This is a genomic window from Methanothrix sp., assembly GCA_029907715.1.
In the GTDB taxonomy this organism is placed as follows: Archaea; Halobacteriota; Methanosarcinia; order Methanotrichales; family Methanotrichaceae; genus Methanothrix_B.
Genome location: JARYLI010000001.1, coordinates 191,278 through 306,031 on the forward strand (window position 1 = coordinate 191,278; position 114,754 = coordinate 306,031).

Consider the following 114,754-nt stretch of genomic DNA (forward strand, 5'->3'; position numbering starts at 1 on the left):
ATAAGCGGTGCGACCGGTTCGAGCTACACAGCGACAGGAGCAGGTATCTACAAGGTCGTGGTGACCGATGCAAACGGCTGTACTGGGACGTCGAATGAAGTTACAGTGACCAGTGTCGGTTCGCCGAGTGTGAGTGTTGAACCGACATCAGGCGAGCTGAACTGCAAAGTCGAGAGCGTCGAGCTCAAAGCAACCGTTACGGGTGGTAAAGGGCCGTACTCGTACCAGTGGTACAAGGATGGGAGCAAGATAAGCGGTGCGACCGGTTCGAGCTACACAGCGACAGGAGCAGGTATCTACAAGGTCGTGGTGACCGATGCAAACGGCTGTACCGCAGAGTCCAGTGCGACAATAACAGAGGTCGAGTGTATTACCAAGATCATAGTCGACAAGGTTACAGACCCAAGCGGCTCGGCTGAGAGCTTCGATTTCACAGGATCATGGAGTGGAGGCACGACATTCTCTCTGACAGACTCTGACGCTCCTTACGATAGCGGTAATCTGGCACCAGGCGAGTACACGGTAACCGAGAGTGTGCCTGATGGCTGGGACCTGAGCAGCATAGAAATCGATGGTGATACAGATGGTGGATCCTCCACGTCAGGCTCCACTGCCACAATCGATCTTGATGCAGGCGAGACGATCAGAGTCACGTTCACCAATACCCTCAAGACAGGTGGCCAGGGCAAACTCGACGTCAGCGGATACAAGTTCAACGATCTGAACGGGAATGGTAATTGGGAGACAGGAGAGCCTGGAATCGAGGGCTGGACGATTTACCTCTCGGACGGGACCACAACGATCTCGACCACTACCGGCGCAGATGGGAGCTACTCCTTCACAAACCTGCCCGCTGGAACGTACACGATAACAGAGGAGGAGAGGGCAGGATGGAGCAGAACACTCCCTGCAGATCCCGGAAGCTATGAGATCAACTTTGACGGAGAGGAGGACAGGAGCGTAGCGGACCTGAACTTCGGTAACGTTCAGACTGTACAGCCTCAGGCCAGGCTTTCGATAGATGCCTCCCCGCAGGATCCCTGCAGCAATACGCCTGTGGTTGTAACAGTGAGCTGTAAGAACCTGCAGGGCGATCTCTGCGGCAGCATCGCCAGCATGACTCTGTACTACGGTTCGTCCCAAGTGGAGATGACAAAGGGTTCGAACGGCAAATGGACCGCGACGGTGCCAGGCCAGTCTGCAGGCACCACACTCAGCGTTTACGCAGTGCCGAAGGATTCCCAGGGCAATTTCATAGGATCGATAGGGACGACCGCGACCGTGGAAATAACCTGGGTGGACTGCGCAATCGATATCGAGAAGACTGCTGATAGGGAGACCGTGGAGCCTGGCGACACCATAACATACACTCTCACGGTGAAAAACACCGGCAGCGCGACGATAAATGATGCCACAGTGGTCGACACGCTCCCGCCTGGCACGCTGTACAAATCCGCGAATCCAGCGCCGTCAGGCGTCAGCGGCAGTGTCGTCACGTGGAACCTGGGTGCTCTCGAGGCGGGCGAATCTGTGGTCATCACCCTGACCGCGACGGTCGAGAGCGACGTATGCACGCGCCAGAGCTTCACGCCCTCGGATGAGCAGAACCAGAAGCGCGGTCTGGCTCCACCTGTGACAGGAGAGGAGAGGCTCACCATAATGGCAGCATCTCCCGTCGACCAGGAGCTGATCGATTCCCTCTACAGAAACATGACGAGGCTCGAGGCGAAGCTGAACTACGTCAGGAAGTACAGGGACACGTTCGATAAGGCGAACACCTCTCTGGTCATCAGCAACGTCACTCTGAACGGCTCTGTGTACAAGCTGATGAACTACACCAGCACCACAACCGGAGATGTTCTCACAGAGGCCTACAACTCCTCAGGAGCCCTTGCATGGTCTCTCCTTGTGAGACCTCATAAATACGACTCCCTGCGCACAGAGTACGTCAACGGCAGGGTAGTCTCTGAGAACTACATCACAAGAGAGCCATGGGAGGGCCTCCTCATCGAGTACGACAGGCCATATCCAGGGTACACGAACCTCACGGTCACTTACTATCCGACGGGCGATACTCTCGTCGTCGTCAGGGATCTCTACGGGAATGTGATCAGCAGGGAGTACAAGAAGCTGCCAGGAGTGCCGCCTGTGCCCCTGGAGCTCGAGAACTGCGCCACGGTTAAGGGCATGATCGGCGATATCGAGGTTAGCGACAGATCCTGCGCCACAGTCACTGTGATCTGCCCGATGCCGCCGCAGGGCAGGCTCACACTGGATAAAAGACCCTCTGTCGAGGTCGCATCTGTGGGCCAGACGATAACATACACATACACGATCACAAACGGCGGAGAGACAACGATCAGCAACATCTACGTAGACGACGATATGCTCGGCAGGATCAACACAGATCCGATAACTCTCGGTCCGGGAGAGACCGCTGAGGTCACAGCGACGTATGTTGTGAAACCCACGGACACATCTCCGATAAAGAACGTCGCCACAGCGGCCGGCCAGGATCCGAACGGTGATGTGGTCTCTGACCCGGCGGAGGCTGAGGTCGTGATCGCCGGCGAGGTCCTCTTCAACAAGACCGCCGAGCCGAAGGTGGTCGAGCCGGGAGACACGATAACGTACACCATAAGGTATCAGAACACTGGAGGTGCGCTGCACGACGTCTACATCGTTGATCACTACCCGAACGAGGTTTATTTCATAAGCGCGACCCCTGCACCGACCAGCGGGAACAATGTCTGGTATGTGGGTGATCTCGGGCCTGGCGAGTCTGGCGAGATAGTGATAGTCGTGGGCGTTGCCCAGGAGCTGGGCAATATGAGCTTCAGCATGGATCAGAGCGTGAGCGGCTCAGGCTACGTCAACGTTTACAACAACCTCTGCACCACCCCGCCGAAGATAGTGAACAGGGCTGAGATGGTCTACAGGCTTACTCAGAATGGAGAGAGCACAAAGGTCACTACAGCCGCAGAGGTCCAGCTCGGACCGCCTGCCACATGCGCCAAGATCAAGGAGCACGGGAGCGGGTCGTACGAGACAGAAGATCAGGTCAGATACGAGCGCGGGAACCGCACGATAACCTGGAACAAGAGCCTGTCAGCGACGCACTATCCGACATCGTTCTCCCTCCCGAGAGACAGAAACGTGAACTACACGACTCTCTGGGTCGAGAAGCAGAAGGCGAAGAATTACGCGACAGACGCATCATTCAGCGAGGAGTACACGTATGCCAGGAGCATAAAGCGCGATAGCTCCCTCCAGATGGACGAGAACGGCTCCAGGCTCATGATCGATACGGAGTTCACAGGCATGGGTCATGTTGGAATACTCAAAGCCAGGGAGAGCAACCTGACGAAGAACGCCTTGGACAATGCTGTTTACGAGAGCAGGGAGGACTACGTCGGCAGCTTCAGGTTGTATCAGAAGGTCGATGAGTACGGCGAGCACCTCCGCTCCGAGAGCGAGGCGAGCGGCACGGGCTTTGCAGCCGTGGATAAACGTCTTGGATCTGCCCAGCGCTCTTACGAGTCTGGCACTGGCAGCTACGAGAGCTCCCAGCTCATGGACACCCTTAGCAGCTACATGCACAAGGAGATCAGCCTCAACCACGCGCCTGCGAACTACACGTACTCACAGGGCATGGGTGTGAACTACACCGGCAAGTGGTACGAGGGGATGTGGTCAAAGACGGATAAGAGCCTGATCAGCGAGAGCTTCTCCTCGCTTGACACACTCGAGAAGGAGACGTACGCGAGGGGCCTGAACGAGATGGAGACCGAGGCGGAGTTCTCAGGAAAGGCTGACTTCAGGGTCCTCTACCAGGATCTGAGCGGCAGGGAGGGCAGGACCATTGATCTCGTCGATCAGTACATCGGTGATTACAAGGTGAACCGCAAGGTCTCGATAACAGGTGTATCCAGATACAGCTACCCGCACATCTCTGTGAGAAAGGAGGGCTCCGTCGACCTGGCGAACAGCACATACGCTGATTACAGGATCATCGTTGAGAACGACGGCAACGTCAATCTCGGGCCTGTATACATACTTGACATCTTCCCGCCTGGCACGGAGTACGTGGGGTCATCTGCAAGACCTGGTGAACTGACATCAGAGTATGCCAACTGGACGCTCCTGCACCTTGGAATAGGCGATACAACAACGATCTCGCTCACTCTCAACATAACAGAAGAGGTATCGAACCTGGTCAACAGGGTGATCGTCTCAGGAGCGCATGACGATGAATGGGTCACGGCCAGAAACTTCTCCTCGATAAAGGTCGACTGGCTCGAGTGCTGTCCGGCGGAGCTCACGGCAACTAAGACAGCGGTAGTGCACAACGACACTGTGAGTTACAGGATCTCGCTGAGCAACAGAGCGAACTACACGATGGTCGCGTTCGTGATCGATTACATACCATCAGATATGCAGCTGATCAACTACTCGCTCACGCCCTCCCAGATACGAGAGAACAGGATCGAGTGGGCGATACTCGATCTCAGGCCCGGAAAGAGGATCGATATCGATTACAACATGAGAGCGCTCAGGAGCGGCACGTTCACGAACAGGGCCAGGGTGGAGGCCTACCCGATCGATGGGCCAGGATCGGTCGAGGCAGATCTGGCGGCCAGAGCATACGTCGGAGTCGAGATAAAAGAGCGGGAGAGAGAAGGGTGGACAGTGCCGAAGTGCATGGGTCTGAACTGCACCGAGTCGTACAGGGACGACTGGATGTCATGCAGCACATGTGCACCGGAGTAGAGCAGAAGGACGGCGGGAGGTCATCCCGCCACTCATTTGTTTTCTCAGATGCCCAGAGTTGTTTTCTGAGCTTCTCAGAGCAGGATGTTATCTGAATGCTGGTGGCTGCCCTGCTGGCCCCTTCCTTTTGCGAGCAGCTTCTCCCTGTGGAGGTACATCGCAGCCCTGTTCGCGTACTGCCTGTTCGTCGAGATCACCCGCTCCCTGAGCTCCGGCGTAACCTTTCTGATCTCCCTCGCTGGCACACCAGCCCACAGCGTCTCAGGCGGCACCTTCGTGCCCTCGAGCACAAGAGCGCCCGCAGCAACTATTGCGCCACTGCCCACAACAGATCCGCTGAGAACGGTGGCGCCTATGCCCACCATCGCCCAGTCCTCAACCTGAGATGCATGCACAGTGACCCTGTGTCCGAGTGTGACGTGATCCCCTATGATGCAGGGCGTGTCAGGCTCCACATGCAGCACCGAGCAGTCCTGGATGTTGCTCTCCTCCCCCACCTCGATGAACGACTCATCTCCCCTGAGGACACATCCATACCAGACTGAGCTTCCCCGCTTCAGAACAACCCGGCCAATAAGAACAGCTCCGGGGCTCACCCATGCGGTCTTATCCACTACTGGCTCGCACCACAGAGCCTCCCAGTCCGAGGGCTCAGAGGGATACGGCATATCCGGGGGCTGTGGCATCCTTGCAGCGGTCCATCTGGTTTCCTCGATCATGATAAAACAGTATAATGGCTCCGAGATATCATTTGCGATCCTGGGAGCTGCTCTGCGCCTTTGCCGTGCTTCAGGGCATCAGCTCATGCCAGCTGGTTCATTGAGCTCTTCCGGTTTTCATCTATTCTCCTCAGCAGGTATGCTGTCGCAGCCCCTCCAGCTATCGTTAGGAACCAGAGCTGTATCAGCCTGGAGAGTATTGTTGCGGCGACAGCGTAGCTCGTGGGGACCCCTATGGCGCTGAAGAGCGTTATCATCACTATATCGACAAGCCCGATGCCTCCGGGGAGCACCAGGGGAAGCATCTGGATGAATATCATCACAGCGTAGACCGCGAATATCGCCCACATCGAGACCTCGATGCCCATTGATCTGAAGGTGATAAACGCGACCAGGTTCATGCAGAGCCAGGCTGCGAACGCCCAGGCTGTGCTCACCAGTATCGTTCTTCTGTGGTCGATGAATCCGTTCATCGCCGAATGAAATCTGCGCACTATGCCCATGCACAGGCTCCTGTCGACCCTGCGATGGAAGACCCTTTCCACAAACTCTATCAGCCTCGATATTATCCCCTCAAGCCAGCCGCTCGAGAAGCATATGCCCACGAATATCGCGTTGATGCCAAGAAGAACAACCGCAATTCCTGAGCATGTCGCGATAGCCCACGCCGGCGCACTCGTCTCCAGGATCAGATATGCCATGCCGACCACAACCCCAAAGAAGAACGGCACAGCTGTGATTATGCGCGTCGCAGCGACCGTCGCCGAGGATCGATCGATTCCAGGAGACGCGATCTTCTCCAGGAAGTATATCCTGGCGGTCTCTCCCGAGAAGCTGCCTGACGGTATCAGATTGTTCAGGAATATGCACGAGAGGTACATCAGGAATGCATCAGATATCGAGATACTGCAGCCGAACTTGATGGCAACACGCCTCCAGGCGAGCCCGTCGAAGAGCACGCCGAGGAGCGCCAGCACGAAGCCCAGAGAGAAAATGCGGATATCCACGGATCTCATGCTCTCCGCTATCCCGGAGAAGCCGACGTGGTACAGGTACATGAGATACAGCGATGTGCCGACCGCCACCAGCGTGATCGACTTTCTCGCATCCGGCGTGGGAAGCTCTATCCCGTCTCGATGCACACCACAAAGGATGATCTGAAGATAAAAATAGCTTATCGTCGAGAGGCTCCGGGATGAGGCCGGAGATCCCATGTGCGGCAGCGTGCATGCATGGGAGATCAGTCTCGCGGGAACCTCTGATGTGAGCTGCCTTCACCGGAGGGTCATGTTCTTGAATCACTGAACGGAATTTCAGGAATCAGCAATGCTGGTGAGCAGATCACAAATCGATTTCACCTGCTGGGTTCAGCGATCTGAGCGCACAACCCACCAGACACAACCCACCGGAGCTGCACGAAGATTGATGTGCAGACCCTCTCCTGTCTCGGACATGCTCAATACGTTGAGGTAAATCGCCCTATGGGAGTATTTCTGGATGAACGACTGTGCCCGATGATGGCGGCTTCACTCGATCAGTAACTCAACCACGCTCACTTGAGCAAATACCCTGTCTCGTCATCACCCGGTGGAGAGCATGGGCATGTTAGTCCTCAGCGCCCTCTCCGCATGCTCCATGGGCTCTCTCATGCTTCCCGTCTGCCTGTACATTCCCACAAGAACCTCTGCGAGGCTACCGTTATCGATGCGCTCTCTTATCAGCGGGAGATATGCCCTCTCGTCAGGAGACGCACACCTCTCTGCCACTCTGTAAAGCCTCTGGAGCTCAGGCATCATCTCAGACGTGCCGGTCCTTATGGCTAGGTACATCATCTCCCTCAGAGTCTCCTCATCCTCCTCCAGAGTGATATCACTTCGCAGAAGTGCGTTTACAAATGCGGTTATACTCATATCAGATCTTATGCACTCCTGCTCATCTATTGCTTTGATCTCCAGGCATCTTCTTTTAAACCGGACTATTATCCCTCTGGAGTTAACCCACTCCCTGCAGAGCAGATCCGCGTTCATCTGCTGGAGTTTCCTGTAGATCCCCCTGTTTACCATCACGTAATCCCTGACGCTCCTGATCCTCTCCGGGATCACGCCGTTGCATATCTCCGGGATCTCACGCTGGTTCTCCATGTAGAATAAAAGCCTGTTGTCCATGTATCCTGTGCATCTGCCCTCAACGAAGGGGGAGGCTGCAGAGACCGCTATCAGATAGGGCAGCAGGGCTCTCAGCCTGTTGAACATCTCCACCAGCATATCGCTTACGCTGTATGAGATGTTTATCTGGAGAGCCTGGATGTTGAGCCAACCATGCTGCCTTATATTGAAGATCCTGTCATAGAGACGGTAGTACTCAGCTTCATCATGATCCCAGAAGCTGGTCTGGTTCAGTGTGAGAAGGGGATGCATTCCCAGCCCGAGGAATCTGTGCTCACCGAAACACCTGTAGAGCCTCCTTACGCCTGCGTGGAGCAGACCCTCAAGCGCAGCTATGCTATCAGCAGGCGGAGGGACCAGCTCCAGGACGTGCTTCTGGAGCTCCTTGGAGAGACGCACACCTCCGAAATCTATCTCGTGCTCGACCCGGCCGTTCAATCTTTTTATGAGCAGATCTGAGATCGGGAGGGGATTGAAGCTCCGGTCGTTTATGGAGTACTCATGCTCTGTGCCTATCATCCAGGTCGATCTCCATGACCTTGAAGGTCTCCGGCTCCTCTATTCTGAGCACGGCTGCAAGCTCGTCCCCGCCCATATCCCTGATGAGATCGAGTATCTTCTCAACAGCAAGCTTCAGCTGCCTCTCGTATGCCTCCCTGTCCCTCAGAAGATAGCCGGCGAGCGGGCATATGCTCTCCCGCTTCAGGTAGATCTCCAGTCTTCTGTCCACAACATCAAACGTGAAGGGGCCTGCTGAGCAGGTCTCGGGCTTGAGATGATGCAGCCTGCACCTTCCATTCTCTAAGAGCACGCATGAGCCGTCATCCCTCGCCCTGATCCTCCTGTAGCCCACCTCCTCTATATCGCCCGGGCTCAGACCCGCTGAGATCAGGATCTCAGCCCTCCTGTCTGTCAGAGGCGGTCTCGCATCGATGCAGCAGATGCCGCCGCATGAGCTGCAGATATCGCTGAAGACATCAGGATCCACTTCGATCACCCTCATCTCTCAAAGTCGATCCTGTAGGCAAGAGGCTCTTCAGATCCGAGCACGTTCTGGGTGGATGGATCGAACCTCGCCTCCCCCATGTAGCTGTCCATCCTGGATGGCATGTAGCTGAGCGTGTCCGCATACTGGTCTCCGTTTATGAGATACGAGATTATCCTTCTGTAGACATCCGGGTAGCAGATGTCCTCGCCGCCATCGAGCGATGGGTTGTCATTGACCTCTATAACGTAGAGACGACCGTTGCTCTCCTTGATATCCACCCCGTAAAGGCCCTTGCCTATGGCCCTTCCAGCCTCAATCCCCAGGTCTATGATCTCCGATGGGACCTCCTCTGGCGGAACGCTCTCCACCCCGCAGTAGACGAGATGTCCGTTCACAGATGCCTGGATCTTGAAGGTCTGGGCAGGAATGACATACCTGCATGCGTACAGGAACTCACCATTGAGCACACCGATCCTCCAGTCGAAGCTGCTCGGCACGTACTCCTGCACCACGATCCAGTCTGAAAGCCTCAGGAACCGCTTCGCTATCCGCATGAACTCCTGGACGTTCGATGCCTTCTCGACCCGTGCTGAGAACGATGTCGATGGCTCCTTCAGCACCAGAGGCGTGCCGAGCCTCTCGAAGAGCGCCCTGGCATACTCCGGCACTATCTCCCTCTTGCTCGGGAAGACCGTCCTGGGTATGGGCAGGTTCTTCTTCATCAGGTGCAGGTACATGTTGACCTTGTCGGAGCATATCTGGATCGAGGCCGGATCATCTATGACAGGGATCCCGTAGAGGCTCGCGATCCTCGATGCGACATACGTCGCATTCATCGGATCTGTGTTCGCCCTGATGAACAGCGCGTCGAGCTTCGGAATCCTGTTTATATCCACCGGGAATATGAACTCCGCAGTGTGACCCATGCTCTCGGCAGCATCCCTGCACTTTATGAGCGCAGTCAGCTGCTCGGAGCTGCTAAGCGTCTGTCTGTTGACGAATATTCCCAACCTGCTCAACCGCTCACCCTCTTCTCAAGTATGCTCTTCATCAGTTCCCTCTCTTTCTCTGAGAGCTGAGAGTACATCACAGGTGCAAGTGATGACAAACGGTATCCTCCAAGATCTCTGACGAGCACCAGGCTCACCAGTGGTATGTTGAAGACGGCGTAGATCTTCTCCGCCAGCGTCTCCACCTCCTCAGAGCAGTCGACCGTTCTTCCGAAGATGGAGCTGTACACAGCAACCTCTGCTTCATCGCTTATCTTCTGATAGCAGAATGGGTACTTGCCGTAGTTCGTCACGTGCTTTATCGCCTTCTTCGCGCTTGTGAAGTCCTTCACGACGAAATGCTCGGAGGGCGTGGAGAAGTAGTTCAGCCCGTAGACTATCGCTGGAAGTGTTATGTATGCGTAGGAGACGACCCATTCGCATACAGGTATCCCTGCCATTCTCGCCTTCTCCAGGCATATCGGCACAATGTACGCGTCGAGAACAGCACTGCTGCTGGGAACTGTCCGGATGCCCTCGAACTCGTTCTGCACTATCGTGTAGTATGGCTCTGTTTTGTAGAAGTAGTTCTCGTTGATGATGTATACGGTTCCATTTTTATTTAACGTATACATAATATTCTTTTTCGGAATAGTGTGACGTTTGTTCATACGGGCGGCCACCAGCTCTGGAAAACAGTCTGGGTGCACTCAGGTGGCCTTATCACCACTCCACTACGGTGTTTTTTATAGTATCTACGCTCCATAAGGAGATCCTCGGCACCCAAGGTGCCGAACGGATTTACTGTAGATGTCTTGAGGTATTTAGAGCTTACCCCTATGCGCTCTCAGAACCCCTGAATCCTCTCACATCGAGAAGCTCGATCATGCTTCCGATATCTGTTGCTGGAAGGCTGCATGTGTATCCGCTGCAGACATATGCCGTGGCCTTCCCATCCGCGGGGCGCAGGGCTGATGCCCATTCTGGAGGTCGATCCCCGGCGACAACAACTTTTCTCGGCACGTAGACGGACCAGAGGGCGCGAAGCATGGTTTTTGTCCCATCCGCATCGCCCAGGATTGCGATCTCATACGAAGGTCCTAGCGCGAGGTCGAGAGCGATCAGTAGTCCGACCTGTGCAGGAAGGGAGTCCATTCTGATGTTCCTGAAGCTTCCAGAGGCGATCTCCTCCAGATCCGGCCTGCCGAGAAGTTTCCCGAGCAGAAGGAGGTCCATTGTGGCCATCGCATTGCCTGAGGGGATCGCGCCATCTCGAACCTCCTTCCGCCGCAGGATGTGATCTCCCTGATCTTCCATGGTGTAATAGAACCCGCCGGCTGGATCGAGGAAGTGGGAGATCATCTCCTCACACAGAACCTCAGCTCTGTCAAGATACCTTCTCTCGAAACCGGCCTGGTAAAGCTCAATCAGTCCGAAGATGAGGAATGCGTAATCATCAAGTATCGATACCCTGCTGCCATTGTGGGAATGCACAAGCACGCCGCCTCTGTGCATGCTCGATATCACAAAATCCGCTGCAACGGATGCGATGCGGAGCCATCTCTCATCTCCCAGAACCTGAGCGCCTCTGGAGAATGCTGCTATCATCAATCCGTTCCAGTCAGCAAGCACCTTCTCATCCCTGAAGGGTCTTGCTCTCAGAGACCTCGCCTCCAGAAGTCTCCTTCTCAAGGGCTCAATGGAGCGCTTGAAATCACCCAGTTCGCCCTTCAGCGAGATCCTTAGCACGTTCCTCCCATTGCTCCCGCCAGCGGGCTCGAGCACATACGCATCTAGCGCCTTATTCAGATCATCACCAAGAGCATCCTGGAGCTGATCCATTGTCCAGAGATAGTATCCCCCCTCGATCCCATCGCTCTCGGCGTCAAGCGCTGAGCAGAACGCACCCTCCGGGGATATCAGCTCCCCAGCGACGAATCCGAGTATCTCATCTGCCACAATCGCGTGATCCCTCTTTCCTGTGGCCTGGAATGCCTCCAGATATGCCAACGACATAAGCGCCTGGTCGTAGAGCATCTTCTCGAAGTGTGGCACCCCCCAGCTCGAATCAGTTGAGTATCTGTGGAAACCATATGCGAGCTGGTCGTATATGCCGCCGCATCGCATCTCCCTGAGCGTCAGCTCCACCATCTCCAGAGCTTTCATCTCCCCTGTTCTGTGCCAGTACCTGAGCAGGAACAGCAGATTCTGTGCCAGGGGGAACTTCGGGGCTCTCCCAAACCCTCCGCTGGCCCAGTCGAATATCCCCGAAATCTCGAGGTAAGCCCTGCTGAGAGTGCTCTCATCCGCATTCTGCACATGGGATTGCACATGTGACTCCATCATGGCGTTCAGCACCCTGGATCCCAGAGCTGTGAGCTCTGATCTCCGGTTCTTCCAGAGCTCCTCCACCAGCGGTATGAGCTCCCTCAGCCCCATCATACCGAGCCGCCCATCCTTCGGGATATATGTGGCTGCAAAAAAGGGAATGCCATCCGGGGACATTATGATCGTCAGAGGCCATCCGCCCCTGCCGGTCATGATCTGGCAGGCCTCCATGTAGATCGCGTCGATGTCCGGCCTCTCCTCCCTGTCCACCTTCACGCATACAAATGCCCTGTTCAGCATCTCAGCGATCTCCTCGTCCTCAAAGGACTCCCTTGCCATCACGTGGCACCAGTGGCAGGTGGAGTATCCTATCGACAGAAATATCGGCCTGTCCTCAGCCCTCGCACGCTCGAAGGCCTCAGGCGACCATGGGTACCAGTCCACAGGGTTGCATGCATGCTGACGGAGGTAAGGGCTCGACTCTCCAGCGAGACGGTTGGGCTTGCGTTCCATATGAGGTTTAAGGAACCCTTAATGTAAATTGTTTTCCATTATTCGGGGTGTGGCTGCGTTTGGATCACAGATCACAATGCTCACCGGGCCCTGAGATCGTGCTATGGGGGGTTTGGGCACAATTCACAAGGGTAATCGATGCCATCAAAGCGCTTCTACCATGCAATCTGCTTACCCGAATCTATAAACGTCCTCGTCCTCTATCGGCTTCTCGAGATCAAAGCGCTTCTACCATGCAATCTGCTTATCCGAAGGCCGCCAGTGTTTCCGATGGTCATGTTTTTGTATCATTGTGTAATTAGACATAAAAACATGGAAGGTGACATAATCTGCCCTGCCTGCGACTCCGCAACTGAGCACACTGTTTTGCATGCGGGCAGGGATCTCTTGGTGAGGTGTGAGGTGTGTGGCACTGTGCACTCGGTGACATCTCATCATTTGAGGATGACCCCTTTGAAGGTTATCGTGAGCTCCGGGCCGAGCTCGAGGGTGTACCGCGTAAGTGTTCCTCAAAATGACATGCTCTCGGTCGGCTCTGAGATAGTGGTCGATGATGGGCGGAGCGATGTTGTCGTTGCGGAGGTAACTGCGATCGAGACGGAAAGAAGGGTTAGCTACGCACTTGCAAAGGATGTGAAATGCGTATGGGCGAGGGCCGTTGATGATGTTTTGGTCAAGATCTCCGTGTACAGAGCTGGCAGGACGAGATCTTTCAGGATCATGACGAAGGGAGACGAGGTTTTCTCGGTCGGAGATGTCAGGGATGTCGAGGGTATCAGGTACAGAATAGTGAAGATCAAGGGGCGTGACGGGGGATTTCCGGAGAGTTCCGAGGCCAGAGACATCGTGAGGGTATGGGGGCGGCAGCTTTGAGGAAGGAGAGGCTCATCGAGAGCCTCAGGAACTACGTGAGCGAAAGGGTTGTGGAGGCGATGTCGAGGGTGCCCAGGGAGCTCTTCGTTCCTGATGAGCTCAGGCCCATGGCGTATGAGGACCGCCCTCTCCCCATAGGCTACGGCCAGACGATATCCGCGCCGCATATGGTGGCGATAATGTGCGATCTGCTCGATCTGCATGAGGGCATGAAGGTCCTCGAGGTCGGAGGCGGCTGTGGATATCATGCTGCTGTGATGGCGGAGCTGGTTGGCCCATCTGGCCACGTCTACTCGGTGGAGCGCATCCCAGAGCTGGTCGAGATTGCACGCCGGAATCTCGAGAGGGCGGGTTACAGAAATGTTAGCATGATCGCTGGAGATGGGAGTCTGGGGTACAGGGAGCAGGCGCCATATGACAGGATAAGCGTCGCAGCATCCGCGCCGGATATACCTGAGCCGCTGAAGGAGCAGCTCAGGCCAGGCGGAAGAATGGTTATCCCCGTCGGCTCATACTCACAGGACCTTCTTGTCGTTACAAAGAATCATGATATAAGGGTCGAGCGGGCCATGGGCGTCATATTCGTTCCACTCATAGGGGAGTACGGCTTTAAGGACTCGTTCTGGTGAGATGCACAGCATCTGTTAGCTTACCCCAAAGATGTGCATGCTGATTCTCAGATCTCTTCCACGAGCGTCTCAAACATCCGGATGCACTCTGCACATGCGCTTGCAGATCACTCGTCGCCGGATTGCTGTTTTGAGATGATTTTGAAATTCAAATCAGATTCAGAACACCACCCGCCCTATCCCTCTCGAGTATCCGGGGATCGAAGCAGGTGCATCCTGGATCCCTGTGCTCGTCTGTGCTGATGGGGCAGAGACAGGCGAATACGACACAGGAACAGGCTGCCCTGTTGGAATCCCCACGATCGTGGGTGCGGCAGAGACCGTGCCGAGCCAGACCTTGGCTGATACCTGGCTGAATGTGTATCCTGGGGCAACGGCTGTTATCACATAGTACCCTGATGGCAGATCCATGCCGTAGTAGCCCAGCATATCAGTGTTTATGGTGAAGCTTCCGCCCTCCCCTCCGGAGATTATGACCCTCGCCCAGGGGATGCCGGCGCCGTTCTGGTCAACCACCCGCCCGACCAGGCTGTATGTCGTGGGGTACCTCCCCGGGTCGACCAGCACCGAGACGTTGTTTGTGAGAAGCCCGCCCACCCTCATGACGTAGAGATGGGATACGAGAAGATCGGCATGTGCTCCTGTTATCCTGTACCACCCGGGCATCATGAGACCTGTTGAGTAAACCATCCTGCCGTTATCGTAAAGCAGGAGATTGCCTGGAACTGATGTGCGCACCCAGAGTATGATCGGGTCTCCGAGAATCACAGATGCCCTGGTCGTGAGCATGCCGCCCTGCTGAACATATAGAATGTTCGGCAGCCTCAGCTCATCCTTTATGGTCAGCCCCTCTGCAATGGGATCCATCCTCTCGATAACCATCTGCTGAGAATCAAATGGAGCATACGGGTCCCAATCAGGTCGCTCCACAGCAAATGGGTTCAGGTAATCTGGCTCAACAGTCGTGACGGCCTGCTGCGGCGTGCTCCATGGGGTCAGCCAGTCAGGCTGCTTCGTTCCGGCAGCCCCAAAAGCCTGGCAGGAGCCCGCGATGAGATTTAGCAGAATCGCGAGCAGAATTACGTGCTTTACATGATCCATACTGAGTCCCCAGCAGAGTATGGAATGCTGGGAGATAAATATTGCGTGATGTCATGAATGTTCAAGAGGGCAGTACAGCACTGCGTTCAGCGAACTGCCATCGATGCCATATCAGCACATGATAAACCTTGCAGATCCGTTCTGCCTACTCACAGCATTCATTTCAGCAATCGAACGCATGGGGGCCGCATGTTCTGGACGGCTCTGATCTGCAGCTGAATTCATGGCATTCAGAGGATGAGCCTCTATCGGGCCATACGTAGATGTATATGTAGTTCGACCAGTCGGTTGTGCAGTAGGCCAGTATGTGCCATCCGATCTCCTCGCCGTAGAACCATGTCGGGAACCAGCCTGTGGTCTTGTAGCCGAAGCCCTTCACACTTGGCGAGCAGTAGTATCCCCTGGGGAAGCTGCCACATGGAGCCCATTCATACGACCAGTATTTTCCGGGACGCATGATGTGCGACCACAGCGGGAGCCACTCGCCCTGAACAACACCGGCTGCTGTGACAAGCTTGTTCGGCCACACCTGTATATAATATTCGTTGCAGCCGCATCTCTTCTCCGGACATCTGCAGGATGCCGTTCGGGGAAATACGGGATTGAGGCCTGCATAACATCCATCTTCTGAGCATCCTGGATAGATCTTGCTCGAGTCGGGCAGGATCAGCTGCTCGGTGTTCACATCAGGAGGCGTCGGTGCGCCCTGGATGCTGGATTCGGAGCCCGAATGGAGAGACTGGATTACATTTGAGTTCTGGACGTTGGAGACTGACTGTACTATGTTTGTGTTCGACTGTATCACAGATGACGGCCAGACATAGATGTAGACGTAGTTCGACCAGCCGTTGCAGTGGTAGCTGACGATGTGCCAGCCAGGAGCGTCTCCGTAGAACCAGCCGCGCTTGAACCCCGGCCACGACCAGCCCCACCACCGGACCTTTGGGGCCGAGCTTGATGGATACCATTCATAAGTGTACAGGTTCCCTGCGGAGGCTACCTGCGCCCATAGTGGCAGATACCCGCCAAGCCGGCAGCCGCCCACCGTTTTGAGCCCTGAGGACGTCTGCACGTAAAGCCTGTTTCCGGACGTCGATGAGCCTGGCCAGTGCCAGACACCACTTGGATCAAATGAAAGACCTGCAGGGGGTGTGGCTGAGCTGAAGTCGAGGCTCCCATCAGGCTGGAAGCTCTCTGCGCTCGGCTCCTGCAGCTTCAGATCCGTCGGGGTCATACGCTCTGCATAAGGCCCCTCTATCTCAGGAGCTGCTGAAAATCCGCCGAGGATGTTCTCAAGGCTGCTCCAGGGCTGCTGGTCTGGCAGCTGCGAGCCTGTTGATGGTGGTTGAGATCCAGGATACTGCGTGCTCTGCGGGTAGCCCTGCCCGCTCATCGCTGATGGGCTGTCGAGAGGTGTAAAATCGGAATAACCCTGAACACCACCATCGCCTATGGCACCGAAGGCGACATTGATGAGCGCAAACGCGATAAGGATACAGGCATAGAGCTTCAACGTGACCCCGACCTCATATGCTACTCCGAGACAATATGAGCACTTCATCTATATATATTTTGGGAGGGGCCCGGTGTTCCTGGAACCCAGCTCGAACCTCGCGACCGGAAACCACACGAGTGGAGAAGCTGAACGGTTACCGCTCAAAAGAGGATCCGACAGTATCGCATGTTGTATAAAAGCGCCGAGGGTGAGATTCGAACTCACGAGACTCTTTCGAGTCACCAGCTATCCAGGAGGTTCACTCCAGGCTGGCGCCCTACCACTAGACGACCTCGGCATTACTGCTTCCAGCGTCTCGGGTAAACACCCGGATCCATTATCACCCTTTCGGTCGATGCGATTATGCCGGTCTTTGCAGCCACCATCTCGTCGCTCGAGAGCCTGGCCCTGCCGATAGCAACCGCCTCGCCCTTGAGGGTGTATATAACAACGAAATCGCCCCTGTTTATATCTGTTTCCAGGCTCAGGAGACCCGGAGCTGCCAGGGGTGCTCCGTGACAGATCGCATCAACCGCGTTATCTGATATTACGAGGCCGGGGAGATGCCTGAGGGCCCTCTCGACCGGCATAACAGCCCTCCGGAGCGCGCTCTCATCCCCGCTCTCGCGCCAGATCTCGTATGCATCTTTGAGATTGTGCAGCGTGACGAGAGTATCATCCTCCGCGAACGGCCCCGCCTTTGTCCTTCGCAGTTCCTCCATGTTCGCGCCGCATCCGAGAGCGAGCCCCATGTCATAACAGAGCTTTCTGATGTACGTACCGGCCTCGCATCCCACCCTCATCAGCACTCTCTGACCCTCGATCTCCAGGACCTCGATGTAGTATATCTTCCTGGTACGCAGATTTCTGGCGACGCTCGACTTCAGTGGTGGCCTCTGGTATATCTCACCCGTGAACTCCTCACAAACCTGTAGTATCTTCTTCCGGGGAACCTGCTCATGTGTCCTCATCAGACAGACGTACTCCTTGCCGGCTGTGAGCAGAAACTCCACAACCCGCGTCGCATCGCCGGTTAGCACAGGGAGCACACCAGTCACTCTCGGGTCCAGAGTGCCGCTGTGCCCGGCCTTCTCAATCCCCAGGATCCTCTTGACCCACGCGACGACCTCGTGGCTTGTCGGCCCTGAGGGCTTGTCGAGATTTATTGCGCCAAGCCTGAGGTGCTCCGGGAGCGGTCTCTTCTCAGGGAAACAGCCGTAGGATGGGTCTGTGGACCCCTCACGCCTCACCACTCTTTCCCTGACACGATCTGCAGGGAGCCGGGCTCTGGGTGTCTCTGATCGTGGTATCATAATCTCATCTAAGCGCCCTGACAGCTGCAAGTGCTATCGATAGAGTGCCCTTCTCATCCCATCTGCCCGTGTCGATTATGAGATCGTATACGCTCAGATCGTTGAGGTCTATGTTGTAGTACATCCTGTATCTTCTGGCCTCGCACTCCTCCCGCGCCCTGGCCTCGGAGAGGGCCTCCTCAAGGGACTTGTTCTCCCTCTTTGCTATCCTGCTTGCCCTCACGCTCAGTGAGGTCTTGAGCATGATCTTCAGATCTGCATCAAGCATGTGACCCGCAAGCCTGCCCTCGAAGATCCCGCTGCCGTTCTTCGCCAGGCTCCGCTGTGCATCATCGATCATGTAATCGATCTCGGGCCCCTGCTCTGCAAGCCTCCCGAGCTCCTTCAGCGAGAGGCCACGTTCGGCTGCGATTCTCCTGAAGAGATCACCTGAGTTGACCCATCTCAGGCCGAGCGCCTCGGAGAGACCCCTCGCAAGCGTGCTCGTTCCAGAGCCCGGTGGACCGCTGATTGTTATGATCATTCCATACCGCCGATGTCAAGCGCTTTTCTTATTATCTGGGATATCGGGATCGAGCAGATGAAGTACCAGTAGAACCAGTAGAGTATCGGCCCCCAGACGATGTGTTTGATGTTCTGCTCTCCCCAGAACGGGAAGACCATGGTTATGCTGTGCTGGTCTATGTACAGATACGCCCACATGAAGAGCGGCACAGAGACGATTCCGATGTACGCCATTGGCTTGAGCTGCATCTTCATCATCTTCCCCTGGTCGCCCATCATCTCGAGCTGCTTGTTCTGGAGATGCTGAACACGGGCCTGATCGCCTGCGAGCTGGGCTGCCCTGAGTTCTGCCTGGAACTCACGCATCCTCATCTGCTGCTCCCTCAGGAAATCCCAGTCCATCGTGTATTTCTGTATGAGGCTTGCGTACAGGCCTGTTATTGCAGCGAGCACAAAGAGCACCATGTGGAACGGCAGTATCTCTGGAAGCCATCCTATGACTATCTCCATGGCCATTCCTATGGCAACCCTGAACTCGTGGCTCACCATTATTCCGATGGTGAGCACCGCGCCCAAGCTGAGCGCAACCGTATCGATCGATTCTACGATCCTGGACCTCATGCGCTCTCTCCAAAGATCCTCTGCATCATCGGGTACATCTCCTGGATCTGCTCGCTGGCGATCTGCTCATACAGCCTGTACATTATCGAGACCGCGAGCAGCAGGCCGGTACCCCCCGCGCCTCCGAGCGTTCCCAGGAGGCTCGCTATCACGGTGAGCAGCCCGATAATCGCGCCGCCGATGACTGTGACCTTTGGGATGTACCGCTCCATGAGACGCTCTATGCTGGCCGGGCTTCTCCTGTATCCCGGTATCTGAAGGCCAGATGCGTGAATCTTTGCGGCTATGCTCTTCGCCCCCATCCCGGTCGTCTCGATCCAGAATATGGCGAATATTATGCCGCCTATTATCAGGAATGCTGTGTCGGTGAGCAGGTGCAGCCAGATCTGCCATCCGGCTATCGGGTTTATCCCGAGCTCCACCAGTCCTGGTGTGGATTGTGACACCATGCTCGGGATCCAGTCGCTCGGGCCGTGTATCGGCGAGAGGTAGTACATCAGCCCTGATACAGGCTGCGGAGATGTCGCGCTTATCGGAGCCCCTGTGGCAGCATCGAACTTGGCCGATGAAAGAAACGTCCCCAGCCAGCTCTGGTATCCGGTGTAGACGATCCTGACGCCCTCTGCGGTTGTCTCAGCTGTTGTCACCGTGCCGAGCTTTGCGGTGAGCAGCGCGCCGACCATCTCGATGTTGGCCTGAAGCGCCCTTACGAGAATCATAGGCAGAACGCTGGCGTATACAAGCTTAACTGGAAACCTCCCTCTCGCGCCCCTCACCCTGCTGTGCGCTAGAGGTATCTCAATCCTGGTGCTCTCGACGAACACGACCAGCAGTATTATTCCCACCGTGGATATCAGCGCCAGGAGCCCTCCGGTGACGAATATGAACTTCAGCCCCTCGGATGTGAAGATCTCATCCAGCCCTATGAGCCCGAGCCTGATTATCGATATCCACTTCGGGATTATCCCTATGGGGAGACCGCCGTCTCCAGTTGCCCAGTTGAACAAACCGGTGACGAGCTGCTGGCTCACGCCCGCAACTATGAAGAGACCGACGCCAGAGCCGATCCCCCACTTGGACACAACCTCATCCATGTAGAGTATCAGGACACCGCCCAGGCATACCTGGAGGAGTATGATCAGCGAGATTATGGATAATGAGACGCCAAGCGTTGTGGCGAGCGTCTGGTCCGGAAGGAGGTACCCACCGGTGATCTGCGGAAGCGCCTCGACAACGATCATCACAAACACGAGGGCCTTCTGTGTCCCCTGGAATATCGCCTGGTCCCTCGGATCCCTCAGATTGAGCTTTATTATCTCAGCGCCGACGAGGAGCTGAAGGACGATGGATGCTGTGACTATCGGGCCTATCCCCAGGAGCATCAGCGATCCAAAGGATCCAGCGAAGAACGCCCTGTAGTAGCCGAAGAGGTCGATTGAGTGCTTGGAGAGGCCGAAGAGAGGGATGTTGGAGAGCACGAAGTAGAGCAGGAGTATTCCGACCGTCCACCCCAGCTTCCTCTTGAAGTGGACGTGGCCAGCAGGCCTCTCCACGGCAGGAAGCCTCTTGACGAACGGCTCTATCGCGTAGAAGAAACTTTGCTGGTTCATAATACCACGGCTTCACCGCCAGCTGCCTCGATCTTGCTCCTGGCTGAGCTGGAGAAGGCAGCTGCGGCGACTGTAAGCCTTCTTGTGACCTTTCCCTTTCCCAGGACCTTCACACCGTGCAGCTCTATCCTGCCCTCCGGCCCAACCATATCGTTCAGAACGCCCACATTGATAGTCTCAATGTCGAAGGAGTTTGGCCGCACGAACCCGTGCTTGCCCATGGGCTCTCCTCGTATTATCGAGCGAACCCAGTGGTGCTTGCATGTGCCAGCGTTGCCACGCCCGCCTCTGGAGCCTCCACCTCTCTGGTTCTTGTGCTTTCCATGGTAGGTCCTGTGACCGCGCTTCTCCTTCGTATGCTCCCTGACCATGACATCACCTCATCTTCTTTATGAGCTCGGCTATCGATTCGTGATATCCAAGCTCTCCGCCTTCCTTGACGGTCTTCTTTATCCCGCGGTGGCCCTTTCGCGGAGGATGAAGCCTGAACACAGGCTTTATGCCGAAGTCCTTCAGGCTTGCAGCCCCTGAACATACAGCCTCTGCCAGCTCGCGTATGCTCTTGTATGGAGAGATCTGGCGTACAATCTCGTCAGTAAGACGCCTGTTTCCGCTGAGCCTGCCGCGTCTTTCCAGGATCATGGTGAGCAGATCTGCGTCTGCCCTTCCCCAGGCGACGTAGTCTTTGACCACTTGGATCATCCCGCGGTAGTGCTCATCCTCTCTCACAAATACGCAGTGGTTCACCCTGTGGAGACGGAGCATGCTCAGGGTATCCCTGATCGCAGGCTTCGTGTTGACCTCTCCCCTGAGCCTGATTATCGCGTACATCCTCAAGACCTCACAGTTATGGTGTTAAGGAGCGCATTGTAGGTCGCTTTGGCAAAGTTCAGGGTTGTCCTCGTCGAACCCTCTGTTCTGGTCCAGACGTCCTTTATGCCGGCCATCTCCATGACCTTCTTGGCCACATCTCCGGCAGCCAGTCCGAGGCCCCTGGGCGCGGGCATGAGGTATATCCTGACGCTGCCAGAGCTTCCAGATACCTTGTACGGCACGGTGTGCGCCTGGCCACAGCCGCACTCCCAGCTCCCGCATCCTCTGTTGATCCTGACGACGTTGAGCTTCGCGTTCTCTATGCCCTTCTTTATGGCCCCCCCGACCTGGACGTCCTTGCCGTGGCCTATGCCTATGTACCCATCTCTGTTCCCGACTATAACTGTGGTTCTGAACTTCACCCTTCGCCCGGAGTCGGTCATCCTCTGCACCATGGTTATGTCCAGGACCTCATCCTCGAGGCCGGGGAGCAGAAGATCTACAATCTGATGCTCTTTGATGGGAAGACCTGACCTGACCGCCTCCTCGAACGTGGTTACCTGTCCCTCATAGACAAGTCTGCCAAGCCTGGTCTTCGGTATCCATTCCTCTTCTGTCTCGTAACCCTTGATCATGATATCACCCCAGTATCCTCTCCCTCGCGGCCTCGAACTGCGAGACCACGTCCACTCCGGTGTAGTCTCTTATGACCTCTCCACGGATTCTTGAGTCGTCAGGGAAGACCTCCGGGCTGTGGGGCACGTTCACTCCAGCATCGACAACTCCCTTAAGGGCGGCATACACCCTGCTCCCTCTGGAGTTCGAGTGCAGCCCTATGTCCAGTATGCCCTCGTCATACCCGAGTGCGAGCATCTTCTTGCCGAAGAGCAATCCCGTAAGGTAAGCAGCAGGCACGTTGCCTGTGCTGTGTTGGAACCCGTAGTTTCTGAGCTCCTTCGAGCTGACTGTGAGCAGCGTCCTGTCACCTTTGAGCTCAGCGATGATCAACTGTATTGTGATGTTTGCATTGCCCTTCCTGACGACCACCCTGGGCTTTCTGGAGAGGATGAGCCTGTATCTCACATGATAGTTGGTCCTGCCCTCTCTCCGCCTTCTGAAGGGCACCCTGTATCGCGGTCCTGTAGCCAAATAGCATCACTCTCTCATGAGGCCTTTCGCCTTGATGTATGCATCGAGATGCGCAATGCTCCTGTACTCTCCGCCTTTCGCCTTCCTGTACAGCAGCCTGTATGCGTGTCTGTCGATCTTCTCGCTATCCCTAATCTCCCGGAGACGCCTCCGGAGCGCTCTGATCCTGCTGATCCAGGTCTCCTTTGGAGAGGCTCTGGCGCCCTTCGCACCCCTTCTGCGGCCGGGTCCTTTCCTGTGGCCGTATGCCCTCTTCTCAGCTCTCAACCTGAACCTGGCGCGGCTGTTGCCCTTCTTGGGCTTTGCCTTTATGTTGCCGGCCTCGATCTGAGCACGTATATCTTCTCTTGTGATGGCATCAGCCAGCTCACTGGCCACCTCCGGGTCCGGGTTGATCCAAACCCGGCTCTCTCCGACACCGAGCTCGCTTGCTGCCAGCCTTCTCTGAACGCTGAAGTTGGGCACCTCACTCGCCTCCCGTCTTCGGGTTCAGTATCTTCAGGTTCATCTCCCTGGCCATGGCCTCGATCTTCTCCCTCTTGCGCATTCCGACGGTTCTGGCGATCCTGATAGCGCATCCCTCAGCCTTCTTCAGATCGTCTATGCATCTCACCAGAACCTCCCTGAATCCTGAGGGGTGCAGGCCCCGAACCGCCCTGGGGCTCCCGAAGCCAGGTCTCACAAGACGGCCCTTTGCTCTGACCTGCTGCCTGAGCTTGTTGTGCAGACCCCTTGGCCTGCGCCAGCTCTCGTCGAGCCTGGCCTTCTTGTGGGAGTCGTGGCGTCTGAACTCCGGCTTCTTCGCCTTCTGCCTGGCTCTCACCCTGAGCAATCTGTCCATCTCTGCTCACCTCTTCTCCACCAGGTAAATCCCATCCTGGAATATCCTCACATCAAATCCTCTGACCCTGGTGGCCTGCTCTATGTTTGCCATCGTCTGGCCCACTGCCTCTTTGTCCATTCCCCTGATCAGTATCTCGTCCTTGCCAACCTCGACATTCACATCTCCGACGATTGTTGCGAAGCGCGGCTTCCTCTCGCCGAGGAAGTTGCTGATGGCAACCTTCCCATCGGCTACCTTCACCTGAATCGGGAAGTGTGAATACACCACCTTCATCCTGTACTCGAAGCCGTCCGTAACACCCTTGATCATGTTCTTGATGTGTGCAGCTATCGTCCCGACCATGGCCAGATGCTGCTTTTTTGTCGTCTCCGATCTGATCAGTACCTTTGAGTCCTCTCTCCTTATCTCTATGCCTGGATACCAGAGCTCCCTGGACAGCTCACCCTTTGGCCCCTTTACCTTCACATCGCGGCCTGATATCTGGACATCAACGCCATCCGGGATATCCAAACGACGAACCACCTCTTTGACCATGATCATCACCTAGTACACATAGGCCAGCAGATGGCCGCCTATGCCACGCGCCCTGGCGTCGGTATGTGGCATCACACCCTGGCTGGTGCTCAGTATCAGCACCCCGAAGTTCCTGGCGGGAAGGAAACGCCTCTCCCACTTCTCCAGCTCTGCGACCTTGGTGGCGAACCTGGGTTTTATGACACCACAGCGGTTTATTCTTCCCAGCAGCTTGACCTTGAACATGCCCGACTTACCGTCGTCGATGAACTCGAACTCGCCGATATACCCCAGATCTGCCATAACCTTCAGGGTCATGGCTATGAGCTTGGATGCCGGCTTGATAATACACTCGGGCTTGCCGACGCTCTCAGCGTTCTTTATTGTGGACATCGCATCAGCGAGCGGATCTAGCAACATAATCTTCACCTACGAGTATTTCTCGAAGCCCATCTCCCTGGCTATCTCGCGGAAGCACTGCCTGCAAAGGTATATGCCGTACTTCCTGACAAGCCCGGGCTTCCTCCCGCAGCGCCTGCATTCGTTGGCGCCTCTACCAAATCTCTTCTTCATGCAGCCTCCACGACCCGAACTCCAAACCTCTTCTGGACGAACTCCACAGCCTCGTCCCTCTTGACCTTATGCGAGTTTGGAAGCTTTCTGCGGGCCACGCGTCTCTCTGCCACACGGTATCCTGCTCTCCTGAGCGATACCGCCACGTCCATTCCGAAGATCCCTATCTCAGGATCGTACTTCATTCCCGGAAAGTCTGTGTGCTCCTCGATTCCGAAGGCGAAGTTGCCGTTCTCATCGAACTGGCTCCGCTTTATTGTGTTTCCAACCACCTTGAACGCCGTCTCCAGGAACTCCTCAGCAGCTCTGCCTCTGAGCGTCACACGCGTGCCTATCGGTTCTCTCTTCTTTATCCCGAAGGCCGGAAGGGTCTTCTTCGCCCTGGACCTGATTGGGTTCTGGCCTGTGATCTCGGAGAGAATCGTCTCCGCATTGACAAGCCTCTGGCCGCTCTCGCCCACACCTATGTGAACAACGACCTTGTCTATCCTGGGTTCCAGGTTCATCTTCCAGCCTCCAGCTCAATAACGGGAGCGTCCCTGCCTATCATGAACACATAGTCTACGATCGTATCTATGTCTCTGTCACCTGCGGATATTGTGACCCTGTTCGGCATCGAGCTTCTCACTATCTGCACGGATTTGATGCGACCCGTCTTCCCCGTATGCGATCCGCCGGTCACCACAGCCAGGTTCCCGACCTCGAACTTTATGACGTCCTCGATGCTCCTCTCTGGGAGTGAGATCAAAAGCGAATCTCCAGTCCTGAACTCGCCCTCTGCGATTATGTTGGACCCATCGCTGAGGTTCAGCTGCGTCCTGTTACCCTTCAGGGTTGTTTTGTTCTCTACCCTGACCAGCTTTCTCGGCTTATCAGGCTGGATCTCTATGAGCACAAAATACCCCTTTGTGCTCTTGACCATTCTGTACTGTTTGTTCAGGGCAGGCACCGTTATGACGTCGAAGAGCCCCACAGGGAACCTCGCATCCCTTCTCACAGTTCCGTCCACCAGCACCCCGCCCTCGTGAAGGATCCTCTTGACCTCGCGCGCGTTGTCCGCCAGCTTTAAGAGATCCCTTACAACGACCATCAGAGGCAGGCTTTCCTCAGCTGAGTGGGGGCCAGGCCTGGGCGTTGCTATCCACTTGCTGGTCTTCCTCGGTATGGGCCAGCTTCTGGGTATCGTGACTCTCTTCTTGTGCACCTGAATCACCTGGAGAATATCTTCTCGCGCTCGTCGTCGTCGAGATCAAGCTTTGTGATCATAACATTTGATGGATGTATGGGGCGCGGGACCTCTGTTCCGTCAGCACGGAAGTTGCTGACGCCGGTGACTGTTATCACGCACCTCTTCAGGTCCACACTCAGAACCTCGCCCTCGACGCCCGCGTTGTCGCCGCGCAGGACCTTCACCGTATCACCTTTCTTGACCTGAGCGCTCCTCTTCCCGTGCTCCTTCCTGAGCTCCGGGCTCAGCATCGCGTGCATCAACTTCTGCCTCATGTGGAGCGGGGCGTTGAACCTGGCCTTCCGCTGCTTGCGTGGTTGCTTGCTGATCATAACCATCACACTATCATCGCTGCTGATGAGGCGATCTTACCGAACCGCTCTGCCACTTCCCTGGCCACAGGTCCCTTGATCTCGGATCCCTTCGGAACGCCCTCGTCATCTGTTATGACTGCAGCGTTGTCCTCGAACTTGACCCTGAGGCCATCGGGCCTCCTGAACTCCTTCTTCTGCCTGATTATAACAGCGTTGAATATCTGCTTCCTCATCTCGGGAGTTCCTTTCTTCACAGAGACCACAACCATGTCCCCTATGCCGGCGCAGGGCTGCCTGTTCTTGACCCCTCGGTACTTCTTCACGGAGACGACGAACAGCGTCCTGGCGCCTGTGTTGTCCGCACACTCGAGATATGTTCCGGTGTTTATCGCCCTCGGGATCCTGGCCTTGTTTCCCCTCATCGCATGACCTCCACAACGACAAACGACTTGGTCTTGCTGAGAGGTCTGCACTCAGCTATCCTGACCCTATCCCCAACCTTCGCAGCCAGGCACGGTGGGTTGTGCGCATGGATCTTGGATCTGCGTTTCTCGTACCGCTCGTACTTGGCTATCCTCTTTCTGAACTCCCTCATGACAACCACGGTTCGGGCCATCTTATCGCTGACCACGACCCCTTCCAGGACCTGGCCGCGAACCGGTAGCCTGCCGTGGAATGGACACTTTGGATCGTTGCAGGCCTGCTGGGGCGCGCTCACGTCCAGTCCTATATCTCTCATATCTTCCACCTCAATATTTGCATCCTTTTATTTATTCTGTTCTCGGGTTGTGAGATCAAAACAGAGCCCGCGATCCTCACCTTCTGCCCATCAGGCAGCGTAAAGATGAAGCTTGTGTGGGCCTTTGGGACGCGCCTCAGGCCGCGCTGCGTCTCGATAACGAAGGTGTTCCTCGTCTCATCCACCACCAAGCCTCTCATGCCAGCCATGGTGCGGTTTGGGGTATCGATCACCTCGACCGTCAAACCTATCAGCTCATGCCTGGCTATGTTCTCGGGACTGATCATCACTTCCTGACGCGCTCCCTCTGCACGGTCTTCATCCTTGCGATCGTCCGGCGGATCTCTCTGATCCTTCCGGGCTTCTCAGGAGCGCCACCTGCCCTCACAGCACCCCGCTCGCGTATAAGCTCCACCTCAAGCTTCCGGAGCTCCTCCTCGAGCTCCTCCGAGCTCATGTTCCTGATCTCATCAATCCTGAATATCGCCATGGGTCTCAGCCTCGCTCATCCCGGTCCCGCTCTCCGGCTCCTGAGGAGCCAGCTCCTGGACCTCTTTTGTTGCCGAAGGCGCATCGACCGGCTCATCGAGAAGCCTGTCCAGCTCGCTCTTCTTCTCCTCTACCTTCTCCTGCGTCTCAGGAGCTGTAGAGGGGGCAGCCACAGGCACCGTTTCCTTCGCCTCAGGCTCCTCTGGCGGTGCCTTTATCTGGAAGTCGTCGGGCAGAACAGCGCCTGGTGGGACTATCCTGACCTGGCAGCCGATCGCGCCGAGCTTCTTCACAGCAACAGCATAGCCTGTATCGACTATCTCCTCAGCTGGCTTTCCTGAGTGCTTTATGTAGCCGGCGAGGAACTTCTCGACACGCGCCCTAGGACCGGTCAGCTTGCCGCTGATCACTATCTCGCACCCGAGCGCTCCGGAGTCCATCACCCTGCGCAGCATCGACTGCCCTGCCTTTCGGAAGTACCAGCCGTGCTCCAGCGAGCTTGCGAGCCTGTTCGCCACAACCCTGGCGTTCAGGTCGCCCTTACCGACGTCCTGGACATCTATCTGCGGGTTGTCAAGCCTGAACCTCCTCTCGAGGTCTCGGGTTATCTTGCGTATCAGCTTCCCGCCCTTTCCTATGACCATGCCGGGTTTCTCAGCATAAACCGTGATCTGGGTGCCCATCGGGGTGCGGTTCATGACCATGCCGCCGTATCCAGCCCGGTCCAGCTCCTTCGCAAGATACTCATCCACGAGCGCCTTGGTGAATCCCTCCTGGACGAACTTCTTCTCAACAGCCAAACTATCTCACCTCTGTCAGTATCATCTCTATGGATACGGTCTCCTGGTTCTTCGGAGTGGCCCTGCCCATGGCCCTTGGCATCCATCCCCGGAACGTTCTTCCCTTCTTTGTGTTGGCATAGCCAATCATCAGCTTCTCCCTGTCGAGACCCCTGTACTCCGCATTTCCGACCGCATTCTTAAGCACCCTGAGCACAGCCCTCGCTGCCTTCTGCGGAAACCTGCCGGACGGCCATCCGACCAGCCCGCGCCTGTGGGGCACGTTCCTGTTGTACCGCCGGAACGGCACCGCCCTCTTCAGGGCTACGACGTCCTGGAGGTACCTCTCCGCGGCATCGACCTTCATTCCCCTTATCGCCCTGCAGATCTCTCTGGCATGCTTCGGAGAGATGGGCAGCTCCACGCCCATCGCCCTGGCAAACCGCCCCTCAGGGGTAATTGAGTAGTTCAGTCTTCCCACGAGCACACCTCACTTTAGCGGCACGAACTTGCTCGACCGCGTTGCTCCGACGCCTGCAGCGCCGTGAATCACCCTGGCCCTCGTAAGAGCGTACTCTCCAAGGTAATGGCCTATCATCTCAGGAATGATCTCCACGCGCTGGAAGGTCTTTCCGTTGTGTATCTCCACGACCTTCCCGACCATCTCAGGGAGCACTATCGCATCCCTCAGATGCGTCTTTGCAGTTCCCCTGGCTCTGAGCTTCGCCATGAACTTCCTGTGCTCCTTCGAGAGACCCCGCCTGAGCGATCTCCGCTGCCTTGATGGCAGAAGCTCTGCGATCTCCTCCAGGCGCATCTTTGCGAGCTCCGACACCCTGTAGCCCCTGTAGGTGAACTCCTCCTTCCTCTTGGGAAGCTTGGATCCTGCTCTCTTCGCCACAACTATCTCCTCCTAGCGTTTGCCCGTCCTGCGAGCCGCTATCGATCCGACCTTACGCCCAGGAGGTGTGCCCCTGCTCACGGTCTTGGGCCTGCCCGGATGCTGGCGCCCGCCGCCGCCGAAGGGATGGTCCACGGCGTTCATGGCCACACCCCTGACCTTCGGCCACTTCGCAGCCTTCGATCTGTACTTGTAGAAACTCTTTCCTGCCTTCACCAGGGGCTTCTCAGTTCTCCCGCCGCCTGCGACAACGCCTATGGTCGCCATGCAGTTCGGATTCAACCACTTCATCTCTCCGCTCGGAAGCTGAACCACGGTCGCACCCACGTCATGAGCCACAAGTATCCCGTAGACGCCGCTTGCCCTGGCGAACTGTCCGCCATGGCCCGGCTTCGACTCTATATTGCATATAGGCATGCCCTCAGGTATGCTCGCCAGCGGCAGGGTGTTGCCGGGCTGTATCTCGGCAGCAGGCCCGCAGGCGATCTCCTGACCTACATACGTGCCCTCTGTGGCGAGAACATACTGCTTCTCACCATTCTCAAGCCTCACGAGCGCTACAGGAGCCGTCCTGGCAGGGTCGTGCATGATATCCTCCACAACACCGCGAACAAGATCCCCGCTGAACTTGATGTGCTTTATATCAGCTCTGTATCTGTGTGATGGCGCACGGTATGTGGGTGTTCCCTTGCCCCTGTTCTGTGATATTATTCTCTTGCCCATCGCAACCACCTTACAGCAGGCCCAGCCTGGTGGCAAGCTCATTTGCGGTCTTATCACCAGCGAGCCTTACAACAGCCTTCTTCTCGCCCCGGGGTGTTATCATGGTTCTGATCTCGATAACCTCAACATCATAGAGATCCTCAATCTCCTTCTTGATCTGTGGCTTTGTTGCCTTCAGATCCACAATGAACTCTATGGTGTTGTCCCTGTCGATCATGCCCGTGACCTTCTCAGGGACGTAAGGGCATTTGATTATCATAGCCTCTCCTCCAGAACTTTGAGAGATGGCTCGCTCCATACGGTGAGCCTGCCAGCGTGGGTCCCTGGCGCCAGAAGCTCAGCGTTCAGCTTATCGGCGGTCACAAAATCGACCCCCGGGAGGTTGCGCGCTGCCCTGCCTATACCATTATCTGACGCTGTTACGATCAGGATGCTCCTGGGCTGCCTGAACCTCCTCCCCCTGAGCTTGCCCTTTCCGGCCCGCACCTTCCGTCCGTTCTTCGCCCTCAGAACGTCATCCCAGAGGCCTGCAGCCATCAGGAACTTCCGCAGCTCTGAGGTCTTTGATATGCTCTCGATCTCGGCCCTGACAACGACCGGAAGCTCTCCGCTGAATACATGTCCCCTCGCGGCCACGAGATCTGATCTTGCTGTCGCTGCCACAGCAGACCTTATCGCCTTGATCCTCTCCTTCTCGTTGATCTTCTCGCTCAGGACCTTCGATGGCACCGGAGGATGGGACGCGCGCCCGCCGCGTGCCATGGGCACAGCAGCTGCTCTTCTACCTGTGACGATCCTGGGGACCCTGGACACGCCGTGACCCGGCCCCCACGACCTCGCTGATGTGTTCATTCCAGCGTAGAAATGCGGCCCATAGGGCTGCAGTCTGTTGGCCTGGGCTGCAAGCACCGCCTTCTTTATGAGATCCGGCCTGTACTCCTCCTCAAAGATCCCGGGGAGCACAATCTCGCCGACCGGATTTCCTGAAATATCGATAATCTTAGCGTTCATCGTGATCCCCGATCAGACACCCTGCTTTGATTCCCTGCTGACATACAGTATCTGGGGCGCCTTCGGCGCGAATGCTGCGCCTGGCCTGATCGCCCTGCGCATCCTGACCAACCTCTTCACGGGTCCGGGGATGCTTCCCTTTATCAGCATGTACTCGTTTCTCACGACTCCATAGCCGACAAAGCCACCATCGGGGGTTATGTCCATGCCGTTCGTGCCTATGGCCATTATCCTCTTGTTGAACTCGGTCCTCTGGTGATACCCGGTCTGACCGAGCTGCGGAACCCTCCAGCTTATCCTCGCCGGGTGCCACGGCCCGAGGTTGCCGACATGTCTGAGCTTGCCGGTGCGCGAGTGCTTTCTCTTCTGTAGCATTATTCCCCAGCGCTTCACCGGACCCTGGGTTCCCTTTCCCTTTGTGACTGCAGTTACATCGATCCAGTCGCCAACGCTGAAGATGCTGCCCACAGCCACCTGGCTGCCCAGAAGTCCCTCTGCGGCTTTGAGCTGCTCCTCCACGGATCGCCCTGTGACAGGTATCTCCATGATCTCCGGCACCTTTTTGGGTACGCCCGTCACCAGACCTGGATTCGTGTGAGCCAGGACCCTGATCTCGCAGAGCTCATCCACCCTGGACTCGATCTCCTCCAGGGATGTGCCCCTTCTTGCCTTCGGGATCGTTATCGCTCTTGCCAGATCCTGGCTCAGGTTTTCAGCCCAGAGCTCTCCTGCAGGCCTGATGCCGCCGTTGTACGTCTCGTAGACCCTGAGCGCTGCTACGCTCATGGGCGGCACCTCCACCACTGTTACAGGCACACTGATCTCCATGCCCTCTGTGAGACTTCTGGGCCTGTCATCTATCATCATGACATGTGTCATGCCAGCTTTGTATCCGGCAAAGCCGGCCATTCCGGCCCTCTCTTCTGAGACCCAGGATCTTATCCTTGGAACCTCGCTCTTGGCCCTCTTCCTGGGGCTGAAGGCCAGCGAACCCCGCCTCGGTCGGTGTATCTTTGCCATTTACTCCTCCAGACGCACCAGGTTCAGCAGGGCAAGCGTCGAGAAGACGGCCTCCTCGACACGAACCGTTTCAGTTCCCTGATGCGGAATTGTGTTGATCACGCAGCATCTCTCCAGCATCTCGCGGCTCAGAAACGCATCAACGCCCCGTGCGGGGGAGCCGAACACCACCGCAAGCCCTTTTGAGCTTGATCTCTCTATCTGGTTGAGCAGATCAAAGCTCACCGGAGTTCCCCTTCTGGATGTGGCCACGATGAACTCGTCCCTGGAGAGGAGGTAATCCTCCGCACTGTCCACGACTATCGTCTCGTAGCCCCAGTATCCGGGTATCTCACTCCGGTCCACAGGCTCAGCGGCGAGTGGACTCAGCGAAAAGATCCTGACGTTCAGGCGCTGCCCCTTCTGGAATCTCCTCTCCGATTTGAGGGGTACAGGGCGGTCGAGACCGACCTCAACCCACGCGCCACCATCAGATCCGACGCTTTCTACTACCACGCCGACTCTTATCTCGCCTACCTTGAGCGTTGAGCTTCTGGAGCCAACTGGATGATGGGCGGTTCTCAGCGGCGGCAGAACTCCCGCATGCCTCAGCTCCCTCATCCTGGGGAAGAGGAGCTTCCGCAGGTACTGCGGAGTCTCTGCATACCGCAGCACTGTGCTTATGAACCTGGAATCGTCGAACTCGTCATCGCGATACACGACGATCCGGTCGATGCGGAAGACCGCCGCAGCCCTTGCGATAAGCCCGACCTTCGCGGTGCGAAGGCGCGGATCTGCCGTCTCCATCGTGTACGAGGACGGTATCAGTATGGACCGCTCGCAAGGACCGCTCATCAGATGTCCTTCTCTCAGGGGAGGTATCGTATATAAAAAGGTTTGCATGATCGGATGCTGCTGAATTCGCTGCGGGAAGAAGTATCTGCTCCCACGCAGTGCAGGCAGCACAGCTTTTAATATACAAGAACAGCTAAACTCGTCATGAGGTGTTCGTGTGGCTTTGTTTGACTCCCAGCTTCCGATAGTGATAGTCATTCTGCTCATACTTCTGAGCCAGTCGATCAAGATTGTGAGAGAGTATGAGCGTGTCGTCGTCTTCAGGCTCGGCAGGTACAGTGGCGTCAAGGGTCCGGGTCTGTTCTTCATAATACCAATCATAGACAGGGTGCAGCTCATAGATCTCCGGGTCGTCACGATAGATGTGCAGAAGCAGGTCGTGATAACAAGGGATAACGTGACCGTGGATGTTGATGCGGTGATATACTACCGCGTCATGGACCCGGCAAAGGCCGTGATCCAGGTGGAGAATTACAGGGTGGCGACAGCGCTTCTCTCGCAGACAACGCTGAGAGACGTTCTGGGCCAGATAGATCTGGACGATCTCCTCTCAAAGAGAGAGGAGCTGAACCTCAAGCTCCAGACGATCCTCGACAGGCACACAGATCCATGGGGCATAAAGGTGACTGCAGTCACGCTGAGAGATGTCAGCCTACCGGAATCGATGATGCGCGCGATAGCGAAGCAGGCAGAGGCCGAGAGGGAGAAGCGTTCCAGGATCATTCTGGCGGATGGCGAGCTCCAGGCATCGAAGACGATGGCCGAGGCTGCCGCGCTGTATGAGCACGCGCCTGTCGCCATAAAGCTCAGGGAGCTCCAGACCCTTGCGGAGATCGCCAGGGAGAGGAACCTGATAGTGGTGACATCAGGTGCTGACGTTGGGAGCACAGCAGGTCTGGTGGCAGCCCTCCAGAGAGCGGTTGAGGAGGCGGGCAGAGCAGGCGAAAGACGGGCGTGAAAGTGATCTGAGATGGGGCCGCATCTGAAGGCTGTGGTACTGCTGATGATGATCTCATCCCCCTGCCTTGGAGGGGTTGTATCCCTGCAGATAGACGGAGCCATAACTCCGGCGAGCGATGATCTTGTGAAGGCGGCAATAACCTACGCTGAGAGTTCGAACGCAGATGCACTGGTTCTGATGCTCGATACACCCGGAGGCGGCCTGAGCGAGACCCTGGAGATAATTGCAGCTGTGGAGAGAACAGAGATACCCGTGGTTGGATATGTCTCCCCTCCGGGAGCAAAGGCGTGGTCTGCAGGAACGATGATACTGATCAGCACGGACATAGCAGCCATGGCCCCGAACACGATCATAGGCTCTGCCCAGCCGGTCAGGCTCCTTCCCACAGGGGCAACTGAGCCTGTCAACGATACAAAGACCACGAATGCGATAGTGGCGCTCATCGAGGAGAAGGCCAGGGTCCACGGGCGGAACAGGACCGCAGCGAGGGAGTTCGTCCTGAGCAACCTCAATCTGAACGCAGAGGAGGCGCTGGAGTACGGGGTGATCGAGCATGTCTCCCCCGATATCAGCAGCCTCCTCAGATCGATCAATGGCAGCTCTGCGAAGAACAGAACCCTTGCGACAGAGGGGGCTGCAGTGGTGATCTTTGAGCCAGACCTGAGGCTCAGGATGCTTATGCTTCTGTCTGACCCAACAATCGCTGGACTGCTGTTGCTCATCGGCCTCTACGCTCTCATCTTCGGGATCTCAAATCCGGGCCTCGGAGCAGAGGTATTCGGGGTCATAGCGATCGCGCTCGGGCTCATAGGCCAGGGGTTCGACGTCAACATCGGCGCCCTCTTTCTGATAATCGTCGGCATGGGCCTGATCCTGGCAGAGCTCCACACCCACGCGATGGGCGTTCTGGGAGTTGCCGGGCTGATATGCATCGTGCTGGGCACGCTCCTCTTCGCGCCCATAGGATTCCCGGAGTGGTATCTGCCCGGAGAGTACCAGCGTTCTGTTATCAGGCTCTTCCTGCTCCCCTCTCTGACCATGGCGGGATTCTTCGCGTTCGCGGTTTACAAGATAGCAGAGGCGAGGCGCAGGCCGACCTTTGAGGAGACCGCAGGACAGTACGCAGAGGCGATCGAGACCCTGGATCCGAGGGGTTATGTCATATACCGCGGTGAGTACTGGAATGCGGAGGCTGATGAGAGAATCGAAAAGGGGGAAACGGTCGAGGTCGTGGGGATCTCCGGCCGCATCCTCAGGGTCAGGAAGGTCAGATGATGTTGCTTATCATCGTGCCTATGCCTGCGTCCGTCAGAAGCTCGAGTATGATCGCATGAGGAATCCTGCCGTCGATTATATGTGCTTTCTCGACGCCGCGCTCAACAGCCAGGACACACGCCTCGACCTTCGGGATCATGCCGCCCTTTATGACACCCCTATCAACGAGCCTCTGAAACTCTGAGGGCGAGAACTGGGAGATCACCCTGCCCGGCTCGTTCGGATCCTCTCTCACTCCCTCGACATCTGTGATGGATATTAGCTTCTTTGCACGCAGGGCGACGGCCACAGCCCCCGCCACGGTATCAGCGTTGACGTTCAGGCTGTTCCCCTCCCTGTCGATCGCAATGGGCGAGATCACAGGGATGTAGCCCTTGCCTGCAGTGATCATCAGTATCTCCGGGTTTATCTCCTCGACCTCTCCGACGTAGCCCAGATCGATGTTCTCGCCGTTCACATTCATCGGCGGCTTCTTCCTCGCCACTATGAGCATCCCATCCTTTCCGGAGAGCCCGATGCCCTTACCGCCATACTTGCCTATCAGCGAGACGAGCTCCGCATTGATGTTGCCAAGAAGCACCATTCTCGCAATCTCAAGCGTCTCACGGTCGGTTACCCTCAGACCAGCGACGAACTCGGCCTTCTTTCCGAGCCGCTTCATGGTCTCTGAGATCTCAGGTCCGCCACCATGAACCACCACAGGATGTATGCCTATGTATCTGAGCAGTATTACGTCCTGTATGAAGTTCTCCAGAATCTCGCGGTTCGTCATTATCGAGCCGCCGATCTTTATCACCATTATCGAGTCGTAAAACTCCCTTATGTACGGCAGAGCCTCTATAAGCACCTGTTCCTTCCTCATATCGCAGCTCCTATCGAAAATCCATGTGATTTAGAGCAGCTCCGAACATGCTTCAGATCAGCACCGAACCAGAGTGGCACTGATTTGAGCATATTCAGGGCGCTGCATTTCATATCTCAACAGATCACTCTATGGACATAAGCACATCGCCTGGAGAGACCGTTTTCCCTGTTTCTATGTAGATCTCCTTCACGGTACCGCTCCTGTCCGCATACACCGGGTTCTCCATCTTCATCGCCTCGAGTATCGCGACCACGTCACCCTTGTTGACCCTGTCTCCCCTCTTCACCTTGTACCTTATCAGCACTCCCTGCATCGGCACCGTGACCCCATCTCTGGGAGCCATCGGCTGAGCCTCCTGTATGCTCATGCCAACAGGGGCGACCTTCACGATATACGCCTCCCCGTCAACCTCGACGTTAAATGCGACGGGCGCGGTGCCCTTCACAGCCACTGCAGCTTTCGTGTCCTTCTTGACCAGCGGCTCCTCGGTCGCCTGACCCTTCAGGAATTTTATGGCTATCTGCGGGTAGAGAGCGTATGTGAGATAGTCCTCCTCCTTCTTCGCGAGGCCCAGCGCATCAACCTCCCTGACAGCAGCCTCGTACTCTGGAGGCAGGAGGTCTGCAGGCCTCACGGTTATCGGCTCCTCGTCCTCTAGGATCTTCATGCGTATCTTTGGATCTATCTCCGCAGGTGGTCTCCCGTACAGACCCTTGACGTAATCGCGTACCTCCTTCGGGACGACCTTGTATCTCTCTCCGGTGAGCACGTTGAGAACCGCCTGGGTCCCGACTATCTGGCTCGTCGGCGTGACAAGCGGTGGATAGCCCAGGTCTGCTCTCACCCTTGGAATCTCGGCCAGAACCTCATCATATCTGTCGATGGCCTTCTGCTCGATCAGCTGTGCCACGAGGTTGGAGAGCATGCCCCCCGGTACCTGGTACACGAGCACATTCGTATCTATCTTGGCAGCGATCGGATTGAAGACCGGGGCGTAGACGTCCATGAGCCTGTCGAAGTAGCGCTTTATCTCCGTGAGCAGCTCCAGATCCAGACCTGTATCGTATGGGGTCTCTCTGAACGCTGCCACGACGCTCTCTGTGGATGGCTGCGAGCTGCCTCCCGAGAGTGGGGAGATCGCTGTGTCCAGGATGTCTGCGCCTGCCTCCACAGCTGCAAGGTAGCTCATCTGGGCGAGGCCCGCGGTGCAGTGGGTGTGCAGGCAGACGGGCAGGTTCACCTCGCGCTTTATCGACCTCACAAGCTCACTCGCATAGTGGGGGGATATGAGACCCGCCATATCCTTTATGCATATCGAGTCGCAGTCCATCTCCGCCAGGCGCACGGTGAACTCCGTGAACTGCTCTATGGTGTGAACCGGGCTTATGGTGTAGCAGACTGCGCCCTGCACATGCGCGCCCATCCGCTTAGCGACCCGGATGGACTTCTCCATGTTTCGTATATCGTTGACGGCATCGAATATGCGGAAGACATCCACGCCGTTTTTGGCTGCCTTCTCGACGAACTTTTCCACCACATCATCGGCATAGTGCCTGTATCCCACAAGGTTCTGCCCTCTGAGAAGCATCTGCATCTGCGTGTTGGGCATCGCCAACTTCAGAGCTCTCAAACGCTCCCAGGGATCCTCATTCAGGTAACGTATGCATGTGTCAAACGTGGCACCGCCCCAGACCTCCATCGAGAAATAGCCGACCTGGTCGAGAAGCTCAGCAATGGGTAACATATCCCGGGTCCTCATCCTGGTCGCGAGAAGCGACTGGTGTGCGTCTCTGAAGACGGTCTCGGTAAGCTTTACCCTGCCCATATAGATCCCCCAAGCATCATCGCTCTTTCTTTAAAATACCTTCGATCGCGCTTACTGGTGGCTGGTATGAAACCTCTCTGGAATGAAGGGGCGCATGCTCTTCACACTGTGCATCCATCTGAAACGCGCTGCTGCATGCTCACAAAATCTATATTCTTTCAAAGCCTGGGTAATTACCATGAAAGCTCTGTTCGTGCTCATCTCTCTGCTCATCATAGCGACAGCGTCTGCATCAGATGTTGTGAGAATAGGTCTGTCTCCAAAGGAGATTGCCGTCATCGGCCTGCCTGTGAAGAACACGACCCACATATCCTGGACCGGATACGGGGCTCTGGGAGAGTACCGATCGGTTCATGCTGAGTGGCTCCCTCCGCTCTCGGATTACAGCCACACGCCTGAGATCTACGAGTTTCTGCTTCCCACATGGACATCTCCGGGTTTCGGCGTGAACACGCATATAAAGCCGATATACGATTTCATACAGGAAGGCTGGCAGCCGCCCAGGATCAACTACACAGAGCACACGCCAGGAATGGCGGAGTTCATGAGTGAGAGCTGGCGTCCATCACCACCGAGCGGAGAGGCGTACACTGGCGAGGGCACAGGGCTGGCAGCGTTTCTGAGATGAGGGGAAAGCGGGACTCTGAGAGGCAAGCCCTGTGAGCTGGTCTTATGAGGAAGCTGATAATCGCAAGGATAGTTCACTCTCCCGAGGATATGGGGTCCATGGGTGCAGGGCTTGAGAGGATAGGGGTCTCCAGGCTCGGAAGAGAGAGGTGGGAGGAGAACCGCAGGAGGATCGAGCGGTTCTGGGACGAGCTCGAGAGGGAGATCGATCGCCTGGATGTAGATCCTGCACGATTGCGCATATACCAGGATGGTTTGCCCGCAGGCGGTGAGCTGGGTGAGAGGATTGTCAGGGAGACAGCCTCAAAGGGCAGCAGAAACTATCAGATCATCGAGAAGCTCATGGAAAGGGGCGCGAGGATCGAGGCCACAGAGAGCCCGGAGCTGCTGCTGCGGGAGTACCAGCACATAAAGGCGATGGTATCAACCACCGGCGAGGAGCAGAGAAGGGCGCTGGATGCGTATAACATGGAGAAGGATCGCCTCCTCGAGGAACGGGACGCGTATATCGCAAGAAGAATAGCAGAGACTCTTCGCGATGGCGAGACCGGCCTTCTCTTCATAGGTGCCCATCACAACGTTGTTCCCGGGCTGCCACCAGACGTGGAGGTATCATATCTCGGGGATCCCGGCTGACACAGAATGTGTTTGCTATATTGCAAGCGGTTTACTGGAAGCAAACAGCTCCAGAGTGGGGGGATCTGCGGTAAAGCTCTCCCCTACTTGGGCTCCCCTCTGCATTCTGGAGCACTCCTGATTCAGCCCCTCACACGGTTGATCCTCACCTGGAGTATGCCGTTCTTGAAGCTCCTGCCGCAGATGTCCCCCGCGTCGGGTGGGAGCCTCACAAGCTTCATGAACTCCCCTGCCCGGATATCCAGAACTCCCTCCCTGAGCGCTACAGAGAGCTCATCCTCCTCCACACCCGGGAGCTCCGCGACGACTGTTATGCTCTCCCCGTCATCCATCACATCGACTATCGGCTCCTTTCTGGGGGCTCCTGGTATCCTGACCTCGGGCGGTCTTGCTGGTCTTCGTGCCCCCGGTTTGCTCAGAGGCCTTATCGATATACCGTAATCGACAACGGGCTTGCTGCTCCATCCAACCTCTATCCTGTGTCGCACCTCTGCGTCAGTCTCTGCTATTCGCCTCTTGAACTCAGGCGAGGATGCCTCAAGGGCTTTTATTATCCCTCCGAGCCCAGGGATGAACTGGCTCACGATTCCTCCAACTATCGACGGCTCCTCCGCGGGTTTCTTTTTCTCTGCGCTCTCGCCCCTGAGGGTTTTAAGAGCCTTCTCTATCTCATCCAGCCTGCGTTCTATCCTCTCCAGACGATCTTCATAACCATCTGACATGCCGCTCACTCCAAACAGGACATCTCATACCTGATGAATTGGTTGAAAATGGCCATCGGATGCAGACCATTTTCATCACATATGTGATATTGTGCCATGAATCTTTTTGCGGATACTGTTACCGAATCAAAATCCGACTAGAGCCAGAATCAGATCTCAATTCCAGCATCTCAACCGCAGCGAGATATCTGGGGCATCCTAATGCTGCATTAAGAGATCACCTGCATCGGATCTCTGCAAGCCGCTTTTTGTGGAGAGCAATTGTGGATGCGTGTTTTCTCCTCACATCTAGCATGTGGTTTGTGGACTTCGCAAGGCTCTCCCTCCAGGCTCTCTTTATCCTGAGCCTGTGGGATGCAGCTTTGCATGACATCTCCTCCCGTCTCGCTCTGAGGTAGGGCACTATCTCTTCCATCAGCCGCATGCGATGTGCAGTTACCCTTGCATGCTGGATCCTTCTGTTCTCCATCATTCTGGACTTTCTCGTCATCTCTCACTCCTAGAATCATCTGAAGCAGGCGTCTAGCGAGCGTATTGATATCCTGTATCTCAGGACAGAGAAGCAGGGGCCCCTCATTCTACCTTTTATATAGCCGGATGTGATCATTTTGGAATCCATCTCTCTGATCAGATCTACAAGACCCCTGCAGAGATCAGAATCTTCGCTCAATTTATCCTCGCCTATCTGAATCCCTTCCTGCTCTTCCCCAGGATGTGTATGTCGACGAAGTTGTATGGTGGCCACGGTCCGGAATAGTTTGTCCTCAGATCGCTGTGCTCCTCGATAATCGCGCTTACACGCTCCGAGAAATTATCTATCCTGGAACGCTCCACGAGAAACGCGGTATTGAGAATCAAGCGGTCACTGAAAAGGTCGAGGTTTTTGAAGTCCACTGATACTGTGCTGAGACGTTCCACGATATCCCTTCGAATCTCCTCATCCCGGCCGTTCAAATCTACATTCTTCGGCTTGATCACCTTGACCCCCAGCTCGACCCGCCCCTCCACAACAGGCCATGCCTTCTTCATCGCAGCATATCCAGCACTCATGGCCACAGCAAGGTTCTTTCTTCCCTTGAACACCATACCATATGCGACCGGAAGAACATCATGCTCCTCCATCACCCTCCTGACGACCCTCCTGTGGATTTCCACGTCTTTTTCCTCGACACCATACTCCTTCAGTTCCGCCTCGCTTACAACAGGGCACAGGTCTCTGTATTCGATGGTGTGAACATCACTGTTGCCGAAGCCGATTGGTCCGAAATCCGCATTTTCTGATCTGATCACGCAGTAGACGTAAAGCCCTCTCTGGGTGTCTCTCTTTGGCGGCAAGGCTTCAGACCTCCTCTACCCTCTCCAGGCTTCCTCGATGGCGGAGCTCCATTCTCCGGTAGCCGGTGATCTCGCCGTACTCGTCGAAACTCATCTCATATCTTCCAACGATATCCTGCGTGTCCGGTATGGCCCTGCGCTCCAGCACCTCCACGTTAACGATCCAGCCACCCTCTGTTCTGGATATGCTGCTTATCGATTCGAACCTCTTTCCAAGGAGCTCCTCAGCAGAGGTTCTGGCGATTCTGAGCATATCCCTGAGACCAGGCTTTTCGGTCATCCTTCAACCTCTAAGGAACGAATATAAGATCGCAGTCCCTCAAGGCTTCAACCTGCTTTCCGTGCCAGCCCTTCACCGCCTCTCTGAGGTTGTATCGCCCCTCTCTGTTGATGAGCCCGTAGTACTTCAGGAACGAGGCCAGCCTTCTTCGCCTTGCTCTGCTTCTTCCTGACGCTATGGTATCGAGATCCACTGTGCCATCCGGCTTCAGGCACAGATAGAATGCCCTGGCTGCGATCCTGCCGTCATCGGTCATGGCTCTGACAATAAGCGCCTCTGTCTCGTTGATTCGCAGTCCTCTTGGTCTCCTCGAGAAGATCTCACCAACACTGGCGATCTCAACATCCTGGATGACGGCGCCGACCCTATCCACATGGACCCTCCTGTACAGCTGCTATCGCCTCATGCACCAGCTCCCTCTTCTCCTCCATCTCCTTCCTGGAGCTGGTCTTGTTGGCGATCACATCTATGCAGATTTGGTCCAGGCTGATGCCGGAGTCTCCGTTAAGCATCCTCAGGCCCTTGCCGATCATTATGCATGCCCGCGTACCTGGCTTCTGTGCATCCGGAAGCCGCTCCCTCAGGTACCTCACAATCCCAACCACCCTGCGCGCTACATCCTCTGTTAGCCCGGTATGCTCCATGACAATCCTGACCTCAGTCTCATAGCCGTAGTAGTCTGTGTATATTCCGACCATTCTGTCCAGAAGAGCATCCTGCGGCCTATGGATGCCAGCATACTCTATGGAGTTCGAGGTCAGGATGGCTCTGAAATCCGGGTGAACTCTTATGTACCGGTCTTCCCCGAACTTCGTGGGCAGCTCCAGCACGCCCTCCTCAAAGACGGAGAGGAGGACGTTGTTCGCAGCGGGCTTGGTCCTTGAGAACTCGTTGTATATCAGGGTGTAACCGTACTTGCACGCGAGCGATAACGGATTATCGACCCACTCCACCTTCATGACATCTCTGCTCTTGAAGACATTGTGAATATATTTGTCTCGAACGCTCTCGTTCTCGATCTGTGAGTAGCCACCTATGAGATCTGCTGTTGTTATCGACTCATCTCCATTTATCCAGACAACAGGCCTTCCGAACTGCCGGGCGACATGCATCGCGAGGCTGGTCTTTCCACATCCTGTGGGGCCTATAAGATGTACAGGATAGCCGGCCTCGAGCCAGAGCTTCATCCTCGCCTCGGTCTCCCTGACCTCCGATGTCTCCACAAAGTGCTCGACATCAGGCATCAGATATGCTTCCTCGATCTCCTTCCTCAGGGCCTCTGGGTCGCGTGCTGCCGTCTGCGATTGCACCTTTACATGAATCTCCTCACGCTCCTTTGAGAGCAGCAGCTTCTTCTCCCACGAGGTCTGGTGGACAGACTCACCTCTCACACGTCTGGGATGGGTGACAACGTATCTCATCTGGAACCCTCTGGGGATCACAAAAAATATCTACCGGTGGTTAACCGTAGTAGAAATCTCTTATATATCTATTAACATCCTGCTCGACGTATCTCTGCATATCATCTCTGAGAGCCAGTGCTCTGGAGTGCAGCTCCCTGGCGGCTGTGTTCATTCTCGATATGGCATCGTGGTTCTCTCTGATCTGGTTTTCCACATCCGCTCTGAATTTTCTCATGCCATCGTTGAGCTCTCTCGCACCCTCCTCCCTGATGCGCTCACCGGACTTTCTGAAATCGACTGACATCTTATCCATGGCGGATCTGATCTCCGCTGCACCAGAGCCCATCCTCGATACAGCATCGCGGTTCTCTCTGATCTGGTTGTCCAGGTCAGCTCGGAAGCTTCTGAGACCCTCGTTTAGCTCTTTCGCACCCTCCTCCCGAATGCGCTCGCCTGCTTTTCTCATCTCCTCTGAGGTCTTGCCGATTGCGAGCTTCATCTGACGAACGCCGGTGCGTATCTTTGCTATGCCCTTCTTGTTCTCCGTTGTCTGTTCCTCTATCGACTTTTTAAGGGCGTTAACGCTTTTGGCCATTCTGCTCACACCTTCATCCCGGATGGCGACTCCAGCGCTTCTCAGCTCTGCAGACTTTCTCCGCATCGCTTCCTGCCTCGCTCGAACACCCTTCCCCTGTATCGTCAAGGGTATCTCTGCAGACAATGCTGGCTCGACTTCCGCGGCCTTTGCTGGCACATCCTTTCGCTCTTCTGGTTTCAGCTGAACCTCAGCAGTGCGGATCTCGGCGATCGGGGGCTGAGCCTTCCTTCTGGCCTCGATTATGCTCTCGGCCAGCTGTGCCTTTGTACCCCCAAGATTCTGGATCCCAAGCTGAACTGCCATCTCCTCCAGTTCTCGCCGGGTGTGTTTTGTCACCAGTTCTTCTACAGTCTCTTCCATAGGCATCCCGAAACATCACAAAATCAGGAGTTCCTGATCAGGCAGGAACTCCCGGTGCTGCGGCTATGGCAGCCTGTTCGATCTTCGCCATCTCCTCAGAGTAGTGGAGGAATGTATCGACGGATGCGACCACCACTCTCGCTTCGACTGTCAGTATCTCGATGCCAACCAGCGATACCCTGGCCCAGACATCGACGACTATGCCCTTGTCCAGGATCCTGTCGAGAACCTCGGCAAGGCTGGACGAATCAGGTGTTGATGTTACCATTCTCTTTCACCTCACGCGGAAGGTGCTGCGGCTATGGCAGCCTGTTCGATCTTCGCCATCTCCTCAGAGTAGTGGAGGAATGTATCGACGGATGCGACCACCACTCTCGCTTCGACTGTCAGTATCTCGATGCCAACCAGCGATACCCTGGCCCAGACATCGACGACTATGCCCTTGTCCAGGATCCTGTCGAGAACCTCGGCAAGGCTGGACGAATCAGGTGTTGATGTTACCATTCTCTTTCACCTCCGACAATTCTTTTCTCCAGAGATCTCTTGGAGCGTGATGCGTGAGAGCCCTCGTTTGTTGCATGAGCCATCCAGTAAAAGGGGGATGATCGAGCTGGGCCCGATCCATCCCCGCAGGAGGCTCTGGCCGTGTCCGACACCCGAGGGCGAAGACGGTATCATTGTTAATTGAGATCATCCACACAGAAGTAAACACTAATGGTTAAAATAGATTATTATCTGTCTAAAATAGTTTTTGTTTTTGTCTCTGCATGTGTTTCTGGGTATTTGTCAGAGAAATTAGCATCTGATGGAAATTGATAAACTATAGAAGATCCGGACGATCATACTGTATATCAAATCCGTACCTGATTCACAATGCTCTCTGGGGATAGTGCAGCATGAGGATACTGGTGGTTGATGATGCCCCTTTCATAGTGAGGGCGCTGAGGGATGCTCTTGGGGCAAGGGGTTTTGAGATTCATGAGGTGCATAGTGGCGAGGAGGCTCTATCAGCCTACCGAGATTTGAGGCCGGATGTGGTGCTGATGGATATTCTCATGCCAGGCATGAACGGTATTGAAGCCACACGTGAGATTGTGAATATGGACCCATCCGCCAATATTATCGTGATAACCGCGATAGGCAAGCCAGGGCTGGAGAGGGAATGCATGGATGCAGGTGCGAGAGGGTTTCTTATGAAGCCCTTCAGGATCCGGGATCTTCTTGCTATTATTGAATCTCTCCCGAGAAGAGGCGATGAGCGTTGAGAGGGATAGAACTATTTCGCGGCTATCAGGAGGATATAATCGAAACGATACCGAGCACAATTATAATTGTCGACAGAAGACTGGAAGTGCTGTATGCTAACAGAAACTTCTATCTTAAGTCCTTCCGGACTGAGAAGAATGTATTAGGCATGCATCTCTCGAAGATATTCTCTCCCGTTTTCATGCAGAGGCTGGATGGCAAGATCAGTGAGGTTTTCTCCAGCGGAGAGCCGTTTGATGGGGAGCAGATCAGGTATCCGGGAGGAAGGTTCTACTTTTACAGGATCTACCCCCTTAGGGAGGCTGGTGGGTATGTAAGCAAGGCGGTGATCTTCATCGAGGATATCACAGAGATGACCAGGCTCGAGGAGGAGCTGCGAGAGTCGTACATAAAGCTTGAGAATGCCTATGCTGAGCTCAAGGAGCTTGACAGCATCAAGTCAGAGTTCGTATCCATGGTATCACATGAGCTGAGGACGCCTCTCACAGTTATCAATAGCTACCTGGAGATGTTCGAGGATGGTATGCTAGGGGGTCTCTCAGATGTGCAGAAGGAGAAGCTCCAGCTGATCAGATCGCAAACAGATACAATGATCCAGCTTGTGAATGACATGCTTGATGTGCTGAGAATTGGGCCCAGGCGGCTCAGACTCAAGAAGGAACCGGCAAGCATGGAGGAGTTGATTCGCTCGGTGATCGCAAGCCTATCGAGGCTTGCAGATCTCAGGGAGCACACGATAACATTCAGATGCGAGATGGTTGATACCCAGATAGAGTGTGATCCCAAGAAGATTATGCAGGTTTTGAGCAACCTGCTCACAAATGCGATCAAGTACACCCCCGATAGAGGGCGTATAGATGTGGTTCTCAGGGAGGATGCGGGAGGTGTTCTGGTATCGATCAGAGATAACGGTATAGGGATCCGGGAAGAGGACAAGGGTCGTGTTTTTGAGAAGTTCTTCGCGATGAGCAACGAGGCCAGCGCATATACGAGCATGGGTCTTGGCCTCTCCATAGCAAAGGATATTGTGGAGGCGCATGGCGGGCGGATATGGTTCGAGAGCAGGTTTGGGGAGGGGAGCACATTCTACTTCACTCTCCCTCGTGGTTAGAGTGCTGACCATTCTCAATATCTTCCGGAGAAAGCCCAGGGTGGTGCCGCTCACCGAGCCTGTGGGCACGCGCATGCCAACAGAGCTCTCCCGTGGCTCAGCGTATCTGATCCGAGAGAAAAAGCCTGAGTTCAGCTTCCAGATATTCTCGTCGCTTGTGAGAGGACAGTGCGCGAGCTGCGAGCATCCTGATGCGTTCAACTGCGAGAGCATAGGTTGTGAAGAGTGCACCCTCAAATGTCCATGCAAGAGCTGCAATCAGAAGAGGGCTCAAGGGCTTTGCTTCACCACCCTTCATCCTGAGCAGATCAGAAACAGGTATGTTCTTCAGATCACACCGATCTTCTGGATCAGCAGGCGTAGTGGGGGTCAGATGGCTGTAAATAGCCTGGAGGTCATGGCTGACATAACTGCGAGGTTCCTGGATAAGAGCAAAAATCCGGTGGTTCTGCTGGATGGTCTGGAGCTTCTCGTGGTCATGAACGGTTTTGTCCAGGTCATCAGGTTTCTCCGCGATATCATGGAGATGGTATTCATAAGCAGAGGGATCCTGATCGTGCCTGTGAATCCATCCGCCCTCTCCGAGAGGGAGATGGCGCTGATAGAGCGGGATATGCAGGAGATTCCTGCGGAGTGGAGATGAAAGCTTCGCTCTTATGTGTTTGGCAACTTGCGGGTCGTGCATATGGTTGCTTAACGCACTTATTCATTTACCTGGAACGCATAGCAAGCCCAGTGCTTCTATTGGGCAAGATAGCATATGGATAAGAGCGGAAAGCTTTACGCACAAACGCATGTGATAAAAGATGTGCCAAAAGGATGAGGAGCGGCCCTGATAGAATTGCGACATGCAACACAGGAGATCGAATGCCGATTCCTTGGTCTATTCAGGTACTCGATGCGCTCCTGGCGCACCTAAACTGTTGCCTCAGATCGCGCAGAGACCAGTTCAGTTATGTTCGGATGTTAATGTCGCGAACAAGGATCAAATGCAATCAAAGCTGTCGGTCCAGTATGAAGATCTGATAAACTAAATCAAAAATGTCTCAAATCATGAAAGATCGAACATATCATAAATACGTAACAATTATAAGTATTTTGGATTACTATGTCTCTAGCATCTGTGGGAGGGGCTCTGATCGAAGAAACAAACCTCGGGCAGGATGACCGGGAGGAGTTCCTGAGCAGGTTCGTGAAGCCGAACAAGGACATACTCATTCTCTCCATACTCGGAGAGCGCCCGATGTGCGGCTACGACCTCATCAAGGAGATATATAGAAGGTATAACGTCCTCCTGAGCCAGGGCGCTGTTTACCCCATCCTCTACTCGATGGAGGCTGAGGGTATTCTGAGAGCGGAGTACAGCAGAGGAAACATGAGGACCAAGTTCTACACCCTGACGCCCAAGGGGCAGGAGGTGATGAGAAGGAAGATCGGAAACATGGTGTACGCTCTGGAGTACATGCTGTCGTTTCTGAAGGGATCATGTTTAGGATGAGTATTGAAGGACTGGATCGCGTTCTCGAGGCAGATCCACCTGCCGGCTCTGTCCTGTTGGTCACCGGAGGGGAGGGCACACTGAAGTCCAGCCTGGTGCTGGCGATGATGTCCCGCTACCTCGAGGGCAGCGCAGAGCATGGCCTCTATGCGAGCCTGGAGCAGACAACGGACAGCCATCTGAAGAACATGGAGAGCATCGGGATAAGATGGCACGAAAACCTCCACATGTTCGACTACAGAGACATGCGGATCGAATGGAGAGAGCACAGCCTCGACATGTTCAGCATGACGAAGGAGGTACTGGATACATACATCGGCAGATACCGGGAACTCACGCTCTTCGCCATGGACTCTCTGAACGCCCTCTATGCTCTCTCCCCTAAAACAAACCTACGCAGAAACGTTTACGAATTCCTGACTGCGCTTAGGGACAGGGGGCTCACATCCATTCTGATACTTGAGACAGGTCATGATGTGGAAAAGGGGGGTGAGAGGTTCCTCTCGGATGGAATCATAGAGCTGGGCGTGATCGAGAGCTATGATGGCGTTAAGAGATACCTCCAGATCAGAAAGATGCGCGGGGCGAGACATCGGATGGAGAAGCATCACCTCGTCGTGAAGCCGGGCGGGCTTGAGGTCCTTGGGCCGATATACGGGCCAGCCACCACTGTCTGAGGATGGGCTTCCAGCCATCGCAGATGAGATACGGGAGCAGGTCAATTTTCCAGTATGCCGTATCGCCGGATGAAGGTATTCCTGAGGCTGTACCTCAGATCCGACCGGCGTCATCACCTTTTCTCAGGATCTGAAAATTGTCCCGACATATCTCATGAAACATGTTGCGAAAATATTTCAGACAGATGGCAAGGTATTTTTCCAATCGATCTGAAGATATACTCTCAGGAGGTCCTGCTGGTTGTTCGTCATAGATGATCTTCTTCTGAGAAGCGTCGGCATCTCTGTTCCGGGCCTTGATCTGATCTGGACACTGGAGCAGATCAGAGGATACGCCCAGCGCGAGCTGTACAGCCCTGAGCGAATCAGGAATCAGATAAAGGAGATCAGGCTGCTGTACGAGTTTGGAGAGATGAGCCGTGAGGAGTACGTGGAGAGGACTGAGCAGCTGATGCAGAGGCTAAGGATAGCGGAGGAGCTGCAGAGGTGATCTGCAGAGATGCACATGAAATCAACAGAGTGGGCAATCAGAGCGTTCTGGAGGGGAATGTGATGGTGCTTCCTGAGAAGAATTCGGACCGCGGGCTGGCCGGCGCGATCGACCGGATACTTGACAAGGGGCTTGTCATAAACGCGGACATCACCGTCTCTGTGGCCGGAGTCGAGCTGCTCGGAATAAAGGTGAGGGCTGCGCTCGCATCATTCGAGACAGCTGCAAAATATGGCCTGGAGTTCCCATCCGGGGTCAGCTGCGAGACCGCTGCCTGGCGGGATGCGATGCTCGATAAGGAGGAATGCCCCCAGTGCGGGAAGAAGGTGCTGCGCGAGGAGCTCCTGAACGAGTGCTGCCCGTGGTGTGGATGGACGAGCGCTCTCGCGAGGGATCGAATGCTGAAGATGCCTTTTGTTTTGAAGGACGATTATGGAACCTGAGAGGTGCACGAACGCAGGCCTGGTCGATCTCCTGGACAGGATACTCACCAAGGGGGTCGTGCTGAACGCGGATATCATAATCTCAGTTGCAGGTGTGCCTCTGCTCGGCCTCAACCTCCGGGCTGCTCTTGCGGGAATGGATACAATGCTCAGGTATGGCATATGGAATGACTGGGATGCAGCTCAGAGGGCATGGGCGGCGGAGCAGCAGAGGCTGAAGGCACTCACCACAGATTTTCTGCTTGATGGTGAGGAGGTACGTCTCAGGACCTTCGGCATGTGCTGGCACTCTCGGGGTATCTACCAGGCGTGGAGGCCTGGAGATTTGTACGTTACGAACAGGCGCATAGCTGTCTTCAGAAAGGAGCCCCCTGAGCTTCTGTTTGCAGCATACTACGAAGATATAGAATATTTTGCCCTGAAAAAGGGAGATCTTGTCGCGAAGAGGTATGCAGACATACTGCATATCTGCCTGAAAGACGGCACGGTTGCAAAGATCCATTCGGCAGAGATCCATGCTGTGAGAGATGCAGCAGAGCATGAGATGCGCTCTCTCCGATTGCTCCAGGATGCTGTGCCTGATGAAGTGGATGCAGAGAATCGCATGCACTCAAACACCCCTCCGAACATGAGCGCAATAGGGAGATACGCAAAGAGAGATGGAAATGGTGAGATGATTTCAGAGGAGCATAACAAATGGCCCTCAATATCGATGAGAACAACCTGAAACATGGCCTTCTTGGACTTGTGATAGCGCTCGTCGAGGTGATAAGGGACGCTCTCAGGATGCAGGCATTGAGGCGCATGGAGTCAGGAGTTCTGACTGAGGAGGAGGTGAACCGGCTCGGCGAGGCACTGATGGAGCTTGACATCGCGATAGAGGAGATCAAAAGAGAGCAGGGGATAACAGAATCCGTAAAGGCGGTCCGCGACGGTCTGGACGAGATCGTGGATGATGTTCTCGATCGAATTGTGAATCCTGAGAGTTGGAGGGAGGAGGTTTATGGAGAGGGGCGATGATCTGAGAGATGCGATCGTGGAGATGGTCAGATCCGAGGTCAAAGCGATTGGCGACGAGCTGGCCCCTCTTATATCAGAGATCGTGCGAGCAGAGCTCATGCCAGCACTCAGGGCCGCGATAAGAGATGCGATACTCAGAGAGCTGAGCGCATCATACGGTGGGGATGAGACGGCTGAGACTGATGGTATCCGTGAATGCGGCCCCAGGATCGCTTTTTGCGAACCCGAGGAGATAAAAAAATCAGCAGAGCCACCGGTGAAAGAAGAGGCCATTGCAGAGACCGCGCCTGCAGGTGAGAAAGGACTGTACCTCTACTGCCTTGCGGATGCGAGCGTATCCACAAGCCTTGGATGGATGGGGATCGATGGATGTGAGGTCTACACTATCCCGCACGAGGGAATATCTGCGGTAGTTCACAGCTGCCCCCTGGAGCCGTACAGGAGTGATGATGAGGAGACGGTGAAGATGTGGGTGAAATCGCACCAGCAAGTGGTTGATCTCGCAGCTGAGAGGTTCGGGACAGTGATGCCGTTCGGCTTCGACACGATTATAGCGCCGAAGGACTCCTGCACAGCGGAGGAGGTTCTTAAGAAATGGATCTCTGACGAGCTTGAGGAGATAAGGAGAAAGATGGAGAAGATCCGGGGCAGGAAGGAGTACGGGATTCAGATATTCTACGATCCAGCAGTTTTCAGCGAGAGGATCGAGAATGAGAGCGATGATGTGCGGAGAATCAGGGAGGAGATGAAATCAAAGCCTCCAGGTGTTGCGTACATCTACAGACAGAAGCTCGAGGCGGCTGTGAGGAAGGAGCTGGATGTGCTCATGGCTGCGTATTTCAAAGAATTTTATGAAAAGATTCTGAGCAATGCTGAAGACATAAAGGTGGAGAAGGTCAGGAAGTCCGACAGCGACATGGTGATGATGATGAACCTCTCCGTGCTTGCCAGCGATGAGAGGGCTCTCGGCCAGGTCCTGGACGAAATAACTGCAGAGCCCGGGATCTCTGTCCGCTTCACAGGACCATGGCAGCCGTATTCATTTGTTTGAATTTGTATCAGGACCCACACGCGACAGGACTTCATGAGCTCGGATCGACCCGTGGGATCAGCGCACCGCTCTTATCCATCTGATAACTTGCCCGAAGAGGCACCAGTCACGCTGTGCGCTCGTGGCGAGCGAATGAATGCATTCAGCAACCTCCCGAATGACCTCCAAGTTGCTGAATACATAAGAGCGCAGCGCACAATGAACCTCCATTAGTTGTGCGGAGTCACATGGCATCGATCTCAACGATATGAGTACATTAAAAAGTGCAATTTCGTATCAAAGCTCCTGCGTTTGGCAACTCGGAGGCTTTGCGGTGTGGCTGATGTAAGCACACATTCATCTGACATAAACGCATAGCAGGACCATTGTCACTTGACAGGTCATCAGATGGATAAAAGCGTCGTACCAATTCAGCACGCCACCTGGAATCCTCTTCAACATGCAGGACCGATATGTTTATCTGACCCTTCTGTTCTCTATCCAGTGAGGGCAGGTAGATCAGCTGGAAGATCGCTACCTTGGCATGGTAGAGGCCTCGGGTCCGAATCCCGACCTGTCCATAGTCCTTTGCGTCACTTTATACACATCAATTAACAGCTACTGGAGATGCATCTCACTTCAAAGATGATTTTATACTGGAGCTGGAGCTCTATCCGGGATCAGGCATAACATTCAACATTCCAGCAACTCATGCGGGATATCAGAGCTCTGTTGGAAATTCAGAGCGAATACAGGCCCTTCAACAATCGCTCTTATCCATTTAGCGCCTTTCTCCTGAAGCGCTTCGTCCCGGATGTGGTTTCGTGGTGATCGAGCGCTCCCGGCAGCTCGACCGGATGATCCCGGGTTGGTGATACGCGTTCGATGAGAATTTCTCATGTGCCCTCAGTCTCGCTCAGAAGTGTGAAGTACCTTCTGATTATCTCCCTGTGCTTTGGTGGAAGGCTCTCGATATAAACCTCGGATGGGACCGCAACCCCCTGGCCGGGAGGCCCCTCTCTGAAAAGCCGCTCCGTCGCCTCGGTGGGCCTTGCCCTGGATCCAACGCCTGATCCCGGATAGAGCTCCAGCTCCAGTTTGGTCTCAGAGAGCACAGCAAGCGACGGCTTGCCGTATATGCTGACGTTATCTCTTGTCTCAGATACAGGCTGCTTTGAGCCGAGAATATCCTCGGCGAGCTCTCTTATACCGCCGACGACTCCGAGGTTCGCAGGTGTGATCTCCTCCGAGATGCTGCTGGACACCACAACCGCAAGCACCAGCATGGCGAATACCACCAGCAATCTCCTGTGGAGCCTGCTGGTGTCGAGTATGTCCCTCTCGTGGATCCCGGAAAGGATGTGTTTGAGGTCCTGCGCGAGACTCCTCATCACTATGCTGTCATGAAATCTGTTATCGTAAGCTGCCTTCAGCTTCTCGGAGAGCTCCTCCTCAAAGAGGTCGAAGACGCTGATCCTCCGCCTTCTTCTTATGATTTGCGAGATGATCGCTCCCATTATGAGCGATATCGCGACAGGTGCATGCTCGAGCGGTGTGCCGCTCCAGTAGAACCTGAAGTAAGCCACAAGGCCGAGCGGTATGAATATGATGTAAGCAGCGATGGCTATCGCCAGCGCCTCCAGTGCGGATATCCTTCTCTCGAATCCCCTGCAGGCATCGCTGAGCCGCTTCAGATCGAGCAGAAACTCGTAGGTGATGCTCTCAGATCCCATTGCTGCAATCCTCAGATGCAGGGCATCCAGTCGACGCTGATCTCCCCTGCGGTGCTGTTGTTCCAGAGCTGGATGAACTTCTCGATGGAGAAAACCCCTGTCAGATCCTCGATGCTCCGGCCGTAGACCCCTCTGGAATCGGCTGAGAGCCATCCGATGTGCGCACTCCCGATCACATTCGATCTGATGTTCGCCTCAAGGATGCCGTTGCCGTCCTGTGCAGGCTGTGCAGCGCCGCTGTAGGCGGTCCTCACCTCAGTGAACCTCTCCAGCCGCTCCACGCTCGTGTAGCTCTCAGAGAGCGCCGAGCCGCCGCTCACAATGAACAGACTCTCCGAGAACCTCGGATCCTGGCCTGCAGCATAGTTCACTGGCACAGGGAAGGAGCACGAGAGTCCCACGAGCGCCATGCACAGAGCAATCAGAGCCGATGCTTTCATGCTTTAACGGTAGACACATTCGTCGATTAAATACTAATCGCGCCTCTGCTCTCCTGACAGGATCGACTTCCCCTCATCGACCACTATGTAATCCTTTATTGCACAGACCGCGCTGAATGGGATCCGAACGAATCTCCCATCCGCCCTGTACTTCACGCGGCTCAGGTTGCGGTCAGGTTTGACAACGAGATCCACGAGCTCGCCTGTATCCAGATTGAATGTTATGTTCTCCAGCTCCCCCAGGACAACGCCATCCACTGTTACGATCTCCTTGCCGGCGAGATCCGAGGCAAAGATCTTCTTCATAATACCTCCTGAGTGCAGGGATGGCAGGGGCCCTCCAGAAACATCTGAATCCATCACCTGTATCCTATGAGCGAGCTCGACTCGACCCTGCCTCCGCCCCTGAACCGCTCGCTTATCCTCTCGTAGTAGCTTATCATGCTCTCCTCCACGCTCGGCCTGACCCTCTTCAGAGCCTCGAGGTAGTGCCTCATCTCGACGATCTTTGCGCTCTCGTTCTCCCTGAGAGCGAGCAGCACAGCCTCTCTGCACAGAGCGCCGAGATCTGCTCCGACATATCCGTCTGTGAGATCTGCAAGCTCCTCAAGGTTGACGTCCTCTGAGTTTGGAATTCTGGAGGTGTGAATCCTGAGAATCTCCAGCCTGCCGTCGCGATCCGGCGGGCCGATCATTATCAGCCTGTCGAACCTTCCGGAGCGGAGAAGCGCCGGGTCTATCATATCAGGCCGGTTGGTCGCTCCGATCACGATCACGTTCTTCAGATCCTCCAGGCCGTCCATCTCTGCCAGCAGCTGGTTGACGACTCGTTCGGTGACACGTGAGCCCTCGTCCATGCCTCTCATGGGCGCGATCGCATCGAGCTCATCGAAGAAGATTATCGCGGGCGAGACCTGCTTCGCCTTTCTGAATATCTCTCTTATCGCCCTCTCCGACTCCCCAACCCACTTCGATAGCATCTGCGGGCCTCTGACAGATATGAAGTTCGCATTCGTCTCGTTGGCCACAGCCTGCGCTATGAGTGTCTTGCCTGTTCCGGGGGGGCCGTAGAGCAGTATGCCCTTTGGGGGCTTTATCCCCATCTGCTCAAACCTCTCCGGTCTCTTGAGAGGCCACTCTATCGCCTCTATCAGCTCCTGCTTGATCTGGCCCAGTCCGCCGACGCTCTCCCAGGTGACCTTCGGAAGCTCCACCAGAACCTCCCTCATCGCGCTCGGCTCGATCTCCCTGAGCGCCATCTCAAAGTCATCCCTGGTGACCTTCATGCTCTCCACGATCTCAGGAGGTATGTCGTCCTCTGTTCCTAGATCCGGGAGGTACCTGCGGAGAGCCTTCATCGCGGCCTCCTTGCAGAGAGCGGCGATGTCAGCCCCAACAAATCCATGAGTCCGGTTCGCCAGCTCCTCGAGGTTCACGTCATCTGCAAGCGGCATGTTCCTCACATGGATCTGGAGAATCTCCACGCGATCGTCTCTGTCCGGAACTCCGATCTCTATCTCCCTGTCGAATCTGCCAGGCCTGCGCAGCGCCGGATCTATCGCGTCTATCCTGTTCGTGGCACCTATGACCACAAGCTGGCCGCGCTCCTTCAGACCGTCCATCATCGCAAGGAGCTGCGCCACAACCCTTCTCTCGACCTCGCCAGTGACCTCGCTCCGTTTGGGGGCGATCGAATCCAGCTCGTCTATGAATATTATGGATGGCGTGTTGCTGTTCGCCTCCTCGAATATCTCTCGAAGCCTCTGCTCGCTCTCTCCGTAGTACTTGGACATTATCTCCGGCCCTGCGATGCTGAAGAAGCTGGCACCGCTCTCATTGGCAACTGCCTTCGCGATGAGGGTCTTTCCGGTGCCCGGCGGTCCGTAGAGAAGAACGCCCTTCGGCGGATCGATCCCGAGCTTTCTGAAGACCTCCGGGTGCTTCATGGGAAGCTCGATCATCTCCCTGACCCGCTGGACCTCGGCCCGCAGCCCTCCAACGCTCTCGTATGTGACTCCGGTCGCCTTTATCGAGCCGACGCCGCGCGCGGGCTTGTCCATGAGGAGTATCTCGGTTCTGTCTGTTATGACCACGATCCCGCCGGGGTCTGTGGCTGTTACGACGAGAGGAATTGCCTCCATCCTGCCCAGGAAAGCCTGGCCGGATGTGCTCATCACCGGCAGTATATCGCCTGCGACCACAGGACGCTTCAGGGTCTGCCTCTTTATCATATCCACAGCGTCCGGGCCGAACTGCATGTGCGAGCCAGCTGGCGGCGCCAGGACTATCCTGGTTGCATCGCTGTACTTGGCCTTTCTCACCTTCACGCGATCGCTTATCCCAACTCCCGCGTTCTGCCTGATGAAGCCATCTATTCTTATATAGTCCTGAATCCAGTCCTGCCTGTCCGCGCGCCAGACCTTCGCTGCTGTTATCTTCTTCCCCTCTATCTCTATGATATCTCCCGGTGAGAGGCGGAGGGTGAGGAGCGCGCTCGGATCAAGCCTGGCGATGCCTCTGGCCGAGTCGTTCGGATAGGCCTTCGCCACCTTGAGCTGAAGTTCTTTGACTTCCCACACGTTACGTGATTATATGATTGACATTATTTAGATTTATCTAGCAGGAGCGAAGGGCAGAGGTCTGTTGAGTTCAGACTCATCGCGCTCTGTACCACTGGATCCGGCAAGGGATGAGCTGCAGGTGTCTCAGAGGCTTTTAAAATCGGTTCTGAGATCTATATCGACCTGTCGAAGGAAATCGGCATCCAATGGCACAGCGCCTTACAGATACTTCGAAGTCACATGCTGTCTAAGTCACATGCCGTCCGCATCAATAAAACGAATACATGCTCGGAAAATCGATATGGCTGGAGGCACTCACAGTATTTGCTTGATATCGTGAGCGTACTTGAGTTACTGATCAAGTGAAGCCGCTATGGCATAGTTGTTCATCCAGAAATCTGTCAAGAGGGCAATTTACCTCAACGTATTGAGCATGTTCCACTCACAGCCAGCCAGCTTGCTGGTTTATACCGCCGGCTGCTGCTGCGTCACGCAGTGAATCGTGCCGAGACCGTGGACCATTGCCAGGGCGTCGATCCCCACGACCTCTCTCTCCGGAAAGAGCGCACCAATGATGCTCAGAGCACGCGCATCGTTCCTGTGGCCGAATACCGGGACGAGCACCGCTCTGTTCCCGATGTAGAAGTTTGCGTAGCTTGCGGGCAGCCTCTGTTCATCCCCAACATAACCCGGCATCGGCAGACGGATCACCTCAAGCGGGTTTCCATCCTGGTCCGTCTCATGCTTGAGAATCTCCCAGTTCTCCCGCAGAGGTTCGTGGTTCTCGTCATCCCTATCCTCCTCGAATGCAACAACCACCCTTCTGGGGGATACGAACCTCGCCACATCATCGACGTGCCCGTCGGTATCGTCGCCTGCTATTCCCCTCCTGAGCCAGATTATCTTTCTGACCCCCAGATACTCCCTCAGGCAGAACTCTATGTCCCATCTACTCATGTGAGGATTCCTGTTTGGATTGAGGAGGCACTGCTCCGTGGTCATGAGCGTTCCGGAGCCGTTAACATCTATCGACCCACCCTCAAGCACGATCCCCGGGCGGAAGCACCTGATGCCGAGATCGCGTGCGATGTGGCATGGTATCTTCACATCGCCCATGAGCTCGCAGTACTTCCCACCCCATGCGTTGAAGCTCCACGCGACCATCCCAAGGCGTTTTTCGTTTCTGTTCACGATGAAGGTTGGGCCGTAGTCCCTGAACCAGACGTCCGCGTAATCCATGGTATGGATTCTCAGGCTGCTCATCCTGATATCCCGCTGTAGGACACGCTCCACCCGCTCACGCATCCCCTCATCTCTCACCAGGAGGTTCACCGTCTCTCCAGCATGGAGCGCTTTTATCATCGAGATGTATGCGAGCTCAACAGACTCGATGTCCTGGAATGTATCCGTGTCGTGCGGCCATGCCAGCCAGACACCATCATGCCTCTCCCACTCCGCCGGCATGTGGTAGCCTTCACCCCTCGGCGTCGCAGAGCATCTCTCAGGATCCCTCACCAGGGAGCGGTATGCATCAGGCCGCCTGTTCCTGAGGAATCCCCACCCCTCCCTCACCATAAAGTTCTTCGATAGATCGAGATCTGCGAGAACGACCTCCTCATCAGAGCCGGCATGTGCGATGAGGTTCCCGAACGAGTCGCATACGAAAGATCCTCCCCAGAATTCGATCTCGCCCTCCACGCCCGCACGGTTCACTGCGGCCACATGCACGCCATTCGCTATCGCATGCCCGCGCTGGACTGTCTCCCAGGCGGCCTGCCAGTCGCCCTCCGACTCCTCCACGCCCCTTATCCTGCCGATGGCGGTCGGGTAGAATATCACGTCTGCACCGTCCAGGACCACAGAGCGCGCCGCCTCCGGGAACCACTGGTCGTAGCATATCAGCACTGCAATACAGGCGTGGCGCGTCCTGAAGACCCTGAATCCGTCCCCCGGAGAGAAGTATCTCTTTTCGTAGAACATGGGGTCGCATGGGATGTGGGACTTCCTGTACACGCCTGCGATCGAGCCGTCAGCATCTATGACGGCTGCAGAATTGTAGTAGACGCTCCCGTACCGCTCGAAGAGCGGGACTATCACGACCACATTCCTCCGGGCAGCGAGCCTCGAGAAGGCTGTGGTCGACTCACCGGGGATCGTCTCAGCGTAGTGCTGGACCTGAGCCCTCTCCTCCCTGGGAAAGTACGGCGTCCTGTAGAGCTCAGGCAGGCAGACGATCTCCGCTCCCCTCTCAGCAGCACTTTCCACCAGATCGAGAGCCCTAGCTAGATTGAGGTTCAGGTCCCCGGTGACACTGGTCTGGACGAGACCCACCCTGACCATGGCTCAGCTCGCCGCAGCTCAGGATTCTGCAGTTACTGTCGGCTCCGGTACAGCAGCCGGCTGCGGGACCTCTCCCGGCCCTGCAAGTATCTCCGTCTTCCTTATCTCGACTCTCCTCAGGGGGTACACAGCCTTCGCGTCCTTGTATATATCAAGCGAGAGCTTGCCCAGCACAACCTCCTGGATTAGCCCGTTGAGGTCTATGTTCCCGGCCTTGGAGAGTATGACCTGCCGCGAGATCTCCCTTATGGCCTTGACCTGGTTCGCCCTGGCCCTCTTGACGGTGAAGCAGCTCGGCTTGACCCTCACCAGATACCCATCGCTTGTCATCACATCGACCACAGCATCGATACGTGATGTCCTGCGCTTGACAAGGGACCTGATGTAGTCTGTGGTCATCTCGTGACCTATGAACCTGGTGTATGCTGTATCACCGGCCACCGCGTCTATCTTGAACCTGAGCTTTGTGTTCTGCTTCGAGAAGTTGTTTGTAAGGTCACCCAGCGTGGTCTCGATCACCCTGCCAAGAAGCTTGTTCGGGTCGTTTGCGAGCGTTTCGCCAACAGGCGTGCGCCCGAACATCTCAGGTGCGAGGACCTTGTACCACTGCTTGACCTTTGCCCTTTCTGCTTTCCTCTGTGCCCTTCTAGCCAATAAACATCCTCCAGACAATGAATAGCAATCCGAGATCCAATCAAGCTATCCGTATATAAGCTTATCCAGAGGGTGTTCCGGTAAGCAGAAAATTGTAAAATGGAGCGATCGCCCGAACGGAATCGTTCAGCTCTCGTGGCCCCTGGACAAGGTATCTTCCTGTGCAGAGGAAATTACAGCCATTGGTTGTGTACTCAGATCACCGAACCCGAAGCACTTGAGCAGGATTTGTGATCTGCTGTGCAAGTGAGTGCATATCCCTGAAATTCAATTCAGTGATTCAGGCACACTACCCGGCCTTAAGGCCGAACAGTTGATAGATCCATCATGATCCTGCCCAGCTCCTTTCAGATCTCGGCGACTCATGCACGCAACTCATCGGAGGATCTCAGATCAGGTGCACCTCATGGCACGATCTTCGATATATCAATCTCCAGGATATCGGAGGCGCCTGCCTTCTTGAGCTGCGGTATCAGCAGATTTATGTCCTTTTTATCGACGACGCTCTCGATCGCATAGTATCCTGAGTTGTAGAGCTTTGAGATCGTGGGGTGCTTCATGCTGGGCAGTATGGAGATGACCTGCTCTATGTTCTTCTCCGATACATTCATCTTGAGCAGGGCTTTGCCTCTGGCCCTGATCACCGCTGAGAGCAGGGTCTCCACCGCCTCGATCTCCTCTCTCTTGGAGGGATCTGACCAGCTCTGCTGGTTTGCTATCAGCTCTGAGGTCGACTCCATTATGACATCGATTATCTTCAGTCCGTTCTTGATCAGCGTTGAGCCAGTCTCTGTGAGATCGACAACAACATCCGTGAGCTCCGGCACCTTCGCCTCGGTGGCCCCATAGGAGAACTGCACCTCGACCGGTATTCCCAGGCGCTCGAAATAGCTTCTGGTGATGTTCGGGTACTCTGTCGCGACCCTGCTCCCTGGAGGTATCTCCCTTGAGGAGCTGACCGGCATCGACTCGGGCACCGCGACGACAACCTTGACCACTCCCGGCCCCTGTTTCCCGTAGTTCAGGTTGGCCACGGTCACAACATCTGCTCCGGACTCAACGATCCAGTCTGTGCCTGAGATGCCCAGATCGAAGTATCCCCTGCTCACATAGGTCGGGATCTCCTGCGGCCTCAGTATCTTGACCTTGCCAATTCTGGGGTCGTTTATCCTGGCGTTGTACTCCCTCTCCGTCCTGCGCACCTCCAGACCGGCTCTCTCGAAGAGCTCGAGGGTCTGGTTGAGCAGGCTCCCCTTTGGAATTGCTATGTCTATCATGGGCTATCCACACATACCTCAGAACAAGGGAGATATATGTTTTGCAGAGGATCTTGTGGTCTGACTGTATATCACGTCACGTGAGAAATGAGGATCTCAGGTAGAGGCAGATGAGCACAGGACGATTGGTGGCGGCAGGATCGCTCTCCTGGAACGAAGATCGTCCGGACTTATGGCAGGTCAAGGGCGGGATCACATGAGGCTGCTGTTTGCTGAAAGGAACGAGAGCAAGTGCATGCGGTGCGGCGCATGCAGCGAGATCGTGGCATGTTCCAGCAGGAGTGTCGGTTATGCCGGGGAGTGCATCGGCTGTGGAGCATGCCAGATCACATGCCCCTGCGAGGCCATCGAGATGAGAGAAATGGACGCAGAAAGGTATGTGAGGATCATGGTGAACGGTGAGCTTTTCTCCGTCCCGGAGAGGATAACGGTGAAAAGGGCGCTGGAGATTCTGGGATTCAAGACATCCAGGATTCCGTCTGAGGGGAAGATCTTCGCTCCATGTGGGGTTGGGGGGTGTTACAGCTGCGCGGTGGGTGTGGACGGGGAGATGAGGCCATGCTGTGTCACTGGCGTGAAGGATGGCATGAACATCAGAACAGACCCACCGGAGGATTACACCCCGTTGAGGCGCCTCCACGGATGGATGGGGCACAGGGTTGGAGGCGTGGGGACGCCATGGCAGCTGAAGAATCCCTACAGGTACGTGGAGGTGGCAACCTTCGCATGTGGCTGCAACCTCCGGTGCCCTCAGTGCCAGAACTGGGAAACAGCATACAACGGACGCGCTCTCGCGCTGACGCCAGAGGAGGCCGCGATGCTCATGACTGATGCGAGGATGAGATACGGCGTGGACAGGATGGCGATCTCCGGCGGCGAGAGCACACTGAACAGGCCATGGCTTGTACGGTACATAAAAGAGCTCAGGAGGCTGAATCCATCTGAGGATGCCAGAATACATGTGGACACCAATGGGACGCTTCTCACGGAGGATTACATAGATGCTCTTGTGGAGGCGGGAATGACAGATATAGGCCCGGATCTGAAGGGCCTGAGGCTTGAGACGTTCATGAGGATCACGGGTGTGCAAGACAGAGAGCTGGCGGAAGAGTACATGAAGACCAGCTGGAGGGCTGTAAAATATATCATCGACAATTATAAGGAGGAGGTATTCATCGGCGTCGGCGTTCCCTACAGCAGGGATCTGATATCTCTCGAGGAGGTCGCGGAGATCGGGGAGGAGATCTGCAGGATCGATGATGGACTTCAGGTCTGTGTCCTGGATTACAGGCCTGAGTTCAGAAGCCGGATACGTAGGCCGGGATACGACGAGATGCTCGAGGTTCACAGGATGCTGAAGGGCATCGGGTTGAGGACTGTGATATGCCAGACTGCATACGGCTACATAGGACCCTGAGTTCCAGGAGTCTCTCCGGGTTCCAGGGCACCGATCGACATCTCGAGGGGCGCTGGCAATTTTGAGACATGTTCATCCGTGCCCGTCCGTGATGAAGACCATCACCTCTGAGATGATCTCATCAACCTCCGCACCAGATGCTCTGCAGATCCCATATCGGGTGATGAGGTGTTCGTATGAACTCTCCTAGCGAGCAGATCGTGAGTTTTGTACAGAGGTACTACGTGGATCCGGTGATCAATGACAGCGGCTACAATCCCGTGAACACAGTGACCTGGGCGATCATCCTGGGCGTTTTCATAGTTCTCATCCACAGGGCATTCAGGAGGTATGATATCGGGTTCAGCAGGAGGTTCATACTCGCCACCGCGCCCTATATAATCGCAGGCTCCTCACTGCGCGTCGTTGAGGATGCGGAGCTGGTCAATCCGCCCTTAAGCTACATCCTGATAACTCCGCTGATCTACCTTCTTGTGGCATCTGTGACTTTGATCGCGCTCTTCATATCCAGGAGGCTCACAGGCGGCTACAGGCTGTACTCTGCAATCGGGATCTTCTGGAGCATCCTGAATCTGCTCCTGCTAATAAGAGGAGGGGTGCAGCATCCATGGGTGCCACTGGCTGTCATCGTTCTGGGCTCCTCGATCACAGGCGTTGTATTCCTTTCATCACGCCTACTGCCGCACAGCTTTTCCATCCCAAAGAACGGATGCGCGCTCTCTGTTATCCTCTCACACATGCTCGACGCGAGCTCCACATACATCGGGATCGACTGGCTGGGCTATGAGGAGAAGCATGTCGTCCCAACGCTGCTCATACACCTGGTCGGAAGTGCAGCAGTGATGTATCCCTTAAAGCTGATAGTTCTCCTGCCGCTGCTCGCCATACTTGATGAGTCTCTCAGGGATGACAGGGATATGTGGGGCATTCTTGTGCTGACGCTGCTGGTTCTCGGGCTCGCACCTGCCACCAGGAACACGCTGCGAATGACGCTCGGGATATGATGCACATCTCTGATTAAGGCCCATCAATACTGGCGATCGTTAAACTGAACATGGAGGATCTTTGGATTGGCCGTACTTCCTACGGTTCAACCGATTCGATCGATGGCAGAAGTCCTGGAATTCAGCGCATCGATGCTCGAAGTGCGAGATCTGCAATCATCCTTCCCACATCCACGCCGAGCGCTGAGTATATCCCCTTCCCAGATGGCGTCCCGTTGACCTCGATGACCATCAATCCTTTTTCTGATTCGAGCATGTCGACTCCGCTGTAAACGGTCCCGACCGCCCTGTTCGCATCAACAGCGATCCTTTCAATCTCATCGCTTATCTCGCACCTCTCAGCCCTCCCGCCTCTTGCGAGGTTGCTTATCCATTCGCCTGGAGGCGCAACCCTGTAGATGGCGCCTGCCACCTCATCTCCAATGACAAACGCCCGGATATCCCTCTTCTCCGGCGTGTCAACAAACTCCTGCAGGTAGATGGCGCCTCTTCTGATCAGTAGATCTCTTATCAGATCCTCATCCTCAGGCCGGAGGAGCGCTATGTCCCTCCCCTTGTACCCGAAGAGCGGCTTGCAGACCACGCGCCCCATGCTCTCCACAGTCCTCAAAGCCTCCTCGTAGCTGGAGGTCACAACCGTCCTGGGTGTGGGAACACCAGCGCGAACGAGGGCCATCGATGTTGCGAACTTGTTCGCTGCCCTAACAATCGCGTCAGGAGGATTGATCACGGCCACCCCCAGATCCGCAAGCGACCTGAGCGCCTCAAACCTGAATGCAACATCCTGCGGCGCGCCCCTCCCCATGTCTCTGATTATGAGCGTATCGAGATCGAGAATGTCAACGCCATCTCTCCTGAAGCTCAGGTTCGCTCCGATCTCAACAGCGAGCTCCGAGATCTCCATCATCACTGGAGAGATGCCGAGTTCTGCCAGGCCCCTGGATATCGCCCTGGCGGTCCAGTCATCGGGGTTCGAGACCACTATACCAACGGATCTCATATCTGGTTCGTTCCAAGAATCCCGCTGACGGGTCCGGAGACCCTGTACTCGGTTCTGTTGATCACAACCCTCTTCGCTGATGTATATCCTGATGTATCAGAGCTCACCCTTCTCGCGATGAAAGATCCTGTGTCGGCGAGACCGCTGCTGTCCGTTCTGATGAACTCCCCATTCACCACCTCTCCTGCGAGCCTGCCGCTCATGTATATTGATATCAGAACGTCTCCCTGGAGAGCTGCAACTGCCATGCTCATCTGATCTCCGGAGACCATGCCAGAGATCACGCCGCTCCAGGCGTCTGATCTGCAGCGACCTGTGATCTCACGGCCTGTCTGATTGATGGCCGCTGTTATCACGGTGTCGTTCAGGCTCACACTCCATACCCCTGCGACATCAGATGCCTGCTGATCGAGCGGCACAACGCTTCCAGAGTAGACTATGGTGGTGTCCCTTCCGGAGGAGTGTGCAGATAAAAGGATGCATATCACGAGAGCTATAATCTGAAACCTCATATCATCACCTCAAAGCTCATATCCTGATAGCAGCTCTTCCGTGGCGCCTGCGAGTATTCTGAGCGCCTTCGCCTCCATGAAGTGCAACCTGCCAGGGATGACAAGCACATGTAAAGGCGGGCCGAAGCTGCATATCCTAAGATCTGAAAGCGCGCCGGCTCTGACACACATATCCTCTGAGCCGGCCCTTGCGATGCCGACTGCGAGACGCGACGCAAACCCCGCATCATCCCTCCCCTCTGCGACCTCGATCAGGAGATCTGCGGCCTCATTTATGCTCATGAACCTTTCGTCCTGGATGTCGAGGTAGAGAAGCGTGTGGAGATCTCTGCTCAGGTTGTCCTTAACAGCATCATATGGTGCGGATGAAACTATGCGCTTTCCCCTCACGGTATGAGGAAACGGCACAGTGGCAGACCTGCCGAACCTGTAGTTCTGCAGCCCTGTTATCCCCGGAACTGCAGATGCGATGTTCGATGCGTGTATCACTCTCGTATCAATGCCCATCTCAATCGCTCTGAGCCGCAGATCCAGATGGGTTGTGGAGATCATCGGATCACCTCCAACCAGCAGTGCAACGTTCCTTTCCCTGGCCTCCTCGATCCACTCAGGCTCGCCCTCGATCTCAGATCTCGAGAGGATCTTCATCCTGCGACCGTAAAGCCTCTCCAGCTTCTCGATGGATGTGCCCATAAGCCGGGAGGTGTAGAACTCCGCATACACTGCATCGGCTGATCTCACTATCTCGAGGCCTTTCACCGAGATGTCCTGCTCGTCGTACAGCCCGAGGCCCACAAAGAAGAGCATGAATGCTACTGCGCAGCATCCGGTTTAAATATTCTGTATCCACCGCTGTTCACTCTGGGGTATTTGCGCCCGCCCTGCTGTGTATTCATCCCCGCTCCACATCCTCTGCGCCCGTCGCTGGCGGGGAATATATTTATCACAGCTGACACAACGCAGAGCAACATGGCTTTGGACGAGGTTAAGATCACAAGGGCGATAGTCGAGAGCTATCTCGAGAGCTTTCTAAAGTGCACAGATGTCGATGTGGCTCTGGTCGGAGCGGGCCCTGCGAATCTCGTTGCTGCGAAGCGGCTCGCAGAGGCTGATGTGAGGGTCGTGCTCTTCGAGAAGCGCCTCTCAGTTGGGGGCGGCCTCTGGGGAGGCGGCATGATGTTCCCCAGGATTGTTGTGCAGAAGGACGCGTGCAGGATACTGGATGAATACAGCATCTGGTACCGCGAGTTCGAAGAGGGATACTACGTTGCTGACTCAATAGAGGTCGTGGCGAAGCTGACCGCAGGAGCTATAGACGCAGGCGCGGAGCTGATAAATCTCGTATCAGTCGAGGATGTGATGATCCGCGAGGGCGACAGGATCGTGGGACTGGTTATCAACTGGACCGCCGCGGAGATGGCCGGCATACACGTCGACCCCCTCGCGATCAGGGCGCGGGTGGTGATAGACGGCACTGGGCATGATGCTGCGGTCTGCAGGGTCGTGCAGAAGAAGATCCCCGGGGCGATTGTTGGAGATTCAGGGGTGATAGGGGAGAAGCCGATGTGGGCTGAGCTCGGGGAGAAGATCGTCGTCGATGCCACCCGGGAGGTCTATCCCGGGCTCATAGTTGCTGGCATGGCCGCGACAACAGTCGCCGCAGGCCCTAGGATGGGGCCGATCTTCGGTGGCATGCTGCTCTCCGGCGAGAAGGCAGCGTCGATCGCGCTGGAAAAGCTCGCACAGTCGGTGGAGTGAGTGAGGGGCGCGCAGGAGCTCGCGGAGTTCATACTCTCTCATTACAGGGGAAAGATCATCGAGATCGGGATAGGCCACTCCGGGGATGTTGCCAGGCTCATTCCAGATCTCATCGCCACAGACATATGCCCTGTGAATATAGATGGAGTCGCAACGGTGTGCGACGACATCTTCAATCCAACAGAGGAGCTTTATCGAGGCGCTTCCCTGCTCTACTCGATACGCCCTCCGCTTGAGGTGCAGATCGCGATGGGTGATCTCGCCCTCCGCATCGGTGCTGATGTTCTCATAAGGCCTCTGGAGGATGAGATCGCGGATCTTGAGGGGTTCTCGAGGGAGCTGATATGCAGAGGGGAGGCGAGGTTTTATCTGTACAGAAATCGCATGTCTCGAGGGCGTGAGAAACGGTGAGGCGGTACCCCTCGTCCGAGACAGCATCCATACCGGAACCCAGCCAGTCCCGTCGTCCTTGGGTCTTTATTAAAACAGCCAGACCCCCTCCACCGCGAGCCGGATGCGCCTCTATCATGCGGGTTTTGAATCAAGAGGTTCATCTTCGTATGTACCACTTGGCGGGCTTCTCAAACAGGGGATAATAGAGTTGACAGGGGGATACGGCTACACGCCATCACCTGAGATCTGTTTAAGAAAATCCCTTACAGGCCTGAAAGCATCTGCATCCCAGGGCAAATAGCCTGCCTGAGCCGCTTCGCCCAAACGCAGTCCCGCCCTCTCTCTCGATGCCAGAAACACCTGAATTTTTGCTTTGGCCACATTGCCCGGGAAGTAGAGACAATTTCGACGCAGGCATTCGAAGTATTCTGCCACGCAGCGCATTGCCGGGTCCTCCGCAACCGCTTTGAGGCAGAGGTCCTCCAGCATTCCTGGCGTGTCCGGTCCCGGAAGAATCAGGACTGCAGCACGCGGTTTATCACCGGTGAATGCTCCTGGATGTGCAGGGACCGGTAAACCCGCATTTCGCAAAGCGTCACAGACACTTTGAAATGCGGATTCTGGATTTGCATCCCCATCTCTGACAATGGCTATAGATTCAATCTCATAGGAGCCAGGGAGGTTCATTACCGCTTTCAACGTTCTCCGAAAATTATCTTTGCCTTCGCTGGATATCACCTGAATGTTCTGCAGCTCCAGGTGCCTGATGAGCGCTTCGAAAAACAGCTTATCTTCTTTGCCCTCCACCACTATGACGTTAGAACATTCGATTCTTTCTATCCTTTCCGCCCAGACGGCCATCATCGTACCTCCAGGCCCATTTCGATGGCCGCATCCACTGTCTCCTGGTCATAGGTTACAACGCGAATGAAATCGTCGACTTGTTCCAAACGATGCAACCTGAAATCATAGCCTTCACCCTCAGAGAAAGCCCTGTGAGCGGCCACAATACACTCGAAGCTGTGCGTTGTGGCAAAAACCTGAGTGTTGAATGCTCGCGCGGTTTCCCCAATGGCCCGCCATACTTTGGGCAGAACGGAATGGTGAAGTCCATTTTCAATTTCGTCTACCAGAACAACGCCTTTTGGCGTGTTGGCGATGGCCAGCACCAGACTGGTAAGACGTGCCATTCCTTCTCCCATTAAAGGCAAGGGCATAAGCCTGCCCAATCCAATATCGCCATGAATAACAGGAACCTCTCCAACCACCACCACTGCAAGGCGCCGAAGTCGCGGTTCTATGACCTGCAGTGCCTTCAAAACCAGATCCTGCTGCCCAATCAACTCCAATTTGCCAAATCGACTGGCGTCTTCAGCTATAGGGATGCGCCCCCGAGCTGGCAGAAAGATCGCCGGAAATGGCGGTGGTGGTGGGATTGGAGCACTGCGTATGCCTTTAGCATCCAGTATTAGATAATAGCTCTGGCTTTGCTCTATCTCCACACTCTCCAGCTCGAGCACCTGAGAGCTTGCTGTCGATAGGGGTGCGCTCTCTTCGAGTTTATCGAAAACGCGCTGAGTCTGATATATTCTGGTCAATTCGTGAGTCTGGCGAATGAGCTTCAGCCGTAGTATCCGGAGAACGTTTTGTTCGTTTATCCCTTTCAGTTCCACAATCCTTGATGCATCAAACTGGTTGAAAAGCGCGTCCCACGGTGTTTCAGTCCATCCCGGAAGCTCTATCTTAATTGCCTCAATGCCACGGAAAGCATTAACCCTCAATGTCAGCTCCGGGTTGTATGCTCCACAGTGCAGAAATATTGCTTCCAGGAGGGCTGTCTTGCCAACATTATTCTTACCCGCAATTAAATTGACCCGATCCAGATCTGTGAGTTTCAACTCGCGAAAACATCGAAAATTTTTTACCTCAAATGATCGATACATTATGAAGCCCCTCAGTTGTTCGTATCACATCAATTAACCATATCCTTCCTTCACACGAAAGCCAATACCTTCAAGCAATGCGCTGGTGCCCGCCTGGCTTGATGCGTCGCAATCTCTCAGGAAGTTCCGGTTCGGTCTGAGGCGCCCGCTGGAGTCAGCCTTCAGACCTGCCCGCGACTCTCGCCAACTCAAGCATGCATGTGGGATCTGTCTCCAGGATATCGCCTCTGTAGTAGAAAGCCTTCTGCCTGCATCCGCCACAGAGATCGATGTAGCTGCAGCTCCCACATTCTCCTTTGAGTTGCCTCCTGGAGTTTCTGATGAGGAGAAGCTCCTTTGATGGATTGTCTATCCAGATATCCCTGAAGGACCTCTCCTTCACATTGCCTGCAACTATCTGGGGCATGAACTGGCATGGATGGACATCACCTCTGGGAGAGATGTTTGCGACCTTGGAGCCAGCGCTACATCCACCCGCGTTCATAAGCAGCATCCTCGCCCTCTCCAGCCTCTCCGGATCGCCCTTCAGCATTTCCAGCAGGTACGCTCCATCTATCGGCGAGTCTGTTGTGAGGATCTCGATCTCCCTGTCACTCAGCTCCAGCGCGGCCTCCATGAGAAGGCGCATCACCGACCGCCTCTGCTCTGGGGTGACATCCCTTTCAGCAATGCCTCTGCCACGTCCGGTCGGCACGAGATGGTACATGCAGAACCTGGGAATCTCCAGATCGAGAGCGAGCTTCAGCAGCGCCGGGATGTCATACCAGTTGTCCCTGGTGAGCGTGACCCTGAGGCCTGTCTTGAGCCCGGCATCCCTCGCGTTGATCAGACCCTGAACCGCCCTGGAATGAGCGCCGGAAACTCCCCTGAACCTGTCATGAACCTCAGGCGATGACGAGTCCAGGCTGACTCCGACGTATCTTACTCCAGCCTCCCTGAGCAGCACAGCGACCTCTGGCGTTATCAGAGTGCCGTTTGTCGATACAGCACACCTCAGGTTCTTCTCTTTCGCATGAAACGCATACGCCCAGAAGTGCCGGCTCATGAGCGGCTCGCCTCCTGTGAATATGAGCATCGGGATTTTGAGACCCGCGAGTTCATCTATCAGTTTTATTCCCTCATCGAGCGAGAGCTCATCCGTCATCTCATCACTTGCATCCATGTAGCAGTGAGCACACCTAAGGTTGCATCTGCGGGTCAGATTCCATATCACAACAGGTCTTGATTCAGCCGAGAACCTCACCAGATCGGGAGGCAGGCTTTCGCACGGCCGATCCGCGGCCCTGATCGCATCCCAGACAGTCGCCCTGTCCGCAAGGATCTTTGAGATTATTATCAGGATCTCACCCCGATCTCCATTCTCGCCGCTTCAAGCATGCCCTCGAACGTGTACCTCTCAGGAATGAGATCAACCCTCACTCCGAGCTCCCTGAGCACCGCAGCCGTTGGGGGCCCTATGGCGACAACAAGCGCTGAGTCAAGGGCCTTCCTCAGATGATCCTCCATCCCGAGCTCCTCAGCTCTTCTCATCAGATATCTGGCAGTCGAGCCGCTGGTGAACGCGAAGACATCGATGAGCTCCGCTCTTCTTATCAGATCGTCCAGCCTGCTGTCCTCAGATCCCTTAACCTCGTACACCGGCACATCATCAACCTCAGCCCCGGAGGAGAGCAACCCATCGATCAGCTCAGGAGATCCCTGAGCACTTCTGAGAAGCAGCACCCTCCTGAGACCTTTGAGGGCCTCAACAAGACCCCTTGAGCTGTACTCATCTGGGAGAATATCTACATTCACCCCCCTGTCCGAGAGAGCCTGCGCAGTCCTCGGGCCTATGGCAGCGACGCGCTTCTTGCGGATCAGATCCAGGAGCCCTGGCCTCCTCGAGATCATCTCCACACCGTTTGAGCTGGTGAGGACCACACACTCCGCGCTCTCGATCCTCTCCTCCATGTCAGGGGGAAGCTCCAGAGCCCTCAGGGATATCGATGGAGCCGCGACTGGAACAAAACCATACCTCTCCGCGAGCCTCACAGACTCATCCAGCTGGCTCTCAGCCCTGAGGATTGCGATCCTTCTCCTGCCGAGATGTTTCTCTAGATTGACGACATCCCCAACAACGAGGACCGCGGGCGATTTCACTCTTAAGGATGATGCGCGCTCAGCTATGCTCCCCAGAGTTCCCCTGACACACCTCTGATCAGGCCAACTCCCGCGCTCTATCAGTGCCGCGGGCGTCTCCGGGCTCAAACCACCATCCATAAGCATCGATGTGTTCTCCCGGATCCTGCTCACGCCCATGAGCACCACCAGTGTGCCCCCCAGCCTCGCAAGAGCGTGCCAGTCGAGCTCCTTCTCCTTGCCAGCCTCTTCATGCCCTGTGACGACCGTGAAGGCTGTCGATATCCCCCGATGAGTCACCGGTATGCCGGCGAGAGCCGGAGCAGCAATCGCTGAAGTCACACCAGGGACGACCTCGAATGGGATTCCAGCCTCCCTGAGAGCAAGCGCCTCCTCTCCGCCGCGACCGAAGAGATAAGGGTCGCCGCCCTTGAGTCTGACAACGATCTTTCCCTCACGGGCTTTTTTGATGAGAAGCTCGTTGATCTCTTCCTGTGAGAGCCTGTGTCTTCCAGGTGCCTTGCCGACGTCGACGATCTCGGCCTTGAGATCCCTCAAAAGCTCCTCGTTAAGAAGCCGGTCGTGCAGGACAACATCAGCCTCCCTGAGCAGTCTCATCCCCTTTATGGTTATCAGCTCCGGATCGCCTGGTCCAGCGCCGACCAGATACACCTTTCCAGAATCACCGCTCAATCTGTACAGCCTCCCTCACAAGCTCATCGCCGCCCATCTCCAGGAGGCGCCTCCCGATCATCTCAGCGCCCTCCAGATCGTTCCTGCGGACGGTATCCTCCAGCCTTACAAACCTTTCCCCGTCCCTCGAGAGGATCTCTGCTGTGACATGTATCCTGTCACCAAGATGCCGTGCAAATACGGCCATCGGCACCAGGCATCCTCCTCCAACGACCTCCATTATCCTTCGCTCGACCATCGTCTCCTCTCTTGATGGCCTGTGATCTATCAGGCTCGCGAGCGCATCGCCTTCTGTCCCCGCGACGGAGACGACTGCAATCGTCCCCTGGTTCGGGGACGGAACAAATAACCCTGGATCGAGCACACTGTAGCTGAGGTCGTATCCCATACGCTGAACCCCTGCCTCAGCTATGACTATGCCATCGTACTCCCCAGCGTGCAGCTTCCTCAGTCTGGTCTGAAGGTTTCCGCGGAGGCTTCTGACAACAACATCTGGCCTGGCCCGTCTGATCTGCGCCGCCCTTCTCATGCTTGATGTGCCGATGACAGCTCCGCGTCTGAGATCCTCAAGGCTGGAGCCGTCTCTTGTGAGCAGTATATCGCAGGGAGAGTCCCTCTCCAGGATCGCGGCTATCCTGAGCCTCTCAGGGCGCTTGCTGGGCAGGTCCTTCATGCTGTGCACCGCGAGATCGATCTCGCCCGAGAGCATCCGCTCATCTATCTCCCTCACGAACAATCCCTGCCCGGAGATCATGTGCAGCGGTCTGTCGAGAAAGAGATCTCCGCTGGTCCTGACCGTCACGATCTCTGGATCTGCGCCATGTTCGATAAGGCGCTTCACAGCGATCTCCGTCTGCCGCAGCGCCAGGGGGCTGCCGCGAGTCCCAACTCTCAGGCTCTGAGGTATAGCTTGAACGCCTCCAGTGTTTTATCGATGATCTCCTTATCATGAGCTGCTGATATGAAATCTGTCTCGTACTGGCTGGGCGTGAGGAATATCCCGGCCTCCAGCATCCTCCAGAAGAATCTCAGGTATCCCTCTTTATCGCATCTCAGCGCCTCCGAGTAGTTCCTTGGAAGCGGTCCGAAGAAGACCTTGAACATCGAGGCTATGCCGGATACGCTGTACCCCAGCTTCAGATCCTCAACGATATCTGAGAGGCCTTTTCTTAGATACGACCCCATCTCATTGATCCTGTCAAGAACGCCCTTCTCAAGTATGTCCAGGGTTGCCAGGCCTGCTGCCATCGAGACCGGCGATCCGTTGAATGTCCCTGCCTGATAGATGCCACCCTGCGGGGCCACGTTCTCCATGATCTCTCTACGCCCACCGACAACACCTATCGGGAATCCCCCGCCTATTATCTTCCCGAGTGTGGTGATGTCAGCCCTGACACCGTAGTAGCTCTGCGCGCCCCCGAGCGCAAGCCTGAAGCCTGTTATGACCTCGTCAAATATCAGGAGGACATCATGCTCCTCTGTCACCTTTCTTACACCCTGGAGGTAGCCGTCCACTGGGAGCACGGGACCTATGTTGCCCAGAACCGGCTCCATTATCACCGCTGCCACATCATCTTTTCTCAGAGCATCCTCCATCGCATGGAGATCGTTGTACGGAACCAGTATGGTGTTCTTTGCAGTATCTGCGGGCACGCCCTTTGAGTCTGGCACGCCGATGGTCGTGGCCCCGGACCCGGCTTTAACAAGAACAGAGTCGTGAGCTCCGTGAAATCCGCCCTCGATCTTGACGATCCTGTCCTTCCCTGTGAAACCACGGGCGATTCTCAGGGCAGCCATCGTCGCCTCCGAGCCGGTGCTCACAAACCTGATCATGTCCATGGATGGATAATGAGAGATTATCCGCTCCGCGAGCTCAATCTCCAGAGCTGTGGGCGTGCCGTAGAGCCACCCCCGCTCCAGCTGCTCTGTGACCCTTCTCATCACTTCCGGGTTCCTGTGTCCTAGAATCATCGGGCCGTATGCGAGACAGTAGTCGATGAACCTGTTGCCGTCCTCGTCCCAGAGGTACGGCCCCTCAGCCCTTCTAACGTAGAACGGATACGGCCTTATCGCCCTGACCGGACTGCTGACGCCGCCGGGCATTAGCCTCTTCGCGCGCTCGTAGAGACTTCTGGAGGAGTTGAGATTCATGGTATCAGCGCTTCCATCAGACCTAATCAATCTTGCGACCTGCGATACTCCATCCCCTCTCAGATGCCATCCTGACGATATCCTTAACAGGAACATTGAGCTCCTCAGCGATTTGCCTGCAGATATCATGCTCCGGCTTAACACTTATGATCTCCTCTCCGATCGATCCGATCTTCACAGGCACAGATCTCCCCATGATCTCGACGCTCTCAGTCCTCCGCTCTGCGATCAGCCTGTGAAACGCCGGAAACACCCTGACCCCGAGGCTTCCCGTCTCCCTCATCAGAACCGCGGAGAGCTTCCGTGCCTCATCCTCCCTTGAGATGATCGAGATCACGCTTCCGCTCCTGCCCTTCTTCATGACAGCCGGCACAACCGTTACATCGAGAGCCCCCTCTTTCATGAGCCTGTCGATGAGACTTCCAAGTATCTCTCCTGTCACATCATCCACGTTGGTCTCTATCTGTACCACGCGATCATGTATCATATGGTTCGGGATCTCCCCTAGAATCGCCCTGAGCAGATTCGGCATGCCGATCTCCCTGGAGCCGGCGCCGTACCCGACGTGCTCCGCTACAATCTCGGGGTGGTGCTCCAGAAACTCATCGACTGATGCGGCCAGTATCGCAGCGCCTGTTGGTGTGAGGAGCTCATGAGGCACAGGCCCTCCACGCCATGGTATCCTGTGGGAGCGAAGTATCTCCAGCGTCGCGGGCGCGGGAACCGGAAGCATTCCGTGAGATGTATCCGTGATCCCACCTCCGACAGAGGGTGCGGTCGAGAGGATTCTGTCCGGACTGAGGGACTCCATCGCCGCAGAGGATCCCGCTATATCGGCCAGCGCATCCAGTGATCCCATCTCGTGGAATCTTGTATCCTCTTTATCGACACCATGAACTCTGGATTCTGCTGATGCCATGATCTCCAGAATCCTCAATGCTCTTTCGAGAGCTCGCGATGAGAGCGTTGATGCCTTCAGAATATCCCTGGCCTCACCGAGCGAGCGAAACGATTTATCCGAGAGAACCTTAACCCTGAGAGCTCTGATGTGATCGAACCTGCTCTCGTTCACATCAAGCCCGCATCCGACAGACTCCACAGCAGATCGGATGGATTCTCCGTCCGCGCCCAGGTCCATCAGCGCCCCGAGTATCATGTCGCCGGAGGCGCCGCAGTATGGATCGAAGAGAAGTGCTCTCATGTCTGAATCCTGCGAATTTTTATCTGGAAATCATTTGATGTTTCATAAAAGTTGTGGCACCAGAAGCGCGAGTGATGGTGAAGATGGGGGCGAATCGGATCCGATTGCACTGGTCATCGGTTAAGGATTTTATGTAAATATATTGACCATGAAATTTGACAAATTGAGATCCGCCAGATTGAAGAGTTCAAATCGACTGCCTGTGGACTTGAGTCCTGATAGCAGTACTGAGGCGAGATAAGACTATTAAGTCCATCTCTACACATGTCGATCTTAATCGATGACGCATGGATCCGATTGTGAGCTCACACCACCGGTATCTGCGGCACCTGATGATTAGCCTAAAAGTATGATGTCCAAAACTGCTCCGTGATCTGTTGTGATGGGCGATCCTGCAGTGCCTACGCAGTATCCGTGCGGCTATATGCTCGTCGTCTATTTTGAGGCACGTTCAATGTCAAGACTTTCGTGACCGGATACCTTTTGGTAGTCTACCTCTGTTGAGTTGATCCGATGGGGTTGGCTCCCCTGAATGTGTTTATTTTGAAAGTTATCGGCATCGAAATCGATATCCATTGGTCTGTTAATTTATATCCGGCGCCTCACTGCTTGGTTGATGGCATGAATCTCCTGCAGTGGAGTGAACCCCTCCGAGTGGACAATGAGTTAGGCAAATCGATCCATGGAGGGGGAGCAGATGAAGACGACAATGCGGCGTTATGACCGGGATTTCAGGATATCAGCAGTAGCTGAGCTTGAGTCTGGGAACCACTGGTTCAGATAGCGCGAGAGCATGGTATTCATCCGAGTCTTCCGTGCAGGTGGAGGAAAGAGCTGACTGAGAATCCAGAAATGGGGTTCAGAGGCAATGGCAACCGGTGCAGCTACGAGGCGAGGATTGCTGAGCTTGAGAGGCTGCTCGGGCAGGCGTACGCTGAGAATGAGCTTTAAAAAAAGCGTTTGCCCTGAGTCAGAAGAAGGTTCGGGAGGAGCGACTGAAACCAGCGCCAGGAGGCGGTACATGATCATTGAGGAGGCTATATCAGATGGTCTTAAGCTGTCGGTCTCCCGATCCTGTCAGGCGCTCGAAGTGAGCCGCAGCGGCTGTTACAAATGGCTGCGGCATCTGGAAATGAACGCATCAGTGAACAACGGAGATATAGATCTGAGGAATCAGATTCAAGATATTGCGCCTGGAATTCCCTGGCTATGGTTACCGAAGGATAACAGAAGAACTCCATAATCTTGGCTGCTCGGCCAACCACAAACGCGTGCTGAGACTGATGCGACAGTATAACCTGTGTGCTTTAAGAAGAGATTCAAGCCGAAAACTACCGATTCCAGTCACGGACTGCCGGTATATCGCCGGTATATCCAAACCTTTTGAAGGATATCGGGATCACGGGATTGAATCAGGTTTGGGCTCCGGATATCACATACGTTCAGCTGCAGCATGAGCACATATATCTCGCGGTGATCCCTGGACCTTTACAGCAGAAAGTCTATCGGCTGGGATCTGAGCAGGAGCCTGGAAAGCCAGCTGACTATGAATGAATTGGCCAGGGCGCTGCAGGATCGATTGTCTGAGTCCACAACCGGACTCATACATGACTCATACATCATTCTGATCAGGGTGTGCAGCACTCATCCAAAGATTATGTTGACTTTTTAAAGAAACACAATATCCTGATCAGCAAGTCCAGAAAAGGTAATCCATACGATAATGCGTTCGCCGAGAGCTTTATCAAGACTCTAAAAGTAGAGGAGGTATATCTGAATGAATACGAGACGTTCGAGGATGCACTCAAAAACATCTGGCATTTTTATCGAAGATGTGTACAACAAGAAAAGACTGCATTCAGCATTGGATTACATGTCACCAGATCAGTTCGAATCGGAGGTCGCTTTATAGTCCTTTGCGTCACTCCATGTAAATCCATTTAAAAGCTACTGGATATGTCATACTTCATAGACAATTTTATGTGACATTCTATATTATAGCAACTTATGCGGAATACTATAAATAATGTTGCTTAACTACCTGTCTACTATTGGGGGGTGCAGTCCAGTAATAATGTTATTCGGACAGGTCCCAAACCCTTATCGAAGAGCTTAAGTACAAGCACGTCGACCAATAGCGAGGCCCGCCTTAACTCAGCCTGGTAGAGTGCGCGGCTGTAGTATGTATCGCACCTTCATGGTGCTGCGCGCAGTCACCGCGATGTCCCCGGTTCGAATCTGGGAGGCGGGACTTGAGAAATGTCCGGATGGTGTAGTGGCCTATCATGAAGCCCTGTCGAGGCTTCGACCCGGGTTCGAATCCCGGTCCGGGCGCTTATTTTTCCTGGGCGTGCAACGCCCGGGATCCTCACTCCGAACCTCCAGTTGCATGTTACATGATGTGCTCTGGTGCAGGCTTGTCAATGAAAGAGGGCAGCCACGTTCACTGCCTGCTCAGCTCCGGGCAAAAAGGATGTGCATGTGGAGAACTGCAGGCGTTTTCATCTCGACTCACGCCAGGGGCTATCGATTTCAGATCCCTCAAGCCCGCGACATGGACTCGTGAGGATTTCAGAGTCGCTCTTATTGGAAGCGCTCGTTCAATCGCCAGGAGCGCAGCGCAGCACCATTGGCTCTGCGAAAGATGGACAGGATCGGTCAGAGCTTCAGCCTCGCGGCCTCCTCTGGCGTGTAGCCCTCATGCACGATCTTGGAGAGCTTCCTGGTGAGCAGGGTTGGATCGTCTGCCTGGAAGATGTTTCTCCCTATGGAGATGCCGGCAGCGCCAGCCTGCATCGCATCGTACACCATCTGGAGGAGATCTGCTTCGGTATCCATCTTCGGGCCGCCTGCTATGACCACCGGGGCAGGGCATCCTCTGACGACCTCTCTGAACGTATCCGGAGAGCCCGTGTAGTTTGTCTTGACTATATCCACGCCCAGCTCGGCCCCGACCCTGGCTGCATGCTTCACATACTCAACACTGTGCTCGGACCTGACCTTCGCGCCGCGCGGATACATCATGGCGAGAAGCGGCATGCCCCAGAGATCGCATCTCCTCGCGACCATGCCCAGATCGCGCAGCATCTCTGCCTCGTCCTCGGCACCCACATTCACATGGATGCTGACTCCATCTGCTCCAACCCTTATCGCATCCTCAACCCTGGTCACGAGCACCTTGTGGTTCGCATCCGGGCCGAGCGATGTCGACGCTGATAGATGGATTATGAGCCCGACATCCTTCCCGTAACCTCTGTGGCCGTACAGCGGAAGACCCATGTGCCCGAGGACAGCATTTGCGCCACCCTCCGCGACCTTATCCACGGCAGCTGCGAGATCGATGAGACCGGGTATGGGGCCGACTGTGAGTCCATGGTCCATCGGAACTATGACGGTCTTCTTGGTCTTTCTGTCTATTATGCGCTCAAGCCTTATCGATTTTCCAATTTTGCTCATGATCGCCCCTAGGATGCGAGCCAGAAATTAAATGCAGCGGTTCGTTCTCTGCCGGGACCTCACAAACGTCCATTTTATGCGATCTGGTTTTATGGATTCGCTCTTATGTATTCAGCAACTTGGAGGCCATGCAGGCAGGTTGCTGAATGCACTCATTCGCTCGCCACGAGCGCACAGCGTGACTGGTGCCTCTTCGGGCAAGTTATCAGATGGGTAAGAGCGACAGAGGCTCTTATGTATTCAGCAACTTGAGACATTCAGGCAGGTTGCTGAATACACCAGTTCGCCCGCCAGGCCTTCGACGCAGTCGAAGATAAGTCGAAACGAGCGCATGGCATGACTGGTGCCTCTTCGGCCAGGTTATCAGATTTACAAGAGCGGTTAAAGAAAAGCAGGAGATCCCGTCCCATACTGGGACGGGGAAGAAGAGCGCGCTTTCTCGAAGCCGCTCATCTCGGGAGCGTGTAATGTGTTCGCACATCCTTCAGGCTCGGCCTGACCTTCTTCAGCGCCTCCTCGAAGTGCCTGCGCTCCACCCTGAGGTTCTTCAGAGACTCCTCGTCCTGTGGCTTGCCAGCAAGCACATACTCCCTTATCGCGAGCATCACAGCCTCACTGCACACCGCTGCAAGATCCGCACCGCTGTAGTTCTCGGTGCGCTTTGCTATCTCAGCGAGATCCACATCATCTGCAAGAGGCCTGTTTGCGGTGTGTATCTTCAGTATCTCCAGCCTCGCCTCCTCATCAGGCGGTCCGATCTCTATCATCCTGTCGAACCTTCCGGGCCTGAGAAGCGCGGGATCGATTATGTCAGGCCTGTTCGTGGCAGCTATGACTATCACATTGTGCAGCGGTTCCAGCCCGTCCATCTCAGAGAGTATCTGGCTTATCACCCTCTCTGTCACATGCGAGTCTGCTGCCCCTGAGCTTCTCATGGGAGCGATGGCGTCTATCTCATCGAAGAAGACCACTGCAGGCGCGGCCTGCTTGGCCTTCCTGAACGTCTCCCTGACAGCGCGCTCTGACTCTCCAACCCACTTGCTCAGGAACTCCGGACCCTTGACGCTTATGAAGTTCGCCTGGCTCTCAGTCGCCACCGCCTTTGCGAGCAGCGTCTTGCCAGTGCCAGGCGGTCCGTAGAGGAGGATCCCTTTTGGCGGACTGGCCTTCATGTGCTCGAAGATCTTCGGGTAGGTGAGAGGCCACTCCACAGCCTCCATCAGCTCCTGCTTTGCCTGCTTGAGACCACCGATATCGCTCCAGTGGACGTTTGGCGATTCCACCAGGACCTCACGCATAGCTGATGGCTCGAGATCCCTCAGGGCGTCCATGAAGTCCGCCATTGTCACCTCGATCTTGTTCAGGATCTCAGCGGGTATCGACTCGACCTCTAGATCCAGCTCCGGCAGCACACGCCTCAGAGCACGCATGCCGGCCTCTCTTGCGAGTGCAGCGAGATCCGCTCCGACGAAACCGTGGGTTATGTCAGCAAGCTTTCCGAGATCCACATCAGAGCTCAGAGGCATGCCTCTTGTGTGTATCTGGAGGATCTCCAGCCTTGCATCTCTGTTCGGCACCCCGATCTCGATCTCCCTGTCGAACCTGCCCGGCCTGCGTAGCGCGGGATCGAGGGCATCCGGCCGGTTCGTGGCGCCGATTATCACGACCTTGCCACGTGACTCCAGGCCGTCCATGAGCGCGAGTAGCTGGGCGACGACTCTCCTCTCAACCTCGCCTGTGACCTCCTCTCTCTTGGGCGCGATCGAGTCGATCTCGTCTATGAGAATTATGCTGGGCGCATTCTCCTCTGCGGTCTTGAACAGCTGCCTGAGACGCTCCTCTGACTCGCCGTAGTACTTGGACATAATCTCAGGGCCGCTCAGGGTCTCGAAGTGAGCGTTGGTCTCGGATGCAAGAGCCCTTGCCAGCAGTGTCTTGCCGGTGCCTGGCGGACCGTGCAGAAGCACACCCTTCGGAGCCTCCACACCAAGCCGCTCGAAGAGCTCAGGATGCTTCATCGGGAGCTCGATCATCTCCCTGACCTTCTTGATCTCAGCGCTCAGACCGCCGATATCCTCGTAGGTCACGCGCTGTATCATCTTCTCCTCCTTCGCCGGCTTCTCGCTGAGCTCTATCCTGGTGCGGTCTCCTATCACAACAGCGTCTCTGGGAGGCGTGACCCTCACAGCGACGAGATCGATCTTGCGCCCCATGACGTTGAGCTCTATGATATCTCCTCTCGAGATCACCCTGCCCTCCATGTACCTCCTCAGATACTCCTCTCCGCCTGTTATGCGGAGCGGAACGGTGGGAGCGAAGACCACGGTCTCGGCCTGAGCTGCCTGGATGATCCTGACAGGGACCCTCTCATCTATGGTGACCCCTGCGTTCCTCCTGAGCGTGCCGTCCATTCTGATTATGCCTGTTCCGGTATCCTCAGGATAGCCAGGCCAGAGAAGTGCAGCAGTCTGCTTCTTCCCTCTGATGCTTATGACGTCCCCGGCCTGCCAGCCCTTCTCCTTTATAACAGCGGGATCCACGCGTGCGATTCCTCTTCCAACATCGGAAGCTCGCGCCTCCCCAACCTTCAGAACTACCTCATCTGTCATATCAACACCTCTATATACAGTATCACAGCATGGCACAAAACTTTATCTTGTTTGTACCCCTGTGCGATTCTTGTTAACCTTATCTTACTAACCTTTTGTTAGTAAGGAGCCGGAACTAGTATATAAATTTTTCCCTGTGGCTGTGGGATCCCGAAGGTCCTGACTCTGCTCATCATCATGCTGGGTCGTGGTGTTGAATCGTTGAATTCAGACACATCCGGGCCTGTGGGAATCAGCAGCAATTACCGAACACACCGATTCCTGAGAGCCTACGGGTGTTCGAGACCACGACCCTCATGATGCTCGTCATTCATATCGATTGGGTCAAAGCATCCGGTCATCTGATTAGAGACGCCTGTTAACGCCGAAGCCGGACCTGGTACCCTCTGATCCAGGCCACTGCCCTTTTCATTTTCTAACTGTTCCACTCAGCATGTCTGCCCTGGGTCACAGCCAATAAAGATGGTCTTTACACTGCGCCAGATGATGTATCAAGCGCTGTGCCTGCTGAGAAATTGATCGAGATTACGCCTCCGCCACCTCGTAGTCTGTGTCCATCGTGTCCTGGAGGCCATCTTTGGATATGTGGGAGACCATCCTTTCAGAGACGTCCTGATCTGAAAGTATCTCCTCAAACCTCTTGAGGTATCCATCTCTCTCAGAAGCCTTCTGGCTCTCGAATATGTTCTTGTACTCGCTCACAGTTGATGGAGCCACGTGAAGGATCTCGCTCATCTCCTTCACAGACCTTCCCTCCTCCCAGAGCTTTATGAAGAGCTCCCTGTCGAAGGGCGGCTTGAGGTCTGAATCGCGGAAGAGGTGGAGCTTTATCCGGGCCCGGCTCACAGTCTTGTTGAGCGCACGGTCTCCCAGCTGCTCTGCGATCTCAGTATCGCTGAGACCTTTGTAAAACAGTCTTACAACAGTCGCGAGCTGTTTTGGTGTGAGCTTTGTCTGTATGTTGTATGCCTTAATCATCTCAGAGACGACTCCGAGAAGGGCCTGCTCGATCTCAGAAGTGCTTCTTAACGTACCATGCTTTTTTGCAGGCTTCTCGACGACCTTGGTCGTGGGGGCGATCTTCAGGACGAGCTCTCTTAAATGATCGGTCTTGCCGCTCAATTAATCACCCATCGTGAAACTACGATGTTTATAGTATAAAGAGATTTCCATTGTATTATTGTTTATGATGGTGCTATTTTTTATGATTGCACGGATGACAGTTCAAATCCAGCGGAGATTATGCTTCTGATTGGAGAAATAAAGTGGCATCTGCGCACGTGTGGATGACGATCATGAATACCGAAAATAAATGAGCATCGCCCCCCTCTGCCCGTCTTCTTGCAGGTGGGGGGTAGGTGGATCAGACTATTCGCTCTCCCGCACCCGGTCCCCACATCGCGTTGTATATCTCCTCCACCTTGAAGAGGACCGCAGCCTTCGCCGGCAGCTTCGGATTCACTCCATGAACCCACTTGATCATATCCTCGTAGATCGGCCCCGACCTGTGAACCTCGACAGATCCCTTTATCTGGAACGACTTCTTGGTCTCGGAGTTGTAGCAGACAATGGACATCTTCGGGTTTTCCTGAAGGTTTGCCGCGGTCTTGTTGAAGAAGTTGTCAGCGATCAGGAGCCTCTCGTCATCGAGTATCTTGAGGAGACCTATGAAAACAACGTTTGGAACCCCATTTTTGCTGGCAGTCGCTATCGGCACAGGTTTCTGCTTCTCCAGGGTCTGCTTTACATCCTCCGGCATTCTCGCCATTCAGATCACCATGTTAATCGGAGGAGGACAACATATTTATTTTTTCCCTGGAGAGGAACCGGTGAAGCACTGGAATCGCATGCGATGGGCATCACTCTGAGATCCCTGTCGTGGGCTCGCATGACCGAATGATTCTGCTGGAGCCGACAGCATCGGAGGGACTCTACTGATAGATTGAGCGCTGCGGATGGTAATACGAGCACACGACCCGTAAGCCGGATCATGGCTGGGTGTTACGGAACCTCATGAGCAGGCTCTCGTAGAATATTCTCTCCTCACCCTCTGTTGTCCGGACAAGCCGGTCGAGTATCAGCTCCGGCGTGGATCTGGCAAGATGGTTGTACCTGGGACTCCTGGTGAGTATGAGATTGTTGTTATCATCCAGACCCTCTGCCTCTATCCCGTCCACCCTGACAGCTGTCTTTGAGAATCTGCGTATCTCATCTGCGAGATGGCTCACGAAAAGGGCCACAGAGCCGTTCTCGTGAATCATATCGAGTATCGATGCGATTATCCTGGCAGACGCCCCGGGCTCTGTTATCGCCTCCATCTCGTCCGCTAGAACCAGCTTTCGCCTCTCCGTGGCGATTGCTGAGAGCTTTCTCATCGTGCTCTCGAACGCTCCTGCGCTGAGAGTGCCGCTGCTCTTTGCAAAGAAGTACAGCTCCTCGAAGATCGATACCCTGCACTCTCTCGCTGGGACGGGCAGGCCCATGTGTGCCAGTATCGCTATCTGTGCGATGAGCTCCAGGAGCGATGTCTTGCCTCCGGAGTTCACCCCGCTCAGTATCGCGGACCTCTCGCTGTGCTCGGAGATCCCGCACGACCCCAGGCTGTAGCTCACAGGTTCAGGATTCTGGATGAAGAGATGCCTTCCATCGCGGAATCCTATTCCAGGAGCGTCGATGAGCTCAGGCATCGTGAGCTCGTATGATACAGCGAAGCTTCCGATGGCGTAGAGGAAATCAAGCTGCATCAATCTTTTTATGAGGTTCGCTGCGATCACATCCATGCTCGTCAGAGATCTGGCCATCTCTCTCTTGATGCGCAGAGCATCTGATTCTCGCCTTCTCCTCAGCTCGAGCTCAAGCTGGCGCAGCGCTCTGTGGTTGATCTCGATGGGGTATTTTATCTCCTGGGATATGATCTCCTCCAGCCATATGGCCTCACCACCTCTCATGTTCAGATTCGAGGCGACCCTCGCCCTTGCATCAGATATCACAGATTTGAAGATGCCCTGCATCTGCATCTCGAACACATCCCTGATCACATCCCCGCGCCCCAGCGCCCTGAGGAGATCCTGGCCGCCGAGGGTCACAGAGCTCGCCTCTATGCGCTGGCGGAGCTCGACGTTCGCCCGGGCGAGCGCAGAATCGATCGCTTCGGGTAATCTTCTGAGAATATCATCAATGCGTGATATGTCTGGTGAATCTGCGCCATCGAACAGCCTTCGGAGCGCATCCCTGAGCTCAGCCAGACCCTCAAACCGCTCGATGCCCCTCTCCTCAAGCAGTGCTCCGAGATCCATGGCAGCCTCCAGAACATCCCGGTTGTCTGTGTAGAAGCTGAGGACAGCCTCGGGGGCAATGTACCAGACTTCGAGCCGCTCCGCGATCTCCACTCCGGGAAGGGATGCTCCTGGGTCGCCAAGAACGATCACATGATCGTAGCCGCTGGCTGTGTCTCGCAGCTCTCCAGGGCTCTCAGCCAGATGAATGTCAAGGAGCCTGTCAAAGCCCATCGATCTCACCCTTTCGAGCTCCTCCGGGGATCTCGCGACAATCGCCCTTCCTTTTATCCTCTGAGCCTCTCTCCTCCTGAGCGGCTTTATCCTGCGCATGAGTTCCCGTACGTCGCCGAGCCTCCTGCGTAGATCCACGGCGCGCAGCGAGAGCGAGCGCGTCTCATTTATGAGCTCTGGAGATCCGGATGGGAAAAGAGTGAATATCCGCATTCTGGCATATGCAGTGTTCGCATGCTCTGCCATTCTGTTCAGGACAGCTCTGTATATTCTCTCAGCCTCACCGGTGGCCAGGAATGATTCTGGAGAGGCACCGTATCGCAGGCCTCTGGCAGCTCTGACCGTGGCCATGGCCTGGCGCTCGCCGATCGCTGATCTCAGGTCCTCCATATCCTCATCTGCGATCGCCCTGAAGGCCCTCTCCTCGCTCCCGAAATGCGAGAGGAGACGCTCCCTCAGGCGGGGCCCGACGCCGGGAATATCCTGCAGTCTCACAGCGTTGAGTGGTATGCTTTCTATATATGAAAGTCCTCATACGATCTGGGAGCAGCAGAAGGGTGAGAGATCATGAGCAATCCTGGCACGCCCGGGATCGTCCTGGCCGGATTCGGCTCTGGCGCTGATCTTGTGCGCCGCATGGCTCGGAGCAGGAAATGTGGTTCTGGTGGCGAGATGCGCATCGATCACAGCTCCTGCGTTATTTTCATTGGCAATGGACCGGATGTTCAGAGGCAGGCATCGGAGACGCTGAACTCTGGACAGCTGCCTGAGCTTCTGGGCAGCGCAGCTGTTGTTTTCATGATATCTGATGGTGTGGAGTTGATTCGCACGTCGCGCCTGGCGGCAAGGATTGCGGAGGCGAATGATCTCGCGGTCATGGTTTTCCTGGTTGCAGGTGGGGAGGGCGGTGGTCCGCGTGAAGACCGGGGACTTCGCCACCTGAACCACGAGCTGCTCCGTGGCAGGGGCCCTGCGGTGGTCGTCGACGCTCCCTCAGAGCCGGACGATGCCGAGCTGCGTCTTGCGAAAATGGTCTCGTGCATCTCGAACATGCTGCTCGAGCCATCGATAATAAATCTGGATCTTGCGGATCTCAGGACGGTAATGCGTTGTGGCACAGAGGCATGCATAATCTCAGGAACAGGCCCGTCTCCGGAGAGCGCTCTGCGGGATGCTCTCGATAGATCCTCGGGCCTGCTGGATATGAGGAGAGCAAGAGGCTGTCTCCTGCACATCACAGGCGGGATCACTCTGACGCTGAGGGATGCGAACCACATAGCGGAGAGCATGACGGGAGCGATCGATCCAGAGGCGAATGTGATATGGGGGATGAGGGTGAGAGGCGATCTGGAGAGGATAGAGATCACATCCGTGCTCACGGGGAAAAATATATTGCATGGTTCCAGAAATGCTGTATGAGCAGCTGCGGGGCTGGACGATCTGAGGGGCGGATGGGGGAGATGGAGCAGATTGACGTCTCAACCACAGCGTGTGTGCCGAAGAGTGCAGGGGGAGAGGCGACGCGGATCCACCTCTCAGGCCGAACCGGGTCGGTTCGATCGCAGGGGCATGAGAAGAAATAATTGTGAGGTGGATATGACAGAAGAGCTCGGCGCGCTGGCAGCTTCGCTGATTCTGATAGCGGCTCTGATCTACAGCATAAAGCTCTACATGGAGGTCTGAGCCCGGAGGGATCTGACCCGCTCCCTGACCGGGGCGAGTATCTCTATCATCTGCTCAGCGCAGGCCTTCTTCAGATCCATGGGATGGAGCGAGCCGCTCACGAACGATTCCTCGAGCGCCCTGTAGCTATCAAATGTGACATCGCCGCCGAACTTCGCGGGTCGCCTCACAGTGACCGAATCGACCCTCGGAAATATGTGGTACTTGAATATCTCTGTGATTGGGTTGTTCTCTGTTATCTTTGCGGGGCAGTATGCTGCCATGATCTTTTTCTCTATCTCCTCTGCCGGCTCGTCGACCGCTATGTTGTTTCCCTTAGAGGACGACATCTTCTTTCCGTCCAGCCCCGGGATGAGGGGTGTGTGGATGCACACAGGCGCAGGGAATCCCAGCTTCGGCAGCTCCTCCCTTGCGAGCATGTGTATCTTTCTCTGGTCCATGCCGCCCACCGCGACATCTATCTTCAGATCGGCTATATCCACAGCCTGCATCAGCGGATATATCATCTGAGAGACCATGGGATTCTCGGCGCTTCTCGATACCTCGTCCATGCTCCTCCTCGCCCTGTTCAGAGTTGTGTTCCTCGCCATCTGCAGGACCTTTATCACATACTCAGGCCTCAGCTGATACTCGGTTCCGTAGACGAACTCCGTTCTTTCCGGGTCGAGTCCCAGAGCGATGAAGCATTCCTTGTTGTAATCGGCGATCCTCCTAACTTCCTCCAGAGATCCCTTCTCGTTGAGGTAGGCGTGAAGATCTGCCAGGAGGACGACCACATCGAATCCCGCCCTCTGCATATCAAGAAGCTTGTTCGCGGTGAGCATGTGGCCGAGATGTATATTCCCACTCGTCTCGTAGCCGACATACGCCCTCGGATGCTCCCTGGCATCAAGCATCTCCTGAAGCTCCTCCAGCGTCACAACCTCTTCAGTGTTCCTTATCACCAGCTCCAGCCGATCCAATGAACTTCACCAGCGAGCCGGTGGAAATCAACCTGTATAATGCTTTTGGTCACCGGTTCGGAGAGCGATTCATCTTGGACGTCGGTACCTGTTCATTATGAGGATGTGTTGAGATCAACAGCATGCGACCTGAAATCTGTGTGGTGAAATCTGTGTGGTCAGAGACCATCGACCTGTGTTCAGCAATTCGTATTTGCTCAATATCGTGAGCGTACTTGAGTTACTGATCAAGTGAAGCCGCTATCATCGGGCATAGTCGTTCATCCAGAAATACTCCCATAGGGCAATTTACCTCAACGTATTGAGCATGTTCAGCAATTCGAACCAGCGTCCCAAAACTTCAAAAGGTACAGCACCTGCTGGGCAGCAGGGGTTGCTCGAGCTGCTGTTGGTGAGACAGACTGTTCAGTTAAAAGTCAAGCTCGAGCTCTTTGAACCAGAGATATCAGCAAGGCCGGGCCGGTCTCCGTTGGGCACAAGCGTGTATGTGGAATTGCCTGCGACCACGACAACACAACCATCCTCTGGGATTGCGTTGTACCCATGTGTGACGAGCAGAAACGCCAGATCCAGAGATGTCATGAGGGGATCATCATATGAGGAAATCAACTCCATGAGTCCGGCATCCACACAGCTCGCTGGAAGAAGCAGCACCAGCATCACACAGGCAAACATGCTCATAAATCTGTACATCTGCCTCACCGCTCTGTACAGCTACTGGAAGATATTTAAACCTCACAGAACATGAGATCAGTACTTCAGGATATTACAGATCATACGTAAGTGCTCTCTCAATTCACCTCAGCGAAATCGAGTTCGCCGATAGCATGAATCAATTTCACAAACCTTTTATACCATGCCTGGTGTTTAGCTTTTACGGAGGAAAAACAATGACCGGCGAACCGTTGGCAGTGGACTATTATATCCCGATTATTCTGTTTCTGGTGATGGGTGCCATCGTGCCTATTGTTGCTCTAGCTGCCGTTAAGATCATTTCTCCTCTGAGACCCAACCGGCGTAAGGCGTCAGTGTACGAGGGCGGACTCAAACCGGTCCGCGACCCGAAGATCCGGTTTAATGTTCAGTATTATTTGTTTGCTATCGTCTTCGTGATCTTCGATGTCGAGGTTCTTTTCTTGTATCCATGGATTTACGTCTACGCTTCTGAGTTCATGAAGAGGTTCATGATCTTCGGCTTCATCAACATGGCAGTGATCGAGATGGTGCTTTTCATCGCGGTACTGGTCGTCGGACTGCTGTATGCGATAAAGAAGGAGGCGTTGCGTTGGGTATAAGCGATGTAATACCTGTACCCGTGGCCATCGACGAGGAGATCGAGAAGTGGACGATCTGGGGCCGGCCGGTGATGGACGTCTGGTTCACCACCACCGAGAAGATACACCAGATCATCCAGATGGGCCCGATAAAGAACGTGCTCAACTGGGGTCGCAAGAACTCCCTCTGGTTCCTGATGCAGCCGATGGGCTGCTGTGGCGTGGAGATGCTCGTCTTCGGCTGCCCGCACTACGACTGCGATCGGTTCGGGATAATTCCCAGAGCCACCCCGAGGCAGGCCGACGTGATGATCATCAGCGGCTACATCACGAGAAAGTACCTACCGGCCATCAAAAACCTCTGGGAGCAGATGCTCGAGCCCAAGTGGTGTATCGCGGTAGGAGAGTGCGCCATATCCGGCGGGCCGTTCTACGATTCCTACAACATAATACAGAACACAAGCGACTTCTTCCCGATCGATGTGTACGTCCCTGGATGCCCGCCGAGGCCGGAGCAGTTCATCAAGGGCTTCGTGGAGCTCCAGGAGAAGATCAAGCAGCGGAAGGATAAACGAGGCTACTAAGGAGGGAGGTCTCTGCTTACGGCTGGCGATGTATTGAGCGCGATCCAGTCGGCCTTTCCAGGAGCGGTTCTTGAGTCGAGGGTCGAGTCTGATCGCCGCCTCTGGATAACAGTCGATCCGAAGAGGCTCGTCGAGATAACACAGTTTCTGAGGGACAAGAAGGACTTCGATCACTACTCCGGTGCTGCAGGCATTGACAGGATAAACGAGAACCTCTTCGAGGTCGTGGAGATCCTGACGAGTCATGGGGCGCATCAGGTTGTTGTCCTGATGAAGGTAAAGGTTCCCAGGGACAAACCATCGGTCAGATCGCTCACAGGGCTCTACTGGAATGCGAACTGGTACGAGCGCGAGATCTGGGAGATGTTCGGCATCAACTTCGAGGGGCACCCGGAGCTGTATCCTCTCCTCCTGCCTGACGAGCTCGTCGGATACTGGCCCTGGAGGAAGGACTTCAAGGGATACCCGGATACGACTACAGGCGAACGTGCTATAGAGCAGGTGGGCCCTGACGGCTACACAGAGTTCAAGATAATGCCCCATCCGGAGCTGATAAAGGCGGGCGTGGTGCCTGAGAGGCCGAAGTATCCGACGTTCAGGGAGCGCGAGGAGGCTGAGATAAAGTCCGACTCTGAGATGATCATGCACATGGGTCCGCAGCATGCGATCGTCCCCGGGCCGTTCCTGCTCGATCTCCTCATCGAGGGCGAGAGGGTCAAGAAGGCGTTCCTGGATGTGGGATACATCCACAAGGGCATAGAGAAGATAATGGAGAACAGGACGTACCTCCAGGGGATTGTTTACACGGACAGGATGTGCTACCTCGCGTCCATAACAAACAACGAGGCCTACTGCGGTGCGGTTGAGAGGCTTCTCGGAATCACCCCGCCTGAGAGGGCGCAGTACATAAGGGTGATACTCGCGGAGCTCTCAAGGATTCAGAGCCATCTCCTGGGAACAGGCGAGTTCCTGACGCTGCTCGGTGCTGCGACATACTCCCCATTCCAGTACATGATCATAGACAGGGAGGACATAGTGTATCTAATGGAGAGCATCACCGGCGCCAGAATCACGCACACATTCGTGAGATTTGGAGGGGTCAGAAACGATCTGCCTGATGGATTCGCAGACAAGGCCCGCCCGATACTGAAGAGGATGAGGGAGAGGACAGAGGAGTACATGGATCTGCTCCACAGCGATCCGATATACACGAGAAGGATGCGCGGAATAGGCGTTCTCTCGCCTGGAGATGCGCGCAGGCTTGGCGTCTCCGGACCGCCGCTGAGGGCATCTGATACGCCGTATGATATGCGCAGGGAGGATCCGATTCTGGTCTACCCTGATCTGGACTTCAAGGTCGTGACGAGAAAGGCGGGAGATGCTGAGGCCAGGGTTGAGGTCCGCCTGGAGGAGATCCTGGAGAGCATCCACATCATAGAGCAGTGTCTGGACCGGATACCGGATGGGCCGATACAGGAGAAGCTTCCGAAGAAGATCAAGCCCGAGCCAGGAGAGGCATACTACAGGGTCGAGGATCCGCGCGGCGAGATGGGATTCTATGTCGTGAGCGATGGATCTGAGAAGCCATACAGGGTGAAGGTCAGGGGTCCGGTGTACGCATACATGCAGGCTCTTCCGCCGCTTCTCGAGGGTGCTTACGTTGCTGATGTGGTCGCAATAGCAGGCAGCATGGACGCATGCACAAGCGAGGTGGACCGCTAAGGGGGATTCGAGTTGTATTTATCGACAATCATAGAGACCGTATCTGCCTGGGCTGCCCAGGAGCCAAAGATATACGCTCTGGCCATAGGCCTTATAGGGGCTGCCATAATCTCTGGGGTGATCAACATCGGCGCCATGGCTGTGGTCTGGCTCGAGAGGAAGTTCCTGGGCGATATCCAGGCCAGGTTCGGCCCCAACAGAGTTGGGAGCAGATGGGGTCTGCTGCAGCTGGGCGCTGACGCGATAAAGCTCTTCACAAAGGAGGACAGCATACCCAGAGGCGCGGACAAGCCTGTCTATGTCTGGGCGCCGATAATAGCGAGCATAACAACAATGCTTGTGGCAGCCGCAATACCCTTCGGCGCGCTGAGGATCGACGGGAAGGATTATCCTCTGGTCGTTGCGAACATGGACATCAGCGCGTTCTATGTTGAAGCTGCGCTCTCCATAACGACGATCGCGGTCTTCATGGCCGGGTTCAGCTCCAACAACAAGTACTCGATGCTGGGTGCCTTCAGAGGAATCGCGAGAATGATCGCCTACGAGGTTCCGATGGGTGTCTGCGTCATAGCTGTTGCTCTGATGGCTCACAGCCTCAACCTTGTAGAGATCGTTGAGAGCCAGACTCTCTGGTACGCGTTCGCTCAGCCGCTCGGGTTCATAGTCTTCACAATAGCTCTCGTGACCGATCTCGGCAGGATACCCTTCGATCAGAGCGAGGCTGAGGAGGAGATCATAGCTGGATACACAACAGAGTACGGCGGCATAAGATGGGGCCTGCTTTACTTCCAGGAGTACATCAACATGCTACTAGGCTCGATACTTCTGGTGCTGCTCTTCCTGGGCGGATGGAAGGGTCCGAGCATACCTGTGATAACAGTGCTCTCTCCGATGGTCTGGTTCCTGATGAAGGTCCTGATAGTGCTGATCTTCCTGATCTGGGTCAGGGGCTCTCTGGTGAGATTCAGAATCGATCAGGTCACGGATCTTGGATGGAAGTGGATGCTTCCGCTCTCGCTGGTAAACCTGGCGTGGGCAGCGTTTGTGGGTCTTTACTTCGCATGAGGTGATCCGGGATGGTGCTCAAGTCGTTGAAGTACACTCTGAAGACAGCGCTCACCACAACAGAGGTCACCAGGCTGTATCCAGAGGTCATGATGGAGCTGCCCGCAAACGAAAGGGGCATACACGAGCTCGACGCCACGACGTGCATAGGCTGCGGCTCATGCGCCAGGGTCTGCCCGAACAGCTGCATAGAGCTTGTTCCATACAGATACGGCAACCCGCTGAAGAACAGGAAGATGCAGTTCCCGCAGATCGATTATGGAAGGTGCACATTCTGTGGCCTTTGTGTCGATGAGTGCCCAGTCTCCTGCCTGAAGATGGGAAAGAGGACAGAGATCGCCGGCTGGGATAGAAAGGACATAGTATACGGGCCTGACAGGATCGCGGTGAAGAAGTTCTCCGACAGGGAGGTCGCAGAGCTGGAGGCTGAGGCAAAGCGGCAGGCTGAGGAGAAGAAGAAGGCTGCTGCGGCAGCAGCAAAGGAGAAGGCCGCAAAGGCCAAGGGAAAGGAGAACAAGGCAAAGGCGAAGCCGGGCGAGGGTGGTGAGGCCTGATGGAGAAGGACTCGGTGAAATACGTCAAGTATCTCTTCGAGCTGATTCTGCTTCTGATCGCGCTGGGTGTGATATTCGGAGCGCTTGCGTACATTGTGTACATCTCCCCGTGGAGCTGGAGGATGCTGGACAGGATCTACGATATCAGGTTCCTCATAGAGCTCGGCGTCTTTGCAACGCTCTCGGTTCTGATCCTCGGGCTCGCGGTGCTCACGGTCTACTCCAGAAACATAGTGCACAGCGCCCTGTATCTGATAGGAAGCTTTGCGGGTGTTGCAGCTCTGTACATATCGCTTAATGCGCCCTTCCTGGGTGTCGCACAGGTTCTGGTCTACATAGGCGCTGTGGGCGTGCTGATACTCTTCGCCGTGATGCTCACAAGACGCACGATAATGGAGGAGTCCCATGGTTAAAGTGAAGACTACGATACTCCTGGTGATCTTCCTGGCGGCACTGATCGCATCGATATCAGTGACACCATGGGAGTACGGAGAGGTGAAGAAGCAGTACAGCTTCCAGCCGGCCAAGGAGGGTGTCAGGATGCCGGAAAGCGGCATCGGGGATGTAGGGGCGGAGCTGTTCACGATCTACATGTTCCCGTTTGAGCTGCTCTCCCTGGTCCTCCTGGCAGCCCTGATCGGAGCGATATACATAGCAAGAAAGGAGATGGCCTGAGGGAGGCAGAGAGATGAGAAGGAGGGAGAGATACGATCCCGCTTGAGTTATACATTATGCTTGCCGCTGTCATGTTCTCCATAGGTCTTTATGGTCTTGCGACACAGAGGAACGGCGTCAAGCTGATGATGTGCGTTGAGCTCATGCTCAACAGCGCCAACATAAACCTGGTGGCCTTCTCAGCCTACCAGCCGAACGTGAGCGGCCAGGTTTTTGCTCTGTTCTCGATAGCTCTGGCCGCGGCTGAGGCCGGTATAGGGCTTGCCATACTGATAACCCTGTACAGACTGTACGGAACCATTGATCTCGATAACATAAACGCTCTGAGGTGGTGACATTGTACGCCGATTACGCTTATCTGATCGTGGGGCTGCCGGTTCTGGCATTCATTCTCACGATCTTCTTCGGCTGGCATCTCCCGAGGGGCGGAGGATTTCTCACGGTGCTTGCGACCTTTGCAGGTTTCATAATATCCGCTGGAATCTTCACGGAGATATTCCCTGAGAAGGTTGTGCATCAGTCGATGCACTGGTTTGCAACGCTGAACGTGGGAATACTGATAGATCCTCTGGCCCTTGTGATGCTGCTGATGGTCACATTCGTCTGCACACTGATACACACATATGCGCTGGGGTACATGAACGGCGATCCGGGCATGGCGAGGTACTTCGCTGAGGCAGGTCTCTTCACGGCGGCCATGCTCGGCCTGGTTTACTCTGACAACCTGCTGCAGCTCTTCATATTCTGGGAGCTTGTGGGCCTCTGCTCGTACCTGCTGATCGGATTCTGGTACAGGAAACCCTCTGCAGCATCTGCTGCCAAGAAGGCGTTCCTGACCACAAGAGTCGGCGACGTGATGTTCCTCGCCGGAATAATCCTGCTTTACAACAACATGGCGAAGCTTGGACTTCCGGAGGGGACATACCTGCTCCAGTTCCCTGTGATATACGAGAACCTGACCAGGATCGACCCGACGCAGCTCACGCTGGTATCGCTGCTCCTCCTCGGAGGCGCTGCGGGCAAGTCAGGCCAGTTCCCCCTGGATATCTGGCTCCCGGATGCCATGGAGGGCCCGACAACAGTCTCTGCGATGATCCACGCTGCCACAATGGTCACTGCAGGAGTGTACCTGGTCGCGAGGATGTTCCCGCTCTTCTACGCGGCCCCCTACGGGCTTCTTGCAGTCGCATACGTCGGAGGGTTCACAGCGCTGTACGCTGCGACGATGGGCCTCGCAGCATTCGACATCAAGAGGGTCCTCGCGTTCTCGACGGTCAGCCAGCTGGGCTACATGATGCTCGCGCTGGGCGTCGGGTCTGTCGTGGGCGCAGCAGCAGTTGGAGTCTCGATGTTCCATCTGATAGGCCACTCGTTCTTCAAGGCGCTCCTCTTCCTCTGCGCCGGTTCTGTCATACACGCGGTCGCGACGAACGACCTGCGCGAGATGGGCGGCGTCGGGAGGTACATGAGGTGGACGGCGGGGACGATGGCCATAGGAGGTCTCGCACTCGCAGGATTCCCCGGAACGACAGGATTCTTCTCGAAGGACGAGATTCTGGTCACAGCCTGGGAGTACGGCGCGATGACTCACGACTACCTGCCGTACATCTTCGGCATAGTGGGAGCGCTGCTCACAGCGTTCTACACCTTCAGGATGTGGTTCCTGACGTTCACAGGAGAGCCGCGCTCTGATTACCACAAGCATGAATCGCCTTGGATCATGCTGGGGCCGCTCGTGATACTCGCGCTCTTCGCGCTCTTCTTCGGCATGCCTGCCCAGGAGGGCTTCTACGAGACAGTCGGCAACAACTTCGCCCACTACGGCGTGGACTTCGAGGAGCTCGCGCCGATCGGAGGGCATGTGGTGGAGCATGGAGGAGAGGAGGCGGCGGTGCACGAGCCGTTCATAATCAAGATACTCCCGATACTGGTGGGAGTCGGCGGCATAATCCTGGCACTGCTCTTCTACTCGCCGTGGAAGAAGCTCGATATCAGAAAATTCGTTGGCGAGAAGGATCTGCTGAGGACCATCCTGGTGAAGAGGTACTACCAGCATGAGATATTCACAGCATGGTTCGCTGAGACCGTTGTGTACGGGATATCGTTGATCGCGAACATATTCGATATAAGGATCGTTGATGGTGTGCTGAACAAGATCAGCGAGACGACTCTTGGTTTCGCGAATTCGATCAGAAGAGCGCAGACCGGAGTCATACAGAACTACATCACAGCACTGGTCTTCGGGATCGTGGTGCTCGTGATTGTGATCAAGCTGGCTATGGAGGTGGGCCTGTGATCTCAAACGCCATATCCATAATGATAGCGGTGCCGCTGGTAGGCGCGGTTCTGGCGTTCCTCACCAGAAGCAGGGGGCAGGCCCGGCTGGTTGCCCTCATAGCCTCACTGGTTCCACTGGCACTGGCGCTTCAGATGTACACCGAGTTCGACAAGTCCTCGAAGCTGATGCAGTTTGTCGAGAGCTACAACTGGGTGCCATCGATAGGCGTCAGGTACACAGTCGGCGTCGACTGCATAAGCTTCCCGCTGGTGCTGCTCACCGCCATAGTCTCCGTGCTGGTGGTGATATATGCGTGGGGTGAGAACCACAGGCCCAACCAGTTCTTCGCGCTGCTCCTGCTCAACGAGGTTGGGGTTCTGGGAGTCTTCACGGCCCTGGACTTCTTCCTGTTCTACATATTCTGGGAGATCGTCCTGATACCGATGTTCTTCCTGATCGGCATCTGGGGCGGGCCGAGAAAGGACTACTCAGCGATCAAGTTCTTCATCTACACGCATGTCGCGAGCCTGGTGATGCTTCTCGCGATATTCGCGATGTACTTCACCTACAGGCTGCCCGATGGATCGAGGACATTCGACATGCTGACGCTGCTCCAGGCGACCTCTGACAAGACCGTCTTCCCGCCGGGGCTGATAAACGCGATATTCGCGGGGCTTCTATTCGGCTTCCTGGTGAAGATGCCCGCGTTCCCGTTCCACACGTGGCTCCCGGATGCACACGTCGAGGCTCCGACTGCAGGCTCCGTTGTTCTGGCGGCGCTGCTGCTCAAGATGGGCGGCTACGGTATATTCAGAGTGATACTTCCAATGCTTCCGCATGTCGACAAGGCGTTCGTCACGGTGATAGCAGTCATAGGTGTGCTGAGCATAATCTACGGAGCGTTCCTGGCTCTGGCGCAGAAGGACATCAAGAAGCTTGTAGCGTACTCATCGATCAGCCACATGGGCTTCGTCACTCTGGGCGCTGTGGCGTTCACATGGCTCTCGATACAGGGGGCGATGTTCCAGCAGTTCTCTCACGGGATCATAACATGCGCCCTGTTCATGTCCGCGGGAACGATACAGCACTCAGTGGGCACGAGGATAATATCAGAGCTTGGCGGGCTCGCTGACAGGATGCCCAAGTTCGCATCGCTCATGCTCGCAGCCTTCCTTGCATCTCTTGGTCTCCCGGGGATGAGCGGATTCGTCGCTGAGTTCATGGTCCTGACAGGATCATACGCGACGTTCCCCGTGTACACAATGCTTGTGGTCTTCACCAGCGTCGGTGTGACCGCGGGTTACCATCTCTGGGCGTGCCAGAAGGTGCTCTTCGGCCCGATACTGAAGAAGTACCTGGACATACACGATCCGCATGCGTACGAGATACTCGCCATGAGCGCGATCGTCTTCCTGACGCTGCTCTTCGGCCTGCAGCCCGCGCTGATCACGGACATTATGGGGACTGCGGCCCATCAGGTGATGGAGCCAGTTGTGACCCTCTCGCAGATGGGGGTGATCTGAGGTGGATCTTGGACACTACGCCCCTCTCGGGGCAGAGGCTTTGCTTACAGCGGTTTCACTGCTGGTCGTGCTTGTAGGCCTGTTCACGAAGGGAAGGAGCTCGCTCCCCGGATACCTGAGCCTGGCGGCCCTGATAGTGGCAATGTGGATGGTGCTCACAGCCGAGACCGGCACCGTCTTCTTCTACGACTCGCTCAGGGTCGACGGGTTCTCCCAGTTCTTCAAGGCTGTGTTCGTGCTGGTCTCGCTGCTCGTCGTCATCGCGTCGCTGACACGCTACAACGGTCGCCCCGGTGGGGATGAGTACTTCGCCCTGCTCCTGATGGCGACCGTGGGCATGATGGTGGTCGCGAGCGCCATAGATCTGGTCTCGCTCTTCATAGGCTTCGAGCTCGCCAGCCTGTCAACGTACGCGATGGCCGGGTTCGATAAGACGAAGAAGAACCTCGAGGCTGCGATGAAGTACTTCCTGTACGGCGCGGCCTCATCGGCGTTCATGCTCTTCGGCTTCTCGATGCTCTACGGCATGACAGGGAGCACGAAGATCGCGGACATCGCGGGTGCGTCGCTGGCTGCGTTCAATCCTGCGATACTGATCGCGCTGATCTTCGTGGTCGTCGGGTTCGCGTTCAAGATGGCCCTGGTGCCGTTCCACATGTGGGCTCCCGACACATACGAGGGCGCGCCTGCGCTGGTCTCAGCATTACTCGCTGCAGGCTCGAAGAAGATGGGGTTCGCTGCTGCGTTCAGGGTGATACTGATCGCGCTCCTGGCCCTGAAGCTCGAGTGGTACATGGCGTTCGCGATACTCGCGGCTGTTACGATGACCGTCGGGAACCTGGTCGCGTGCTGGCAGAACAACGTCAGGAGGATACTGGCGTACTCGAGCATCGCGCAGGCAGGGTACATCTCCATAGCCTTTGTCGTTCTCGGAGTTGCGTCTGAGGGCATGACAGGTCCGAACAACCTGCCCCTCGACCAGTACGCGCTCGCCGGTGGTCTTCTCCTTGTTCTGGGGCATGCGATCATGAAGACAGGAGCGTTCATAAGCACGGCACAGGTCGCCTCGATCGCGAAGAACTCAGAGGATCCGGACGACATCTCGAACTACGCAGGTCTTGGAAGGAGGGCGCCGGTAACAGCGTTCTGCATGACGATCTTCATGTTCGCGCTGGCAGGCATTCCACCGACAGCAGGCTACTTCGGCAAGTTCGTCGTGTTCGGGTCTGCGATATACGGCGGTCTGGTGTGGCTCGCGGTGCTCGCGATACTGAACAGCGCGCTCTCGCTCTACTACTACCTGAGGATCATAAGCTACATGTACCTCAGGGAGCCTGCCGGGCCGAAGATATCGGAGTCGAAGGGCTATGTGCTCTCGCTGCTCCTGGCCCTGATCGGGACGTTCTGGATCGGCGTGCTACCGGACGGATTCTTCAACTGGGCGATGCAGGCGGCAGCTGCGCTGCTGCCCTAAATTTTCTTCTCTTTTTTTGAGATCTCATCGGAAGTGCTGCAGGGTCCTGTCACAATGAAGTGGCGACTGGGCGGAATTACATCAAATGCGATCGAAAACATGCATCCTGGATGGCTCATGCCATCTCCTGAAACCTCAATATTGGGGAGGGTGTGAGAAGAGAGTTAAAACGAATGGATTTATGCAGATTCCCGGTGGCTGTTCACGCTAAGAACTCCTGCTCCCAGTAGAGCGCGATAGTCAGCTTCGCTATTATGTATTCGGCAACTTGAAGGAGGTGCAGGCCGGTTGCTGAATGCACTCATCCCATCGGAAGGAACGCATATCGTGACTGGTGCATTTTCGGGCAATTTATCAGATGGATAAGAGCGGTCAGCTTTTACGGCGGAGTCAGAAGCATCGAGTTATGAGCGCATCTTCATAATCGATCGATGCCAGCTCCTGATAAATCCCTGTACACGGTCTCCTCCAGGGTCTCAATCTGGTTGATATAGTTTTTTATCTTTCTAAGAAATATTATCTGAAATGTGCCGAAGATGATAAAGAACATGCACAGCATCATGTTAATGTAGACCAGTGGCCTGACATCAAAAAAGCCCTTCTGGTGCTGGAATATCATGTACATCAGGAGATTCGCGGACAGGCCGAGGGAGGCCATTACGAGACAGAAGCCTGCAACAAGTGGCAGCCATCTCCGTTTGTTCTCAATCATATCCAACATACCATAAGCCGAACTCACTGAGGATTTCGACATAGTTTTTTACATCTCCAACCCGATCACAGATTCTCAAACAGCTCTGCGTTTATCTTTCTGAACCACTCCAACCGATCCCTGCCAAGTGATGTTAGCTCATATACTATGACGTTTCGCTCCCCCCAGGGCTCCTTCCTCTCACTCAGGTAGCCAGCATCCCTCAGTATCTCGAGGTATCTCTCAGCAGATGCGGTCTTCATGTTCGCACACTGAATGACCCGCGTTTTCAGTGCGCGACCCTTTTTCTGGTTTCTCTCAACGCACTCGAGCAGCACCATGATGATCTTGACCGCGGGTCGGTACTTGGTCACATCTACCATCCCTTTTATCTGTATATACTTAAAGCATTTCTATACCATTGGTCGGTAACAGCAGTACGCCTGAATTGGTTCCGCAAGCTATATTTATGGTTGGTTGCATTTTATTACTTGCAAGGATAGATTCCAGGGAATAAATTGCCTCCTTATGGGATCTATTCTTCCCCATTCATTTTACTGCTGGACCTCACCAGATTGTTCTGATCTCTTCAAGCTATACATAATCAGACTTAGGAATGGGCATAAGCGGGCATATGCCCTCTGGGCTCATGTGATCCTGAAGTTACCGCCGGTTCTGTCCACTATAACCGGATTCTGTTTCAGCAACCTCTGACCGGGCCACTTGAGAGTGTTCTCCCTGGCCCTGTAAAAGCAGTTCTGCAGCGAGAGATCATGAGTCTTCATCCTTTCAGAACGTATAGCATTTACAAGATTGTATGTAAAAACGCTCATTTGGCCGTTCCAGAGCTCATTGCTGGGCTCCTCGTTCTTTGATGATGCGATGAGGATCTGCCCCTCAGAGACGAGATCCTTCATCCCGCCGCTGTGGCATGCGTCTATGATGATTGCCAGGTTTTTGATATCCTTCAGGTACATTTCAAGATCGTACTCGCTGATGTATGAGCTGGGATCGCTTCTGGAGTTCTGCGGCACCATGTAGAAGGTGCCATTCTCATCTATCTCTCCGTGTCCTGAGAAGTAAAAGATGGCCTTTTCTCTGCCTCTGGAACCTTTAATCCTCTCGATGGCGACATTAAGAATGTTCTCCTTGGTTGGCTTGAGTGGAGAATCATCTGTGAGCTCCACCACATCATAGCCGAGCTCGGCCAGCAGCTCAGCTACGGCCCTGGCATCGTTCACGCATGCGTGCAGGCTCATCCTGTCAGAATAGCTGTTGACGCCCACGACCACTGCTATCTTATCCGACCTCTGCTTCCTGGAGCTGTGGTTTGAGTACACCAGGCTGTACTCAGTGAAGATGCCGGCGCTCTTGCCGGCGATCGCATCTGCATCGTCCTCATCATCTTTCAGCAGGGTGTTCAGGTTGGAGGTCACGCTTGGATACGCGCCGTGCGCCTCAGCAGGATCCTTCTCGGGTTCATGGGAGTTCAAGCGCGCCAGGTTTGAGATGGATCTCGAGTATGTCTCAGGGGAGAACCCGATCAATCTCACATCATCAGGCGGCAGCCTTGTTGGATCCTGGCTCACAGTATCTTTACTGTACTGATATGTCTCTGAGGCAAAGCGATTGAGCATCTCTCCGCTGTACGCATTGTCTGAAATCTGGCTGCGCACTGAGTTGTATGTCGCCTGTGGGGGAGCCGCCCACTGAGCAGCATCGGATCTCATGGATGTGATGCTCATATGATACAGATAGTCGAGATAGCTGCTGCCATCACCAAAATCATGTGCCTTTGGGAGTGCGCTTGACGGCACAGTGCCATCGTATATGTATTTCAGATCCGCTATGGCTAGGTTGCTGCCCTCAAATGGCGGCCGGCTTCCAGTGTCTACTCCAGCTGCTGCGGCATGCATGGAGCTTATCGCTTCCAGAGTGCGTTCGTACTCGGAGACCTGCCGGTTTCTTTTGGGTTTAACTGTGGTCTCATGGATGAGCTGGATGATATTGGACGAATCGAGGCCTGTACTGTCAACCGCTGGCTCATTATGTGGCATCTGTGACAGGAAATACTCCCAGCTGATTGAGGTCTGGGGGTTGTGCGAATTCCCATCGGCAGATGCGATCTCAGAGAGCTGCATCAGATAACCATCGGTGGTCTCATCTTCTGAGTAGCGCTCCATGGCGTACGCTGGCATGAATATTGCCAAGGCTAAAAGCACCAGGATTTTGCAGCTCACAGACATCTGCAACTTTAAGTTTATCATCATCGGATAATAAGTTTCGCGTAATTTAGTTACTGACGGATGTTAAGATCTGGAAATACCGGACGTCTTGCATCAGTTTGAAATAGATTTGAGTATCACATGCCTTACTGATATGCATGGCTGTTTTGATGCCGCAGCAAAAGATGAAGACGGTCGAGAGCGCAAAAGGATCGAATGACGATCAGGATGCTCATATGCATCAGAGTGCAACAGGGAGTGAGGAGGCATGAGCAGGAATATGCTGTATTTACTGTTATCACTTCAGGTGGTATGCGCTGTTGCAGTAGCAGATGGCATAGAAGAGGGCATGAATGAATCGAAGGACGCGGGTTTGAGCAGCAACGCCAGCTTGTTAATGAGTGGATGGGATAGTTTTGTGGAGAACCTCAACTATTCGTCAGACGTGCTGAATCAGACTGTGCATGGTGGTATGACATATGAAGATGCAATGGTTCTGATGACGACGATATTCATCCTCAACTCCCAGGCTCTGGTTGAGGTGGAAAAGCTTGATCCAGGGGAGAGGTATCTGGACTTTAAGAACTGCACAGTCAACGCGATGAGAAGCTTTAACGGCTATCTGCTCAACATGGCGAAGTTCTTCGAAACAAAAAACATCAGATACGTCATGGCTGCACGGGATCGGTTCAATACAACCCAGGAGTATTACCTGAAGGGGTCGCATGAAGCTGAATTGATCTCCGGAGTTTGATTCAGTCGCGCATCGCAGGCGATCATCTTCTGCGAGTCTGATGAGCATGATTTCATGATAGTGCTCCGAAAGGTCTCCAAGTCCAGCTCAGGTCGCATTTTATAATACATATCTGGATGATAACAATCTTTATTAATCAAAATAGACCTAACTGATTCAGTAGTTAAAATAATCAGAAGCATGTGGTCGGTGGAGAGGATGTTGGCCGGCCTGAAAAATCACCTCGCGCAGCTACGTATCTGCGACCGCATGCTGGAGAGGGGGGATATCGATCCCATTCGGGTCACATGGCTCGCGATGGTGAGGCCGGCGGGAATTTGGACCACATAAAAAAGAGGTGAGATCAAAATGCGTTCGATCGATGTTACTGTGGTGGCAGCTGCATTGCTGGTATCTGCCCTGAGCTCAGCCGCTCTGGCACAGGAGGAGGTGGATTACGCTCGTATAGCCACTGCTGCATGGTTTGATTACGGCAGTGATCTGAACTACTCATCGCGGATTCTTGAGGATTATGTTAATAAAAACATATCCGATGCAGAGGCGATTCAATCGCTGATGGCGGTTTATGTGATGGCTGGCAGGACCGCGGCCAACCTCGCGAACCTGGAACCTCCCGCGGAGTTCAGCAACTTCCACAACTACACATTCCGTGCTGTGGAGCACTTCCGCCTGTACCTCTGGAACCTGGCAAAGTTCATAGAGACCAAGTATACAGTATACGGTCAGGATGCAATGAGCAACTTCAACACATCGCTGGAGTACAGGGAGAAGGCGCTTGAGGAGAGCGTGCTGCTTTTATAGGTCTCATTTTCTCTTTAAACACTGCTCAACACATATCGGAGATGCATGCACCTCAGGTGTTCTGATAAGATGGCATATGTTGAGATGATAACCCATGCGTGAAGAACCAAAGCGTCGCGCACAAAGCACTTGCCTTACTGGATGCAACACATGTACGATCATAGGCCTGATTATTCTGCTCTGCTCCGCCTCTGTCGCGCACGGCTCCGGAGGTGTCCAGGACTGGCTCTCTGCTCTTGTAGGCATCGCGAAGACCGGTGCGGATGCGGTCTCAAATGATATGCTGGTCTCCCCATCAGGTGTCAGGGCCACTGATGTGATACTCGACGTCGGAAGCGAGCCGGAGGAATACATTCAAGGCGCGATACATATACCGTACACGGTTTTTCTAGAGGAGAACCACACCCTGAAGCCCCTGCCGGTTGTTGCGGGGATACTCGGGGACGCGGGCATCTCGCGCAACGACTCTGTGATCGTTTACGGCGAATGCATGCCATGCGGGGGCGGTCCGTCCACAGCGACATTTGTTTACTGGCTCATGAGGTATGCAGGGCATGAGGATGTGAGAGTTCTGGACGGCGGTCTGGATGCCTGGAGGACCGCGGGCAGACCGACTCAGGACCGGCCCTCATCGCGAAGCAGGACCGTTTACGATCTGAACCCCAGGCCGGAGCTGCTCGCGAACTACACGTATGTCAGCACCGCGAACGCGCAGCTCATCGATGCCAGGCCGCATGGCGACTACATGGCAGGGACCATACCAGGGTCGGTGAACATACCGTACGAGGAGGTCGTGGAAGGCGACAGGATAAAAAGCAGGCAGGAGCTCGAGAGGATCTTCAGAGGCGTTGATATCGAAAGGCCTGTTGTGGTCTACACAGTCACAGGCATCAAGGCATCTGTGGTGTGGTTCGCGCTGAGGATGATGGGATACGATGCGAGACTCTACATGTACCAGGACTGGTACAGCCACGGCGGCCGGATATACATCCCTGCAGCGGGCCTCACGAGCACGGCCTGATTTTGAGAAAACAAGCGGCGTGTGGACGCAGGCCGTCCGTTAAAATTTAAAGCTTATGTATCAGAAATTCTTATTTTCGATCATTAACACAGTGTACTTATGATACATCAGTAATTCCTTTAATTACTTTTGGTTCCTAACCATTTATCTATCAAAAGTGATCCAGTAAGTTATGGGATTGAACCGTGGGGAAGAGTTCGATCCCATAGGAGGCAAAGGAAATGAAAGGAATAATAGCGGTGCTGGCAGTAATGCTGGCATTGGTATCGGTTGGAGCTGCATGGGACGTTAGCTGTGACTACAATGTAGTTCAGCAGAGCAACAAAGCAGATGTCAATGCATATGACAAGCAGATCATCGAACAGACGCAGGATAACTGTGCGATGATTCTGGGTGAGGGTAATAGTCTCATACAGTCAAATTATGCTACATCTGCCCCAACTGCATTTAAGACGGTCAAACAGACACAAAGCAATGTTGCTATGATTGTTGGCAAGAGTAACTACGCAACACAGTCGAACATTGCAGTTGCAGATTGTATCCCAGCAGGCACTTTGACGCAGACGCAGAAGAACTCACTTCTCATCATTGGTTCCAATAACTACGCATCTCAGTCAAATTATGCAAACGCCGATAATTCCCTTGATGTTCCGGCTACTGTTACGCAGACACAGACCAACCTAGGAGTTATGCTCGGAAAGAAGAACGCGTTAACGCAGTCCAGCGTAGCTACAGCATCTACACCAGACAATAAGTGGACTTATGATGCGCCAGTCGTAAAACAGAGTCAGAGGAACATAGCGTTCATGGTTAATAATTGCGGCGACTGCAGGTATGATCCAGAGACAAGCTACTACGGAACAACACAGGTCACGTGGCCAACGCTTGTGGTCAACAAACCAACAGCCATCGAGGTCGCTTGCCCGAACTGCGAGCTTGATCCCTGAGCGTGAAGATAGCTGAAGGAGGGTGATACCCTCTTTCAGATGTATCTTTTTCTTTCGAGGAATTCTTGACTGATTTATCATCGGTGGGGGCGACGATGAAATGCAATGTGGCTGTTCTGATCCTGTGCATGCTGTGGTTTTTTGGTGGCACATGCGCAGGAAGCAACACCATAACTCACACAAATACAGCTGTGGCTGAGTCGGCAGGATGGTCTCAGAGCACGGTTCCGGGCGCACCCATCGGTGCAGTCCAGATCCAGAGCACATTCACTGCTGTCCTCGGTGAGGACAACATGGTATCTCAGAGCAACACAGCTGGAGCTTACGGATCGGGTGCTTTACAGATACAGGACAACGCGGCCCTGATTGAAGGCAACAGAAACAGTGTCGCTCAGGATAATGTCGCGCTGGTCATAGGGGATACAGAAACAGACTACAGGAAGCTGGTCCAGAAGAACCTCGTCCTGATTCTGGGCAGCGATAACGTGGCGGTTCAGTCGAACACGGCATCGAGCAGTGTGACGAACACTGTGACCACAGCTCCTGACACGAGCAGTGTGACGAACACTGTGACCACAGCTCCTGACACGAGCAGTGTGACGAACACGGCATCGAGCACCACGACAACCACAATAACCACTGATTCTGATGTGGCAGTTCAGTCGAGCACCATGAACGGAGGGGTACTGGATGCCGGAGCTAGCTACCCGCCAGAGCAGGTCCAGGTTAATGTAGGGTTGATAATGGGAGACAGGAACTGGCTCTATCAGTCCAACAGGGCGACTCTGTTCAGGTATATTATGAGCCATCCGTTCCTCTGGAAGCGCCAGAGCAACATGGCAATCTCAGTGAATAATGGCCTGCCAGCCGTCATGGAGGATGGGATTTAAGGACGCGGTGGTGATACATTAATGCATAAAGTCGGACTGGTTTTGCCCATCGTCATCCTCCTTGCCCTATCAGGTTCAGCCGCATCGGTTGAGTGGAGCGACTCCAACACAAATACAATCAAGTTCGTCACTGGCACACCCACAACAGTCAACAGTGGGCTGAGAGCAGTAATCGCTCCGGATCTGCAATCCAAATCGGTTGAGCACTGGGCTGCAGGCACGAACGTCCTGTCGGGAGAGATCCAGACCTCAGAAAAGCTCACAGTGGTGGACGACAGCGGCCTGGTGCGCACATACGGTGCGAATTCAAAGCAGTACATAACACTTCCATCTCAATCATCCGAGGGCAACAACGTGGCCCTCATGGGGAGGTCTGTTTACGACTTCTCCAGCGGCTTTGATACATTTCCTGATATCGAACAGTATCTCGTCATCAACGACCCTGAGCTTGCGAAGCTGTTCAATCTGGGCATATCCACAGGTGACTCCCCGAAGGACATAATCAACAAGTTCCTCCTGGCGTTCGGCGAGAGCGGGCTCGGCAGGACCATGGATCGATTCCTGGAGCCGAACAACCTGATGTACGGCGCCGAGTACGAGTGGGGCGACTCCATATCAAGGAACGGAGTGACATGCAGCTGGGGCGAATCCCAGAAGGTGTCCGTGGACTACAGCTGGCTCAAGGGGGTATGACGATGAGGTCTGCAGCTGTTTTTCTTTTTCTGATCATCATGAGCATAATTCCCAGCTCAGCTGACGTCACGATAAACAGACAGCTTTACACAAGCACAGGGGAGATATACGAGTCCCTCTCAATGAAGGGTATCGAGTACACAAACGATATCTCCATATCTCCATTCATCGTTTACGAATCTGCTGATTTCTCTGCTTACCTGGACGGAGACAGCGCCATAAGAAGCGTGATCAACGCACGTTCTGCAGAGGGTAGCTTCGGTTCGAGTGTCGAATCGAAGGGGCGCGGGATAAAGGGGTCGAGGTCTGCAGCCACAGGAATGGCGAACTTCGTCTCCTTTGACCACGAGTTCGCCACCGGAGAGCTGAGCGCCTCAAGCTACAGCAGATCAAGCAGGGTTGAGGAGAGCGCCGAGATCGGAAATGAGCACTACAGCTCGTCGGTAATCGCGTCACCTGCAGCGGCCTTTCACTCCGGGTGGGGCTATGGTCCCCTGACTGGGGATAACGAGGTGGATGTTATACCCCACAGTGTGAAACTGTGGCATGGTGGCAGGTATGTCAGCCAGGATCTTCGTATCGATTTTGTGAGGGATGAGGGGCTCAGGCCTGCATCATACTCATGGGCCGTCGCTGCAGGCGGTCAGTCTGGTGGTTCCGGGGTATCACAGATCATGGTGGGGACCTCAGCTGGAAACGCCCAGATGGATTTGAACATCTTCGGTACCAGCTCCGAGCTGCCGCCAAAAAATGTGCACAGGCACATATATCCACTGATGCTGGACGAGTCCATCCAGTCCGAGGGCACTGGTCTCTTCGATGATCCGGACTTCAACAGGATGATAGATCTGCTCCTGAGAGCCGGCGTGTCACAAAACCTATATATGTCATACACGATAGAATAATGACATAAGGATGTCAGGAGCCAAATTTATTTGAGGAAACTGAATGTAGCTCTGGTGGTCTCACTTCTGCTCATCCCCGCGCTCCCACTGTGCGATGCGAGGGTGGGGTACTGCATAGACGTCACTGTGAGCAACTCCACCATGTCGTCCTCGTGGAGCCGGTGCCAGAGCACAATTCCTCTCTTCTTTGGTGCTGAGACTAGGGTCACAGGGAACGGTAACTTCTCGAGGCACGTATCTGTCGATGGGTTTGCCAAAATAGGTCTGAATGAGGCATCACATGGCGGCCAGGGCCGGCTGGTCATGAGCGATCTGCTCAGTCTATCAAGTCAGGTCGACTGGATAGAGATCAACGAGGTGGTGATAAACGAGAGCCGCTATATCCCCATAAAAGGCCAGGATAGATACACTGTCAAGATCAACGAAAGCCTGCCGACAAATGTTTACAGCAAGCAGAGCATCCTTTATAAGGGAAAGGGCATGTACGCAAAAAACGTGTACATGAATGACGACAAAACGATATCCACAAGTTATCATGCGACCGATCTGCTGAAATCCGTTGCGAGTGTCGGTATACTGGCACCACAAGCATATGTTTTCGCGGATGTGACACCTGCAAGATCCCTCCAGGCAGTCTTTGAGAAGAGAGGCATCGCATTCGCACTCACGTCTACGTCAGATCTGTACTCTGGCTTCTCCTTTGTCTCAGATGATGCATTTATCGATGAGGCGTACATCGGGAAATTCAAGATGAAAAAGGTTGTCACCACCCAGCTTAACTACACCTATCCGGACATTTCCGGCAGGAGGGAGGATTACCTGCCATGCTGCACCAGTGCGGATCTTTACCGGGATGACAGCAAACTCTCTGGTTTGGATGTGGATGAGATCTTCAGCTGCGACGTCTTTTAACGGATAGAAATTTTCCATGGGGTTTGATGGGTGATGTATTAATATACACCTTCCCTCAGATTCCTTCCTGATATAATATGATCGAGATTACAGATGCGGCCGCGATGGTCATGAAGGAGCATCTCGTTCCGGGAAAGGTCGTGAGGATGTTTCTCGCAGCTGTCGATGAGACAGGCGCGAACTACGGTCTTGCTGTTACAGATCCATCTGAGAATGATGTGCTCTTCGAGAGCAACGGGATAACGATACACATGAGCCCTGAGGATGCGGAGATACTGAGCGAGACGATAATCGACTTCATCGACGACCCTGAGATCGGCAGGGGCTTCATAATCTACGGTCCCGGGGACGAGTCCTGCGGATGCGGCCATCACGAGCACGACTACGGCTGCGGATGCCACTGATCTGTGACAGGACACGGGTGGTTTGATTGACCGCTCTTGTCACCGGAGGTGCTGGATTCATAGGCTCCAACCTGGTCGAGGAGCTTGTGAGGGGTGGCGAGGATGTCATCGTTCTGGACAACCTCCAGACCGGGAGCCTGAGGAACCTGGAGGGTCTGGATGTAGAGATAGTGACGATGAGCTGCAACGACATCCCGCGGCTTGATGTAAATGCTGACATGATATTTCATCTGGGAATACCCTCATCGTCTCCTATGTACAAAGAGAACCCGCTTCTTGTGGGCGAGGCGGTGAACGGTTTCATCGCGGTGATGGAGCTCGCGCGCAGGTGCGGCGCCAGGGTCGTCTACGCGTCCACATCCTCCTTGTACAATGGCCTGGAGCCGCCGCACCGCGAGGATATGGTGATAAGGGTCACTGATTACTACACAGAGGCGAGGCTCGCGATGGAGCGGATCGCAGAGCTCTACAGGAAGCTCTACGGCGTGAGCTCCCTGGGTATGAGGTTCTTCTCAGTCTACGGTCCTAAGGAGGAATCGAAGGGGCGGTACGCGAACATGGTCACCCAGTTCCTCTGGGGGATGATGAGAAACGAGACTCCGATCATCTACGGGGATGGATCCCAGACCAGGGACTTCATATACGTCAAAGATGTGGTGCGCGCCCTGATGCTCGCCATGGATTCCGATCACAACGGAGTTCTGAACGTCGGCACAGGCAGAGCACACAGCTTCAACGATGTGATACGCATCCTGGGCAGCAAGCTCGGGGTTGAGATGAGGCCGAGGTACATCGAGAACCCGATAAAGAACTACGTGCAGCACACGCTGGCGGATACCCGAGCTGCCAGGGAGATTCTCGGATTCCATGCGGAGCACGACCTGGAGAGCGGGATCTCCGATCTCATCAGATACTACAGAGCATGATCGCCTCCTGACGTGCGGGGTCTCGGTGGGTTGACTATTTTTATTCAATCCCAAATCAGCCTCGAGGCAGCGCGCCCGCCTGCTGCGATGTGGAACGCCACTGTGGCCATCCTGTCCATGAACGCTATCGAGAGGCCTGTGGATGCCGGGATCCCCTGGGAGGCGAGCAGCGCTGCCATGCCGCCCTCGACAAGCCCCAGGCCTGAGATGCTCACCGGTATGAGAGATAGAGCGCTGACGAGCGGCAGCAGGAGAAACAGCATCTGAAGCGACGGCTCCTGGCCCACCGAGATCGCCAGGATGTACACCCTCATGGCGTGTGTGATCCATGCGATGACGGTCAGGAGGACGGATCTGCTCATCAGGAGCCTGATATCATCCACGGCGGAGAGAGCCTCGAAAAAGATGGCTATCGGGGCCAGCCGATCCGGGCCTCTCAGCCTCCCGGCCATCGCTCTCCTGAAGCGCAGGACCGCCGCGGAGCTCAGAGCCACGACCGCGAGCATCAGCGTGACTGCAGTCACCCCCTCGCGGAAGAAGAGGATCAGCCCACATGCACCGAGGATGAGGATCGTGAGGATATCGGAGAGCCTGTCCAGGACTACAGATGCGAGACCCATGCTCATCTCGATCTCATCTCTCACAAGAAGAGGGCGCGAGAGCTCCCCGATCCTGGCGGGCGTGATGTCAGAGAGAACCATCCCGCCTGCGAACGCCTGGTATGCTGATCTCAGGGGTATATCCCCGCCCATATCGCGAAGTATCAGCCTCCATCTCGTCGAGAGAATAAGAAACGTGATGGAGTAAACTGAGATGGCGATCAGAACACAGGCAGGCCTTGCGGAGGTGATCGTACGCGCCACCTCCACAGGCCCGAGCCTGTGGAGCAGGACCGCCACAAGCATCAGTCCGAACGCGAGCCGGAGGATTTTTTTGAAGCGCATTCCATCTCTGCTGTACGTATGCTGGAGTATCAGGATTTCGTCAGGAGGTGCACCCGCCTGATCGGATCGCCGTCACTGTAGAGCGTGATCTCCACCCTGGATCTGTTTCTCAGCTCCTTGGAGCTGAGGTTCACCGACCAGATCGATTCTCCATCGAGAGCGAACTGGTGGCTGCTCAGAGTGCGCCCATCACCGATGATATCCAGCCTGTAGCTGGCCTTCCCGGCGTGGTTGGCAACGACAATCCTCACATCTGACATCTCAGAGCATGATGGCACATCTCCATTCTGATCTGTGAGGTAAAGTTCGACAGGCCTCTCCTGCTCCATGCTCAGAACGATCACGATCGCCATGACCAGAAACAGTATCGGAACTGCTCGTTTGACACTGATCCAGATCTCCGGAAGCTTCAGATCGTATGCGTCCTCATCTCCGCGTCTTCTCAGCATGGAAACAATCATTAAGACTGCAGTTGCAATGGCAACGTGGATTAGAAGCCGCGAATTCCACAGGCTCATGCCCAGCGCATCCGTACCCACAGCGAGCATACACACTAAAGATACGTTCAACCCTATGCTCATCACCAGGCGCTCGATGGGATCGAGGTCATCCTTCCGCGGGAACAGAGCCACCGAAAGTGCATACCCTGGGAGGATCAGGACAATCGGAAACGCAACCAACGGGACGCCGAGGTATGCGCCTGCAGCTCCGATGAACAGCAGCATAAATGTCAGAGCTGCGTCCCTTGGGATCTCTTTCACATACACAACGGGCACTTCCTATCCATTGTAAATCCAGGCCTCTCCATTATCGTATATCCTGGACGTCATCCTTTCAAGCTTCTCGATCTCATCCTCTCTCAGTGGCTTCTTCTCCTCGAGCAGCCATTCACCGAATTCAGCATACCTCATCATTCTCTCGCGTACAAGAACAAAGTCAATGCAATCTTTGAACCTGCCCGGGTCCAGCATATCCCTCGAAGATAGGCTTTTTCGCTCCAGCAGATCTATTGAGAGGTCTGAAGTGATGTTCTCGAGCTGTAGAGATGCATATCCTACATATCTGTCTGTATGCAGCATTCCCTCTGCCCTGTGATCTCTCAGATAATCGAGCGCCATGATCTCCGTCTCTGGATGGTATATAACAGACGCCCTGGCATCATATCTTGGATCGCTCTTTGGAAACTCCTGCCCCCAGAAAACAGTTGATGGAAACGCCACAACCAGGCTGAAAAGACATATCAGAGCCATTATGGTGGCTCCAACCTTCACATTCCGCCTCCGGACCAGATATACAAAGCCGTAAGCGCTGATCACTGCCAGCGGTGGGTATATGAACTCTATGAACCTGAGCGGGTCCTCAAAATAATACAGCTTCAGGATGCTGCCCAGAAACAGCACTGCCACGCCACCAGACCACGCCAGAAACGGCAATCCATCTGTGTTCATGAACCCCCTCAGGCCGACAAGGGCGAGGATTATCATCATCAGACCGTTGGCATAGAAGATGAGCGGATAGCTCAGAACGAAAGAGGACCTTCCGAGAAGAAAGTTCAGAGCTAGAGCTGCGCAGATAATGCTGATGGCAGTCAATCCGTAATAGATGGGCATCGAGAGGTTCTGGAGGCGATGGGTGTGTGCTCGGAGCTGTATGATGCGGTTGTTAAAAAAACCGAGTGATACGTATACCAGGATCAGAATCATGGATACCACAACAACCGGGTCTCCAGGGACTGCTGCAGGAAGAAGCCTGTCCATCGTGCCGGCCACCAGTCTGTAGATGCTCGGCAGTCTCATGTTCCACCAGATGAGGGGGATCGCAAAAGCGAATAGTGAGAGCGATAGAGCCCTGATGGAGTCTTTACCGCTTCTGGACACGAACAGCAGATACGCAATGGCGAATGAGTTGATCCAGACAACGAAGATCATTGCTGTCAAATGGTGAGTGAGTGCGAGACAGCTTATGATCACGAGAGCGGCCGGAAGGTATCGGGTGCTGGAAAAAGCTCTGTATGACAGGTAGAAAGCGACCAGCGCCATGGGTATGCCGAGAGATTCAGTTGCTGCCTGGGATATCCAGTGTATATATGCGGTGCCAACTGAGAGAAGCAGTCCGGTTGATATGGCGATCCTGCGGTCGAAGAACTCCCTCGCGAGGAGGTACATGGATAAAATGCCAGCTGAGCTGAACGCTGGGATTAGAAACTTCTGGATGAGCATGGCCTCTGTGTGCATGTATTTTGACGCGGCCGCGATCAGAGCGTGAAGCGCGGGCTGCTGGTCTGGATAGTGCGCAGGTGAGAGGGAACCGCTCATCATAATTTTGAGTATCATCGAGTACTCAAACCACGGGTCGCCCCAAGTGAGATACTCGAAGCGGAATGCCAGAACGAGGGACGACTGAATGCTGCAGAGGGCAAGGCCAGCCGGACTTTCTGTCAGACAGGTGCGGTATACCAGAATCGAGTAGCAAGCTGCGAAAAGGATCACAGCCAGTATGTTAATCCTGCTCAGGGCGAGCCCGAGTAGCCCTCCGAGAAAAAGCATGATCTCGAGTCCATTATCGCCCATCCTCAGATCTCTCATGCTCTCATCCTGTTGCGTCTGACCATTCAGACCTTCCAAGCATACTTGATAAAACTATTCGCTTTTATGTATTCAGCAACTTGAAGGATATGCATACTGGTTGCTGAATGCACTCATTCGCTCGTCACGAGCGCACAGCGTGACTGGTGCCTCTTCGGGCAAGTTATCAGATGGATAAGAGCGAAACTATTTTGCTGATCCGACTGTCACATCATCGTCAACGCCAGCGTGACCATCCCCATGGATATGCAGAACCAGGAGAAGCTGACCTCCCTTGCGAATCTGATCAGGATATCCATCGTCGCGTACCCTGTGATGAACGATGAGGCGAGCATTGCCGCTCCGGGCAGCGATTGAATCGATACCGGGGATCCTGCGATGCAGTCGAGCCCTATCGCGCCGATGACAGCGGGAACGCTTATGATGAAGGATATCAGGAGAGCTTCGTCCTGCCTCACTCCACGCATCAGCATCGCCGTCAGGGTCGTGCCGGATCTCGATACCCCTGGAAGTATCGATAAGCCCTGTGCGAGGCCCAGTATAACCATGTCCTTCGTGGTGATATCCTCCATGCCTCTGGTGGATGAGCCGCGCAGCCTGAGCATCAGTCCTGTGATCATGAGAAGAGCGCCTATGAGCAGCGTCGCCTGCTCGCCCCCGGTGAACCTCTCCCTGAATAGGATGTAGAGGGGCACGCCTGTAACCCCTGTGCAGAGCGTGGCGACGATCACCGTTCTCATGAGATTTGACTCCATTTTCATCCTCATCAGCTCACGCCTGAACCTCACGATCACCGCGAGCATCGTGCCTGTGTGCAGGAATATCGAGCATGAGAGGGCTTCAGAGGGGCTCATCCCCAGCCAGCTCATCATCGTCAGCATCGTCTGGCCCTCGCTGCTCACCGGCAGCCATTCGGTGATCCCCTGGAGCGCGCCCAGAACCAGAGCCTGAAATGCATCCATCCAGGCACCGGTCTGCTGGATGGTATATCACAGTTTTGGGGAAGATTTTTAATCGCGCTCTCTCTTTCACCACTGGTGATGCTCTGATCTCCGATATGATCCTCGCAGCATCTGCGCTCCTCCTCACAACCACATGCGGCCTGCCGTTTCTGCGGAGCTGCAGGGGACGCGCGCTGACGAGGCTCTCGCTCTCCTTCGCCCTGGGATGCGTGCTTCTCATCATCTCAGGGATTGCAGGGGGTCTTATCGGAGTCGATCCCGTGATCCCGCAGGCAGCCCTGCTGATCATCTGCGCCGCAGCGTGTGGATATGAGCTGCATAAGGGCATGGATATCGGGCGGCTCGATGGCGATGATCTCGTCGTGATTGGGATTGCGGCTCTCTATCTGATCATCGGAGTCGTGTTCTTCAACCGGATAGCGATGTGGATGAGCGGGGACGCGGTGGCGCATGCCGAGCTGATTCGAACGCTGCTCGATGGAGGGAAGCTCCCTGTGGGTCTGCCGCGGGTCGGAAGTTACTGGGAGTACTACCCCAAGGGCTTTCACCACTACGCTTACCTCTGGGCCAGGATGTTCCCTGTTCTGGATGTGATACAGGTCCTTCCGGTTGTGATCACATCCGTCACGCCGCTACTTCTCTACTCGATCGTGAGGGAGATGAGAGCAGAGGCAGCGATGCATGCGGCTGTGCTCGCGACGTTTCTCTTTCCGGCGCACTACAGCCATCTCATCTGGGGAGGTTATCCGACAGCGACCGCGGAGATGCTCCTCGTCGCGTCCGTTCTCTCCTGCATTGCTGAGATGCGGGCTCTGCCCTTCATGCTTCTGGGCGCGCTGCTCGCACACGCGCGGGTGCTCGCCATCGCCATCGCCGTTCTCTCATCATGGGCTGCAGCATCGAACCTCCGCCGGTTCAGGAGGATTCACCAGCAGATCCTGCTCGTCTCCGGGGTGGCTGCAGTTGCTCTTTATCTCATACCGCATCCTCCCGATTACCTGATATCTGTCCTCAGCGACAGGATCCAGGCGAGCGATTTCGTCGCCCGCTGGTACCCGGCGATCCTGGCGCTTCTCGGCTCTCTCGTCGCGCTACTGAGGGATGATCGTCTGGATCGGATGGCTCTTTCTTGGGCTGCTGCTGTGATCGCAGTGGTTCTCCTCGCGGATTCCGGCCCACTGAGCTTCATCGGAACCCCTGACAGGCTTCTCCTGGAGCTGTACCTGCCGCTGAGCATTCTGGGCGCGCTGGCGCTTGCGAGGATTGATGGAGATCTCAGGCTCAGACGGGCGGTTCATCTCTCCCTGATCATTCTAGGCGTCATCTCGATGATGGTTGTGCTGGAGAGCTACGCCGGATCCTGGGGTATGCCGCGCGAGGATTACGAGGCGATACGGTGGATCCAGGCGCAGAACCTGAGCGATGCGGTGGTCGTGAACCTCGACGAGACTGGTGCCTGGATATACCCCATCACAGGCATCCGGGTCGCGAGGGGGAGGTTCACGGGGGGTTTCAGCTACTCCCTGCCGGATATGGTGATAAGAGATCCGAACGATCCCGC

General features: G+C 55.1%; 123 protein-coding genes, 4 tRNA genes and 1 pseudogene (1 of these 128 cut by a window edge). 48 read left to right on the plus strand and 80 right to left on the minus strand.

Translation table 11 applies throughout. The features are described from left to right. The first annotated feature begins 129 nt into the window (after positions 1–129). The gene (locus tag QHG98_00860) at positions 130–4,770 is read left to right on the plus strand and encodes an SdrD B-like domain-containing protein (GenBank protein ID MDH7596284.1); all 4,641 of its coding nucleotides are present in this window, start codon (positions 130–132) and stop codon (positions 4,768–4,770) included. 74 nt (positions 4,771–4,844) lie between these two features. On the opposite strand, the gene QHG98_00865 is transcribed toward QHG98_00860, so the two are convergent. The 7 genes from QHG98_00865 to QHG98_00895 form a co-directional block, all read right to left on the minus strand. Next, positions 4,845–5,489, minus strand: coding sequence for a gamma carbonic anhydrase family protein (locus QHG98_00865; GenBank protein ID MDH7596285.1), 645 nt, complete (start codon positions 5,487–5,489; stop codon positions 4,845–4,847). An 83-nt stretch (positions 5,490–5,572) separates the two neighbouring features. Next, complete coding sequence (locus QHG98_00870; GenBank protein ID MDH7596286.1) at positions 5,573–6,703, minus strand: lysylphosphatidylglycerol synthase transmembrane domain-containing protein; 1,131 nt, start codon at positions 6,701–6,703, stop codon at positions 5,573–5,575. Positions 6,704–7,069: 366 nt separating this feature from the next. Then, positions 7,070–8,173, minus strand: coding sequence for a glutamate-cysteine ligase family protein (locus QHG98_00875; protein MDH7596287.1), 1,104 nt, complete (start codon positions 8,171–8,173; stop codon positions 7,070–7,072). Then, complete coding sequence (locus QHG98_00880; protein MDH7596288.1) at positions 8,154–8,657, minus strand: YkgJ family cysteine cluster protein; 504 nt, start codon at positions 8,655–8,657, stop codon at positions 8,154–8,156. Before QHG98_00880 ends, QHG98_00875 begins: the two co-directional genes overlap by 20 nt. Continuing rightward, complete coding sequence (locus tag QHG98_00885; GenBank protein MDH7596289.1) at positions 8,654–9,661, minus strand: RimK family alpha-L-glutamate ligase; 1,008 nt, start codon at positions 9,659–9,661, stop codon at positions 8,654–8,656. The genes QHG98_00880 and QHG98_00885 overlap by 4 nt, the downstream gene beginning before the upstream one ends. After that, positions 9,658–10,266: a RimK-like ATPgrasp N-terminal domain-containing protein gene (locus QHG98_00890; GenBank protein MDH7596290.1), complete on the minus strand. Its 609-nt coding sequence runs from the start codon at positions 10,264–10,266 to the stop codon at positions 9,658–9,660. Before QHG98_00890 ends, QHG98_00885 begins: the two co-directional genes overlap by 4 nt. A 202-nt stretch (positions 10,267–10,468) precedes the next feature. Beyond that, positions 10,469–12,472 (minus strand): thioredoxin domain-containing protein, encoded by a 2,004-nt coding sequence (locus tag QHG98_00895; GenBank protein MDH7596291.1) that lies wholly within the window; start codon positions 12,470–12,472, stop codon positions 10,469–10,471. A gap of 312 nt (positions 12,473–12,784) precedes the next feature. Here QHG98_00895 and QHG98_00900 point away from each other — a divergent pair, with 312 nt between their 5' ends. Both QHG98_00900 and QHG98_00905 read left to right on the plus strand, forming a co-directional pair. Further along, on the plus strand, positions 12,785–13,345 hold the full coding sequence (locus QHG98_00900) for an HVO_0476 family zinc finger protein (protein MDH7596292.1): 561 nt from the start codon (positions 12,785–12,787) through the stop codon (positions 13,343–13,345). Next, positions 13,342–13,974 (plus strand): protein-L-isoaspartate O-methyltransferase, encoded by a 633-nt coding sequence (locus QHG98_00905; GenBank protein ID MDH7596293.1) that lies wholly within the window; start codon positions 13,342–13,344, stop codon positions 13,972–13,974. Before QHG98_00900 ends, QHG98_00905 begins: the two co-directional genes overlap by 4 nt. Before the next feature lie 159 nt (positions 13,975–14,133). On the opposite strand, the gene QHG98_00910 is transcribed toward QHG98_00905, so the two are convergent. The 31 genes from QHG98_00910 to QHG98_01060 all read right to left on the minus strand — a co-directional run bounded on the left by QHG98_00910 (position 14,134) and on the right by QHG98_01060 (position 32,548). After that, positions 14,134–15,075, minus strand: coding sequence for a carboxypeptidase regulatory-like domain-containing protein (locus QHG98_00910; GenBank protein MDH7596294.1), 942 nt, complete (start codon positions 15,073–15,075; stop codon positions 14,134–14,136). Between the two features lie 163 nt (positions 15,076–15,238). Then, the gene (locus tag QHG98_00915) at positions 15,239–16,636 is read right to left on the minus strand and encodes a hypothetical protein (protein MDH7596295.1); all 1,398 of its coding nucleotides are present in this window, start codon (positions 16,634–16,636) and stop codon (positions 15,239–15,241) included. A gap of 134 nt (positions 16,637–16,770) precedes the next feature. Next, positions 16,771–16,868: transfer RNA gene (locus tag QHG98_00920), tRNA-Ser, on the minus strand. A gap of 1 nt (position 16,869) precedes the next feature. Then, positions 16,870–17,883: an RNA-guided pseudouridylation complex pseudouridine synthase subunit Cbf5 gene (locus QHG98_00925; protein ID MDH7596296.1), complete on the minus strand. Its 1,014-nt coding sequence runs from the start codon at positions 17,881–17,883 to the stop codon at positions 16,870–16,872. 4 nt (positions 17,884–17,887) lie between these two features. Continuing rightward, a complete protein-coding gene (locus tag QHG98_00930; protein MDH7596297.1) occupies positions 17,888–18,406 on the minus strand; it encodes an AAA family ATPase in 519 nt (172 codons plus the stop codon). Continuing rightward, positions 18,403–19,008: an EMC3/TMCO1 family protein gene (locus tag QHG98_00935; GenBank protein ID MDH7596298.1), complete on the minus strand. Its 606-nt coding sequence runs from the start codon at positions 19,006–19,008 to the stop codon at positions 18,403–18,405. Before QHG98_00935 ends, QHG98_00930 begins: the two co-directional genes overlap by 4 nt. Beyond that, complete coding sequence (gene secY / locus QHG98_00940; protein MDH7596299.1) at positions 19,005–20,618, minus strand: preprotein translocase subunit SecY; 1,614 nt, start codon at positions 20,616–20,618, stop codon at positions 19,005–19,007. The genes QHG98_00935 and secY overlap by 4 nt, the downstream gene beginning before the upstream one ends. Then, complete coding sequence (locus QHG98_00945) at positions 20,615–20,989, minus strand: uL15m family ribosomal protein (protein MDH7596300.1); 375 nt, start codon at positions 20,987–20,989, stop codon at positions 20,615–20,617. Before QHG98_00945 ends, secY begins: the two co-directional genes overlap by 4 nt. A gap of 4 nt (positions 20,990–20,993) precedes the next feature. Further along, positions 20,994–21,449 (minus strand): 50S ribosomal protein L30, encoded by a 456-nt coding sequence (locus QHG98_00950; protein ID MDH7596301.1) that lies wholly within the window; start codon positions 21,447–21,449, stop codon positions 20,994–20,996. Between the two features lie 2 nt (positions 21,450–21,451). Next, positions 21,452–22,066: a 30S ribosomal protein S5 gene (locus QHG98_00955; protein MDH7596302.1), complete on the minus strand. Its 615-nt coding sequence runs from the start codon at positions 22,064–22,066 to the stop codon at positions 21,452–21,454. 4 nt (positions 22,067–22,070) lie between these two features. Further along, positions 22,071–22,580 carry a 50S ribosomal protein L18 gene (locus QHG98_00960; GenBank protein ID MDH7596303.1) on the minus strand — a complete coding sequence of 170 codons (510 nt, stop codon included), beginning with the start codon at positions 22,578–22,580 and terminating at the stop codon, positions 22,071–22,073. 6 nt (positions 22,581–22,586) lie between these two features. After that, positions 22,587–23,045 carry a 50S ribosomal protein L19e gene (locus QHG98_00965; protein MDH7596304.1) on the minus strand — a complete coding sequence of 153 codons (459 nt, stop codon included), beginning with the start codon at positions 23,043–23,045 and terminating at the stop codon, positions 22,587–22,589. Between the two features lies 1 nt (position 23,046). After that, on the minus strand, positions 23,047–23,421 hold the full coding sequence (locus QHG98_00970; protein MDH7596305.1) for a 50S ribosomal protein L32e: 375 nt from the start codon (positions 23,419–23,421) through the stop codon (positions 23,047–23,049). Positions 23,422–23,427: 6 nt separating this feature from the next. Next, a complete protein-coding gene (gene rpl6p, locus QHG98_00975) occupies positions 23,428–23,958 on the minus strand; it encodes a 50S ribosomal protein L6 (GenBank protein MDH7596306.1) in 531 nt (176 codons plus the stop codon). Positions 23,959–23,967: 9 nt separating this feature from the next. Then, complete coding sequence (locus tag QHG98_00980; protein ID MDH7596307.1) at positions 23,968–24,357, minus strand: 30S ribosomal protein S8; 390 nt, start codon at positions 24,355–24,357, stop codon at positions 23,968–23,970. Between the two features lie 9 nt (positions 24,358–24,366). Continuing rightward, positions 24,367–24,510, minus strand: coding sequence for a 30S ribosomal protein S14 (locus QHG98_00985; GenBank protein ID MDH7596308.1), 144 nt, complete (start codon positions 24,508–24,510; stop codon positions 24,367–24,369). Continuing rightward, positions 24,507–25,016 carry a 50S ribosomal protein L5 gene (locus QHG98_00990; GenBank protein MDH7596309.1) on the minus strand — a complete coding sequence of 170 codons (510 nt, stop codon included), beginning with the start codon at positions 25,014–25,016 and terminating at the stop codon, positions 24,507–24,509. The genes QHG98_00985 and QHG98_00990 overlap by 4 nt, the downstream gene beginning before the upstream one ends. Further along, positions 25,013–25,714: a 30S ribosomal protein S4e gene (locus tag QHG98_00995; protein ID MDH7596310.1), complete on the minus strand. Its 702-nt coding sequence runs from the start codon at positions 25,712–25,714 to the stop codon at positions 25,013–25,015. The genes QHG98_00990 and QHG98_00995 overlap by 4 nt, the downstream gene beginning before the upstream one ends. Positions 25,715–25,719: 5 nt before the next feature. Further along, a complete protein-coding gene (rplX, locus tag QHG98_01000; protein MDH7596311.1) occupies positions 25,720–26,070 on the minus strand; it encodes a 50S ribosomal protein L24 in 351 nt (116 codons plus the stop codon). Positions 26,071–26,075: 5 nt separating this feature from the next. Beyond that, positions 26,076–26,474 (minus strand): 50S ribosomal protein L14, encoded by a 399-nt coding sequence (gene rpl14p / locus QHG98_01005; protein ID MDH7596312.1) that lies wholly within the window; start codon positions 26,472–26,474, stop codon positions 26,076–26,078. Next, entirely contained in the window at positions 26,471–26,791 is a 321-nt protein-coding gene (locus tag QHG98_01010; GenBank protein MDH7596313.1) for a 30S ribosomal protein S17, read from the minus strand. The genes rpl14p and QHG98_01010 overlap by 4 nt, the downstream gene beginning before the upstream one ends. Continuing rightward, entirely contained in the window at positions 26,788–27,078 is a 291-nt protein-coding gene (locus tag QHG98_01015) for a ribonuclease P protein component 1 (GenBank protein MDH7596314.1), read from the minus strand. The genes QHG98_01010 and QHG98_01015 overlap by 4 nt, the downstream gene beginning before the upstream one ends. After that, complete coding sequence (gene rpmC, locus QHG98_01020) at positions 27,078–27,281, minus strand: 50S ribosomal protein L29 (protein ID MDH7596315.1); 204 nt, start codon at positions 27,279–27,281, stop codon at positions 27,078–27,080. Before rpmC ends, QHG98_01015 begins: the two co-directional genes overlap by 1 nt. Then, positions 27,262–28,080: a 30S ribosomal protein S3 gene (locus tag QHG98_01025; GenBank protein ID MDH7596316.1), complete on the minus strand. Its 819-nt coding sequence runs from the start codon at positions 28,078–28,080 to the stop codon at positions 27,262–27,264. The genes rpmC and QHG98_01025 overlap by 20 nt, the downstream gene beginning before the upstream one ends. 1 nt (position 28,081) lies before the next feature. After that, on the minus strand, positions 28,082–28,540 hold the full coding sequence (locus tag QHG98_01030; protein ID MDH7596317.1) for a 50S ribosomal protein L22: 459 nt from the start codon (positions 28,538–28,540) through the stop codon (positions 28,082–28,084). A 9-nt stretch (positions 28,541–28,549) separates the two neighbouring features. Then, entirely contained in the window at positions 28,550–28,960 is a 411-nt protein-coding gene (locus QHG98_01035; GenBank protein MDH7596318.1) for a 30S ribosomal protein S19, read from the minus strand. A gap of 12 nt (positions 28,961–28,972) precedes the next feature. Next, entirely contained in the window at positions 28,973–29,683 is a 711-nt protein-coding gene (locus tag QHG98_01040) for a 50S ribosomal protein L2 (protein ID MDH7596319.1), read from the minus strand. 10 nt (positions 29,684–29,693) lie between these two features. After that, complete coding sequence (locus tag QHG98_01045; protein MDH7596320.1) at positions 29,694–29,942, minus strand: 50S ribosomal protein L23; 249 nt, start codon at positions 29,940–29,942, stop codon at positions 29,694–29,696. Next, positions 29,939–30,694: a 50S ribosomal protein L4 gene (gene rpl4p / locus QHG98_01050; GenBank protein MDH7596321.1), complete on the minus strand. Its 756-nt coding sequence runs from the start codon at positions 30,692–30,694 to the stop codon at positions 29,939–29,941. The genes QHG98_01045 and rpl4p overlap by 4 nt, the downstream gene beginning before the upstream one ends. Positions 30,695–30,706: 12 nt before the next feature. Then, positions 30,707–31,714, minus strand: coding sequence for a 50S ribosomal protein L3 (locus QHG98_01055; protein MDH7596322.1), 1,008 nt, complete (start codon positions 31,712–31,714; stop codon positions 30,707–30,709). Next, the gene (locus QHG98_01060; GenBank protein MDH7596323.1) at positions 31,715–32,548 is read right to left on the minus strand and encodes an RNA methyltransferase; all 834 of its coding nucleotides are present in this window, start codon (positions 32,546–32,548) and stop codon (positions 31,715–31,717) included. It abuts the gene before it with no gap. 157 nt (positions 32,549–32,705) lie between these two features. On the opposite strand from QHG98_01060, the gene QHG98_01065 reads away from it, so the two are divergent. Continuing rightward, positions 32,706–33,506, plus strand: coding sequence for a slipin family protein (locus QHG98_01065; GenBank protein ID MDH7596324.1), 801 nt, complete (start codon positions 32,706–32,708; stop codon positions 33,504–33,506). A 12-nt stretch (positions 33,507–33,518) separates the two neighbouring features. After that, positions 33,519–34,784, plus strand: a complete 1,266-nt coding sequence (locus QHG98_01070) for a nodulation protein NfeD (protein ID MDH7596325.1) — start codon at positions 33,519–33,521, stop codon at positions 34,782–34,784. Here the strand turns inward: QHG98_01070 and argB are convergent. Both argB and oadA read right to left on the minus strand, forming a co-directional pair. Then, complete coding sequence (argB, locus tag QHG98_01075; protein ID MDH7596326.1) at positions 34,777–35,646, minus strand: acetylglutamate kinase; 870 nt, start codon at positions 35,644–35,646, stop codon at positions 34,777–34,779. The two genes, QHG98_01070 and argB, sit on opposite strands and share 8 nt — an antisense overlap. Positions 35,647–35,770: 124 nt before the next feature. Next, a complete protein-coding gene (gene oadA / locus QHG98_01080) occupies positions 35,771–37,474 on the minus strand; it encodes a sodium-extruding oxaloacetate decarboxylase subunit alpha (protein ID MDH7596327.1) in 1,704 nt (567 codons plus the stop codon). A 178-nt stretch (positions 37,475–37,652) separates the two neighbouring features. Here oadA and QHG98_01085 point away from each other — a divergent pair, with 178 nt between their 5' ends. Further along, positions 37,653–38,102 (plus strand): hypothetical protein, encoded by a 450-nt coding sequence (locus QHG98_01085; protein MDH7596328.1) that lies wholly within the window; start codon positions 37,653–37,655, stop codon positions 38,100–38,102. A gap of 44 nt (positions 38,103–38,146) precedes the next feature. Further along, positions 38,147–38,737, plus strand: coding sequence for a hypothetical protein (locus tag QHG98_01090; GenBank protein MDH7596329.1), 591 nt, complete (start codon positions 38,147–38,149; stop codon positions 38,735–38,737). A gap of 122 nt (positions 38,738–38,859) precedes the next feature. On the opposite strand, the gene QHG98_01095 is transcribed toward QHG98_01090, so the two are convergent. The 9 genes from QHG98_01095 to gvpA (QHG98_01135) all read right to left on the minus strand — a co-directional run bounded on the left by QHG98_01095 (position 38,860) and on the right by gvpA (QHG98_01135) (position 43,939). Continuing rightward, on the minus strand, positions 38,860–39,459 hold the full coding sequence (locus QHG98_01095; GenBank protein MDH7596330.1) for an Hsp20/alpha crystallin family protein: 600 nt from the start codon (positions 39,457–39,459) through the stop codon (positions 38,860–38,862). Between the two features lie 217 nt (positions 39,460–39,676). Continuing rightward, positions 39,677–39,949, minus strand: a complete 273-nt coding sequence (locus tag QHG98_01100) for a hypothetical protein (protein ID MDH7596331.1) — start codon at positions 39,947–39,949, stop codon at positions 39,677–39,679. A 191-nt stretch (positions 39,950–40,140) separates the two neighbouring features. Next, the gene (locus tag QHG98_01105) at positions 40,141–40,794 is read right to left on the minus strand and encodes a GvpL/GvpF family gas vesicle protein (GenBank protein MDH7596332.1); all 654 of its coding nucleotides are present in this window, start codon (positions 40,792–40,794) and stop codon (positions 40,141–40,143) included. Between the two features lie 4 nt (positions 40,795–40,798). Continuing rightward, positions 40,799–41,074 (minus strand): gas vesicle protein, encoded by a 276-nt coding sequence (locus tag QHG98_01110; GenBank protein ID MDH7596333.1) that lies wholly within the window; start codon positions 41,072–41,074, stop codon positions 40,799–40,801. A 10-nt stretch (positions 41,075–41,084) separates the two neighbouring features. After that, a complete protein-coding gene (locus QHG98_01115; GenBank protein ID MDH7596334.1) occupies positions 41,085–41,447 on the minus strand; it encodes a hypothetical protein in 363 nt (120 codons plus the stop codon). After that, positions 41,440–42,495: a gas vesicle protein GvpN gene (gene gvpN / locus QHG98_01120; GenBank protein MDH7596335.1), complete on the minus strand. Its 1,056-nt coding sequence runs from the start codon at positions 42,493–42,495 to the stop codon at positions 41,440–41,442. Before gvpN ends, QHG98_01115 begins: the two co-directional genes overlap by 8 nt. A 40-nt stretch (positions 42,496–42,535) precedes the next feature. Next, positions 42,536–43,378 carry a hypothetical protein gene (locus QHG98_01125; protein ID MDH7596336.1) on the minus strand — a complete coding sequence of 281 codons (843 nt, stop codon included), beginning with the start codon at positions 43,376–43,378 and terminating at the stop codon, positions 42,536–42,538. Between the two features lie 94 nt (positions 43,379–43,472). Beyond that, entirely contained in the window at positions 43,473–43,703 is a 231-nt protein-coding gene (gvpA, locus tag QHG98_01130) for a gas vesicle structural protein GvpA (GenBank protein ID MDH7596337.1), read from the minus strand. Positions 43,704–43,714: 11 nt separating this feature from the next. Then, positions 43,715–43,939, minus strand: a complete 225-nt coding sequence (gene gvpA / locus QHG98_01135; GenBank protein MDH7596338.1) for a gas vesicle structural protein GvpA — start codon at positions 43,937–43,939, stop codon at positions 43,715–43,717. Positions 43,940–44,331: 392 nt separating this feature from the next. Here gvpA (QHG98_01135) and QHG98_01140 point away from each other — a divergent pair, with 392 nt between their 5' ends. The 11 genes from QHG98_01140 to QHG98_01190 all read left to right on the plus strand — a co-directional run bounded on the left by QHG98_01140 (position 44,332) and on the right by QHG98_01190 (position 51,551). Next, the gene (locus tag QHG98_01140; GenBank protein MDH7596339.1) at positions 44,332–44,700 is read left to right on the plus strand and encodes a response regulator; all 369 of its coding nucleotides are present in this window, start codon (positions 44,332–44,334) and stop codon (positions 44,698–44,700) included. Next, on the plus strand, positions 44,697–45,812 hold the full coding sequence (locus QHG98_01145) for an ATP-binding protein (GenBank protein ID MDH7596340.1): 1,116 nt from the start codon (positions 44,697–44,699) through the stop codon (positions 45,810–45,812). The genes QHG98_01140 and QHG98_01145 overlap by 4 nt, the downstream gene beginning before the upstream one ends. A 1-nt stretch (position 45,813) precedes the next feature. After that, positions 45,814–46,455 (plus strand): DUF835 domain-containing protein, encoded by a 642-nt coding sequence (locus QHG98_01150; GenBank protein MDH7596341.1) that lies wholly within the window; start codon positions 45,814–45,816, stop codon positions 46,453–46,455. Positions 46,456–46,920: 465 nt separating this feature from the next. After that, positions 46,921–47,310, plus strand: coding sequence for a PadR family transcriptional regulator (locus QHG98_01155; protein ID MDH7596342.1), 390 nt, complete (start codon positions 46,921–46,923; stop codon positions 47,308–47,310). Beyond that, complete coding sequence (locus QHG98_01160) at positions 47,298–47,987, plus strand: ATPase domain-containing protein (GenBank protein ID MDH7596343.1); 690 nt, start codon at positions 47,298–47,300, stop codon at positions 47,985–47,987. The genes QHG98_01155 and QHG98_01160 overlap by 13 nt, the downstream gene beginning before the upstream one ends. Before the next feature lie 241 nt (positions 47,988–48,228). Further along, positions 48,229–48,477 carry a gas vesicle protein GvpG gene (locus QHG98_01165; GenBank protein MDH7596344.1) on the plus strand — a complete coding sequence of 83 codons (249 nt, stop codon included), beginning with the start codon at positions 48,229–48,231 and terminating at the stop codon, positions 48,475–48,477. Beyond that, positions 48,474–48,920 carry a gas vesicle protein gene (locus QHG98_01170; protein ID MDH7596345.1) on the plus strand — a complete coding sequence of 149 codons (447 nt, stop codon included), beginning with the start codon at positions 48,474–48,476 and terminating at the stop codon, positions 48,918–48,920. The genes QHG98_01165 and QHG98_01170 overlap by 4 nt, the downstream gene beginning before the upstream one ends. Continuing rightward, positions 48,910–49,647: a gas vesicle protein gene (locus tag QHG98_01175; protein MDH7596346.1), complete on the plus strand. Its 738-nt coding sequence runs from the start codon at positions 48,910–48,912 to the stop codon at positions 49,645–49,647. Before QHG98_01170 ends, QHG98_01175 begins: the two co-directional genes overlap by 11 nt. Next, positions 49,617–49,940: a gas vesicle protein K gene (locus QHG98_01180; protein ID MDH7596347.1), complete on the plus strand. Its 324-nt coding sequence runs from the start codon at positions 49,617–49,619 to the stop codon at positions 49,938–49,940. The genes QHG98_01175 and QHG98_01180 overlap by 31 nt, the downstream gene beginning before the upstream one ends. After that, entirely contained in the window at positions 49,924–50,991 is a 1,068-nt protein-coding gene (locus tag QHG98_01185) for a GvpL/GvpF family gas vesicle protein (protein ID MDH7596348.1), read from the plus strand. The genes QHG98_01180 and QHG98_01185 overlap by 17 nt, the downstream gene beginning before the upstream one ends. Positions 50,992–51,478: 487 nt before the next feature. Next, positions 51,479–51,551 (plus strand) — tRNA-Ala (locus QHG98_01190). 315 nt (positions 51,552–51,866) lie between these two features. Here QHG98_01190 and QHG98_01195 read toward each other — a convergent pair. The 7 genes from QHG98_01195 to hisG all read right to left on the minus strand — a co-directional run bounded on the left by QHG98_01195 (position 51,867) and on the right by hisG (position 59,975). Then, positions 51,867–52,703, minus strand: coding sequence for a hypothetical protein (locus tag QHG98_01195; protein MDH7596349.1), 837 nt, complete (start codon positions 52,701–52,703; stop codon positions 51,867–51,869). A gap of 11 nt (positions 52,704–52,714) precedes the next feature. Beyond that, the gene (locus tag QHG98_01200; protein ID MDH7596350.1) at positions 52,715–53,113 is read right to left on the minus strand and encodes a hypothetical protein; all 399 of its coding nucleotides are present in this window, start codon (positions 53,111–53,113) and stop codon (positions 52,715–52,717) included. 63 nt (positions 53,114–53,176) lie between these two features. Beyond that, positions 53,177–53,449: a PRC-barrel domain-containing protein gene (locus QHG98_01205; protein ID MDH7596351.1), complete on the minus strand. Its 273-nt coding sequence runs from the start codon at positions 53,447–53,449 to the stop codon at positions 53,177–53,179. Positions 53,450–53,502: 53 nt separating this feature from the next. After that, positions 53,503–55,722, minus strand: a complete 2,220-nt coding sequence (locus tag QHG98_01210) for a CDC48 family AAA ATPase (protein MDH7596352.1) — start codon at positions 55,720–55,722, stop codon at positions 53,503–53,505. A gap of 447 nt (positions 55,723–56,169) precedes the next feature. Then, the gene (locus tag QHG98_01215; protein ID MDH7596353.1) at positions 56,170–58,044 is read right to left on the minus strand and encodes an agmatine deiminase family protein; all 1,875 of its coding nucleotides are present in this window, start codon (positions 58,042–58,044) and stop codon (positions 56,170–56,172) included. Positions 58,045–58,062: 18 nt separating this feature from the next. Next, positions 58,063–58,698, minus strand: a complete 636-nt coding sequence (locus tag QHG98_01220) for a 30S ribosomal protein S3ae (protein ID MDH7596354.1) — start codon at positions 58,696–58,698, stop codon at positions 58,063–58,065. A gap of 404 nt (positions 58,699–59,102) precedes the next feature. Beyond that, positions 59,103–59,975, minus strand: a complete 873-nt coding sequence (gene hisG / locus QHG98_01225) for an ATP phosphoribosyltransferase (GenBank protein ID MDH7596355.1) — start codon at positions 59,973–59,975, stop codon at positions 59,103–59,105. 196 nt (positions 59,976–60,171) lie between these two features. Here hisG and QHG98_01230 point away from each other — a divergent pair, with 196 nt between their 5' ends. Together QHG98_01230 and QHG98_01235 are read left to right on the plus strand one after the other, a co-directional pair. Next, a complete protein-coding gene (locus QHG98_01230) occupies positions 60,172–61,392 on the plus strand; it encodes a radical SAM protein (protein ID MDH7596356.1) in 1,221 nt (406 codons plus the stop codon). Positions 61,393–61,568: 176 nt separating this feature from the next. Continuing rightward, positions 61,569–62,396 (plus strand): DUF63 family protein, encoded by an 828-nt coding sequence (locus QHG98_01235; protein MDH7596357.1) that lies wholly within the window; start codon positions 61,569–61,571, stop codon positions 62,394–62,396. A gap of 121 nt (positions 62,397–62,517) precedes the next feature. On the opposite strand, the gene mptN is transcribed toward QHG98_01235, so the two are convergent. The 3 genes from mptN to dph5 are packed head-to-tail and all read right to left on the minus strand — an operon-like array spanning position 62,518 to position 64,715. Beyond that, on the minus strand, positions 62,518–63,396 hold the full coding sequence (mptN, locus tag QHG98_01240; protein ID MDH7596358.1) for a tetrahydromethanopterin:alpha-L-glutamate ligase: 879 nt from the start codon (positions 63,394–63,396) through the stop codon (positions 62,518–62,520). After that, positions 63,393–63,908 (minus strand): hypothetical protein, encoded by a 516-nt coding sequence (locus QHG98_01245; protein ID MDH7596359.1) that lies wholly within the window; start codon positions 63,906–63,908, stop codon positions 63,393–63,395. Before QHG98_01245 ends, mptN begins: the two co-directional genes overlap by 4 nt. Positions 63,909–63,917: 9 nt before the next feature. Beyond that, positions 63,918–64,715, minus strand: a complete 798-nt coding sequence (dph5, locus tag QHG98_01250; GenBank protein ID MDH7596360.1) for a diphthine synthase — start codon at positions 64,713–64,715, stop codon at positions 63,918–63,920. A 162-nt stretch (positions 64,716–64,877) separates the two neighbouring features. On the opposite strand from dph5, the gene QHG98_01255 reads away from it, so the two are divergent. Together QHG98_01255 and QHG98_01260 are read left to right on the plus strand one after the other, a co-directional pair. Next, complete coding sequence (locus QHG98_01255) at positions 64,878–65,666, plus strand: sulfide-dependent adenosine diphosphate thiazole synthase (GenBank protein ID MDH7596361.1); 789 nt, start codon at positions 64,878–64,880, stop codon at positions 65,664–65,666. After that, positions 65,667–66,077, plus strand: a complete 411-nt coding sequence (locus tag QHG98_01260; protein MDH7596362.1) for a UPF0146 family protein — start codon at positions 65,667–65,669, stop codon at positions 66,075–66,077. Positions 66,078–66,284: 207 nt separating this feature from the next. On the opposite strand, the gene QHG98_01265 is transcribed toward QHG98_01260, so the two are convergent. The 7 genes from QHG98_01265 to larC form a co-directional block, all read right to left on the minus strand. Beyond that, entirely contained in the window at positions 66,285–66,923 is a 639-nt protein-coding gene (locus tag QHG98_01265; GenBank protein ID MDH7596363.1) for a hypothetical protein, read from the minus strand. Next, positions 66,920–68,002 (minus strand): AAA family ATPase, encoded by a 1,083-nt coding sequence (locus tag QHG98_01270; protein ID MDH7596364.1) that lies wholly within the window; start codon positions 68,000–68,002, stop codon positions 66,920–66,922. The genes QHG98_01265 and QHG98_01270 overlap by 4 nt, the downstream gene beginning before the upstream one ends. A gap of 154 nt (positions 68,003–68,156) precedes the next feature. Beyond that, positions 68,157–69,341 (minus strand): radical SAM protein, encoded by a 1,185-nt coding sequence (locus QHG98_01275; protein MDH7596365.1) that lies wholly within the window; start codon positions 69,339–69,341, stop codon positions 68,157–68,159. Next, positions 69,338–70,813 (minus strand): uroporphyrinogen-III C-methyltransferase, encoded by a 1,476-nt coding sequence (gene cobA, locus QHG98_01280; GenBank protein MDH7596366.1) that lies wholly within the window; start codon positions 70,811–70,813, stop codon positions 69,338–69,340. Before cobA ends, QHG98_01275 begins: the two co-directional genes overlap by 4 nt. Then, complete coding sequence (gene hemC, locus QHG98_01285; GenBank protein MDH7596367.1) at positions 70,803–71,654, minus strand: hydroxymethylbilane synthase; 852 nt, start codon at positions 71,652–71,654, stop codon at positions 70,803–70,805. The genes cobA and hemC overlap by 11 nt, the downstream gene beginning before the upstream one ends. Before the next feature lie 50 nt (positions 71,655–71,704). Further along, on the minus strand, positions 71,705–72,964 hold the full coding sequence (hemL, locus tag QHG98_01290; GenBank protein MDH7596368.1) for a glutamate-1-semialdehyde 2,1-aminomutase: 1,260 nt from the start codon (positions 72,962–72,964) through the stop codon (positions 71,705–71,707). A 22-nt stretch (positions 72,965–72,986) separates the two neighbouring features. After that, complete coding sequence (larC, locus tag QHG98_01295; protein MDH7596369.1) at positions 72,987–74,165, minus strand: nickel pincer cofactor biosynthesis protein LarC; 1,179 nt, start codon at positions 74,163–74,165, stop codon at positions 72,987–72,989. Positions 74,166–74,862: 697 nt separating this feature from the next. On the opposite strand from larC, the pseudogene QHG98_01300 reads away from it, so the two are divergent. From QHG98_01300 to QHG98_01310, 3 genes and pseudogenes are all read left to right on the plus strand, one after another. Then, positions 74,863–76,077: pseudogene (locus QHG98_01300) on the plus strand (IS3 family transposase). A 231-nt stretch (positions 76,078–76,308) separates the two neighbouring features. After that, positions 76,309–76,416, plus strand: a tRNA-Tyr gene (locus QHG98_01305). A 10-nt stretch (positions 76,417–76,426) separates the two neighbouring features. Beyond that, a tRNA-Asp gene (locus QHG98_01310) sits at positions 76,427–76,499 on the plus strand. 324 nt (positions 76,500–76,823) lie between these two features. On the opposite strand, the gene QHG98_01315 is transcribed toward QHG98_01310, so the two are convergent. The 5 genes from QHG98_01315 to QHG98_01335 form a co-directional block, all read right to left on the minus strand. After that, entirely contained in the window at positions 76,824–77,621 is a 798-nt protein-coding gene (locus tag QHG98_01315) for a 2-amino-3,7-dideoxy-D-threo-hept-6-ulosonate synthase (protein ID MDH7596370.1), read from the minus strand. 449 nt (positions 77,622–78,070) lie between these two features. Next, positions 78,071–80,230 (minus strand): CDC48 family AAA ATPase, encoded by a 2,160-nt coding sequence (locus QHG98_01320; protein MDH7596371.1) that lies wholly within the window; start codon positions 80,228–80,230, stop codon positions 78,071–78,073. A 525-nt stretch (positions 80,231–80,755) separates the two neighbouring features. Further along, positions 80,756–81,352: a DNA-binding response regulator gene (locus QHG98_01325; GenBank protein ID MDH7596372.1), complete on the minus strand. Its 597-nt coding sequence runs from the start codon at positions 81,350–81,352 to the stop codon at positions 80,756–80,758. Positions 81,353–81,593: 241 nt separating this feature from the next. Next, the gene (locus QHG98_01330) at positions 81,594–81,998 is read right to left on the minus strand and encodes a pyridoxamine 5'-phosphate oxidase family protein (protein ID MDH7596373.1); all 405 of its coding nucleotides are present in this window, start codon (positions 81,996–81,998) and stop codon (positions 81,594–81,596) included. Between the two features lie 220 nt (positions 81,999–82,218). Then, a complete protein-coding gene (locus QHG98_01335; protein ID MDH7596374.1) occupies positions 82,219–84,234 on the minus strand; it encodes a DNA mismatch repair protein MutS in 2,016 nt (671 codons plus the stop codon). Positions 84,235–84,306: 72 nt separating this feature from the next. Between QHG98_01335 and QHG98_01340 the strand changes: the two genes are divergently transcribed. Next, entirely contained in the window at positions 84,307–85,158 is an 852-nt protein-coding gene (locus QHG98_01340) for a hypothetical protein (protein ID MDH7596375.1), read from the plus strand. A 248-nt stretch (positions 85,159–85,406) separates the two neighbouring features. Here the strand turns inward: QHG98_01340 and QHG98_01345 are convergent, their stop codons facing one another. After that, complete coding sequence (locus QHG98_01345; protein MDH7596376.1) at positions 85,407–86,384, minus strand: tyrosine--tRNA ligase; 978 nt, start codon at positions 86,382–86,384, stop codon at positions 85,407–85,409. Between the two features lie 405 nt (positions 86,385–86,789). Further along, entirely contained in the window at positions 86,790–87,077 is a 288-nt protein-coding gene (locus tag QHG98_01350) for a hypothetical protein (GenBank protein MDH7596377.1), read from the minus strand. Between the two features lie 197 nt (positions 87,078–87,274). Here QHG98_01350 and ndhC point away from each other — a divergent pair, with 197 nt between their 5' ends. The 11 genes from ndhC to QHG98_01405 are packed head-to-tail and all read left to right on the plus strand — an operon-like array spanning position 87,275 to position 97,533. Then, complete coding sequence (gene ndhC, locus QHG98_01355; protein ID MDH7596378.1) at positions 87,275–87,679, plus strand: NADH-quinone oxidoreductase subunit A; 405 nt, start codon at positions 87,275–87,277, stop codon at positions 87,677–87,679. Beyond that, positions 87,670–88,242 (plus strand): NADH-quinone oxidoreductase subunit NuoB, encoded by a 573-nt coding sequence (gene nuoB / locus QHG98_01360; GenBank protein MDH7596379.1) that lies wholly within the window; start codon positions 87,670–87,672, stop codon positions 88,240–88,242. The genes ndhC and nuoB overlap by 10 nt, the downstream gene beginning before the upstream one ends. 33 nt (positions 88,243–88,275) lie before the next feature. Then, positions 88,276–89,964, plus strand: coding sequence for a F420H2 dehydrogenase subunit FpoD (gene fpoD, locus QHG98_01365; protein ID MDH7596380.1), 1,689 nt, complete (start codon positions 88,276–88,278; stop codon positions 89,962–89,964). 12 nt (positions 89,965–89,976) lie between these two features. Beyond that, on the plus strand, positions 89,977–91,029 hold the full coding sequence (gene fpoH / locus QHG98_01370) for a F420H2 dehydrogenase subunit FpoH (GenBank protein MDH7596381.1): 1,053 nt from the start codon (positions 89,977–89,979) through the stop codon (positions 91,027–91,029). Positions 91,030–91,040: 11 nt separating this feature from the next. Next, positions 91,041–91,583 carry an NADH-quinone oxidoreductase subunit I gene (locus QHG98_01375; GenBank protein ID MDH7596382.1) on the plus strand — a complete coding sequence of 181 codons (543 nt, stop codon included), beginning with the start codon at positions 91,041–91,043 and terminating at the stop codon, positions 91,581–91,583. Further along, entirely contained in the window at positions 91,583–91,996 is a 414-nt protein-coding gene (locus QHG98_01380) for an NADH-quinone oxidoreductase subunit J (GenBank protein MDH7596383.1), read from the plus strand. Before QHG98_01375 ends, QHG98_01380 begins: the two co-directional genes overlap by 1 nt. Then, positions 91,989–92,258, plus strand: a complete 270-nt coding sequence (locus QHG98_01385) for an NADH-quinone oxidoreductase subunit J (GenBank protein MDH7596384.1) — start codon at positions 91,989–91,991, stop codon at positions 92,256–92,258. Before QHG98_01380 ends, QHG98_01385 begins: the two co-directional genes overlap by 8 nt. A 35-nt stretch (positions 92,259–92,293) precedes the next feature. Beyond that, positions 92,294–92,593 carry a F420H2 dehydrogenase subunit FpoK gene (gene fpoK, locus QHG98_01390; protein ID MDH7596385.1) on the plus strand — a complete coding sequence of 100 codons (300 nt, stop codon included), beginning with the start codon at positions 92,294–92,296 and terminating at the stop codon, positions 92,591–92,593. After that, positions 92,590–94,554, plus strand: a complete 1,965-nt coding sequence (gene nuoL / locus QHG98_01395; GenBank protein ID MDH7596386.1) for an NADH-quinone oxidoreductase subunit L — start codon at positions 92,590–92,592, stop codon at positions 94,552–94,554. The genes fpoK and nuoL overlap by 4 nt, the downstream gene beginning before the upstream one ends. After that, a complete protein-coding gene (locus QHG98_01400) occupies positions 94,551–96,059 on the plus strand; it encodes an NADH-quinone oxidoreductase subunit M (protein ID MDH7596387.1) in 1,509 nt (502 codons plus the stop codon). Before nuoL ends, QHG98_01400 begins: the two co-directional genes overlap by 4 nt. Before the next feature lies 1 nt (position 96,060). Continuing rightward, the gene (locus QHG98_01405) at positions 96,061–97,533 is read left to right on the plus strand and encodes an NADH-quinone oxidoreductase subunit N (GenBank protein ID MDH7596388.1); all 1,473 of its coding nucleotides are present in this window, start codon (positions 96,061–96,063) and stop codon (positions 97,531–97,533) included. Positions 97,534–97,951: 418 nt separating this feature from the next. Here QHG98_01405 and QHG98_01410 read toward each other — a convergent pair whose 3' ends face one another. The 3 genes from QHG98_01410 to QHG98_01420 form a co-directional block, all read right to left on the minus strand. Continuing rightward, positions 97,952–98,254, minus strand: coding sequence for a hypothetical protein (locus QHG98_01410; GenBank protein MDH7596389.1), 303 nt, complete (start codon positions 98,252–98,254; stop codon positions 97,952–97,954). A 56-nt stretch (positions 98,255–98,310) separates the two neighbouring features. Then, on the minus strand, positions 98,311–98,607 hold the full coding sequence (locus QHG98_01415; protein ID MDH7596390.1) for a winged helix-turn-helix domain-containing protein: 297 nt from the start codon (positions 98,605–98,607) through the stop codon (positions 98,311–98,313). 264 nt (positions 98,608–98,871) lie between these two features. Further along, entirely contained in the window at positions 98,872–100,434 is a 1,563-nt protein-coding gene (locus tag QHG98_01420) for a caspase family protein (protein ID MDH7596391.1), read from the minus strand. A gap of 283 nt (positions 100,435–100,717) precedes the next feature. Between QHG98_01420 and QHG98_01425 the strand changes: the two genes are divergently transcribed. The 10 genes from QHG98_01425 to QHG98_01470 all read left to right on the plus strand — a co-directional run bounded on the left by QHG98_01425 (position 100,718) and on the right by QHG98_01470 (position 108,702). Beyond that, positions 100,718–101,203: a hypothetical protein gene (locus tag QHG98_01425; protein MDH7596392.1), complete on the plus strand. Its 486-nt coding sequence runs from the start codon at positions 100,718–100,720 to the stop codon at positions 101,201–101,203. Positions 101,204–101,551: 348 nt separating this feature from the next. Next, the gene (locus QHG98_01430) at positions 101,552–102,004 is read left to right on the plus strand and encodes a hypothetical protein (protein MDH7596393.1); all 453 of its coding nucleotides are present in this window, start codon (positions 101,552–101,554) and stop codon (positions 102,002–102,004) included. Between the two features lie 94 nt (positions 102,005–102,098). Continuing rightward, complete coding sequence (locus QHG98_01435; protein ID MDH7596394.1) at positions 102,099–103,025, plus strand: rhodanese-like domain-containing protein; 927 nt, start codon at positions 102,099–102,101, stop codon at positions 103,023–103,025. A 221-nt stretch (positions 103,026–103,246) separates the two neighbouring features. Next, positions 103,247–103,972, plus strand: a complete 726-nt coding sequence (locus tag QHG98_01440; GenBank protein MDH7596395.1) for a hypothetical protein — start codon at positions 103,247–103,249, stop codon at positions 103,970–103,972. A gap of 95 nt (positions 103,973–104,067) precedes the next feature. Beyond that, positions 104,068–104,862: a hypothetical protein gene (locus tag QHG98_01445; GenBank protein MDH7596396.1), complete on the plus strand. Its 795-nt coding sequence runs from the start codon at positions 104,068–104,070 to the stop codon at positions 104,860–104,862. A gap of 21 nt (positions 104,863–104,883) precedes the next feature. After that, positions 104,884–105,555, plus strand: a complete 672-nt coding sequence (locus QHG98_01450; protein ID MDH7596397.1) for a hypothetical protein — start codon at positions 104,884–104,886, stop codon at positions 105,553–105,555. 2 nt (positions 105,556–105,557) lie between these two features. Then, positions 105,558–106,460 (plus strand): hypothetical protein, encoded by a 903-nt coding sequence (locus QHG98_01455; protein MDH7596398.1) that lies wholly within the window; start codon positions 105,558–105,560, stop codon positions 106,458–106,460. A 30-nt stretch (positions 106,461–106,490) separates the two neighbouring features. After that, positions 106,491–107,372, plus strand: coding sequence for a hypothetical protein (locus tag QHG98_01460; GenBank protein MDH7596399.1), 882 nt, complete (start codon positions 106,491–106,493; stop codon positions 107,370–107,372). Between the two features lie 77 nt (positions 107,373–107,449). Continuing rightward, complete coding sequence (locus QHG98_01465) at positions 107,450–107,776, plus strand: adhesin (protein ID MDH7596400.1); 327 nt, start codon at positions 107,450–107,452, stop codon at positions 107,774–107,776. 26 nt (positions 107,777–107,802) lie between these two features. After that, the gene (locus tag QHG98_01470) at positions 107,803–108,702 is read left to right on the plus strand and encodes an NAD-dependent epimerase/dehydratase family protein (protein MDH7596401.1); all 900 of its coding nucleotides are present in this window, start codon (positions 107,803–107,805) and stop codon (positions 108,700–108,702) included. 44 nt (positions 108,703–108,746) lie between these two features. Here QHG98_01470 and QHG98_01475 read toward each other — a convergent pair whose 3' ends face one another. The 4 genes from QHG98_01475 to QHG98_01490 all read right to left on the minus strand — a co-directional run bounded on the left by QHG98_01475 (position 108,747) and on the right by QHG98_01490 (position 113,193). After that, complete coding sequence (locus tag QHG98_01475; protein ID MDH7596402.1) at positions 108,747–109,646, minus strand: lysylphosphatidylglycerol synthase transmembrane domain-containing protein; 900 nt, start codon at positions 109,644–109,646, stop codon at positions 108,747–108,749. Between the two features lie 29 nt (positions 109,647–109,675). Beyond that, complete coding sequence (locus QHG98_01480; GenBank protein MDH7596403.1) at positions 109,676–110,407, minus strand: DUF1616 domain-containing protein; 732 nt, start codon at positions 110,405–110,407, stop codon at positions 109,676–109,678. An 18-nt stretch (positions 110,408–110,425) separates the two neighbouring features. Further along, a complete protein-coding gene (locus QHG98_01485) occupies positions 110,426–112,231 on the minus strand; it encodes a glycosyltransferase family 39 protein (protein MDH7596404.1) in 1,806 nt (601 codons plus the stop codon). Positions 112,232–112,437: 206 nt separating this feature from the next. Next, complete coding sequence (locus QHG98_01490) at positions 112,438–113,193, minus strand: undecaprenyl-diphosphate phosphatase (protein MDH7596405.1); 756 nt, start codon at positions 113,191–113,193, stop codon at positions 112,438–112,440. Positions 113,194–113,228: 35 nt separating this feature from the next. Here QHG98_01490 and QHG98_01495 point away from each other — a divergent pair, with 35 nt between their 5' ends. Next, a protein-coding gene (locus QHG98_01495) for a hypothetical protein (protein MDH7596406.1) crosses the window boundary here: on the plus strand, positions 113,229–114,754 show its 5' portion. The gene runs 196 nt beyond the window's last position; only the first 1,526 of its 1,722 coding nucleotides appear in the window; its start codon is at positions 113,229–113,231; the stop codon falls past the right edge of the window.

Excerpts from the sequence above, each read along its gene's own strand:
- QHG98_00865 (MDH7596285.1), bottom strand. The coding sequence starts at position 5,489 with ATGATCGAGGAAACCAGATGGACCGCTGCAAGGATGCCACAGCCCCCG.
- QHG98_00870 (MDH7596286.1), bottom strand. The coding sequence starts at position 6,703 with ATGGGATCTCCGGCCTCATCCCGGAGCCTCTCGACGATAAGCTATTTT.
- QHG98_00875 (MDH7596287.1), bottom strand. The coding sequence starts at position 8,173 with ATGATAGGCACAGAGCATGAGTACTCCATAAACGACCGGAGCTTCAAT.
- QHG98_00880 (MDH7596288.1), bottom strand. The coding sequence starts at position 8,657 with ATGAGGGTGATCGAAGTGGATCCTGATGTCTTCAGCGATATCTGCAGC.
- QHG98_00890 (MDH7596290.1), bottom strand. The coding sequence starts at position 10,266 with ATGTATACGTTAAATAAAAATGGAACCGTATACATCATCAACGAGAAC.
- QHG98_00895 (MDH7596291.1), bottom strand. The coding sequence starts at position 12,472 with ATGGAACGCAAGCCCAACCGTCTCGCTGGAGAGTCGAGCCCTTACCTC.
- QHG98_00900 (MDH7596292.1), top strand. The coding sequence starts at position 12,785 with ATGGAAGGTGACATAATCTGCCCTGCCTGCGACTCCGCAACTGAGCAC.
- QHG98_00910 (MDH7596294.1), bottom strand. The coding sequence starts at position 15,075 with ATGGATCATGTAAAGCACGTAATTCTGCTCGCGATTCTGCTAAATCTC.
- QHG98_00915 (MDH7596295.1), bottom strand. The coding sequence starts at position 16,636 with ATGAAGTGCTCATATTGTCTCGGAGTAGCATATGAGGTCGGGGTCACG.
- QHG98_00925 (MDH7596296.1), bottom strand. The coding sequence starts at position 17,883 with ATGATACCACGATCAGAGACACCCAGAGCCCGGCTCCCTGCAGATCGT.
- QHG98_00930 (MDH7596297.1), bottom strand. The coding sequence starts at position 18,406 with ATGATCATAACAATCAGCGGTCCACCGGGCTCTGGAACGAGCACGCTT.
- QHG98_00935 (MDH7596298.1), bottom strand. The coding sequence starts at position 19,008 with ATGAGGTCCAGGATCGTAGAATCGATCGATACGGTTGCGCTCAGCTTG.
- secY (MDH7596299.1), bottom strand. The coding sequence starts at position 20,618 with ATGAACCAGCAAAGTTTCTTCTACGCGATAGAGCCGTTCGTCAAGAGG.
- QHG98_00945 (MDH7596300.1), bottom strand. The coding sequence starts at position 20,989 with ATGGTCAGGGAGCATACGAAGGAGAAGCGCGGTCACAGGACCTACCAT.
- QHG98_00950 (MDH7596301.1), bottom strand. The coding sequence starts at position 21,449 with ATGTACGCGATAATCAGGCTCAGGGGAGAGGTCAACACGAAGCCTGCG.
- QHG98_00955 (MDH7596302.1), bottom strand. The coding sequence starts at position 22,066 with ATGATCAAGGGTTACGAGACAGAAGAGGAATGGATACCGAAGACCAGG.
- QHG98_00970 (MDH7596305.1), bottom strand. The coding sequence starts at position 23,421 with ATGGACAGATTGCTCAGGGTGAGAGCCAGGCAGAAGGCGAAGAAGCCG.
- rpl6p (MDH7596306.1), bottom strand. The coding sequence starts at position 23,958 with ATGGTCAAAGAGGTGGTTCGTCGTTTGGATATCCCGGATGGCGTTGAT.
- QHG98_00980 (MDH7596307.1), bottom strand. The coding sequence starts at position 24,357 with ATGTTGCTAGATCCGCTCGCTGATGCGATGTCCACAATAAAGAACGCT.
- QHG98_00985 (MDH7596308.1), bottom strand. The coding sequence starts at position 24,510 with ATGAAGAAGAGATTTGGTAGAGGCGCCAACGAATGCAGGCGCTGCGGG.
- QHG98_00990 (MDH7596309.1), bottom strand. The coding sequence starts at position 25,016 with ATGAACCTGGAACCCAGGATAGACAAGGTCGTTGTTCACATAGGTGTG.
- rplX (MDH7596311.1), bottom strand. The coding sequence starts at position 26,070 with ATGATCAGCAAGCAACCACGCAAGCAGCGGAAGGCCAGGTTCAACGCC.
- rpl14p (MDH7596312.1), bottom strand. The coding sequence starts at position 26,474 with ATGAGGGGAAACAAGGCCAGGATCCCGAGGGCGATAAACACCGGAACA.
- QHG98_01010 (MDH7596313.1), bottom strand. The coding sequence starts at position 26,791 with ATGAGAGATATAGGACTGGACGTGAGCGCGCCCCAGCAGGCCTGCAAC.
- QHG98_01015 (MDH7596314.1), bottom strand. The coding sequence starts at position 27,078 with ATGATCAGTCCCGAGAACATAGCCAGGCATGAGCTGATAGGTTTGACG.
- rpmC (MDH7596315.1), bottom strand. The coding sequence starts at position 27,281 with ATGGCGATATTCAGGATTGATGAGATCAGGAACATGAGCTCGGAGGAG.
- QHG98_01040 (MDH7596319.1), bottom strand. The coding sequence starts at position 29,683 with ATGGGCAAGAGAATAATATCACAGAACAGGGGCAAGGGAACACCCACA.
- QHG98_01045 (MDH7596320.1), bottom strand. The coding sequence starts at position 29,942 with ATGATAATCAAATGCCCTTACGTCCCTGAGAAGGTCACGGGCATGATC.
- rpl4p (MDH7596321.1), bottom strand. The coding sequence starts at position 30,694 with ATGAACGCTAAGATTATCGATATTTCAGGAAATCCGGTCGGCGAGATT.
- QHG98_01055 (MDH7596322.1), bottom strand. The coding sequence starts at position 31,714 with ATGGCAAAGATACACCGACCGAGGCGGGGTTCGCTGGCCTTCAGCCCC.
- QHG98_01060 (MDH7596323.1), bottom strand. The coding sequence starts at position 32,548 with ATGAGCGGTCCTTGCGAGCGGTCCATACTGATACCGTCCTCGTACACG.
- QHG98_01070 (MDH7596325.1), top strand. The coding sequence starts at position 33,519 with ATGGGGCCGCATCTGAAGGCTGTGGTACTGCTGATGATGATCTCATCC.
- argB (MDH7596326.1), bottom strand. The coding sequence starts at position 35,646 with ATGAGGAAGGAACAGGTGCTTATAGAGGCTCTGCCGTACATAAGGGAG.
- oadA (MDH7596327.1), bottom strand. The coding sequence starts at position 37,474 with ATGGGCAGGGTAAAGCTTACCGAGACCGTCTTCAGAGACGCACACCAG.
- QHG98_01085 (MDH7596328.1), top strand. The coding sequence starts at position 37,653 with ATGAAAGCTCTGTTCGTGCTCATCTCTCTGCTCATCATAGCGACAGCG.
- QHG98_01090 (MDH7596329.1), top strand. The coding sequence starts at position 38,147 with ATGAGGAAGCTGATAATCGCAAGGATAGTTCACTCTCCCGAGGATATG.
- QHG98_01095 (MDH7596330.1), bottom strand. The coding sequence starts at position 39,459 with ATGTCAGATGGTTATGAAGATCGTCTGGAGAGGATAGAACGCAGGCTG.
- QHG98_01100 (MDH7596331.1), bottom strand. The coding sequence starts at position 39,949 with ATGACGAGAAAGTCCAGAATGATGGAGAACAGAAGGATCCAGCATGCA.
- QHG98_01110 (MDH7596333.1), bottom strand. The coding sequence starts at position 41,074 with ATGACCGAAAAGCCTGGTCTCAGGGATATGCTCAGAATCGCCAGAACC.
- gvpN (MDH7596335.1), bottom strand. The coding sequence starts at position 42,495 with ATGAGATACGTTGTCACCCATCCCAGACGTGTGAGAGGTGAGTCTGTC.
- QHG98_01125 (MDH7596336.1), bottom strand. The coding sequence starts at position 43,378 with ATGGCAGTTCAGCTTGGGATCCAGAATCTTGGGGGTACAAAGGCACAG.
- gvpA (MDH7596337.1), bottom strand. The coding sequence starts at position 43,703 with ATGGTAACATCAACACCTGATTCGTCCAGCCTTGCCGAGGTTCTCGAC.
- gvpA (MDH7596338.1), bottom strand. The coding sequence starts at position 43,939 with ATGGTAACATCAACACCTGATTCGTCCAGCCTTGCCGAGGTTCTCGAC.
- QHG98_01140 (MDH7596339.1), top strand. The coding sequence starts at position 44,332 with ATGAGGATACTGGTGGTTGATGATGCCCCTTTCATAGTGAGGGCGCTG.
- QHG98_01155 (MDH7596342.1), top strand. The coding sequence starts at position 46,921 with ATGTCTCTAGCATCTGTGGGAGGGGCTCTGATCGAAGAAACAAACCTC.
- QHG98_01160 (MDH7596343.1), top strand. The coding sequence starts at position 47,298 with ATGTTTAGGATGAGTATTGAAGGACTGGATCGCGTTCTCGAGGCAGAT.
- QHG98_01175 (MDH7596346.1), top strand. The coding sequence starts at position 48,910 with ATGGAACCTGAGAGGTGCACGAACGCAGGCCTGGTCGATCTCCTGGAC.
- QHG98_01180 (MDH7596347.1), top strand. The coding sequence starts at position 49,617 with ATGGCCCTCAATATCGATGAGAACAACCTGAAACATGGCCTTCTTGGA.
- QHG98_01185 (MDH7596348.1), top strand. The coding sequence starts at position 49,924 with ATGGAGAGGGGCGATGATCTGAGAGATGCGATCGTGGAGATGGTCAGA.
- QHG98_01195 (MDH7596349.1), bottom strand. The coding sequence starts at position 52,703 with ATGGGATCTGAGAGCATCACCTACGAGTTTCTGCTCGATCTGAAGCGG.
- QHG98_01200 (MDH7596350.1), bottom strand. The coding sequence starts at position 53,113 with ATGGCGCTCGTGGGACTCTCGTGCTCCTTCCCTGTGCCAGTGAACTAT.
- QHG98_01205 (MDH7596351.1), bottom strand. The coding sequence starts at position 53,449 with ATGAAGAAGATCTTTGCCTCGGATCTCGCCGGCAAGGAGATCGTAACA.
- QHG98_01215 (MDH7596353.1), bottom strand. The coding sequence starts at position 58,044 with ATGGTCAGGGTGGGTCTCGTCCAGACCAGTGTCACCGGGGACCTGAAC.
- hisG (MDH7596355.1), bottom strand. The coding sequence starts at position 59,975 with ATGATAGACATAGCAATTCCAAAGGGGAGCCTGCTCAACCAGACCCTC.
- QHG98_01230 (MDH7596356.1), top strand. The coding sequence starts at position 60,172 with ATGAGGCTGCTGTTTGCTGAAAGGAACGAGAGCAAGTGCATGCGGTGC.
- QHG98_01235 (MDH7596357.1), top strand. The coding sequence starts at position 61,569 with ATGAACTCTCCTAGCGAGCAGATCGTGAGTTTTGTACAGAGGTACTAC.
- mptN (MDH7596358.1), bottom strand. The coding sequence starts at position 63,396 with ATGAGATCCGTTGGTATAGTGGTCTCGAACCCCGATGACTGGACCGCC.
- QHG98_01245 (MDH7596359.1), bottom strand. The coding sequence starts at position 63,908 with ATGAGGTTTCAGATTATAGCTCTCGTGATATGCATCCTTTTATCTGCA.
- dph5 (MDH7596360.1), bottom strand. The coding sequence starts at position 64,715 with ATGCTCTTCTTTGTGGGCCTCGGGCTGTACGACGAGCAGGACATCTCG.
- QHG98_01255 (MDH7596361.1), top strand. The coding sequence starts at position 64,878 with ATGGCTTTGGACGAGGTTAAGATCACAAGGGCGATAGTCGAGAGCTAT.
- QHG98_01265 (MDH7596363.1), bottom strand. The coding sequence starts at position 66,923 with ATGATGGCCGTCTGGGCGGAAAGGATAGAAAGAATCGAATGTTCTAAC.
- QHG98_01270 (MDH7596364.1), bottom strand. The coding sequence starts at position 68,002 with ATGTATCGATCATTTGAGGTAAAAAATTTTCGATGTTTTCGCGAGTTG.
- hemL (MDH7596368.1), bottom strand. The coding sequence starts at position 72,964 with ATGAATCTCAACTCCTCCAGAAGTCTCTACGAGCGCGCGAAGAGGCTA.
- larC (MDH7596369.1), bottom strand. The coding sequence starts at position 74,165 with ATGAGAGCACTTCTCTTCGATCCATACTGCGGCGCCTCCGGCGACATG.
- QHG98_01315 (MDH7596370.1), bottom strand. The coding sequence starts at position 77,621 with ATGAGCAAAATTGGAAAATCGATAAGGCTTGAGCGCATAATAGACAGA.
- QHG98_01320 (MDH7596371.1), bottom strand. The coding sequence starts at position 80,230 with ATGACAGATGAGGTAGTTCTGAAGGTTGGGGAGGCGCGAGCTTCCGAT.
- QHG98_01330 (MDH7596373.1), bottom strand. The coding sequence starts at position 81,998 with ATGGCGAGAATGCCGGAGGATGTAAAGCAGACCCTGGAGAAGCAGAAA.
- QHG98_01340 (MDH7596375.1), top strand. The coding sequence starts at position 84,307 with ATGAGCAATCCTGGCACGCCCGGGATCGTCCTGGCCGGATTCGGCTCT.
- QHG98_01350 (MDH7596377.1), bottom strand. The coding sequence starts at position 87,077 with ATGTACAGATTTATGAGCATGTTTGCCTGTGTGATGCTGGTGCTGCTT.
- ndhC (MDH7596378.1), top strand. The coding sequence starts at position 87,275 with ATGACCGGCGAACCGTTGGCAGTGGACTATTATATCCCGATTATTCTG.
- QHG98_01375 (MDH7596382.1), top strand. The coding sequence starts at position 91,041 with ATGGTGCTCAAGTCGTTGAAGTACACTCTGAAGACAGCGCTCACCACA.
- QHG98_01380 (MDH7596383.1), top strand. The coding sequence starts at position 91,583 with ATGGAGAAGGACTCGGTGAAATACGTCAAGTATCTCTTCGAGCTGATT.
- QHG98_01385 (MDH7596384.1), top strand. The coding sequence starts at position 91,989 with ATGGTTAAAGTGAAGACTACGATACTCCTGGTGATCTTCCTGGCGGCA.
- QHG98_01410 (MDH7596389.1), bottom strand. The coding sequence starts at position 98,254 with ATGTTGGATATGATTGAGAACAAACGGAGATGGCTGCCACTTGTTGCA.
- QHG98_01415 (MDH7596390.1), bottom strand. The coding sequence starts at position 98,607 with ATGGTAGATGTGACCAAGTACCGACCCGCGGTCAAGATCATCATGGTG.
- QHG98_01425 (MDH7596392.1), top strand. The coding sequence starts at position 100,718 with ATGAGCAGGAATATGCTGTATTTACTGTTATCACTTCAGGTGGTATGC.
- QHG98_01430 (MDH7596393.1), top strand. The coding sequence starts at position 101,552 with ATGCGTTCGATCGATGTTACTGTGGTGGCAGCTGCATTGCTGGTATCT.
- QHG98_01435 (MDH7596394.1), top strand. The coding sequence starts at position 102,099 with ATGCGTGAAGAACCAAAGCGTCGCGCACAAAGCACTTGCCTTACTGGA.
- QHG98_01440 (MDH7596395.1), top strand. The coding sequence starts at position 103,247 with ATGAAAGGAATAATAGCGGTGCTGGCAGTAATGCTGGCATTGGTATCG.
- QHG98_01445 (MDH7596396.1), top strand. The coding sequence starts at position 104,068 with ATGAAATGCAATGTGGCTGTTCTGATCCTGTGCATGCTGTGGTTTTTT.
- QHG98_01450 (MDH7596397.1), top strand. The coding sequence starts at position 104,884 with ATGCATAAAGTCGGACTGGTTTTGCCCATCGTCATCCTCCTTGCCCTA.
- QHG98_01455 (MDH7596398.1), top strand. The coding sequence starts at position 105,558 with ATGAGGTCTGCAGCTGTTTTTCTTTTTCTGATCATCATGAGCATAATT.
- QHG98_01465 (MDH7596400.1), top strand. The coding sequence starts at position 107,450 with ATGATCGAGATTACAGATGCGGCCGCGATGGTCATGAAGGAGCATCTC.
- QHG98_01475 (MDH7596402.1), bottom strand. The coding sequence starts at position 109,646 with ATGCGCTTCAAAAAAATCCTCCGGCTCGCGTTCGGACTGATGCTTGTG.
- QHG98_01485 (MDH7596404.1), bottom strand. The coding sequence starts at position 112,231 with ATGAGAGATCTGAGGATGGGCGATAATGGACTCGAGATCATGCTTTTT.
- QHG98_01490 (MDH7596405.1), bottom strand. The coding sequence starts at position 113,193 with ATGGATGCATTTCAGGCTCTGGTTCTGGGCGCGCTCCAGGGGATCACC.